This is a genomic window from Desulfobacula sp., from assembly GCF_030145145.1.
Taxonomy (GTDB): domain Bacteria; phylum Desulfobacterota; class Desulfobacteria; order Desulfobacterales; family Desulfobacteraceae; genus Desulfobacula.
Window position 1 is genome coordinate 57,672 of record NZ_JAQYWD010000001.1, and the last position, 115,343, is coordinate 173,014.

Below are 115,343 nucleotides of genomic sequence, written 5' to 3' on the forward strand. Positions count from 1 at the left end.
ACGTATCTTTATTTTGGCCGGGCGGCTGCTCGAATGGATGATGTGGCCAATTTTTTCCCGGCAAGGCTCTCGGTCCTTATCATTGCCTTGAGTGCAGGTCTCCTGTCGTTTAAAAACGGTATGCTGGCATTAAAAACCGGTATTTTCCAGGGGTCTCTCCATAAAAGTCCCAATGCCGGATATCCGGAAGCCGCTTTTTCAGGTGCCCTTGAAATAAAGCTGGGGGGTCCCAATATGTACCATGGCGATCTGGTTGAAAAGCCGTTTATCGGAAAAGAATTTAAAGACCCGGAAAGTAAAAAAATACAACAGGCCTGTGACCTGATGATGTTCGGTTCATTGATTGCCACCCTGATATCATGCGGTATTGCGTATGTTTTTTCAGGTTAGGGGGATTACCGATGCCTGATTTAAAACCAGCTGATTCCCCAATGATGGAAAAACGGTTCAAACTTGGCACCACGTCTTTTATTTTTCCGGATCATATCATCCCCAATGTTAGAAAACTGGGGGCTTTTTTTGATGAAATTGAATTGCTTGTTTTTGAAAGCCAACCCGAAGATGTCCTGCCATCAAATGAAGATGTGCAAACCCTTTTATCTTTATCCCAACAGCTGAATTTGACTTACAATATCCACCTTCCCTTTGATGTGAGTCTCACCGGCGCGTCTCTGGAAAAAAGACAAAAAGCGGTTGACACGCTTTTAGGGGTCATTGATCGGTTTGCACCCTTGACACCCACCACCCACACCCTTCACCTTGACATGCCGCCGGAAATGAAAAAGGAAATCCCCCATCAGCGGTTGCTGAAAAAGTGGCAGCAAAGAACCCGAAAAGGCCTTGATTCACTGCTCACCAAACTGGCCCATCCGGGAATTATTTCCATTGAAACCCTTGATTATCCTTTTTCCCTGGTGGAAGATCTGGTTGCTGAATTTAACCTGTCCGTGTGTATTGATGCCGGCCACCAGATAAAGTATGGACACAACCTTTTGGAAACGTTTGAGAAACATCAGTCCAAAACCCCTGTTATCCATTTGCATGGGGTATCATTCGCCCATGGGCCGGTGAAAGATCATACCGCTCTTGACAAGTTGCCGGACCATCACTTCAGACAAGTTCAGACGATTCTGGAAAAATTTACAGGGGTGGTCAGCCTTGAAGTGTTCAATTTTGAGAACCTGAACCGCTCTTTAACCTTTCTTTCAAGGCGGTTTAAAAACATCCCTCTGCCAAACTGTCACACACAAGCAAGATCGCCTTTACTTTAAAATTCAAAGTGTATATTGAACAAATGAAATATGAGTACCTGCAGGGTTTATTGTCGGCTGCCAAAAGCAAACATTTCAGAATCCTTTGAACGCCCTGGCCTTTCAAGAAGTCGACTTTACTGTCTGATGCAACATTATAATTTGAAAAACAATTGAGGTTTGTCTCTCCTTTGCGACAGTCCCATTTTTGCATCAAATTTTAAAAATCATTAAATTTTCTTATAAGTTCAGTTAGTTGTCACTTCTGCACAGTAAATATATTCCAACTTATCTTAATCCCGCGACAAAATAAAAAAACGATATATTTTATAACTATCTGAAATTTAAAAAACATTTATTTTTTTGTATTGGCATAAAAATTGTAATAACTAAAACATGTCATTATGTAAGAAATATTATTAAAGGTATTCTAGGAGAATTATGAACATTATCCTTTTCATTCATCAGAACTCTTCCAAAAAAGGAGCGATCTTTAAACACGTTATTGATCATAATTTTAATCAGATTGAAATTCAAATATTTCAGACCGTTAAAGCGTTCAAAACAAGATTGAAACAAGCTTTGATTTTCGAGAAAGAAATTTATATTATATTTATAGATTCTGAAAATAGATTAAAAGAATTAACCTTGTTGATTGATTTGCTGGAAAACAAACGCATTCTTTTAATTCTTCCGACTGATTTAAGTGCCATTTTATCTGTCGCCCATCAATTTTTTCCAAGGGTTTTTACTTTTATAAATGACACCTATGATGACCTTTGTGCCGTACTAACAAAGATGATCAATCAAGAAACAAAAAATATAATGTCATATGGTAAGGGAGGAAATTAAGATGGCCCAATTGGTTGAAACAATGAACCAGGCAATTAAGGCGACAACGATCAAAACTGGGAAATACCTGACCTTTACTTTGGAGACGGAAGAATATGGAATCGGTATTCTTAAAGTCAAGGAAATCATCGGTATGATGCCGAGCCGAGCACTTTTGTTCCAAGAATCCTGGAATTTGTAAAAGGGGTTATCAATGTTAAATTCCAATGAGCGTTTGAAATAAGGACCGTCATAATGGCTTATGAAAGTATCAATGAAGTGTTAGATAAATTTTCTTGTGAGCTTGTTCTTGTAGATTCCGGAGAACCAAAAAGCTTATCTGCTTTATTGCCCATTCTTAAACAACTCCATTCTCAATGCATGAGATTGTCATTAAACGCTGAGGCAAAAAAGGTTTTAAAATCAAAAAATATTATTTATGACGGTGTAAAAAATAATTATCAAAATGTAAGTGAGCAAATAAGTGAGTTAGAAACGTTTATATCTGAATTATCAAAATCTATAAAAGGCTTAAATTTTAATGAGCAGATTTCAAAAATTCCGGAAAATAATACCGTAAAAACCGAAGACAGTTTAAATTTTCATGATTACCAAACATTAGACATAAAACTGGATGAACTCACACTGCTGATCGGTGCTTTTTGTCCAGGAGATATACCGGCTTTTGGGGTAATGTTAAATTGTCTGGATGCCCTTATTAACGCCTCAAAAATAATTGAACCGCCTACCTTTTATCACATATCCGGTGTTTGCAAAAAATATATGGAAAACATGATGCTGGAAAATATTAACAATACCAAACCCATAGAGGAAGCCGTGGTATTGTTAAAAGCTATTTTAAGCCATCTAAAAAAAGGAGAGGTCTTTGCCTTTGATTATGCAGATGTTCTTGAAGTATTGGGAGTAAAAGTTTTAGAAGAACAAAGACCTAAAAAAAACGAACCAAAAGAAGTGGCGCCTGTCATCGAAGTTCAAACAGAATTGAAAAAAGTATCAGACGATGATATGGAAATTCTGATTGATTTTGTATCTGAAGCCTGGGAAAATTTGGATACCATTGAGGTAAACCTGATTGATCTGGAGCAGGACCCGTCGAATAAGGATATTATCAACGATATTTTCCGCCCCTTTCATACCATTAAAGGTGTGTCTGGGTTTTTGTCCCTCACCAAAATAAACAAACTTGCTCATACCACAGAAAATCTTTTGGATAGTGCTCGCAGTGGAGAATTTTTGATTAATGATACGGCCACAGATGCGATTCTTGAATCCGTGGACACATTAAAAATACTTATTACCAGGGTCCGTCAGGCAACAGAGACCGGGTTCATACAGCCAGATGATGATATTGACGTTAATGGCTTGCGAGAGAGGCTCCAAACGCTTCAGGTTGCGTTAACAAAAAACGATAAAGAGCCTTTGGGTGCAATTCTGATCAAGAAAAATATGGTTGATCAGGATTCCCTTGATCAGGCCCTTAAGACCCAGAAAAATCAACCGGGAAAAAAAATTGGGGAGATTCTGGTTGAATCAAAAAAGGTCCAACCCAAACAGATTGCCTCAGCCCTGATGGATCAAAATGTAGCTAAACGGAAAGCAGATACCCAGGTCAAGGTGAGCACTCAGAAACTCGATGACCTGGTGGATTACGCAGGCGAACTGGTGATTGCCCAGTCCATGCTAAAACAGAAGACCATACATGACTCGTCATTGAGTCAAAATGTATCTCAATTGGGGCAAATTGTTACCAATATGCAGACCATCGTCATGTCCATGCGTATGATTCCCATTAAAGCCACATTTATGAAAATGATACGGCTTGTCAGGGATTTAGCAAAAAAATCAGGTAAAGAGGTCAATTTGGTCATGGCAGGAGAAGATACGGAAATCGACAGAAATGTAGTGGATGCCCTATATGAACCCATGGTCCATATGATCCGAAATTCTGTCGATCACGGGATTGAAGCAACATCAGACCGTCTTGCACAAGGAAAACCCGCCCAGGGTGAAATTGTTCTCCGTGCGTATCATAAAGGCGGACATATCATTATAGAAATAGAGGACGATGGTAAAGGACTTGATAAGGACGGAATTCTTGATAAAGCGAAAAACACTGGGCTTATCACCGGGGGCGAGAAAATGACCGATGCCCAGGTGTATGACCTGATCCTTCAGCCCGGGTTTTCCACTGCAAAACAGGTTACGGATGTGTCCGGCAGAGGCGTGGGCATGGATGTGGTCAAGTCTGGAATAGAAAAATTCAGGGGGCAGTTGAATATTGAATCTTTTATAGGAAAAGGAACAAAATTTACCGTTAGTCTGCCCCTGACGCTTGCGATTATTGATGGTATGCTGGTCGGCGTGGATGTCGAAAAATATGTTATCCCAACCAGTGCTATTCAAAAAGTGTTCAAACCCGGTAAAGATGACTATTTCACGGTGGAGGGAAAAGGCGAGATGGTTATGGACCGTGGCAGACTGATTCCCGTCATCCGGCTGAATGAAATTTTTAATAGCAGCAGTCAGAAAAAATCCCTTCAAGACTGCCTTGTTGTCGTGGTTGAATCCAAAGGAGAAAAAAGAGCCCTTCTTATTGATGAGCTTTTAGGTAAAGACGAGTATGTCATTAAAAGCCTGGGCAATCGTCTTGAGGATATTGAGGGGCTTGCTGGAGGAGCGATTCTTGCTGACGGTCGTGTGGGCCTCATCCTTGACATCCATGGAATCTTCAGTATTGTTTCGAAAGCGTGAGCACCGGCTGTTAAACGAAAAAGGAAAAAAAGGGAAAAAATATGTCATATTCAATATTGATAGTGGACGATTCTTTACCCATGCGATCGGTTATAAAACGAACATTAAAAGCTGCCGGTTATGGCAGCTCAGAATTGCTTGAAGCCGCCAATGGCAAAGACGCACTTGAGTTGATGAACAATAGTTGGGTTGATATGATCATAACCGATTACAATATGCCTGTCATGAATGGCCTTGAGTTGATCAAAGCGTTAAAAAAAGATGACCTGTCAAAAGACATTCCGGTTGTTGTGGTCTCAACTGAGGGGAATGCGTCAAAAATTAAGGAATTTATGAGTTCCGGTGCACACGGCTATATCACCAAACCGTTTACAGCTGAGACCATCAGAGATTTAATCGTCACTATTCTGGGAGAAGTAAATTATGAAGAAGATTTTGATGACAGCGATGAAGGCTTTGATTTTTGAAGTTAATGTAAGCGAAAACTGGACGGAATCTATTTATGGTATCTGAAACAAATCTCAGTCCTGAACAGCATCAAAAACTTTCCAGGATTGTTTATAAAGAATCCGGCATTGTTCTTAATGAAAATAAATACAGCCTTCTGGTGGCAAGGCTGGCCAAAAGAATGAGGATAATGAAAATATCCTCTGTTTCTGATTATATGGATTTGATATCGCGTGATCCGGATGAGTTCGGTGAATTTATTGATGCGACCACGACCAATCATACCTATTTTTTCAGAGAAAACAAACATTGCGAATATATGGTCAAGGGGCTGGACAAAAAAAAACCGTTAAAGATTTGGAGCGCTGCATCTTCCAGCGGTGAAGAAGCGTTTTCCATCGCAATTCAATTGCTGGCCAATTCATTTACATTCAACATTTTTGCGTCTGATGTTTCTGATTCCATGCTGAAACTTGGTCAGCGGGCAATTTATCCAAATGATCGGGTGAAGAATGTCCCCGTATCCCTTCTGCACACTTATTTCCAAAAAGGGAAAAATATATGGGCGGATCATGTCAAGGTCAAACCCGTGGTTCGGCAATTGGTCACATTTTCAAAATTTAATCTATTGTCAGACAAACCTGTAGATACATTTGATATTATTTTTTGCAGGAACGTCATGATTTATTTTGATACGCAGACAAGACAAAAGGTTGTCGACCGCCTTTGCAGCGCATTAAAGCCGGGTGGCTATTTATTTGTGGGGTTGTCTGAAAGCCTTAATGGGCTTGAGCACACCTTGAAAACAATTCTACCGAGCGGCTATCAAAAAAAATGATACAATGAAGGCGACCAATATTGGCGGTATTTTTTTATATCAGTTATTAATTAGATGGAGGTATTTCAATGGCGGAAAAGCCTGTAATAAGAATTGGTTATTTGAAGATAACAGACCATCTTATCCTGGGTGTTAGTGATCTCAAATTAAAAAAAGGAATGGAAAAATTTGAGCATTGCACACTTGAACCGGTGGTTAAAAATGGGTGGAATGAGGTTGCAGATGCGCTTTCAGTGAAATCACTTGATGGTGCATTGATCCTTGCACCTACGGCCATGGATCTGTTTAAATCCGGTGTGGGTTTAACCTTACTGCTTTATGCACACAAATCCGGAAGTATTCTCGTAAAAAGCAAAAATGCCAACATTGAGAAGGTTGAGGATTTTGCTGGTAAAACAGTTTTGATACCCTACCAATTATCCATCCATAATATGCTGTTTCACAGGCTTCTATCAAAGAAAGGCCTGAAAGCCGGGCGCTCCACAGAAAAGGGGATTGATGTAACCCTGGAAGTTGTGGCTCCTTTCCAGATGCCCGAAGCCATCCAATATGATGAAGAGGGAGAGATCGGTGGTTTTATTGTGGCCGAACCCTTTGGATCACAGGTCATTGCCCAGGGGTATGGTGAAGAGTTTTGCCTGTCAAAAGATTTGTGGCCGGGACATCCTTGTTGTGTTTTTGTCATGAGATCAGAGATGGTTGAAAAATATCCCGAAGCCATTCAAGAAATCTGCAAAAGTTTTGTGAGATCGGGGCTTGCCATTGATGCCCAGCCAGAACCAGCCTCTATTATTGGTGGTAATTTTTTATCTCAGAATACAGATGTGATCAGAAAGGTGCTAACCCAGCCCCCGGACCGGATAACCACCGGTGAATTATTTCCTGTATTAGAAGACCTTGATATCATTCAAAAATATATGATGGACAAAATGAAGATTATGACCAGTCTTATTGATCTTGAAAAATTTGTAAATACTGAATTTGCCATCAAAGCAGGTGCAAAATAAAAACGGTTATTTGGCAGAATCAATAAATTTATATATTTGTGACATCACTTTTTTACTCCATTTTGATTTTCCTGAGATTGTCTGAACACCATCCTGGTTTAATCGATTTGTGGATTCTTCTGCACTCAGCCCTTCTGTTTTAAGGCGTATGATTGTTTTCAGGACAGCCGCTTTGTGTTTTTTTAGATTTTTTTTCGGCGTGATATCTGGTTTTAAAGACGGAGTCTCAGCAATAAGGGCCGACAAATCATCTGTGGGGGCCAAGAAATCAAGGGAATTAAGTACAGACAGATCGTCCATTTCTTGTGGTATTTCCACGGAAGAGATATTGTCAATTAACAATGAAAGGTCATCTGTCTGGTGTTCTGTTTCCAGTAATGCCTGGTTTGAATCTTTTTCTATTAAAATCGATAAATTGTCTATATCACCTGGACGCGGTTTAGGATCATCCAGAATTTTTGCTTGATTATCAATCTCAAATGGTTTCTTTATGTTTTCCTGATCGGATACCCGGGGCAGTTCCTCTTGGTCAATGAGCGAATATAGATCATCTAATGTTGCTTCACTCGTCAATGAATTTGCCTTCATTTTTTCTGGAGGGGGGGGGGCATCCACAAAGGGGGTGTCACCAAGTACATCTCCTTTGATCAAATCAGTCAGATCATCCATGTCGGTTTTGCTGTTTTCTAACCGATCATAGGGTGGGTCTGAAGAATCAAATACGCCTGATATATCCTGTTGCTCGAAGTTGGCTAACTCTTCTGAAAGGTTACTTGCCAGATTTGCTTCATTTTGTGTCAGTACCTGTGATGCCTGAAGTGCCATTTCTTTTGTTTGTGAATCATTGATTTGGAGTTGGTTCATTTTCAGAAGCGCATTGGCTATATTATTCATTGCCATGGCTTTTTTTTCTTCAGCCAAAGCCCTTTTTTCATGGGCTGTGGCAATCCTTTTTTGTTGAGTTGTGATTTCATCAATCAGTGATTTAATGAGGTTTAGTCCCTCTTTGGTTACCCGAAGATTTTCATCAGTCGGTTTCAGGCAATGGCTGTCAATCTTTGCGGTATCGTCTGCCTGTCCCGGATTTTTAAGTTTCCGGTCTATCTCCGACGGCAGCATCCCTTCGTCTAAAGATGCCTTTATATTGATTAAGATCGGAATTGTATTTCGGGAATAGTAGTCTTGCCCGTCAGCACAGTCAAAGGGTAACCATGGGCTGAACCGCTTTAATATGAATTTTAAGGTAGCGGTTCCCAAATTCAATTCTTGTGCGATGTCGTTAATTGATAATGGTTTTTCCTGGATCATTTCTACCTCCAAAAAAGTTATCCATTCTTCCAGCGTTCAATCTTCTCACAGGCATTATTTGCAGATTTCACAAGCGTTTTAATATCCACCGGTTTTTTTGAAATAATCTTCAAAGCCCGCCTCCCGGATCAACAACCAAAATTTTTTTCTCCAACATTGTGCTCCTTTTTAATCATTTTTCTCCAATTTTGAATCGGATATGCTGCGGCTTTTTTTGTTCCATGGTCGTCAGCACGGCTGTCCGCATTCATTGTGATCTTTATCAGTGATTTAATAATACCCGAATCGTCTTTAAGAGATCCTCTTTACCTGTCTTGTCGGCCTCATCAAAAGTTTATCTCCTGTTAATTCCGATGCGGTAATGATTTCTCTGCAAAGCCTGAATAAATGAACTGCTCAAGGTCAATGATCTTACCGATCCCCATAACATCATGCATATATTTCTGAATGGTATCAAAGTCCTCAATAACCGGGTAAAGATCATCCATCTTTATTGCCATTGGCTGAGAGAAAACCCTTTGGAGAACTTCCGGTTTCAAGCCAATCGTTCCATCGGGATCAAGAAATTGAACACCAATGTTTGACGCCCGTTTTTTATCATTTTCAATATATTTTCCGGTCTCTATCAGAAGGGATACAAACTCCTGCGCAGCATCCGGAAACTTATCAATGAAATCATTCTGCATGGCAACGATACAGCAGGGATGGTCTTTCCATCTTGAGGAGGAAATAAATTCAAGATTTCCTATTTCAGCGACCATGGCTTTAGTGGCGATGGGTTCTGCCACCATAAATCCTGCAACATCTTCATTCGCCTGCATGATCCCCGGCATTTTTATGGGGGGAACAACCTCAAATCTCACATTGATGGCCTCTTTCCCAGGCACCCCGGGTTTTAAGCCAAGCTCCCTTAAAAACTGATGGGCCAGCATATGATGCACAGACATCTTATGGGGAATATCCACAACCTTATATTTATAAAAACTCTGCAAAGAATCAAACCTCTGATCATAGCGTCTGCTCCGCACAAAGGTACTTCCATTTTTATGGGCGAGAAGAACCAGCTTTATGGGTGAGTCATAGGCAAACAGGTCCATGGCAATGGGGGCCAGAACAAATGCGCAGTCGATCTGACCATTCTCCAACCCCTCCTGGATGGGATTCCATCCCGCCTTTTTATCCGTCTTCAGTTCAAAATACTTAGGGGTTACCTCACCCGTTGAAATCCTGTGTTTGAGGGCACCTAAAACCAGATGGTCTGTGATCTGTATGTGAGCCACGGTTAACTCAACCTTGTTGTCAATCATCTTTCGATTTTTACGATTGTCAATTTTTTTTGTTTCAGGGGAAAATGCTTTTCGTATCCCTTCCTTTATCTGCTCAGCATCAAATGGTTTTGGCACATGACCGTTACCGCCTGCTTCCATAATGGTGATCTGCTGACCTTTATCCGCTTGGGCCGTTGCCATGATAAATGGAAGATTTTTGTATGTTTCCTGGCCTCTTAACCATTGAAGAAACTCAAGCCCATCTTTTTTGGGCATGTTCCAATCGCTTATCACAAGGTCTGGATTTTCCTGTTTTACTTTTTTGATGCCATCATCCCCATTGACAGCCATTATAATATTCTCAAATCCCGCCTGTTTTAGAATCTGCTTGAACATAACCCGCATTGTTCCGGAATCGTCTGCAACAAGAATTTTAATATTTGGATCTATCACCATTACATCACTCCTGTATTTATAGTACCATATCTGATTGTTAAATTAGTGATACTCCCTATAATCTCTTCATTGATAGGGGTACCAGTCCTGGTCCCGAAGTCTGTCAACCTTTAAAATGGCCACTTCATTGGTTTTTGTATTGAACACCACTTTTCTGCCTTTTTCCCCACCAACATCCTGGGAAGTGATCGATATCTGGTTTTTTAAAAGGATCTTTCTGGCAATATCAATATTTTTCCTTCCGACATCTTCATTGCTTTTTTCAGGATGATATGCGCCCCCATATATTTGCGCCTCAAGAGATTTGATTAAAGATTTCCGGGCCAGCATCATTTTCAGCAGGGTAATTGTCGCAATATTGCCATACAATGCAGTGGTTTTCCCTTTTGTGGCAATATAGGGGAAAATAAAATGATTCATACCGCCGATCCTTTTCTCCCTGTCAAAAATACAAATCGAGACACCAGACCCCAGGACCGTGGATATGCCGACGGAATGGTCCGGCACTAGAATATATCCGGGTTCTAAAAGGTAATGGTTGGCCAGTGAATTTTCACTGGAATGATTATCCTGATTCATACACTCCTCTTTATTCTTTTGGCAAGTCTGGCAACCAGAAGGCTGCATTTTTTTCATTGAGGACCACGCCGGATTCTTTATCAACAATTTGGGAAAGTTTTTTGTGTTGCCCAGGACTCAGTTCTGTTTCGGTTACCATAAAATAGGTCCATTCAATTATAATTTACATTGTTTCCAAAAGCGATATGGCCTTATTGGCAATCGCGTTGATATCCTGAACATAATCAACCGCACCGATGTTTATTGCTTCCTTGGGCATGCCGAAAACCACACTGGAGCGTTCATCCTGGGCAATATTTACGGCACCCGCCTTTTTCATGTCCAGCATTCCGGCAGCCCCATCTTTGCCCATACCAGTCAAAATGATGCCCAGGGCATTGGCCCCGGCAAATCTGGCAACGGATTTGAACAGGACATCCACCGCAGGCCGCTGATAATGGACAAGGGGGCCGGTTTTAACCGCTACATAATATCTGGCACCACTTCGTTTCAAGATCATATGGTAATTGCCCGGTGCGATCAAAACCTGGCCGTTTATAACCGTATCCCCATTCTGCGCTTCCTTGACCCTCATTTGGCAAAGTTCATTCAGTCGCTGGGCAAAGGAGGTGGTAAACTGGGCTGGCATGTGCTGGACTACCACAATCCCTGGGGTATTGTGGGGCAATCGGGTCAATACATTCTTTATCGCTTCCGTTCCACCGGTAGAAGCACCAATGGCAATGATTTTATTTGTTGTGGCTGCAAGGGCCATTGATCCAATGGACGTTAACGGTTTTTTCTGGGTGTTTTGAACGGGTGAAGTCATTATTTTTGCCCCATAAACCGCCCTGATTTTTTCTGCAAGCTGCAGGCTCATATCCCCTACTGAATAAGCCGTGCTCGGTTTTGAAATTACCTCAAGGGCACCTAAAGAAAGTGCCTCAAGGGCAATTTTGCTGCCTTTGCTCGAAAGAGAACTGACAATAATAACCGGAAGGGGATAGTATTTCATCAGTTTTTTTAAAAAGGTGATACCGTCCATTCTTGGCATTTCAATGTCAAGGGTAATCACATCGGGTTTCAGCTTGATGATTTTTTCCCTGGCAACATAGGGGTCCGGCGCAGTACCGATAACGATAATTCCCCTCTGTTTAGACAATTGTTCAGAAAAAACTTTTCTGACAACAGCCGAATCATCTACAACCAGAACTTTGATATCATTGGGCATATAAAGGCTCTCCAATCTTTCACTTAGTCCATTATTATGGTAATTGCCATTTTTGATTCAGTGGTTTCAACAATGGTAAACACCTGTTTTTCTGAAATTTCTGATGGATCCATCATTTCAGGGATGCCCAGTTCAAACGGAACTTTAGATTTTGTTTTACTCAAGGCATTGCCGCAGACCATGTTCAGCATTTCTGTTAATGTCCCTGAAAGATGATCTTGTGTAAGATTTTCACTGACCTCTCCCATAAAATTCTCCGCCATTTCTGCCGCAAGAATTTCAGGTGCCATGAGAATCAGGCTTCCGGAAGCATCCCCTGTAAATACCAGCCTGCAGACCAGATTGTTTTTTTTATCCATTTTACACTGAGCAAGTGTCGCTTCCCGGCCAAATTCAACAGGCAAAAAAAACATGGTTTCCATGACTTCAGAAATCGAAGCCTCCATCGCTGTCATCAAAATTGTCTTCATAATGTATTTCTCCAAGAATATTCACCATTAAATCTCTGATTGCTTCACCTGTTTTTTTTAAGCCATATGTAAGAGTGTGTCTACTTCCTGCATATTTATGCCGAACTCAGCAATAATCATTAAAACATCCGCCGCAGACAACCCCAGGTTTTTCATCACCTGATGTTTAAACCGATATGAAAGGCCATCAGATCCCACCCCGTTTCCTATCATCATGCAGATGCAGTCCGCAAGATAAACCGCTGCAATGTCCTTGTCGTAAATTTTGCTTTCGTCGGTCAGGTGATGGTGCCGGATGATGTTGATCATCCGGGGGCTGAACTTCCACATTTTTGTAATCATGGCACCCAGTTCAGCATGATCAATACCCAGAATCTTTTTTTCCGCTTCCAGGAAGCTGAAGTTTCTGGTATCAACCAAACGCGTAATTTCCTGAGATGCATTCGCTACATGGTTTCCTAAAACATTTTTTCCAATATCTTTAATCAGAGCGGATGTGAATATGACGTTTTTATTTTTTAAGGACAGCTTCTCGGCCACCAGTTTGGCGACCACGGCTGAAGACACGGAATACTTCCACATATCGCCTTCAATTAAGCCATATCCCTCCTGGCTTCCGGAAAGGGCTCTGGCACCTGATTTTATGAGTGCAAGTTCAATCACCTGATCCGTGCCCAGCATATTCACGGCATCTTTAATGGATTCTACTGGATTTTTAAGGCCAAAATAGGCAGCATTACACGTTTTTAAAACGCTGGCAGTGATAACCGGGTCATATTGAATCACATTGGCAATATCTTCCATTGAACTGTCCGGGTTATCCACCACAGCCAGAAGTTGATGGGCCACAGCAGGAATAGGTGTCAGATCTTTGATCTGTTTCATAAGCGTCTGAAGGGATGTCATATCCTCACCTCCTTGGCCCCGGACGTTTTGACATAGATGTCTCCTGTCGCAATTTCAATCCTGACGGTCCGATTGGTGTTCCCGCCAACATCCTGCTTGTTGATTATCACATTATTCTTAAAAAACATTTTTTTTAGGGCCATGTAATTTCTTTTGCCGATATTGAAAAAGCCTGCCTGATCCAGGATTTCTGCACCGCCTGCAACATAGATCGTCATTCGTTGCTTGGCTGCGCCCAGATTATAAGCGGTTTTAAACAACCTGGGTATTCCGGAATCTGCAAACATATAGGGCCTTGCCGTTGCCTTTGTCTTGTCAATGGAAGACTCGGGGAGCATATAGTGAAGGATTCCGCCAACCTTGACGGCAGGATCGTAAATGACAAGCCCGATACAGGAACCAAGAGAATAGGTGATAATCGATTCCTTTGGGTTATTGCTCACCTTCATATCTGCAACACCAACTATCTGTTTCATTCTGTATCCCTTTTATTCGCTCAAATTCGAAGCTTTTAAATTCATCACCTAGACTCAATTGAAAAAATACCATGGATATCTAGAATCAACCCGACTCTTCCATCAGAAAGAATGGCACCGCCAGCTATCCCATCCACCTCTTCAAGGTTGCTGCCCAGACTTTTAATGACATATTCGTCCTTGCCCAAAAGTTCATCTATGAACAGGGCTCTTTTTTCACCTTTTGATTCCACAACCACCACAAGACCGTCTTGAACAGATTTCTTGTGATGACTGCTACCATAGATTTCATTTAAACGAATCATGGGGATCAGGCTTCCACGGTCTTTGACCATCTCGTCTTCGCCGGCAACCGTAAAATAATCCTCTTTTTCAGGCTTAAATGCTTTTTGAATGGCAATTGTCGGAATCACGTATTTTTCTTGATTAACCCGGATCAACATTCCATCAATAATCGCAAGTGTCAAAGGAAGGCTGATCGTAAATTTTGTGCCACGGCCTTTTTCAGAGGCAATGCTCAATTGACCTCTAAATTTTTCTATGCCGGACTTGACCACATCCATGCCCACCCCCCTGCCTGACACATCCGTGATTTCCTGGGCCGTGGAAAAGCCAGGCTGAAGAATCAAATCATATGTTTGCGCATCAGTCAGTTGTTCATTGCCGGTAATAAGACCCGTCTCTTTTGCCTTTTCAAGAATTCTGCCTTTATCCAGCCCTTTACCATCATCTTGGATTTCGATAAGGATATGTCCCCCCCTATGGTAGGCGCGAAGAGTAATTTTACCCTGGGACGGCTTTTCATTTTCAAGACGGTCTGATGTAGATTCAATCCCATGATCACAGGAGTTTCTGATCATATGCACCATGGGTTCATACAGTGCATCGACCACATTTCTGTCTATCTCCGTATCTTCTCCGACCATCTTCAAATTAATCTCTTTGCCTGATTTTTTTGCTAAATCCCTGACAAGTCGTATCATTTTCATAAACGTGGCTTTTATGGGGATCATCCGCATGGACATGGCAATGTTCTGCATATTGGTGACGATCAGACCCAATTGTGACACGTTTTGGCTAAGAGACGGATCATTTATTGTTTTTTGTTTCAACATAGACTGGGCAATAACAAGCTCTCCTGCATAATCCACAAGGTCATCCAGCTTTTGAGTGCTCACTTTTACCTGGGCATCCACTTTCTTTTTAGGCTGGTTTTGATCAATCAGAGCGGAGGCAACCTGATGGGGTTGAACCATTTTTTCTTCAACCAGTATTTCTCCAATTCTTTTCTCCGGTTGGATTTTCTGAATCTCAAGGGCCTGGTCCAGGGAGTTCTGACCCACTATTTTTTTCTTGACCAATATCTCCCCCAACGGTTCCTTGTCTCCTTTTGTCAGAGAAACCTGAAGGGTTTGAAGTTTATCTCTTAAACCATTCACATCAATATCATCATCCGGCGGCATGACTCCTTTATCTGTTCCCTGGCTGACCCTGGCGATGAGGTTTTTTAACGTATCCACTGACTCAAGGATGACATCCGTGGCCCTATCATTAATTAAAAATTCTCCGCTGCGGGCACTATCCAAAAGATTTTCTGTGGCATGGGCAAGCTTGTTTATTTTGGTCAGGGATAAAAATCCAGACACCCCTTTGATGGTATGAAAGGGGCGGAAGATATCGTTGATAATATCCATATTGGAAGGGTCCTGCTCCAGGTCAATCAAATTTACTTCAATGGTATCCAGATTTTCCAGGGCTTCAGATACGAAATCCGTCAGGATTTCCATATCATCATCTGATATTTTCTCGGGTGATCTTTTTTCTGGATCTGTCTGAATTTTAATGGCAGGCTTGTCTTTAGGATCCATCTCTTTGATTTTTTGCTCTTCCATGAAGTTACTTTCTAATAATTCCAAAACATCAGAATAATCAAAGGCAAAGGGTTCCCCTCTTTTTAAATGATTGAATATCGACTTAAGGAGTACCAACCCTTCTTCAATCGGCTGTGTATTGTATATATCCTCAAGGATCATTTTTTCTAAATAGGTTTTGCAGGCCATACAAGTTTGATGAAATGCGCGGGGTTCAATCTCTTTTGAAACGTCAATGAGTCCGTCCAGGCTATTGAGCATGTCGTCAAGATCAGGAACATTTCCTGGACAAAACCCACTGATCATTCGGCTGAACTCATCCAGTTTTTTTTCTAATTGTTCAAAATAATCAGGTATAGGGTCTGTTACAGTTTTAGTTGAACTTTTTTCTACCATCTCACCGATCCGCCCATCTTCATCTAAATTTTGAAATGATCTTGAAAGACCAGAGATAAATGCCTCCAAAGCAGTTATTTGCTCAATACTGGTTTTGGAATTATTCTGTATGCTGCTGTTAATTATATTCTGAGCCTTTATAATTTCTCTGGCTTCCAGTGTTAATGAGAATCCCATACAATGTGTGTGAATGTTTTTCAGTATTGGCAACAAAACAGACAAACTTTCTGGTTCTTCCGGATCGGCCAGAACAAGTTCGCAGGAAAACTTTTCAATCAAATCTTTAATACGCGCATAAGACATCATAAACACCTTGTTTTTATATTTTTCAAAGATAACCCTCCAAAAAAATATCATTAATTTTGTAGCAAATATCCATTAGAGGATCTGAAATGTTAAATTTTATGTTGCCTATTGTCATCTTGTGTTGTCGTTTGAAATTCAGGAATTTAGGACCCAATAGTATTTTTTCCTGTCTTGGCTGTTTTAGGTTTAGAAGAAATGGTTTTCATTCGATTATGGCCACCAAAGGTGTTGTCCTGGTTTTATTTAAATTCTTAATAAAAAAAAATTTACGATGCTTTATTTAGGTCATCTATTTCCTCGATTGACAGCACCTTATCAATATTCAGTAAAATTTTAACCCCCCCGTTTATTTTTGCCAGACCCAGGATATAGGCCGTATCCAATGCAGTGCCAAAGGCCGGGGTATCTTCAATTTCGTTTTCCTGGATATTTAATACTTCTGAGACCGCATCGACCACAATGCCGATTAACACCGTGCTGGTTTCCAACTCTATTTCCACAACAATGATACAGGTCCGATCCGTATAGGGAATCTCCCCCATATTAAATTTCAACCGGAGATCCATCACTGGGATAACCTTTCCCCGCAGGTTGATAACCCCTTTTAAGAATGCAGGCGTTCTTGGCACAGACGTGATGGGCATCATGCCGATGATTTCCTTCACCTTGAGAATACCAATTCCATATTCTTCTTCATCGAGTGAAAATGTCAGGTATTTTCCGGTTTTAATTGTCGTTTCCTTAATTGCCTGGTTCATTGTTTTAGTCAATTGATCCATCTTTAGTTTCCTCCATTATTATTTGAAACGATTTTAATTTTTTTTTCTTGCTGGGTCATCTTGATTAATACCGCACAAAGGTCATCATAGGTGTCGTTTACATAGGTGAAATATCTTGGAAAAAAATGGTGGGCGACCGATGTTGTGGCATTTGAATCATCCGGAAGAATCAGGAGAATGCGTTTGCCTTCCAGCAAGTCAATCAGTGAGGTTAATTCTTTTAAGCGATCTTTAGAATCTGTAAACAAAACAAAAATTTCTTGATCGTAAAGAGAAACCTGTTTCAATCTTGTTTTGAACCCATTAAACGTCTGGAAGGTTTCAATTTCGAGCCCTTTGAAATTTTGTTTGATAAGTTTTCTAAAGGTTGTACCTTTACTGGATGCATTCTGATGAACAAAAAGTATAAGTTTCATATAAACTCATTTCTAAATTAAGTTGAATTTTTATATTCTCTAAAATCCATACATTACAAAATGCATGCCATGGCATAAAATTATTTTTTTGTTTAATTTCAGGTAGTTAAATATATATGGGTTTATTTGAAATTCTTAAGAATCGAACAATATTATTTTGATTGAAAAGATAACTATCTGAATTTATATTTTATTTTCTATAAAACGTGAAGCTATCGCAAAGATAGGAATGTCGCAAGGATGGGACAGGCTTTAAATGCCTTTTAAATCATACTGCTGCATAAGCCTATAAAGCTGACTTCTTGAAAGACCGGATATTTTGCATGATTCTTTTATGTTTCCTTTAGTGCCGGACAACAAATCTTGTAAATACGCGGATTTTGTTTTTTCAAGATGGTCTTTAAATGGAAGTTTGCTTTGATGCATTTTTTCTTTTGCAAAAGGATCGGGGGGTTGGGTGTGTTTATTCTTAAGTGTTTTGAATTTCTTTTTAATATTAGATGCTCGAATATGTTCCGGAAGATGATGAGGGAAAAGCTTACTACCGTATCCCGCTTTACTGCATACCAAATCAATCGTATTAATAAGTTCTCTTACATTTCCAGGCCATTCATACATTTGAATCTCTTCTAAAAAATCTTGTGACATGGTGCAGGTATTTTTTTCAGCAAGATCACTTTTCTGTTCCATACGACTGAGAGCAATCGATTGTATATCTTTTTCACGGTCTCTTAAGGGTGGAAGATGTATATTTATCGAAAACAATCTAAAAAAAAGGTCTTCTCTGAATTGATTTTTATCGACCATCTCTGTCAAATCACAATGGGTTGCACTGATCAACCTGAAATCACTGTTTATTTCTTTTTTACTGCCAACCGGTCTGAATCGCTTTTCCTGGAGAGCTCTTAAAAATTTTTTTTGCATACCCATAGGAAGTTCACCCACTTCATCCAAAAACAGGGTGCCTTTGTCTGCCATTTTAATCAGTCCGATTTTATCTGAATCCGCACCCGTAAAGGCCCCTTTTATATGACCAAAGAGTGTACTTTCAACTAAATATTCCGGTAAGGAAGTACAGTCAAGGACCACAAAATCAGATTGAGATTGTTTGCTGTTATTATGAATAGCCCTTGAAAATAATTCTTTACCAGTCCCGGTTTCTCCTGTAATTAGAACGGGAAGATCATTACATGCTGCTGAAGAAACTTGATCAAAGCAATTTAATATTTGCCGGCATTGACCAATGATGGCGCCCTTGTTGATAGGCATATTTTGAATTTTGGAAAGCTTTTGCTCTCTGTATTCCAATGCTCGAGCCAGAGATAATTTAAACTCCGTATGTGAACCGCCTTTTTGAATATAATCCCATGCCTTTGACCGCATGGCAAGTTCAGCTCCATCTGAACTTCCCTCTCCCGTCATGATGATTACTTCCGGGGCCGTAGAACAACCTCGTATATGCTTAATCGCGTTGAGCCCATTGCCGTCAGGAAGCTTAACATCAAGAAAAACAATATCAAAATCATCTGTAGATACTTTGTCGATGCCTTCTTTGAGGGTTAAAGAAAGCTCGACCATATGATCCATTCTGGTAAAAATCTTACCAAGAGTCCTGCAGACCTGGTGATCATCATCAATAATTAGAATTTTTGACATTTTGTTATCCTAAAAGTATTCAATCCTTTGATTGTCATCCAGAACCCTTCTCACTTCCTTGGCCATGTCAGAACCGATGGGGGGTTCATCATCAACCAGTAAGATATGCTCAGTTCCGGTTTCAACAGGCACCTGTTCAAAATTTGGTTCTACAATCTCAGAAGTTTTCAGCAATGGTAGGTAAACTTGAAAGGTTGTACCCACTCCAGGCTCACTCATAACGTTGATATCACCTTTATGTTCTTTTACAATTCCGTACGCCACTGACAAGCCAAGTCCCATACCCTTGCCATTTTCTTTGGTGGTGAAATAGGGCTCAAAAATTTTATCTAAATGTGCTTTGTCGATTCCAATACCATTGTCTGAAACAGACAGCATTGCATAATCGCCGGGCGGTAGCATAAAATTGGTTAGTCCATGTTTTATCTTGATTTCCCGGACCTCAACACCTATCTTTCCCCCACTATTTTGAACAGCATGATAAGCATTCGTGATAAGGTTCATTCCAATTTGATGCATCTGTGAAGGGTCTGCCAACACGAGACCACAATCCTGTTGCAGGAACTGGTTAATATCGATATTCATCGGAATTGAAGCACGGCTGAGTTTAAGGACTTCTTTTAGTACATGTTGCATCCTCACTGGTATCAGTTTGTGCTCATGCGGGCGACTAAAAGCAAGAATCTGTTTTACAAGTTCGCGGCCTCGCTTTCCTGCAATCATAATTTCGCTGGCATTTTCTCTTTCCGGACTGTTGACCGGCAGGTCTTCTGTGAGCATTTCCGCTAAACCGATAATCGGGAATAGGATGTTGTTGAAGTCATGGGCGATGCCTCCAGCAAGGTTTCCAATAGATACCATTTTTTGGGGGTGCTGAATTTGTTTTTCCAATTGTTTTTGTCCGGTTATATCCCGAAGGAAACAGATATAGCAACCGCCATCATCATCTCGATATTGAACACTGACCTTAACGTCAAAGACTGTCTCATCTTTTCGACGATGCCGGCTTTCAAATCGGTCTTTTTTAGTCTCGGTTATCTTTATCAGACGGTTCGATATCTTCGCCGCTTCGGTCCCAACAACTTCGAGATCCGAAATGTTCATTTTTAACAGTTCATCTGGACTATAACCACTCATCCGGCAATACGTTTCATTCACTTCAAGTAGTTTTCCATTTTTATCTGACAACCAAAATCCATCCATGGCTGTCTGGAGAATCGCTTTATGTTGTTCTTCCCTTGCCCGTAGTGATTTAATCGCATCTTTATCTTCCGAAATATCCGTCAAAGAAAGAAGGACCTTTTTATTTCCATTTATGTCCAAAAGGGAAGTGGATATAAGAAGGTCCATGACGGTTTCATTGCCATTGATTAGAAAGGTCATCTGCCCTTCTTTAAGGGAGGGTTCACCTGTTTGAAAGGTTGACAGCGTCAGTGATCTCAATGGGCATTGGGAACATTCCAGCTCTTGTCCACACCCTTCAGCACCAAAAGAATTCAGGCAATTGAAGGCATCACCACACAGGGTAAGCGAAAGGGCTTCTTTGGATAGATCGAGTCTTTTGAAAAGGAAGCCTACAGGGAATGAGCAGATAAGGCTAATCAGTGAAATATTAATAACGAACATCAGCCACTCTTGATGAGGTCTGTTAAAAACACCTGCCCAGGCAGCATTATCGGCATCTACAAGTGAATAAATGACCAGAAGAACAACTGCGTTGAGTATGATTGATAGCACTGCACCCCATTTATTGAAAAAAATAGCAGACATGATGCTAATCATCAAAAGCCATGCAGATCTTTCATAGTGAGGGCCAAGAAAAATAAAAAATGAAACCATCAATATATAAGCCAATAAAAGCCAGAGATATGGTACAAGTTTTGATGACCCTTTTTTAAAAAAATAAACAAACGCAATGATAAGATAGATAATCAAGTCTATAACGATTAATGTATAGACTTTTTTTTGAAGAAAAATTGGCAGGGTGAATATCATTCCAATTGGAAAAGCGATTAATGCAAACAGCATCATGGCATTTATCAGCCAAAGCCTGGAATTTTTTAATCCAGCCACGGTATTTATATCTGGTAAATACCAGATGTACTTTTTAAAGAAACTTTTAGTCATGACTGTTCCTTGGAATCAGAATCGCTTGCACTAGCTTAATCATGATAAATTTCTAAATCAGGCGAATGCTTATGGGCACATTTTTGGCAGATGCTGTGGCTAAATTCCACTACAGCATTGGTCATGTCGCCAAGAATAAACGGATTATTATTATCAGCTGTTTCCATCCACAGTTGATTTTTTCTATTGATTTCATTTTTTCTGGCATAATCAGGTAGTAAAGAAAATTCAGCATTACTTTTTAAAAGAGCATTATGGATAATCGGAGCAGAGGAAATAGTGACTGTAATTGCTGTTTTTTCTTTAAGATGGGATTCCACGTGCAAAGCAGCTTCTTTAGAACGAGTTTTAATATATTTCATCCTCCGTATTTTTCAGAGTATCTTCAACATACGCAAAAGATATCCTCATTTGAAAAAATATGGTATTAATAATAGATATAACAAAAAAATACAATTCTTTTGTTAGAATTTGAGTAAGGTCAAACTTCCCTGAACTGGCAACGTTATTATGATAAAATTTCATGATTCTTTTGCCAAAAAAACACGAAAATAAGAATTGATAAAACGGATTAACAGTGCATCAAAATAGACCCATTGATTACATTTACCATGGTATTGTTTGTTACAAATTTATTTTGAACACTTCAAATAATGTTGTATATGAATGTTGGCTAGGATTTCAAGCAGCACGTAACTGCGTCTTCAATAGAGGCAAACTCAAACTGAAATCCATTATCCAGTAACCGTTTTGGCATAACCGTCTGCCCGGAGGTGATGATCTGGGCTCCCTCGCCGTAGAGCAGGCGAAGAACAAACATCGGGACCGGTAAAATGGTCGGCCTTGAAAGGGCCTTACCCAGGGCCCGGGTCAACCCAAGGTTGGTGGTCGGATTAGGGGCGGTCATATTATAGACGCCTTCATAGGTTGAATCATTCATGGCTGCTTGAAAAACCCGGGCCAGATCTTTTATATGTATCCAGGAAAAAGGCTGGCTGCCATTACCAATGGTGCCGCCCAGACCCAGTTTGAACGGTAAAAGCATCTTTTTCACAATCCCTCCCCCCTGTCCGAGAACGACACCAAAACGAAAAATGGCAGTGCGACAGCCAAACGCCTTTGCCCTTAAGGCTTCTTGTTCCCAGTCCCGGGACAGGTGCCCCAGAAAATCATCGGCCGGCACATGGTCATCTTCGGTATGAATGCCTGTGGCAGCATAATAACCAATGGCAGACGTCGAGAGAAACACGCTGGGAAGCGGTTTCATTAAGGCGCAGGCATTCACCAGTTTTTCGGTCAGGCCTACCCGGCTGTCATACATGATTTTCTTGTATTTTTCAGTCCAGCGACTGATCACAGGTGCTCCGGCCAGGTTAATGACAGCACTGGCCCCCTGCATATGTTTTGCCAGCTCCCCGGGTGACAAGGCAAATTCTTTGCGGCCCAAGCGGATGATTTCCCAGCCGGTTTCCTGGAATTTACGGCACAAATTGGAACCGACAAAACCACTGGCCCCGCTCATTGCGATGATATAACGGTTTTCCTTCATTTGAATCCCCTAAAACTAACGTCCTAAAATTGAGTAAATTCAGTTTCAATATTGTGACGTATTCTGAAAACGGTTTCAAGAATTTTTTATCTTTAACCGCCGTGACCATTTCCGGTAACAGGTCTGTCATCTTTAAACGGGACTCTGTGTATAAAGGGGATCCTTCTTAACGGCCACTTCTGTTCCATTATTTTTCTGGTGTGGATCAATTTGCAGGGCGATTTGAGAGGTGTGATTGATAATCCTGAAGTCCACCTGATCTTCCACCGGGATAATTCGGGCAAATTCATTCTGCCTTAAAAGAAAAGATACAGCTGTAAACGTCATACCGGCTGCTGAAAAATAGACAAAGAATCCACTGGGATTGTCCAGCAGCGCCATGACGGATGATGAAATCATGGGGCCCATCATGGAGCCGATACCATGAAACAGCAAAAGAGCAGAGCTGACAGTGACCACATCCCTGGGTTCAAACATATCATGGGTCCTTGCCACGGCCACAGGATAGATGCTGAACATCAGCCCGCCAAAAAGACTGGCGCCGGCCATGAAAAGTCCGAAAGAATGTTGAGATGCCAGAATCATCAATCCGCTGATAATGGCAAAGAGTCCGCCGATTACAGGTATCACAATGGATCTGTCACATCGATCTGAAAGGCTACCCAGGGGCAACTGAAATAAAAGTCCTCCCAATACCGTAATCATCATGAAACTGGACAATTGGGAGACAGTTAAACCCAGTTGCTGGCAAAAGACCGGCCCCATGGTATAAAAGGCACTGGAGGTCAAACCGGCGGCAAAACATCCGAGCAGCCCCAGGGGAGCCCGTTTCATAATTGTTTTCAGCCCCACAGACCTCACATCCGCCAGGCGGGGATGTCGGGTACGGGTCATTGCAACCGGTATAATACAAGACACCAATAACAAACCGATAATAAAAAACAGGCTCTGGCCTGCCACATTGCCCAGGTTGAGCAACTGCTGAGCGGCACTGCTGCCCAGGAAATATATCACCATGTAAATGGAAAACACCCGTCCCCGCGTCTGGGGGGTGGCGCTTTCGTTCAGCCAGCTTTCAATGATCATGAACAGCCCAATGGTTGCAATTCCGGTAAAAAATCTTAACGCTGCCCAGGCAAAAGCAGAAACATAATAACCATGGAGCATGACCATGGCCGTGGCAAGGGCAGCAAAAACACCAAAAGATCGAATGTGGCCGATGCGCTTCATCAGATGGCTGCAATAAATGGTGCCCACAGCAGAACCGATAAAATAAGCGGTTAAAATCAATCCGGTTGTCTGGGTTGAAAATCCTTCAAGGGTCAGCCTTAGGCTTAAAAAGGTTGACAATAATCCCAATCCCATTGCCATGATCAGCACAGCAGTATAAAGGGCCATAAACGATTTTAATATGGATGTCATAACACAGGTTCCAATAAGTTTTTCATACATGTTAAAGGGGGTTAAATGGTAACAACTTCAGGCAGGGGTTTGATGAAGTGTTGACCGAGACTATAGGTATACGCGCCCTGACATGGAATCATCAGGAGATCTCCCGGCGTGATGTCCTTGCCAAAATAGGTATATCCCCATACATCATGGGGGGTGCACAAAGCGCCTAAAATATCACAGGGTTTTTCCGTTAATGCGCTTTGGCTGAGATTGAGTATGGGGAAATAATCGGTTTCAAACCGTTCCCAGCCAATGGCATTGGTGCCGGCGTCGGTGATGACCAGATCATGATTTTTTTTATCGATTACCGTAAAAAAGAGATGCATGGCACTGTGGCAAATCCATCTGCCGGGTTCAAAACAGATGCGGCAGTTAACCCAGGGGAAAATATGGGTATTGATGGTTTTAAAAAGGATCTGGGCAAACAGTTCTATGGGGGTTGAGGGTCTCCGATAATGCGCATTGCCATGCAATACATCCTTGTTGTCGGCACGTTGGCGAAGACCTTCATCGGTGCCTGCAAACTGAAGCCACTCTCCTTCTTCCGGCCAGTAGCCGCCGCCAATATCTATAAATTCAATGCACTGATTAAACCGGGCGGGCATTTTCTTGAGGGTTTTGCCAAGCAAGACAATAAATGCCAGTTGCCTGTCCGGTGTCAGATTCCAGCTCGAATGAAATTGAAGCCCCTTAAACTGGATATTGGGCAGGTTTTTCACCTGATTCCAGAAGGCAGGCAATTGTTCCGGGAGAATGCCGAATTTTCTCCACAGCCCGTTTGGGTTTGTGGTTAACCGGATACCCACCCGGACAGGTGGCGTGGCGTCTGGTTCAGAAACCAGTGCTTTAAGCCGTTCAAGCTCCCCAAAACTGTCTAAAAGAAGGGTGGTCCTGTCTTTATGGGCAATGGCCAGGGCCAGCTCTTCATTGGTTTTACCCGGCCCGCTGAAGATAATATCCCGGGCGTTTAACGCCAGGGCAGATGTCAATTCTACTCCGCTGGAGACATCCAGGCCAAACCCGGATTCGACCAGGGTGGCAGACACATCCGGATGGTTATTGCTTTTCATGGCAAAATAAAAGGCAGTTCCGGGGAAAAAACGGTTAAATGCTTCTGACAAGTGTTTCGCATTCTGTTTTAACGTGGCAGATTCCAGAATCCACAGGGGGGAGCCATGGTTTTGAACCATTGCCTGATACGTGTGTTTACGGTCAAAATAGCCACGAACAAACGGCTCCAGGACATCCCTTGGCAAAAAAGGGGTGCCCGGCAGGGGGTGATCAGACATGACAGGTTATGATGCCTCCGACAAATGGGTTGGCTTTTGATGGGGTTCGATATGGATATCTATTGTTCGGGCAATACTAAGGGCCTGGGATTCAGGATATTTGCCATTTGACGGCTCAATGATCACATGTCCCAAAGACCAGGAGTCGTAGTCATCTGGCGGTAATGTAATTTGCCGGCCCGGTTTTTTGGTTAATAAAATATGTTTTACCCGGGTGTCTGCCAGCAGATGGCGGGTTTCTATTCCTCTGAGGGTGCCGCTTTTGTCTGCATGGAGTCGGATTCCCACATGGGGTGTAACCGTATCATACCGGGTGAGTTCCAAAGGCGAGTGTCGTGCAAAATCAAGGCTTAGTTTCAGTATATCCGTCCCGGTGGACATCTTTAACAGATAGGGCAGACAATCCCCCCCGGGCCGGGGGGTCAGTTCAATCAACTGAATGGTGTTGCCGGAAACAATGAAATCAACCATACAGATGCCTCTGTTGATTCCCAGGGCCTGTGCACTTTTCAGCAGGAGCTGATCCACCGCATCAGGATTGATCGAGTGGGGCAGCTGTCCGGGCAGCACATACCCAATGATAGTGCCGAATGGCCTGAAGGGTGATTTGATTTTTCTGGTCATCCGGATGATATGGATGGCATTATTTTCACAGATGAAATCACAACTGTATTCAGTCCCCTGGATCAATTCCTCGGCAAGCATCAGGTGTGTTTGGCCAGGGGATTTTTCAAACAGGGGATTTTGTGCCCTGTTTTCCAGACCGTTGTGTATGAGATTAAAGGCTGCATGACACTCCGGCTTACTGGTACACTTGAAAACAAGTTCACTGCCGCTCCCTGTCAAGGGTTTTAAAACGCATCCGGATGTGACGGAACGAAAAAAGGCCAGGACATCTGAAATGGTTTTTATGGGGGCGACCCTGGGGCATCCGATACCATGGCGCGTCCAAATCTGTTTGGACACATACTTGTCCCTGCAGTTTTGAATGGTTTTTACCGACGGATAATCAAGGCCCCATTTTTCCGCAATACAGGCTGTAAGGGCCATTGACTCGCAATCAAAACAATAAATACCCTCAATGGCCTGATCCCATGTCTTCACGTGCTTGTTCAATCGTTCAAGGACCTGAAACGTGTCAGATAGATTTACCAGAATCTCTTCCTTGGGAGAGGGGCATGCTTCTTGTGCAGCCTGCCGGATCCCGGGTGCGGTGACAAACAGAGTCCTTCCAGGACAGGACGTCCGGATCCATTGGATATAATCGGATGTTGTACCGACCACCAGCATGATTTTATGCACAGATTTTTTGTTCCTTTGTTTCAAAGGTCAGGTCCATATAATTAAACGATGGATGGTGGTTTAATTCATACAAGGGTCGGGGCGTGAGATGGAACCGCTCTTTCCAGTTAAAATCGCCGCAGAGAAAGTCAACAGAATCAATTCCCTGGCAGCAGGACCAGTCCATATGATGGAGATTGATAAGCTTGGCCACCCCTGGGAAATCCGGGTTTGTCCCCCCGGCCAGCAATGTGTAGGCGTTTTTATACACCGCTCCCATGTCCACGGCAGCAATGGACCCATCAATAAGCACTGTAGTGATCCTCATCATTCCCATCCGGGTGAGAAACATGGCAAGATTTTCAAAGGAATGGTAAAATCTTGGATCACTAAAGTAAGAGGCTTCTCCAAAGGATTCCCTGTTCAGTTTGACAAGGTGGGCTAAATCCTTTGATTGGTTGAATCTAAACGTCACCTTCCGGGCATGGAGTTTTTTCAACTCTGCATTGAGCTTTTTTCTGGATTTACCGGAAAAAGAGAGCAGATAATTTTCAAAGGAAAATCCATATAAACCCGGATGAAAAAAATATCCGATTTCGTCCGGCATTAGGCGGTTCGACAAACCCAAAACGGCATTCCAGCAAAGATAGCGAAGATGCAACGGTCCTGGAACGGAGTCCAGTAAATTTTCTATAACCTTAGGCGTTTCTGCGATGATCCGGTTTTGCTCGAGCCAGGTTTTTCCCTGCCACGTTTCTCCGGGAAACTGAACATATTGTTGTTTTTCCCCGTCCCAGCACAGGGCCAGAAGTCCCACAGGCCGCTGATTTTTTTCAACCACATGAAAGTGCAGGGGTCTGGAAAACGCATCCTGAAAACAGGAGCGGACCTGCCACAAATCAAACAGTCCTCTGGCTGGCCAGAGTTTTTCCCATATCTGTCTGCACTGTTCAGGATCTTCGTAGATAATGGTCTTCATCATTTACTCAGTATCTGTGGGTGACGTTCAGATTGGAGAACGACCCACCAAAATAAGTTTGGGCAAAGGATTTAACGGTCTCAGGGTCATAGGCCTTACAGCTAAAGACATCCAGATAGGTGGTATTGGTTTTGTTTGCAAAATGGGCGGATATAAGAGAGGTCTCTATCAACTGAACCATTGAAAATCCGGCCACTTTTTCATCTTCTCCAAAATGAACCACCTGGGTTTCCCCGAACCGTTTCATTTCAATCAGGTCACATAATTCAACTACAAATTGTTTGATCAGGTCAGCATCCCTGATCTTGGCGGGGTCACAGTCATAGATATCAATGGCGGATGCAATCCCCCATACCTCAGGGACAGTATCCATTTTAAGGGGTGTTTCAGCTGTCAGAGTATTCATCGTCTTTTCTCCTTTCTTTTTTTGTCCAGGGTGCTGAACAGGCTACCATTTTCTTTGTCAGTGTCTTTCCATTGGGACCGTTTGCTGAGTTTCTTTCGACGCTGCTGCATTTCCGTCTGGTCTTCCTCACACAAGTCCTCATCATAAAAATCTTTGAATTTCGGGTTTTTATGCCTTGTTCTCCGATTGTTTTCTCTGGTCATTGTTTTCCTCATAAGGATCTATAAATAATTAGCCGGTATTGCTCGCGGACCTGAATTTCCCTTTAGCAACTGTTGTGCCGCACCTTGTTGTTTTTTTAAAAAAGACGGATGTTCAATTAAATCAGCGGGTTCCATGGATGACTGCCAGGATGGGACGAAATAAAATTCAGTAATTTTTATCCGAATTATGAAAATTGGTATTTTTTTACTTGATTTGTGGTCATTTTCAGGTATCATCAACAAATAGTGGGATTGTTTTGGTAAAAAATTACCGATCAAAGAAAGGGTCCATATGTTAATCAGGGTAGCCTGTGCCATCAAAGAAAAAAAACTGCAGGCAGATCTTGAAAAAAGATTGTCTGATTTTGATGTGCAGTTGAAAATATTCGGAAACAACAAGGCCCAGTGGCAGGAGCTGGTTCGCAGTTGTGGGGATGTGTTTTTAGTCAGTAAATCCCTGATCCCCCGGCCCATTGAATCCAGTGTGACGCTGCTGAACAATCTACCGGAAAAGCCTACCACCATTATTCTTGATGACCGGGAATCCTCGGAAGAACATGCAAATCTTCTGGCATCCGGGGCAGATGTCGTTTTATATACCGGCATTTCCCAGGACAGCCTGATGGAGGCCATTGAAAGTACCCTGGAATCCAGACGACAGTTTTATTATGTGGATCGCCTTGACCAGCGGGGCAGGATAAAACCCAGATTAAACGACTTTGTCTCAAACAGTGAAGATATGCAGCGGTTTCTTGAAGAAGTTCAACAGGTCGTTACCAGCGACGCCAGCCTGCTGCTTCTCGGAGAAACAGGTGTGGGCAAAGAACATCTGTCCAAGGCCATCCATGCTGAAAGTCACAGGGCTCAGGGCCCTTTTATCCCGATCAATATGGCGGCCATACCCGAGCAACTCATGGAAAGTGAATTATTCGGTCATGAACAAGGTGCGTTTACGGGTGCGGTCCGGTCCCGGCGGGGGGCTTTTGAACTGGCCCATGGCGGCACCATCTTTTTAGATGAAATCGGAGAAATGTCCCTGCAGATGCAATCCAAACTGCTTCGGGTCCTCCAGGATTTTGAATTTACACCAGTGGGTAGTGAAAGCCCTGTATGGGTTGATGTAAGGGTCATTGCCGCCACCAACAAGGATTTGGAAAAAGGCATTTTAAAAAACGCCTTCCGCCAGGATCTTTATTATCGAATCGGCGTAATCTCTCTGACTATTCCCCCCTTGAGAAAACGGAAGCAGGATATCCCTTCCCTGGCCAACCATTTTTTGAATATGCACAATATAAAAATCGGCCGTGAAATCCATCGGTTTTCCCGGGCAGCCATGGAAGCCCTTTGCCAATATCCCTGGCCCGGGAACATCCGGGAGTTGATGAATGTCATTGAACGCGCCGTCCTTTTATGCCGGTCCGACGTTATATCCGTTAACAATTTTCCCGGCACTTTCCAGGAAAGTGCTTCCTTGATAGGGGACTTTCCCGAGGGCCCGTCAAGTTTAAAGGATCTGGAGATGGATGCCTGGAAAGGGAAGACCCTTTCCGAGGTCAGGAAACGGGTGATCCGGAATGTTGAAAAAAAATATCTTGAAATGGTCCTTGGCCAAACCCATGGAAAAATCGGGGAGGCCGCAAAGATTGCCGGAATTCACCCAAGGGGGTTGTATGGAAAAATGAAACAGCTGGGACTTGACAAGACCGACTTTAAATCCCGGTAAAGCGGGGTGAGTTGTCAGCGTCCGTCCCGGACAATACTGCCTTCTGCCATGATCAGCAAGGGGAATGCCCCCAAATGAAAGGGGTCCGTGCCCCAGACAATCAAGCTGGCCAGTTTCCCGGGCTCAAGTGTTCCCAGGCAGTCATCTATTCCCAAGATAGCGGCATTTTTACGGGTAATTAAAGATATGGCATCTTCCGGTGTCATTCCGTGGATTAAAAAATATTTCAAAGAATCCCGAAGATGATGCGCCAGGATGACCGGATGGTCTGTCATGAGTCCGAAATCGGCATTGGACTGCATCAAAGATGCCGCATTTTTATAGGATGCATTTTTGAGTTCTACCTTATAATCAAATGATCCCACAGGGCCATATACAATCGGAATATTATTTTTTGCAAGGGCATTAAAAATGTCAACGTCACATATGTCACAGGCATGTTCCGCTGTAACGGTTATGTTGAACCGCTGCTTCATATCGATGAGGTACAGGGCATCATCCGCCTTATGAACATGGACCTTTGCACTAATTTCCCCTTTGAGAAGTTTAAAAACAGCCCATTGTTCCGTTGACAATGCAATGTCATAGGCCCGCTGGATCAGGGTCAGGTGCTGCTGGTTTTTTGGACCTGACAGATCAAGAACAGCCTGTTCCTTTTTAATTCGAGCCTGTTCTTCCTTTCTGAGGATTTCCAGAAAATAATTTTCCAGCAGGGCGGTGGTTCCCATGCGGGTGCTGGGCCTTTTCCCTTTCCAGGTCGTCGCCGCCCGGGGGTTGTATCCCAGGGCCATCTTGACCCCACACTCCCTGATTACGGCGGATTTTCGATTTGGGGAAAAATTTCTAATGACCATGGCCTGTCCACCCAGAATGTTTGAACTTCCCGGCAGGACACAACTGTAGAGCACCCCAAAATCCACGGCTTCACTAAATGCCCGGTCATCAAAATAAATACTGTTGACGGGGTTATGCAATGGGGTGAAGGCGTTGAGGGTATCGTCCACCTCTGATTCCCCGGCCGGTTCTCCCTGCCGCTCCATGCCGATATGGGAATGAGGGTCAATAAAGGCCGGGGTGACAACGCCCGATACATCGGATTTGTAATTTTTGGAACTCACTTCGACAATTTTATTGCCGTGCACCACAATGGATTTCCGGCGCGTTTTTATTCTGCCGTCATAGAGAAGGTCCGCGCCAATAATGAATTCTTTTCCAGCCATCCCAGCCTCCTTATTCCTTTGATTTTTTCTCAGAAAAATTATATTCTTTTGTATTACAATTGATGCAAACAAATTACAATATGCTGCTTTCACAATATGGGATCCATGGACTTGACCAGGCCGGAATCCGTTGAAAAAAAGCCGTAAATCAGGAGAGGTCCGCATGTATATCCCGTTCCATTACCAGGTATCTGAATATGACTGTGTTCCCACGGCCATGATCAATGCCGTCAGCTATCTGTTTCACAGAAAAGAGGTCCCCCCCATGGTCATTCGGCACATTTACATGTACTGCATGGACACGGTGAGTCGGGATGCCAGATTTGGCATTGGCGGGACCAGTAAACTGGCTGTGCGGCTCATGGGAAACTGGCTTCATTCCTATAAAATGAAAAAATTTTCAGTTGACACTGAATTTTTAGACATGGAAAGGGTCACCCTGGAAACGGGCGGTCGAATCCATACCTGTCTGGAACAAGGGGGGATTGTGCTGTGCAATATGCTTTTAACCCCCCAAGAGGAGCATTATATCATGATTACCGCCATTGAAGGGGAATGGGTCTATTGTTTTGATTCATATCTCAGGACCTCTGTACGGGGGATGCAAGGAAAAGTGAAGGTCCTCAAATCGCTGGACGGGCGGGCACCCAATTTGAGAATTAAAAAAGACTGGCTTGGCCGTGCACAGATCCGTCGATTCTGTCTGGGTCCCTTCCACATCAGAGAAAGCCTTCTGATATGGCGGAATTCCTGATCACACATCTAATACACGGTCAATTAAATATTTTCTGCGGGACTATGGGCTCTTTTTTTGTGATTTCTTAAAGTTTAAAAGCGTGTTGTCTTGAATAAAAAGGACAGCTTTGATATCTTTATTCGTTGAGTGTTGAGTAAGGGAAGCATTTTTTGCTTACAGTTTAACGGCAATTCTGTAAGCGGTTAATTTTTATCCATTGCAGGAAGATTTAAGATGTCACTGGTTCAGGAAAGACGACCTACCCGCCAAATTTGTATCGGCAATGTCAACATCGGTTCCAAGGCACCGATTTCAGTTCAATCCATGACCAATACCCAGACCCAGGATGTGGCGGCGACGGTGAGCCAGATCCTGGCCCTTGAAAGGGCCGGCTGTGAAATTATCCGGGTGGCGGTTCCGGATATGGATGCCGCAAAGGCCATTGAAAAAATCAAACAACATATTTCCATTCCTCTCATCGCTGATATTCACTTTGATTTCAGGCTGGCCCTGGCATCTGCAGCGGCAGGGGCGGATGCGTTAAGAATCAATCCCGGGAATATCGGAGAAGCTGAAAAAATCAAGGCGGTAGTGGCGTGTGCAAGAGAGCACCACATCCCCATCAGAATCGGTGTGAATGCCGGCTCCCTTGAGCGGGAGATTGAACACCGCCTGGGAACAACGGCGGAAGCCATGGTTGAAAGTGCGCTGGGCAACATCAAAATTCTTGAGGACCTGGATTTCCATGACATCAAGGTTTCCCTGAAAGCCTCGGATGTTTCAAGAACCGTAAAGGCGTATCAGCTGTTGGCATCAAAAACAGATGTACCGTTTCATGTCGGGGTAACCGAGGCCGGTGGCCTGTATGCGGGGATCACAAAGTCGGCCATCGGTATTGGTATGCTGCTGGCCCAGGGGCTGGGTGATACCCTCCGGGTTTCCTTGACAAGGGATCCGGTGGAAGAAATCAGGACCGGCTATGAGATTTTAAGGGCCCTGGGAATCAGAAACCGGGGACCGGAACTGATCTCCTGTCCCACCTGTGGACGGTGTAAAATTGATCTTTTTAAAATTGCCGAACAAGTAGAAAAGTCTTTACTTGAGCGGTCTTCCCAGATTAAAGTTGCGATTATGGGATGTATGGTAAATGGACCCGGTGAAGCAAAAGAGGCAGATATCGGTATCGCAGGTGGTGACGGCAAGGGGATTCTATTTAAACGAGGACGGGTGATACGAAAAATAGACCAGGATAAACTTGTGGATCAATTGCTGAGCGAAATAGACAATATGACAAAGAATTCGGAGGAACTGAATGGCAAAAAAGGTTAAATCAGCAATTACGCCAACCCGGGAACAAGACTATCCCGCCTGGTATCAGGAAGTGATTAAAGCCGCGGATATGGCGGAGAATTCGCCGGTCCGGGGATGCATGGTGATAAAACCATGGGGGTATGCAATTTGGGAAAACATCATGCATGAGATGGATGTCATGTTCAAGGAAACCGGCGTAAAAAATGCCTATTTCCCTTTGTTTATCCCGTTAAGCTACCTGGAAAAAGAAGCAGAGCATGTGGAAGGGTTTGCCAAAGAGTGTGCCGTAGTCACCCACCACAGGCTTGAACCAGACGGCGAAGGCGGGTTAAGACCGGCGGGAAAACTGGCCGAGCCGTTAATCGTTCGTCCCACATCTGAAACCATTATCGGGGAATCCATGGCCCGATGGATATCCAGTTACCGGGACCTTCCCATTCTGTTGAACCAGTGGGCCAATGTGGTTCGATGGGAGATGCGGACCCGGATGTTTTTAAGGACCAGTGAATTTTTATGGCAGGAAGGTCATACTGCCCATGCCACGGAAGAGGACGCAAGGGAAAGAACCCTTCTCATGCTGGACGTGTATACAAAATTTGTTGAAGACTATCTGGCCATGCCCGTGATCCGGGGGAAAAAAACACCTTCCGAGCGCTTTCCCGGGGCAGAAGATACCACCTGTATTGAAGCCATGATGCAGGATAAAAGAGCGCTTCAGGCCGGAACATCCCATTTCCTGGGTCAGAATTTTGCAAAGGGATCTGATATTAAATTCCAGAATGAAGAGGGTAAAGAAGCCTATGCATGGACCACCTCCTGGGGATCCTCCACCCGAATGATCGGTGGGATGATCATGGTACACTCCGATGATGACGGCCTGGTGCTGCCACCCCGGGTGGCACCGGCCCATGTCGTGATTCTGCCGATCTTTAAAAAGAATGAAGACCGCCGAACCATTATGGAAAGTGCCCAAAGCCTGAAAGACGCATTGGAAGAAAAACAATTCCATGGTAGAAAGGTTGTGGTTGAAATTGATGACCGGGATACGGGCGGTGCCAGGGGCTGGGACTGGGTGAAAAAAGGGGTGCCGGTCCGGATTGAACTGGGTCCCAGGGACCTGGAGCAAAACAGTGTTTTCATGGCCAGGAGGGACACCCCCTCTCACCAGAAAAATTCCATGGACAGGGACGACTTTATCCATCAGATTACGGATATCCTGGACAATATTCAGGATACGCTTTTTAACCGGGCCCAGGCCCGCAGAAAAGAAAATACCATTGAGATGGATGATAAAAAAGCCTTTTACAAATTGTTTAAAAAAGCCGGGGGATACGATAATGGCGCGTTTGTCATGGCCCACTGGTGTGGGGCAGATGCCTGTGAGGAAACCATAAAAAAAGATCTGTCCGTCACCATCCGTTGTATCCCTTTTGACAGCCCGACCGAAGAGGGGAGGTGTATCTGTTGTGATCATCCCAGTTCAAGGCGGGTGCTTTTTGCAAAAGCCTATTAAGCAACACCAATGATCAGAATTACCGACATACTGGATAAAATAGAAGAGTATAATCCTGGCGGAGATTTGAATATTATAGACCGGGCCTATATTTACTCGGCAAGGGTTCATGACGGGCAGGTCCGACTTTCCGGGGAACCCTATCTGTCCCATCCCCTTGAAGTGGCCAATATTTTAGCAGATATGCGGCTGGATGTTGAGAGCATTGCCGCAGCCCTCCTGCATGATGTCATTGAAGATACACCGGCAACAAAAGAGGACATTGAAGAAATGTTCGGTCCCGGGGTTGCCCATATTGTTTCCGGTGTCACAAAATTGTCCGTCCTGCCCCATTCCACCAAAATTGCCCAGCAGGCGGAAAGCCTGCGGAAAATGATTCTGGCCATGGCAGATGATATCCGGGTGGTTCTCATCAAGCTTGCGGACAGAATTCATAACATGAGGACCCTAAAGTATCACCCCACCCCTGAAAAACAGGCTGCCATTGCCCAGGAAACCCTGGATATTTATGCCCCCATTGCGGCACGTCTGGGGATTTTCTGGATAAAGTATGAATTGGAGGAAATCGCGTTTTATTATACCTTGAGGGATGAATATGAACGCATGGACGCCCTGGTGAATAAAGCCAGGCATGAAAAAGAAGATTACATCAAGGTGGTCAATGAGAAACTGCATGACAAAATGAAGGAAATGGGTCTGGAAGCTGAAATAAAGGGTCGGTATAAACAGCATTACAGTATTTATCAGAAAATGATATCCCAGAATCTGGAATTTGAAGAGGTCTATGATGTCATTGCGTTCAGGATCATCCTGGATACGGTTCCCCAGTGCTATGCCGCCATGGGTGCCATCCATTCCATGTGGAAGCCGATTTACTATAAAATAAAAGATTATATCGGTAACCCCAAACCCAATATGTATCAATCCATTCACACAACAGTGGTGGGGCCAAAAGGGGAGCGGGTTGAAATTCAGATCAGGACCCAGGATATGGACAAGATCGCAGAATCCGGAATCGCTGCTCACTGGAGCTATAAAGAAGGCACAAAGGTTGACGAAAATACCGGGGAGCTGTTCGCCTGGATTAGAAATCTTGTGGAAAATCAGGAAAATTATAATGACCCGGATGAATTTCTGGAAAATGTTCGCATTGATCTGTATCCTGATGAAATATATGTGTTCACGCCCCAGGGAGAGATCAAGATCCTGCCCAAAAAAGCCACACCCGTGGATTTTGCTTATCTGATCCATACCGAGGTGGGGGCCGAATGTACCGGTGCAAAGGTTGACGGAAAATTGGTGCCCCTTACCCACCAGCTGAAAACAGGGGATACCATTGAAATTATTACAACCAAGGGCCATACCCCAAGCCTTGACTGGCTCAATTTTGTAAAAACCGTAAAGGCCAGAACCAAAATCCGGGCCTGGATCAATACCCGGGAAAAAGAGAGAAGTTATTCCCTGGGGCGGGAGATGTGCGAAAAAACATTCAGAAAAAAAAGCCAGAATTTTAATGCCCTGGTTAAATCCGGGGAGATTAAAAAAGTGGCGGATATTTTCGGGTTTAAAAAGGTGGATGATCTCATCGCCCATGTGGGGTTTGGAAAAATTACCCCGCTTCAGATCTTGAACAAGGCACTGCCTGAACTGGAAAAACAGGAACCCAGAGACAGCAGTTCACCCCAGCGTCAGTCTGGAAAGCGACCCAAAAAAGACAGCACCGGGGTCATTGTAAAAGGGCTTAACGATATTCTTGTAAAATTTTCAAAATGTTGCAGCCCGCTTCCCGGAGAACCCATTATCGGGTATATCACCCAGGGCCAGGGGGTGACCATTCATCGGAAAGGATGCCTTAATGTGCTGAAAATGAGCAATGAGCGCAAGATTGAAGTCCAATGGAGTGAGGGGCTTACCGAGTCCTATCCGGCCAGTATCAAGATCAAGACCGATGACCAGTTTGGCCTTTTAGCAGAGATTGCCTCGGTGATCAGCAAACATAAATCAAATATCTTAAACGCAAAGACGGAAACCCTGGAAACAGGTGTGAGTCTGTTTTATTTTAGTATTATGGTGGAAAGTTCTGATCAACTGCGAAGAATCATGTCGGATATCCGGAAAATTAAAAAGGGGACAGATGTCAAACGGGTCGTCAGAAACGATTAAAGAAAGGAAATTTTGTGAAGTCCAGTGCCCTTGAAGTGAATTTATCCGACACAAAGGTTGATGTCACCATTAACGCAAAATATGAGGTTCTTTTGGAGATTGTGGCATCCTATGTGGGCATCTTGAACCGGATGAATATCTTTCTAAAAGAACTGTCACATCCCTATAAAAACTGGGAGTTTATTGTCAGTGAAGCCCGGCATTTTTCCCTTCAAAATTTTTATTTGTACAAGTCTCATCCAGATGGCGATAAGGCATTGGATCTTTTTGTGGAGATCTTTTTAGCGTCGTTTGAATCAGAATCAAACGTAATGGTGAAGACAAGCGCAGCAGATAATTTAATGCTGTTTTTACAGCATATTGTCAAGGAATCCGCGCAGGATCTTGACCGGTTTCTGCCGGTGATCGAAACAGCCGTACAAAAAATCCAAGCCTATGAAGGTCAGGACTTTTATCTGTTTGTCAAATCTTATTATCAGCCGGATAAAATAGCAAAAAATCTGTTGGACTGTCTTAAGGGCGATCAAGTGATTTTTGCATCCTTAAACCGGTTTCTGGTGAAGTTTTATGGGTATTCGTTTGATTACTGGCTGAACCAGGAGGACCCGATTTTTTGGATCGGCCGAAGTATTGACGTGGGCCAACTGGATCCGGGGTTACAATCTATTTTAAAAGCAGTATCCCACACCCGCATTGGGTTGTGGCAAAAAAAACTCGAAACCATTGTTCAGACAGTGGACCCATCGTCCCGCCATGCAACATATGAGTTGACCCGTCTGTTGAGCTATCAGGAGTTTGTCAGTCACATCTGGGCCGTCCCCCAAAAAATAATGGCCCAAAGTGGGGATGATATTGGTGGCTTCCACCTGAAATTGACCTTTCTTTTTTATATCATTCATATTCCCGGACTTTCCACCATTCATGTCCAGGCCCTGCGCGAGATTAACACCACCCTGACCCATCTGATCGGTGACAGGGATTTTAAAAAGGATATCAATATCATCAACCAGACCTTTTCCCTGCTCAAAGAGCATAAGGGAAAATACCCTGAAACGGTTCTGGACTGCATCCATAAAATAGGGGATTCGGTTTATAAAACATCCAATATTGAGCTGATCAACTACTTTATAGACCGGGCGGTTGATCACGGGTTTCAGTTTCCCATGATTGAAGGGACTGGTGATGACTGGCAGGTAAAATGCAATTCTGCGCATGTGAGAAATATCCGGGTGTTTCTGGATCTCATCGGGCAACATCCCAAAAAGTCACGAAGACTGTTATCGGCGTTGATCATTTCGCTGTCCATTGGTGGGGTTTTTATCAAAGATACCGATCTGTTCCCCAGGGATATTACCCGGTTTTTAAATGCCGATATTGAACCGGTTTTTAATCTGGTCAAGCAGCTGTCACGCTTATTGCCGGCCTTTTTTAATGAAATTGGTGCCGAGGGACAGCTCCGGGAAATTTCCACCCGGCTGGACGAGGCCTGTCTGAGGAAGGACCGGTTAATTCATTTTTTAAGGAAGCAATGCCATGTTGAAAGCTCAAGCCGGATCGTGGATTTTATCAAAGAAGTCATTCTTTTCTGGAAGACCGGAAATAAACAGCAGCTGGAACCTTATGTTCCCCCGTCAATTTATGGTGAAATCCAGGAATCAGGACCCTTTGTTGACGGGCCTAAAACGATTCTCAACCGCCTGGAATCAAAAGGAATATCCCTTCCAAAAGACTATCTGATCTACACGGAAGAGGCCATCAATACGTTCATTGATGGGATTGAGGGCGTGACGGATCTGGACAGATTAAGGATGAAATTGATTTTTGGGTTCTACCGGCTCCTGGGCCAGAAATATCGGGTCGATAACCTGGAATTGAAAAAATATCTGTCTTCGTTCCATTCTGAAAACCTGCCGGATACCAGTAACCTTCTTTTGGTAATGGAAGAAAAAAATCTGGAAAATAAAATCCTGTCCATGATGTCCCACATGAAAGAATTGAAAAAAATTATTCTTTCGGACCACCAGTATGAGGCCAATGAAGCGATATATCGTAAGCGCCATTTTGCCGTTGATATTCCATCCATGTACGGCAGTTACAATGAAGCAAAATTTGATGCCCTGGGATTGACCCTGAGGGTTGAAAGCATCCTGAATGTTTGGTTTGAAGAATTGGTTAATGCCATTGATCTTCGAGTCATCACCAAGTCTACCTTTAAACGGATTTACAATGTCCTGCATCTGTTCAGGACGGCATTGGATCTGGACGGCATTGTCTCCAACCAGCTGGATGTCCAGATGGATTTTTTAAAATTTTCCATGGATATCAGAACCTGTACCTTTACCCAGTACCTGGATATTTTCAAGGGATTTACACGGGCGGTGTCCGATATCATCCATGATCATTTCAATAATATTCATTCGAGTAATTTATCCCAGATCGAATCCCGTCTTGGAACGGACCAGATCCTTAAAAAATATCTGCCCACCGGATCAAAAAACAAACCATTAAAACTGGACCAGCGGGTGGCTGAAATCTTTTTCAGGGATCGGATTGCCACTTCTTTAGGGCTGCAGCAACTGGATGTGTTTTTAAACCGAATTTTACAGACCCTGTTTCAACAGTCTGAAAAATTATCCCAGGCCCATTTGAGCCGTTTGTTAAATTATGATCCCAAATGCGCTGTCATAGAAGTCGACAGCGCTGATCCCATCAGCAATAATATCATCTTTCTAGGGAATAAAGGATTAAACCTCATAAAATTAAAGAAAATCGGTTCTCCGGTTCCAGAAGGGTTTATTATTACCACAGAAGTGTTTAAGTGCCGTGAAATCATCAAGCATTATAAACCCGCCACCATCAATTTCAAACAGTCTGTGGAAAAAATGGTGGCCAGCCTTGAAAAACGAACTAAAAAACGGTTTGGAGATCCCCAAAATCCTTTGCTGTTATCCGTTCGGAGCGGGTCGTCCATTTCACAGCCCGGAATGCTGGACTCATTTTTAAATGTGGGGCTCAATGAGGAAATCGCTGCCAGCGTTGCCGGCCTCCGAAAGAACCCATGGTTTGCCTGGGACAGCTACCGGCGATTTATTCAAGGATATGGCATGGCGTTTGGCATCAAAAGGGATGAGTTTGACCATATCATCTATTCCAAAAAAAAGGCGTGCGGGGTCGAGTTCAAACGATTTTTCACCGGTGACCAGATGAAAGTTGTGGCCCTTGACTATAAACAATTGCTGCTGGATTCCGGGATTAAGTTGATCAAATCTCCCCTTGACCAGTTGTTTCTGGCCATTGACAAGGTGTTTTCATCCTGGGAATCCAAAAGAGGAAAGGATTACCGGCGGATAATGGGGATATCCAATGACTGGGGGACGGCTGTTACGGTTCAGTCCATGGTGTTTGGAAATCTGTCCCGGTTGTCGGGGTCAGGTGTGGTGTTCAGCCATAGCCCAAGGCTTCCGGGAGATACCATCCGGTTGTGGGGGGATTTTACCATTGGCAACCAGGGAGAGGATGTCGTGTCAGGACTCGTAAAAACCCTTCCCATTTCAGAGGTCCAACGGGAGTTGGAAAACCGGGATTCAAAGATCAGCCTTGAAAACAATTTTCCCCGTATCTATATGGAATTAAAAAAAATAGTGCATGTCCTGGTATATGATGAAGGGTGGAATCCCCAGGAAATTGAGTTCACCTTTGAAGGCGAAAACAGTGAGGACCTTTTCATCCTCCAGGCACGGGACATGTCCCTGAGGGATCGAAAGAAAATTGTGGATTTTGATGTGAGTCCGGAGCTTCTTGACAAAACATATCTGGGGCAGGGAATCGGTGTCAGCGGCGGGGCCATGAGCGGCCGAATTGTTTTTACCCTGGAGGAAATTGATGCGTTCAGACAGCGTCAACCCGAGACCCGGCTGATTTTATTGAGAAATGATACAGTGCCGGATGATATCCTGGAAATTGATGCCGCAGACGGGATTTTGACGGCCAGGGGCGGCTTAACCTCCCATGCTGCTGTGGTGACCTATAGCCTGGGAAAAACCTGTGTGGTGGGATGTGAAAATCTTGTTTGCAATGAATCCGAAAAAAAGTGTATGCTCAATGGGGTTAAAATGGTCACCGGCGACTACATCAGTATTAACGGTCAAAAGGGATCCGTATATAAGGGGTCCCTTAACATCAATTAAACAAACAGTATTGAAACGAGGGTACTTATGAATACAAACGGCTCTAGAACACTGGGTATTAACGGACTGGGAAGAATTGGCAAGCTTTCTTTGTGGCATCATGCCGGCAGAAAGTACTTTGATAATATTGTGATCAATGTCGGCCGTGAGGTCGGCCAATCTTTTCAAGATATGATTCATTATCTGGAAAGAGATTCAACCTATGGACGATTGGAGTCCTTTCTTCATGGATATCAGGCAAAATCGGTCATCAGTGATGTGGATGAAGCCACGGCTTCATTAACGGTGAATGGTGTAAAGGTAAAGATTCTGCGGCAGCATAGAAACCCAAGAGAGATTGAATGGGCAGCCCATAATGCCGGCATTGTGGTGGATACGACCGGCCAGTTCCTGGATCCTTCCCTGGGTGTGGATGCCGCCAAGGGCTCTATCCGGGGGCACATTGAAGCCGGTGCCCAAAAAGTAATTGCCTCGGCTCCCTTTAAACTCAAAGAGGGGGTGGGCATGCCTGAAGATGCCGTGACAACCGTGATGGGAATCAATGACGGAGACTATGATCCCATCCGGCATAATATTATTTCCAATGCCTCCTGCACCACCACCTGCCTTTCCCATATGATCAAACCCCTGCTGGATTATTTTGGCATTGAGCGGATCCTTTCTGCATCCATGGCAACCGTGCATGCGGCCACAGGATCTCAGCAAGTGTTGGACCGGCTGCCGAAAACCGATGCCAAGGATTTGAGAAAAAACCGGTCGATCCTGAATAACATTATTTTGACCACAACCGGTGCGGCAAAAGCATTGCAGCTGGTTATCCCGGAAATGGCAACCATTGGATTTATTGCAGAATCCGTGAGAATCCCTACAGCCACGGGATCTTTGATTATTCTGGTGATGAACTTTCAGGAAGAAATCAATAAAAAGTCCATTCGAAGAGAAATGATTAACTCAATTTATGAAAATGCCGTAACCGCCAATACAAACGGATACCTGATGTTTACCCAGAAACAAAATGTTTCTTCTGATATTATCGGAACACCAAAGGCGGCTGCTGTTATTGAAGGCCATGAAACCCATACGCGCACGGGCTCCATTAACATTAACCTTGAAAATGTGCGGGGGATTGATAAAACCATATTGGACCAGATCAAAGATCAGGTGACCAGCATTCAGGTGACCCAGGCCGTTATTTACGGCTGGTATGACAATGAAATGGCAAGCTATGTCAATATGCTGGGGGACCGGGTCGTGTCCATTGCCGAAGCCATGCATTAAAACATCACGTATTCCGTTTTTTCTAATCACCCTGGCAGGGGTCTTGTTTTTTTAACAAGTTTTGGCCATGCTTAAGAAAAAGACTCTGCCGTTTTCCATTGGTGAAAAACGGCATTACGCGGTTGATTCGATTTCATTCTAAAAGGGAAGATAATGTCTAATTTTATTTATAAGAGATGGCTTTGTTTCAATCTTCAGATACAGATCTCCGGTTTCTCCTTTACCTTTCTCCCCCATACCCGGAAGACGGATTTGTTGACCATGACATACATTGGGCGGAATTTTCACAACTAACTTTTTAGATCGCCATGTATGATAAGATGAAATTTAAATGCCAGATCACGATAAGCAGCCCTTATTTGTTCCGTGTTAGGACTGCAAATTTTATAGCTTGAACGAAAGGGATTGTCTTTTGATCCATCTCCTGCGTTGCATCAAATGCCCGATAGGCTGGACCGCGAACGGCCTGTAACGCAACAGATAAGCAAACTTGACTTGCCTGAAAAGTGAAAATTAAATTATTTTCTTGTGACACTTTGTTATCTGATTTCTTCAGTACTATTCATTTTATCTTTTTGAAATAATAAAATATATTTCTTTCAGATGCTATTTCTTATGAATAATCGGGCGATTATATAGAATCATTATTTATTCTTCCTATATCGTCATGGTTTGCAATTCAAACTATCAATTGGATAATCATTTTTTATTATAATATGAATACGGAGTTGATAATTTAAACGCAATAGAGCTTAGATATTTGGAGTAACCTTTGGATACCCACATCACCCCAACAATCTGTAGAATATGCAAAGAAAATTGCGGCGTACTTGTCCGTCAGGCCCATGAGGGTGACCTTCGCATTATGGGAAACCCGGATCATCCTTTGAGTAAAGGGTTTATCTGTTTCCGGGGGCAGCAGTTTTCTGATATCAGAAACCATCCGGAACGGCTTTCTAAACCTCTGTTACGGCAAAAAGGGGGATGGAAGCCGATCCCATATGAAGATGCCATGGATATCATGGCCGAAAAATTTAACCGCTGCCGCAAGATGTATGGTGCCCAAAGCGTCGCATTTTTAAAAGGAGAGGCCTTGAAGCATCAGGAAATCAGAGGATATATGAAACATCTGGCCCATGCCTTTGGTAGTCCCAATTATATGTCTGTGGGCAGTCTTTGCCATCAATCTCTGGCCATGGGGCATGGCTTGACATATGGCGGCATCCCCAAACCGGATTTTCAAAAAATAAAAAGTGCCGTTCTCTGGGGAACCAATGTTGCCGTATCTTCTCCGCGTCTTTTTTCCCGTATTAGAAAAGCCGTTAAAAAAGGGTTAAAGCTTGTGGTGGTGGATCCTTGAGAGACCCGGACCACGAACCTGGCAGACGTTCACCTGAAAATTACGCCCGGCAGCGACGGCCTGCTGGCGCTTTCGTTTTTAAAGGCCGGCATGGAAAAATATAACCGGTCAGCCGATCCGGCCCGGGAAAAAGGATGGGACCGATTCAAAAAAGAAATTGAAACCGCAACCTATGGTGAATTGTTGGAAAAAACCGGTATTACGGAAACCGAATTTTTCAATGCCACACAAATGGTGTTTGAAAATCTGCCGGGCTGGAATCTCGGAGGCGTGGCCCTTGAATTACAGCCGTCAGGGCTGCAAACCATTCGGTCAATTGCCTGTCTCCAGTCTATTGTGGACCCGCAGACCGCTCCGACATCCGTTCTGTTTCCTTTAAACAGGCTTCCAGGTCAGGATAATTATCCACAAATGGTCGACCCTGTAGGACTTTCGCAGGCATCACTTTATGTAAAGAAGCAAAAGGAAGCGCAGGCCATGTTTCTGCCGGATGCGATCCTGAAAAACGAGCCATATCCTTTGCGGGCCATGCTCTTAGCCGGTACCAATCCAGTGCTCACATTCCCGGACGCTGCATTGCAGCGGAAAATGTTCAGACAACTTGATTTTCTGGCGGTCGCGGATTTGTTCATGACCGAAACCGCCCAGGAGGCCGATCTGGTTCTGCCGGCAGCCGACTACCTGGATTGCCTTGAGTTGCACGACTACGGAGCCGCCGGAAAACCTTATCTGGGATTGGTCAATCCTGTGGCCCAGAAAGGGCCGGGGTGGCCGGTCTGGAAGTGGATCTTTAAACTGGCCGACAAACTGGAACTGAATGATTTTTTTCCATGGGAAACCAATGAACAGGCATTGCAGTACAAACTGGACCACACGGGTGTTTTTCTGGAAGATCTCAAAAACGATCGCTCGTCTGTCATCCGGTATCCGTCCGATGCCACAAAAATAATACCCCGCAGTAAGATCCAATATTTTTCACAGGACGCTCAGGATGCCGCATCCGCCGGGTTGCCCACGCCGAAATCCTTTGAACTGCCATTTTATACCAGCAAACAATATCCAGTCTGGCTGAGTACCGGAGATCGAGTCAACGCCTTTCAACACAGCCAGTTTAGAGGGTCGCAGATCCATTTGAGAAAACAAGGCGGGCCAAGAGTGGACCTTCATCCTGATCAGTCTACAGCCCTGGGTATAAGGAGCGGAGATCCGATACAGATCGTTACCCGTTATGGGAAACTGGCGGTCAAGGCCCATGTCACCGACCAGGTCCGGCCGGACTGCATCCGGATGACCCATGGATGGAAAACCCCCAATATTAACGACATTACCGGAATGGAATATTTTGATCCCCTGTCCGGTTTTCCATGGTGCCGAGCTCTGCCGGCGCGCATCGAAGTATGTGAGGGCCAATCATGATTGACTTGTCAAAAAAAGATAAATTAACGGCTAAAGAACGGATGATGAACCTGATTGCGGGCAAACCCCTGGATCGGGTTCCGTTCATCCCGTTTGCCAGTGGATTCTCTGCAAGGGTGTTTCAAGTGGACCGTGGAAAATTTTATCGGGATCCCAAAACCGCGTTTGCCGCTGGTATGAACCTGACGAAAACATACCCATGGATGAATTCAAGCCCCACTTACGGCTGGGCTGACCGGGGGGGCTGGGAATTCGGCGGCAGCATTCTCTGGCCGGACAACAATTGTTATCCAAGTCCTTTGTCGCCGGAACCGGTTATCACCGATCCTGGTGAGGTGGACACGCTCCTGGATCCGGATCCTGATACGGCAGGAATGATGCCTTTAATTTCACAATTTAACCTGATCAACCGCGAATACGGATTCCCCGCATCGTTGCCGGGAGGGACTCCCACCACATTCTCAGCCGGTATTGCAGGATTATCCAATCTGATGCGATGGATGATCAAATATCCGGAAACCGTATTAAAGCTCCAGCGCAAAGTCACAGATTTCCTGATAAGGTGCGCACAAAAGACGATTCATGCATATGGCGGTGAAAACTGTAGTCTTTTTTGTGCCCTGCCGGTGGAGGCCAATGACCTGATTTCGGAAAAATCCTTTGAGACCTTTTGCAAGCCGTATGTAGAAGAATTGTTGATTTACTATATGTCATGCGGCGTAAGAAAAGTAACAGTCCATCTTTGCGGAAACCATACCAGAAACCTGAAATACTGGAAGGATATGCCCCTGCCGAAAAGAACCATTTTTTCCATTGGTCATGAGATGGACCTTGAAAAAACCGGTCGGACCATCGGCAGCGATCACATCCTGGCCGGTAATATCAGCAGCGGCGTTCTCAAGTCAGGCTCTCCCGAAGCAGTTGAAGAAGAAACCTGTCGCTGTCTTAGTGCCGGAATGAAACATGCCGGTGGTTTTATCCTGATGCCGTCCTGTGAGCTTCCCCCGGATACCCCTTTTGAAAATATCGATGCCGTGGGCCGGGCCATTCGGAAGGCCGGTTATTATTAACCACAGCATCTGCAGCAACATATTATTAGGATACATTATATTATGGAAATGAATGTCCAGAATCTTAAAAAGGTTGTGAACAATAGCAAATTGGGCAGTATGACGATTCTGGCGGATCTGAATATCAGGATCACCGCAGGGGAGTTCGTTTCAGTTGTCGGACCCAGCGGGTGCGGCAAAACAACCTTATTGGAGATTGTGGCCGGACTCCAGGAAAAAACCGAAGGGAATATTATGATTGACAATATTCCCATAGATAAAAGCTGTGCCAACCGGGCCATTGTGTTTCAACAGTATGGGCTTTTCCCCTGGCTGACCGTGAAAAAAAATATTGAATACGGCCCGAAAATCCGGGGCGTGAGCAGGGCACAGAGACGGCATATCAGCCGGATTTATATCGAAATGGTCGGCCTTGAAGGATTTGAAACCCATTATCCCCATGAATTATCCGGCGGTATGCAGCAGCGGGTAGCACTGGCAAGAGCCATGGCAAACAAGCCGGATATCCTGCTTTTGGATGAGCCGTTCTCGGCTCTGGATGCCCAGACACGTGAAAACTGTCAACTGGAACTGCTCGCCCTGTGGCGTAAAACTCATGTCACGGTCTTGTTTGTTACCCATGATATCGGCGAGGCACTCTATCTTTCAGACCGGGTGTTTGTCATGTCTGCCCACCCGGGTACCATCCAGGCCTGCATTCCGGTTGACCTGGAACGCCCAAGAATCCCATCGGTGCGGATGACATCATCATTTTATCAAAAAGAAAAGCTGATCAGGAACATGATCGGCAACAGGAATAACATCAATGAAAACAAAGTTCTGGCATAGCATCGTTTTACCGATTTTGATCCTGATTGTCTGGGATCTGTTTACACGGTTCAGTACTATTTCTCCGTTTATTCTGCCGGACCCGCTTTCAATTGCAATAAAATTTATTGAAAATATGAAAAACGGAGAGTTTTTTAGTAATACCATGATTAGTCTGAAAAGAAGTATGGGTGGCTTTCTGGTCGGCAGTTTTCTGGGAATTGCCTCTGGAATTCTGATCGGCTGGTCAACATTCTGGGAGCATTTAACCGATCTTTTGATTAATTTTGTTCGTTCCGTTCCCAAAACAGCATTGGCACCCCTTTTTATCGTGTGGTTCGGAATCGGTGATACATCCAAAATTTTGCTGATCGCATTCAGTTCTTACTTTTTTACCGTTATCCCGACCATTGAAGGGGTAAAGAATGTGGATACCATACTGGTCAAATCGGCTCAATCCATGGGCGCCGGCCAGTGGCAGATTATGACAACGGTTATTTTACCCGCTTCTCTGCCCTCTATATTCGCAGGCATAAGGCTTGCGGTGACCACCTCCCTGCTTGTTCTGGTCATGGTGGAGATTATTGCCGGAAATGACGGACTTGGGTTCATGCTGGAAGAAGCCAGAGGCAACCTGAATATGGCGACCATGTTTGCAACACTTTTGTTGTTGGGCATCCTGGGGTATGCGCTGGACAGCTTCATGCAGTTTATGGGAAAAATCCTGATGCCCTGGCGAAAAGGAAAAACCATCTCTGTTTAATCATCATCTAAATTCAAAAAATTAAGGAGTTTGTAATGTTAATTGAAAAGAAAAGTAGTAGAACTGTTTTAATTGTGTTTTTGATCGTATCCTTTATCCTTACGGCAGGCAATGGCCTGGCCCAGAGTAACGATAAGATGAAAATTACCTATGCCTCATTTCTTGATTTTCTTATGGATCTTCCCATTGCCATTGAAATGGGATATTTCAATGACCTGGGACTTGAACTTGAAGCACTGGATATCGCCAGCAGTCCAACCCGAAACGGCCTGTTGCCTAAGCAGGACATCAACGGGGCATTTCTGCCAAGCCAGACCGCTCTTTTTTACGCGGAAAAAGGCATTCATATGGTCATGGTATGCGGGATCGGGAACCGGACGTTTGATTTTGCCGTCCGTTCCGATTCGCCGATACAGAATATTTCGGATTTTGAAGGGAAAACCATTGCCAGTGTACACAACCCCTCCAATCCGCGTCTGGCCCTGGACTATGATATGGATCAGGCAGGGGTCAAGGCGAACGTCATTGCTACCAAATCTGCGGCAGATCGTCTGTCCATGCTCATGAGCGGCAAGGTTGATGTTATCATGTCGGCACCGTCGACAGAAGCCCGGCTGGGAGATGGTATACGGATTGTCCATTCCTGCTCAACCAGCAAGTATCTGTGGAATTCGTGCGGCTGGTGGTTTAAACCTGATTATATAAAAGCGCATCCAGAGGCGATTGAAAAATTTGTAAAAGGTCTTTCCATGGCCCGGGAGATGATTATCAATGATCCCAAAAAAGCCATAAAGGTATTTTCCAAATACAACAAGCTGAATGATGCCGGTTTTAAAAAGCCGTTTGAACTGCCTCAGTTTGATAATCCCCCGGCGGTTTATGCTTATGGTTTGAACAAAACCTATGTGATGATGAAAGACTACAAAATTTTAAAAACCAATCTGGATATTGATCATATGGTGAATTCACGTTTTGCCAAGGTCTTGAGCCAGGACTATTAGATATTATTTTCACGCCCCCAACACGGCAGAAGCAAACTGGCTTTAATGGGGGCCAAAATATTAAAACCCAAGACATCGAATAAAGGTTTGTTCAAATTCGGGGTGGCCGGACAGTTCCACCACCTGGACGGTTTTGACCAGGTGATCCATTTCCTCCCGGAATGCAGTATTGGTCAAAAACGCCTGGGCACCGGTTTTGGAGGTATTGCCCACATAGGAGACCTTATTTTTAAAAACTTCGGGTAGCAGTTTGATACGGATCAATCCGTCCGCGGATAAATGATAACCGAATGCTCCGGCTATCAATACCTGGTCCACCTGTTCCGGTGATATTCCCGTTTCTTTCAGCAGAAAGGCAATGCCGGCCTGGATGGCGCCTTTGGCCAGTTGCACCTGTCGGACATCTTTCTGGGTTAAGTGAACATTTTTTGAAACATTGAACTGCCGGGATTTTGAGTTTTCAGACAGGGCAGCCAGCAGATGGGGGTCCATCTCTTTGGCATCCGGAGCAGCCAGTCGGCCGGTGGGCAGCAGGACCCCGTGGCGGACCAATTCGGCCACAAGATCGATAAGGCCGCTGCCACAAAGCCCCTGGGGTTCACCATCGGCAATTGTGGACAATGAAATATGGCCGGTATCGGACAGGGACACCCGTTCAATCGCTCCGGGGCCTGCCACCATGCCGCAGCTGATGTTCATGCCCTCCAGGGCCGGCCCGGCTGCTGTAGAGGTGGCCATCAGTCGGCCATTTTCGGCCAGAATAATTTCACCATTAGTACCGATATCCACTAAAAGGCTGATACCGGACCTTTTGTGAAGCATCAGCCCTAAAATACCCGAGGTCAAGTCCGCGCCGACATAGGCGGAGATCACCGGGGGCAGATACACCCGGGCAAAGGTGGCCAGTTCAAGTCCGATATCTGCTGCTTTAAGTGTTTGGTTTCCAGTGATTTCAGGGGTATAAGGATACCGCCCAAGAGAAACCGGGCTGACCCCGCAGGCCAGGTGCAGCATGCAGGTATTCCCGCTGAAAACAGACTCATAGATATTATTTGGCTGGATGCCGGTCTTGTTACACACGGTACCGACCATTTGATTCAGGCAGGTTACAAAAGCGTTCTGAAGGGTTTGCAATCCTTTTTGTGTATCTGCAAATTTGATTCTGGACAGCACATCCTGGGCAAAATTGGCCTGGGGATTCAACGCAGAGACCGATCCTTTTTCCCGGCTGGTTTTGAGATCGATAAGGCTGGCCACCAGCGTGGTCGTACCTATATCCACGGCCATCCCGAAAATATGTTCCCGGGTATCTCCGGGTTCGGTGCCGATACAATCGTGTCCTGTAAAAATTTCAGTAAGGTTCTTTTTTGGGTCAAATTTTTTTGATATCGCCGGGGCAAACCCTTTGGCATCGCAGTGCCCGTGATCCAGAACCGATGCCGGGTCTTTTACCGTATGAATATTCGGAAGACGATCGATTTCAATGTCTTTCAGAATCCGGGTCTGGCAGGCCAGAACCCATCCCTGCGACACAGCAGTGGGGTGTAAGACGGTATCTTCAGGGGTTAAAATATGGTTGTTGGCTCCATGCGACAGTTTTACCCGGCATTTTCCGCAGACACCGGTCTGGTTGCAGGGAGACTCAATGGGCAGATCGGCCATACGCGCGGCATCCATTATACTGGTGCCGACCGGAACCTTTATTGTGGTATATAAATTTTTAAACGTAACATTTGGCATATTCAAGGGGGTCCAATCAGATATTTTTTTCTTTTGTGTCAGGGGAGGTGTTAAAGGTTGCCACTAGATTGGACAGGCATTTGAGATTGGCAAGGGGGGTTAGCGGTGAAATTCCACAGGCCGGGGCCAGGATATCCACCCCGTTACGCAAGCAGGATCTGCCCGCCTTTTCCACTTTTTCCGGTGTGCCCAGCTCCAGGGTATAGGTGCTGATATTTCCCATGGTGACTTTGTCCGGGGCCAGGCCGTGCAGACTGGTGATCCCCACCACTGAATCCACGCTGATCACCTGGGCATCCATTTCCTTGATCAGGGTGCCGGTTTTTTTTATTTTTCCGCAGATGTGGACAATAACCGGAACATTTTTTACCTCCTGGAAATGGCGGGTCATCCGGTTTAAATACGGCAGCACGAATTCGGAAAATGCAGTGGGACCTAACAGGTCTCCGGTTGCGCTGGGATCGGCAATGCAGATTATTTCTGCACCGGCATCGATCATGGCATCACCAAACCGGATCACCTGGTCGGTGCAGAACCTTGTCAGTTCATGGATTGCTTTCTTGTCCCGGTGTACAGACCGATAATAGCGCATTGGGTCCACAAGGCTTGTGGCCAGGCTGGCCGGCCCGGGCAGATTGGCCAGTATCGGCAGGTCTGTTTCGGCCTGTTTTAGTATCCGAATGGCATCGCAGCAGACTGCGGCCCGTCCAATTCCGGTATCAAGGGGGGACAGGCGGTCCATGTCTGCCATGTTTTTCATGGGGTATCGGATGACATGGGGCTCCCGCGTCTGATGACCCAGATCCACTCCGGCCCCCATGCCTTCGGCTTCCACGGTCATACAAAAGGGAACGCCAAGATTCTCTATACCGGCCAGATCGGCCATGCCCCGTGTGAGTTGTGCCATCAGGCACGGGTCTTCATGGGCACTCGGCCAGTATACGTTAAGAAGCTGCATGACATCTTTCACCGCCATGGTCATCATTCCCCCGGGGCAGATCAGAGGGGGTCTGTCGACCGGTTCTTTTTTAACGGTTTTCATCAAACGCTGATAGGGCGTCACACGATTTCTCCTTATTACAGAGTTTTTTTGCCACGGCAACGGTTTGGGACGCGTTGGCCGCATACCCGTCAGCTCCGATACGATCTGCAAACCCCTGGGATATCGGTCCGCCGCCTACCAGGATTTTAAATCGGTCACGGATGCCTTCTTTTTTGAGCATCTCGATCACCGAGGCCATGCCGTCCATGGTGGTGGTCATAAGGGTGGAAAGACAGATCAGGGTGGCATTCACTTCTTTTGCCTTTTCAATAAAATCCGCCAGGGGAACATTCTTGCCTAAATCATGGATTTCAAAACCGGAAACATCCAGCATGATTTTAACCAGATTTTTACCTATATCATGGGTGTCTCCTTCTACCACACCGATAACACATCCGATTTTTTTTTCACTTGCTTCGTGCTTGATATAGGGCTTTAAAATATCCAGAGCCAGATAAAGGACGTCCGAGCAGATCAGCAGCTCCGGCACGAAATATTCCTCTTTGTCATAAAGGTCTCCGGCCTGATTCATACCTTTTACAAGGCCGTTATTGATTGCATCCAAAGCATCCTGACCGGTTTCAAGAACTTCTTTGGCGACCTGGACAGCCTTGTCTTCATTCATGTTTAAAACGCTGTCTGCCAGATCTGTTAAAATATCTTTTCTCGATCTAACCATTGCTCTCTCCTTTTGCTTTTTTCCGTTGACGTGAACTGTTTTCCTATGGTGGCCACGTCAGGGTTAAATGCAAGAGAATAATCCATGATTCATGAATAGGTCAAATTGATAATCCAGATGTAAATAGAATGTTCAATAGAAACGGGCAATAGATTAGAAACGGAAATTCAATTAAATGGTCAAAAACCATTAACTAGTAGTAAATTATAAAAGTCTAGATTTTTTTTGCAATAATATGAAATAGTTACGGTGTGAATTTAATCAAAAATTGTTGAGGCGCCGGAATGACAAAAAAACTTAAAATCTGGTCCTAAACCGCTTTCAGCATATTCTTCAGAAATCGAAAAATTGGGCTTGATCATCGTTTCGGCCAATACCCCGTCAAACCATATCTGGGCCAGGGAATCGGGTTCAGCGGTGGGGCCATGAGCGGTTGAATCGTTTTTACCCTGGAGGAAATTGATGCGTTCAGACAGCGTCAACCCGAGACCCGGCTGATTTTATTGAGAAATGATACGGTGCCGGATGATATCCTGGAAATTGATGCAGCAGACGGGATTTTGACGGCCAGGGGCGGTTTAACCTCCCATTGGGAGATGATCAGTGCGGGAAAAGCAATTTTCAGAGTGCTCTTTGATACCTATTTGCTGGCTCTCCAGGTCAATCATTTTTCAGGCGTGTTCAAAAAGAGTGAAAATCCCACAGTAACCCTGTGGGTCAACGCAGATCAACGCCGGATTCCTGTAAGAATAAAGATAAAGGTGTTTATCGGAAGTGTGATCTTTGATCTTGTTTCAGCGAACTGACCCGATCAATGGATAAGGCATCTTTTTCATCCTAAAAGGGAAGATAATGTCTAATTTTATTTATAAGAGACGGCTTTGTTTCAATCTTCAGATACAGATCTCCGGCGCCTCCTTTACCTTTCTCCCCCATACCCGGAAGACGGATTTGTTGACCATGATATACATTGGGCGGAATTTTCACCACTAATTTCTTAGATCTCCATGTATGATAATATGCATAGGGACCCCCTTTTCTGGCAAGATCAGGATCAATCTGAATTGTATCATGGAAATCTTTACCTTGCAGTGGAATACTTGCACCGGATATGTTTTGCAGTAATGTCCGGGCAAGCCAGGCCATTTTGCCGGGGAAATTAAATTTAAATGGGATTTTACCCGCATTCAATGTGCCGAAAAAGAAAAACCCTTTAACATTGAAATTATTGTCTTTAAATTCAAACCCCTTTCCTTTTTTGCCAGAAAACTCTTTAGAAAGGTCATTAAAACTTCTAAATCCAAAAGCGGTTGCAAGTTCGTCAAATACCTTATGGATGTCGGTTCCTGAAAAAATATCCTGATCTGAATAGTTTTTTCGAAAATGTGTATACGCCTGGGCAGAACCGTATTGTTGTTGCAGGGAATCATAATCACGCCTTTTTTTGACGTCAGACAATACAGCATATGCTTCATTTAGCTGTTTCATTTTATCCGATGTATCAGAATCTCCTTTATTTCTATCCGGATGAAATTTAAATGCCAGATCACGATACGCAGCCCTTATCTGTTCCGTGCCAGCATCTTTTGAAACCCCTAAAAGGTCATAATAATCTTGGTTTGCCATAATTTTAGCTTAAATTGGATTTGAGCGCTCAAGCGCTGCCATCCAAAGGGCGGTCACTTTGTCACTGAACAGATAAAAATATGTCATCAATGATTGATACGCTGGCCTTTTGCATACTGCAACAGCAATTCCGGCGGCCTCTTGTGGGGGATAACCATAAACGCCACATGAAATGGCCGGAAATGCAATTGATTCACACCCATGGGACATCGCCAGATCCAGGCTGTTTTGATATGCTGACGAGAGAAGCGTTTCAGGATTTTTATCAATGCCATATCTGGGCCCCACAGTATGAATGACATATTTTGCCCTTAGATTCCCGGCTTCAGTAATTCTTGCTTCCCCGGTTGGACACCGAATCCCGTTTTCCGCGGTGACTTTTTTACATGCTTCCAGCAGTTTTGGACCGGCGGCTCTGTGAATAGCACCATCCACCCCACCGCCCCCAAGCATTTGGGAATTGGCGGCATTGACAATAACATCTACAGCGGCTTGAGTGATATCACCCTGGACAATTTTTATCGCACCCATATTTTTTATTCTCCTGTTTACCAATCGATCGGGGTCCCCCAAAAAAACGGATGATGTGTTTTTTGTTCATCCTTTTTCAATATCACAGTTTTACTGAAACGTATTTTCAGTGTCCTAAAATTTTACACGAAAACCGGAAAGTATGGCATTGATGTCTTCAAAATCCGTATTATCCCGGTCCAGTTTGTGCAATCGATACCCCAGATAATACTCTGTTCCCCAAGCCGTTATATTTTGGACAAACTGAGCGCCAAAAGTGGAGGCCTCATCGTTGTTCATGGCAATGTCGTCAAAAAAACCGTAATCCACCGAAAAAGCTGTTTTTCCAATGGAGAAAAAATCGGCTTGGTAACCGAGTTTACTATAAAAAAACAGGCCGTCACCATCGGTATCGGTTTTATATTTTCTTTGTCCGCCTGAAAGGGTCAAGCTGATACCGCTGTCGTGAAGCGCGGAGAAAGACGAGCTGATCTGGTAGTCTGTCTTTGCTGAGGTTGATGCAGGATCGGCATATGCGGCGGATGCACCGACCTTAAACCGGTCCAGTTTGGTATTATATTTAATGGCAACATCCCCCCCGCCGTCGGCGATATAAGAGGTCGCAGCTGAAAAACCGTTAAAAGAGGGGGTGTCATATCGAATTCTTTCATCGCGGCCCAGGCCGTCCATATTTGAGAAGGCATTACCAATCTTGGTTGTGCTTAACGCTGTTGTGTTGTTATCATAGAAAAGCTGTCCGCCCGCCATGTCGGCCACGCCAGAGTACCCCACAACGGTTGTCCCGGAAAAATCGGTTTCGCTTGTTCCATCCGATGCGGTTGAACCGAAGCCAATGGATAATTTTCCATAGGGTGTGGAACTCAAATAGAGATCCAGGTGACGTTTGGTAAAATTATTGTTACTGGCACCTCGTTGATTGTTCTGATTCACATCTGCGGTGGAGTTGGATTCGAACTGAACCTCGATTTTTGTACCGATCTCCAGGGCTTCCGAGGCGTTGGCAGATCCTTTAATACCGATACGTGTGGATGAATTATCATTATCCACTTGATAGATATCTGTATTGTCACCGTCATCTGAAATTAAAACGCCTCTGTTGACTTGTCCGTAAAGTGTCACGCTGGTGTTTTTATTTCCTGATTTTATAAGTCCTTTAGACGTATCCGCACTTTGGACTGCTTTTTGTGTTTCCTCGGATGTTGTTCGAATTTCATTTACCTGTTTTTGCAATGCTTCAATCTGGGCCTGCTGTTCAAGGATGATTCTTTCCAAGCGTTCCAGGGTTGCTTTCTCATCCGCCCCTGCCTCTTTGATTATTCCTGTCACTGGGAAACAGGTCATTAAAAAAACTGAAAATAAAATAAATAATTTAAATTTTGACATGACAACCTCCTTGATTCCAAAATGTCTCGATCCGGCAGTATATTCGGCATGCTTGCGGAACAACAGGCCATCTGGAATTCAGAATAAAAATTATACGTTGCAGGGGTTAATTTTTATTTATATCTGTATCCGGCAAAAAAGTCACGGATGAATTCATTTTCATGTATCGGTCGGTATCTTCCCGTTAGAACTGGCTGGAACCTATTCCAGGAAAAAGGCCCTGGTTTTGCTGTAGCCCAGCACGAGGCTGGATTTGACGTCATCTATCAATGCATAGAGTGTCGGGACAACCACCAGCGTCAGGATGGTGGAAATCATTAATCCGAAAATAACCACAATTGCCATGGATCTCCACCACTGGCTGGACTCACTGGCCGTGGAAAGGGCCATGACATGGAAATCGTAACTGATACCGGTGACCATGGGCAAAAGCCCCAGTATGGTGGTAATGGCGGTTAAAACAACCGGTCTCAACCGGGTGGCACCGGCAGAAAGAACAGCGTCCCGGACGCTAAAGCCACTGTCCCGGAGCTTATTGGTATAATCGATGAGCACGATGGCATTGTTGACAACCACACCGGCAAGGGAGATGATGCCCACCCCTGTCATGATAATGCCAAAGGGGGAATTGATCACGGCAAGTCCCCAGAAGGCGCCGCCCAAAGAAAGGATAACCGAAGTGAGAATGATCACCGGTTGGATGACGGAGTTGAACAGGGTCACCAGGATCAGGAAGATTAAAAACAGGGCAATCACAAACGCTTTTGTCAGAAAGGCTTCGGATTCTTTCTGGCTTTCATCCTCACCGGTGAATTTGTAGCGATAACCGGTGGGCAGCTCAATATCTTCAAGCAGTTTCAGGGCCTGCATCCGGGCAACGCTTCCCGTGGTTTTGGATTCATCCACATTTGCTTTGACCGTGACAACGCGTTCGTGGTTTTTTCGAACGATGTCCCCAATAGTGCCTTTGTATTCAATACCGGCCAGGGTGGTCAGCGGAACGATTTCTCCCCCGGGCGTGGGGATCATGAGTTTATGGAGGACATCTGTCACCTGTCGGTCGGATTCGGTGAGTTTTACCACGATGTCATAATCTTCATCCCCTTCATAATACGTGGATACATCAAGCCCGTTATAGGCTGTTTTTAACGCAGATCCGATGGCACTGGTGGTCAGGCCGAAAAGAGCGGCCTTTTGCCGGTCAATCTTCACCTGTACACTGGGGAGTCCCCCCTGGTAGTCATCCCGGACGTCTTTTACATGGGGAATATTCTCCACTACTTTTTTCATTTGTTCAGCGATTTTACTTAATACCTCAAAGTTGTCGCCGGAGATTTCAATATTGATGGGAGGACCTGTGGGCGGACCTTCCTGTTGCTGATCCACAGTGATTTTTACCCCGGCAATATCCTTTACCCGAAGCCTTAATTCCTCCAGGTCTTCTTTGGTGGGGGATTTCCTGTCTTCAAAGTCAATAAACTGGATCCCGATATGGTTGGGAAGGTTGGCATCAAAAATAGAGCCGCCTGAATTTTGAACCACCCGGGTAAAGATATGCTCAATATTATTGATATTGCCGGGCGCCATAAAAGGGTCGCCCCCAGCGGTTTCATGGGCCTGAAATTTCATGGCCTCCCCATAGTCAGCTCCTTGATGGCCGGTAATGGCTATTTCCACTTTTTTAACGGTCCTGTCGATAAAATCAAGGTCTGCCCCTTCCGGCGGATCAATGTTAACATAGACAGATCCCGGGTCAATGGACGGGAAAAATTCCACGGGTTTTTCAATGCCGATTTTTAATAACCAGATCTGGATAAGAAGGATCAACACGGCAAAAGATGCGACCAATACCGTTAGTTTATTATTCAGGGCCGTGTTCAATAGTTTTGAATAAAGGTTTAATATCGGTCCCTTGATATCAATGGGGGTTTCTCCCTGGGCCTCAATTTCTTTGGCAGAGAGGGTCTCCGTGTTGATGTGTGTTTTTACCCGCATAAAAAAAGCACACATGGCAGGGTTGATGATAAGGGCCACAAAAAGGGAAGAAGAAAGGGTAATGATGAGCGTAATGGGAAGGTACTTCATGAACTCTCCCATAATACCCGGCCAGAAAATCATCGGGAAAAAAGCTGCCAGGGTGGTGAGGGTGGAGCCGATCACCGGCCAGGCCACCTCGCCTGTGGCTTTCATGGCCGCTTCCACCCTTGGTACGCCCTGCTGCATGTAGCGGTAAATGTTTTCAACGATAACAATGGCATTGTCCACCAGCATGCCCAGTGCCAGGGTTAAAGAGAACAGGACAATCATGTTCAGGGTAATTCCCATGGCATAGAGTACGGTAAACGACAGAAACATGGAAAAAGGGATGGCAATTCCCACCAGTAAGGCATTCCTGAATCCCAGGGCAATAAACAGGACGATCACCACAAGGATAAGCCCCGAGATAATATTGTTTTCAAGGTCAGCCACCATCAGCCGGATATCTTTTGATTTATTCATCAGCTTGGTAATAGTGGTGTTTTTGGGAAAGGACAGTTTTGCCTCTTCTACGAGGAGGTCTATTTTATCGGAAATAAAAATAATATTTTCACCGACCCGTTTTTTCACGGATAGGGTAACCGAGTCCACACCGTTCAGGCGGGATAGCGACGTTGCTTCCTTGATACCGTCTACAACGGTGGCCACATCCTTCAGGTAAATGGGATTGCCGCTATGGGTGGCCACAACAAGGGTGAGGATCTCTTCCGGCGTTTCAAATTCACCGGGAACCTTCAACTGATACCTGCCGTCTCCCAGGGTGATGGCCCCGCCGGATGTGTTTTGATTTTCACTGACAACGGCCTGCTGCAAAGCGGTAATGGGAATCCTGTAATAGGCCAGTTTATCCGGATCCACCTCTACTCTGATTTCCCTTTCCTGGCCGCCGGTGACTTCCGCTTCCAGAACCCCGGGCACCGCCTCAATATCATCTTTGAGATCATCAGCGATCTGCTTGAGCATTCCCGGACCGCAGGTCCCTGCCAAAGAAAAGATAACAATGGGCATATCCGAGAAATTGACTTCAAAAACAGACGGATCATTTTCAAGATCAGATGGAAGATCATTTTTGGCCTCATCCACTTTATCCTTGACCTTGGTCAATACCTCACTGATGTCCGTACCCGGCAAAAATTCAATATTGATCCGGGATAAGCCCTGGGAACTGACCGAACTGATGTTTTTTACCTTGTCCAGGCCTTTGAGTTTTTTTTCAATCTTTATGGTAATACCGGTTTCAATGTCTGAGGCGGAAACGCCCCGATATTCTGTCTGTACAAACACATAGGGAATCGTGATATCCGGTTCACTCTCCCGGGGCAGTTCCTGATACGAATAGATGCCGATTCCTAAGATAATCAGGGCCATCACCAGTACGCTGATTCTGTTTTTTGTGGCAGTATCAGAAACAATCATTGGGAGAGTTCCTCCATATCCCGGATGGTTTTTGTCACATTCACCTGTTCGCCGTCTTCAATAATTCGATGACCGACCACTACCACCTTTTCTCCCGGATTAAGCCCCTGGGGGATCTGTATTCTCCAACCGTCCAGAAATCCCGGGCGAACCGGTCTGAATTGGACCACCCCCTCTTTTTCAACATACACCCCCATGGCTTTATCGAGGGTGACAAGGGAATATATGGGAACGGAAAGTCCTTGGGGATCCTGTTTTTTGATAATTTTTACCCTGACAAACATATCCGGAAGGATGTGACCATTTGAATTGTTCACCTGGATTTCAAGTTTATATAAACGGGCCATGGAATCGGCGGTTTTGTAAAGATAATGGTATGTACCGGTATAGGATTTTCCCCCCAGGGCATCAATGGTCATGTCAAAGGTTTTAAGATTTCGAACGGCATCCACATCAGATTCCGGAATACCCACTTCAACTTTCAATTTATCGATTTGCAGGACCTGGGCAACGGGATCACCGGGATTTAAAAAGGTGCCGTTTTCAATATGGACACGGTCAACGATCCCTTTCATGGGGGACAGGATTGTGCAGCGGCTTAGGTTGAGGCTGGCATTGTCAAAGGCGGCTTTCCGGTTTTTGACCAGGGCAACGGCATCATCCAGTTGGGACTGGGTAACAAAGTTTTTTTTTAACAGCGTGATTAACCTTTTTTGGGTGGCCAGGGCGGAATCATAAGATGCCAGGGCAGAATCATAGGAATTTTGATAATCCCTTTTATCAATGACGGCCAGAACATCCCCTTTTTTGACATGACGACCCTCGGTCATTTTTTTGTTGACGATTTTCCCTTTGATTTCAGAGACCACTTCCAGGGATATCCATGGTTTTGCAACACCGGGAAGACTTAATTTTTCCATGACCATGGCAGGTTCAAGTTCCATGGTCACCACGTTGGTCAGTGCTTTGGTGGTGGTCTTTTCTCTGGCTTGTTTTTCAGCCAGATCTGCTTTCCGTGTTGAAATTTTTTTACCTAACGGCAAGACAATCAACCCAATTATCAGCAAGACCACGGCAAAAGGGATGAATTTCCAGATGAGCCTTCGGATTTTTCTTCCCATGGGTTTTGGGGTATCAGGGGTGGTTTCCATACAGACATCCTTATGTGGTTAAAAAATTGTTACGCAACAATACGGCCATCCTCGCAGATTTTAAGGGGCCTTTTTCAGTTGAGCATCAACACCGGTTACGATATTACCATTACCGGCAATTTTAAGTAAATTTCGATGCTACAATAATCGTAAACAAAAGTATAGTGGTGGTGTGATTTTTATCGATTCAGATCTCTGTCAATGGCCATATCGGTATATGGCAGTTGAATATAATTGAAAACCCTGGCTGTTTTGGGCATGGAAAATCGCTTAAACAGTCTGGAAATATTAATACCGATGCCAACATAAATATTTCTTTCCCGGTTTTTATGGTCCGGGTATCCTCTTGCATAGTAGCCCAGGTGCAACTCTAAATATTTCAGGATAGTTGTTTGGGCAAAATGAAATCCATCAAATTTCAGCGCCATAAGAAATTTCTGGTGATCATAGTCAGTGGAAATGTCAAACTGATTAAATTTCGGCTGGTATTCAATTCTGAAATCAATTTTTTCTGACAGGCCAGGATGGGAACGCAGCACATATCCGGTTACACTGCCAACCAAATTCATGATAAAATCTTCGTAGGCAAATCCATAATGGCTGAACGCATCCCCGATCTCCATCCAGGTCGCCATTCCAAAAGAAGATAACGCACCCAGCGCAGCCCCTTGCCGGGTGGAATACCCTTTGTCTTCGTAGATGGCCGCCAGGACACGGGAAAGGGTGTATGCAAAGTAAAAATGCCCGAGCTTATCCATGCCGCCATTTTTTGTGGTGTCTGAAAACCATCCTTCACTTTTTTTTTTCGGATCATTTTTAAAATAATCCCAGTTTATCATTCCCCATGTGGTAATGGCGGTCAATCCGATAACATTTGAAAGGACAAGTGTTTCTTCTTTTGAAAAATGGGTTTCCATTCCCGGCAGATCCGTTGGCGACAATACCAGGATAAAAAGGAAAACAAAAAACAAGTTCTTCAGATGTTGTGGGGTAATAAACCCATGCATGGTGCCTCCACATCTTCGTTTATCCTGAAAGATATCATTTTTTTTGCGTTGATGCACCTGTTATGTGAAATCCTATTTTCCCGGCCTTGAATACGGGTCCGTTTTTTTAATGACGGGAAGAATCAATTTGATTCTTTCCAAAGAAGATGGTAGCAGATATTAGGTGTTTAAAGGGATCAATACTGCTCTTGGAAATTTAATGTGGAGACCCGGGTATGAAAGATGAGGAAAAATCAAAAAAAGCGCTGATATCAGAGCTTAAAATGCTCCGCCAAAAATACACAGGATTAAAGGACATTTTTTTAAAAACCCAAGACATTACACTTGTCGGTGGCAATGAAACCATTCTGGTGGTGGATGACAATGAGGATATACGGAAAACGATTGTGGCAATGCTTGAAAAATGCGGTTATACGGTTATTGAAGCAGATTCCTCCCGGACCGCCATTGAGATTTTTAAATCCCATGGCAGCACCATCCACCTGGTATTATCAGATGTTGTCATGCCTGAAATCAGCGGGCCTGAAATGGTTAAGGCATTATTTGGAATACAAAAGGAGATAAAGGTCGTTTTTATGTCCGGCTTTACAGAGGATGATGTTATTCTAGATGATGTGCTGAAAATTCTTCATTCACAAACTTCCTTCATTGAAAAACCATTCACTTTTCAGGAAATCTGCCTAGTTGTAAGACAGCAGCTTGACAAAAAACCATAAGATTTAAAGTGGGGTAAAATGATAAACAAGTCATATCCGGAGTCCATCGAAGAGTCAGGGGGGTATTTAAGGATTGCCCTGAAAAAGATTGCTCAATATAACCTTCCATATAACCCTATCTCCTATTTGTTGTGGTATGAATATGCCACCGGGCGGAATGAAAACCTGATCAAAGACCTCGAAGTCTTCCTTAACGCCAAGGAAGTGATTACCATTGAGGTCGTCACCCGGCTATTCAAAAAGCACATGGCCGACAGTCAGATTTTGATGGCTGAAAAAAAAACCAAGGACTTTAAAAAGATACTATTAGAAATGACCAAACACTTGAGTGAGTCCTGTAACGAAATCGGATCCCAGGGCAGTTTGTTAGATACCTTTGCCCAGGAGCTTGTTACGTCAGAATCCCTGGAGGACATCTCCGTCATCGCGAATCGGATTGTTTTGGAAACAAAAGCGGTGGTTGAATCCAGCAAAAACCTGAAAACCCAATTGGATTCAACCGTGTCTGAAATCGACACGCTGAGTAAAGAACTTGAAGGAATAAAGCAGGTTGCCAAGACCGATATGTTGACCGGTCTTTTAAACCGGCGGGGATTTGACGGGGCCTTATATCCCGTCATGGAAGATATAAAAACAACCCATGAGGCGTTGTCCGTCATTATGTTGGATATTGATCATTTTAAACGGGTAAATGATACCTATGGTCATCTGATAGGGGACAATGTTCTGAAAATGATCGGTAAATTAATAAAAGATTCTATTAAGGGCAAGGATATTGCGGCCCGGTTTGGGGGAGAAGAGTTTATTTTGACGCTGCCGCAGACACCCCTGAAGGGCGCTTATGCACTGGCGGAACAAATCCGGTTAAATCTGCAGAAAATGAATTTGAAGATTAAAGATACGGGCGAGTCCATAGGACAAATTACCATTTCCCTGGGCGTTGCATTGTACAAAGAGGGTGAATCCATTGAGGCGGTTATTCAAAGAGCGGACAATGCTTTGTACCATGCAAAGAATACCGGCAGGAATAAAACCGTCACAGAAGCGATGCTTGGGTAAGGTGTTACGGCCCAGGCGTTTTTTTCAGCCGCTGGATAAGGTCTTTTTCCAGGTGCTGGATGATCATTTTTAATGGTCGGCTTTCCTGAACCGGGCCGGAGTTGTTCCAACCCTTTTTCATTGCCCGGTCCTTTACTTCTTTAAATTGGGCCAGGGAATGGGCCATTGATTTCCAGGCAAAGAGTTTTTGCAGAATGTGGCGTTCTTCAGGGGTCAGGTCTGTTGCTGTATCGATTGTTTTGCCATTGTCCGTTGTTATGATCATTTTAGGGTTTCCCGGCGGGTGAAACCGTTTTTTATACGGATTGCCTTTTGGTATAAAGAAAGTGCTTTCACCAGTGGTTACAGGTTGAACTCTTCAGCCCAGATCGAAAATCGTTTTGCATGGTCCGGGTGTATTTTTTCTAATTCTGCAATGATCTGGGGGGGGGTCATCTTTTTGTCTGCATACAGGGGATTTTTAGAGTGATATTTGTCGGCAACACAGATGATTTTTTCTTCAATGCTGATGGGCACCATATCCCTTGGGGGCAGCGGAAGCTTGTTCACCAGGATGTTTTCCCTGGTGATGCCGGCCCCGGTATGCCGCTCACAGACAAGGCCGTATTCCGGCGGCAGACCCTGTTCATCCAGAAGGTTTCGTCCCAGGTATCCGTGACAGATATAGGGCACCGTGCCCCTACAGCCGATGCTGTCTGCCCGGGTCAGAAATATGCCGATATCATGGAGCATGGCGGCGGTTCGAATAAATTCAATATCCGGTTTCAAATGCGGGAGGGTGTCGGCAATTTCAAGACTTTTTTCAGTGACGATCCGGCTGTGCTCAATCAGCACTTGATACAGTTTTGTGCCCGGCGTATAAAATTTGTTAATAAGGGTGAAAGGATCCATTTTTTATGAGAGCAGAACTCTTTCGATGAACGGGTCCAAATCGCCGTTCAGGACCCTGTCCACATCTCCCATTTCAAAATCGGTTCGATGGTCTTTAACCATCCGGTAGGGGTGAAGAACATAGGATCTGATCTGGCTTCCCCAGGCAATATCATCTTTGCCGTCATGAAGGGCCTGCATTTTTTTATCCTGTTTTCCCTTTTCCAGCTGGTACAGTCTTGATTTTAACACTTTAAAAGCAATTTCCTTGTTGCGGTGCTGGGAGGGTTCCTGCTGGCATTGAACCACCACGCCGCTGGGAATATGGGTGATTCTCACCGCACTGCTGGTCTTGTTCACATGTTGTCCGCCGGCACCACTGGCGCGGTACACATCAATTCTCAGGTCGGATTCATCAATCTCGATGTTAATTTCATCGTTTATTTCAGGATAAACAAATACAGAGGCAAATGAGGTATGGCGTTTTCCACTTGCATTGTAGGGTGAAATCCTGACCAGGCGATGAACTCCGGATTCGACCTTCATGAACCCGTAACAATTTTCTCCGGAAACCCGAAGTGTTGCCCCTTTAATTCCGGCCTCATCCCCGGGTTGATAATCAATAATCTGAAACCGGTATCCCTTTTTATCCATCCATCGAGTGTACATGCGAAACAGCATTTCAGCCCAATCCTGGGAATCGGTTCCGCCGGCACCGGCATTGATGGAAACAAGGGCATCCCTTGAATCGTCTTCGCCATCAAGGGTGATCTCCACAGAGAATTTTTTTATTTTTTTCTCAAGTGCGGACAACAGGACAGACACCTCGAGTTCACTGTCTTTATCAGACTCTTCAAGGGCAAGCTCCAGAAGGATTTCAGCATCTTCAATCTCTTTGTAAATACTTTCCCAGGTTTCCAGAAGATTTGACAGGCGGGTTCTCTCTTTTAAAAGAGCGGTTGCCTGGTCCGTGTCATTCCAGAAATCTTCTTTGGACATCATATGCTCGAGTTCGCGAAAGCGATTTTGTTTTACAGGGAGGTCAAAGATACTCCTTGAGTTTGTCGGCTTTGGTGTAAATCGATTGAATTGTCTGTTTTAGTTCTATACTCATTTTGATGTCTCCTAAACTTTTTTTCTTATTCCTTTTAACATAAAAGCAAGACAGATTGCAACTATAGAGCTGATGGCAAAAATATCCCCATATTTTGTATAGAAACTGATCCGTTGGAGCACAGGGACACGTCGTGTCAGTGTCTGGTCGGTGAACAGGGCAGTGGTTTCAAGGCGTTCTCCCTTGGGGTCAATAAAGCCTGAAATGCCGGTATTTGCAGCCCGTGCAACAGTCCTGCGGGTTTCTACTGCCCGAAATACGGCAATGGAAAGATGCTGCTGGGCAGCGGATGTCTTCCCAAACCAGGCATCATTGGTAATCGTGGTCAGAATATCAGCCCCGTTCATTACAAATTCAGCGGCAATGGCGGGAAACAAAATTTCAAAGCAGATCAATACCCCTGTTTTGTGTGTGGCCTTCAGGTCCTGGGTATGGAAAGTAAGGGGAATAAGGGGATGGTGACCCATGGAGAAATTGCCTGCCTGGGCCGTTATCTTACCTAAAAATGTCAGATAGTCACCCAGGGGGACATACTCGCCGAAAGGGACCAGGTGATGTTTGTCATAAGTGCCTGTAACAATGGAAAATTGGTTCAGCATGTAGGCGCGATTGTAAAATGAGGTGGTTTCATTATTCGACTCGAATGCCGGGCTTCCGATGAGAAAATGGGTCTTTAAGGATCGGACACATTGATCCACCTGGTTTGACAATAGTCTGTCAAATCCATAATAAAACGGTAGAGCGGTTTCCGGCCATATCACAAGATCAGGCATGCTTTTTGATGCTGCGTGGGAAAGCCGGATATACTTTTCCACGGTCGTTGTTTTAAAGGCTTCATCCCATTTTAAGGTTTGTTTAATATTGCCTTGAACAAGGGCGATGGTCGTTTTTTGTGCGGTACGGATGTGAGAATCCAGGTCGGTGATGCAGTGGTAGCCGTAAAAAAAAGTACCGCACACCAGAAGGGTTGTGTATAAAGCAGCGATAAAAAAGGGCGGTTGAAATTTTTTTTTAAAAGACATCCAGATATCCGCCACGAGGACGTTCACCAGAACAATGAGAAAGGAGACCCCATAAACGCCTGAAAAATCGGCAATCTGGATGAACGAAAGATTCGCATACTGGCTGTATCCCAGTCCCCCCCAGGAAAAGCCTGTGAATGCAACGGCTCTGATATATTCAAGGCCGGTCCAGAGACAGGCGGCCAGCAAAGGGGCAACGCAGGCTGGGGGGGCTAATTTTTTTAACAGAAAGGCAAATATCGCCGGGTATAGCGAAAGGTAAAGACATAAAAGGGTGAGGGTGGAAACGGCAAACAGGGGATGGAGTCCGCCATAGACATGCACCGTAGGGACGATCCAGTAAAGAAGGGTTAAAAAATGGGCGAGCCCGATGGTAATTCCACTGTAAAAGGCCTCTTTTTTTGTCATGGTTCGGATGGACACAAGCCAGGGGACCAGGGCAAAAAAGACAAGAAAAGAGAGACCTGTCTTGGGAAAAGAAAGTGTCAATGCCAGACCGCTTGTCAAAGCTGGAAAATTTTTACTCAAAATACTATTGTTTTTTTCGTCCATCATCATTATTATCTTATAATATGTAAAAAATTTGTTATACTTAACAGTTAGTCGATAACCCGTCAAATCCGAACACCCGCAAAAGGTGATTTTTATGAAAATAGAGCACCCCAAAAACAGCGTAATCCAATATGCAAAGGACCACCCAGCGCCTGAGGATTCATCTGATGTGAATGAGCCGGGATTAAGCTTCCAGGAAATGAAATCGATACTGGAATGTTCCCCTGCAGGGATCGGCATTATAAAGAACAGGGTTCTGGACTGGACCAATACAATGTTTCATTCCATGCTGGGGTATGAACCCAATTTTTTGAAAGGAAAAAACACAAGAATTCTCTATGCGGATCAGCAGGACTATGAAAGGGTTGGGCGGAATCTTTACGCCAATATAGACAAATATGGCAATGGGTTGGTTGAAACAAAACTGGTCAGAAAAGACGGGTCATTATTTGACTGCAGGATCAGGGCATCAAAATTGAATACGGAAGATCCGTTAAAGGGTATTATTATGGTTATTACAGATATTTCAGAACTGAAATTGCTTCAGTTTCAGCTTCAACAGGCCCAGAAAATGGAGGCGATCGGCGTACTGGCCGGGGGGATATCCCATGATTTTAACAACATTTTAATGGGGATTCAGGGGCATTTATCCCTCATGCAGATTGATGTTTCAGCAACGGAAAAAGTGACGGTCCATGCCAAACACATTGGCCGACTTGTTAAAACGGCAGCAGAATTAACCAGTCGGTTACTGGGATTTGCCAGGGGGGGGAAATATCAGATTTCATCCGTGAATGTAAATGAACTGATTCCCATGGCCCTGAATATTTTCAGGCCCACCCGAAAAGATATTCTGGTTCATGAAACCTATGAAGAAAATCTTTTCCCCATTGATGCGGACAACTCCCAGCTGGAGCAGGTGTTTTTAAACCTGTTGATCAATGCCTCCCAGGCCATGCCGGAATCCGGCGATCTTTTTGTGACGAGCCAAAATATCTTTATCGAACAAGACCATTCTTATCCGTTTGAGGTTCAACCGGGTCGATACATTAAGGTGACCATAAAAGACACGGGTATCGGCATGGATATGGAAACCCAGAAAAAGATTTTTGATCCATTTTTCTCAACAAAAGAAGTGGGCCATAAAAAAGGCCGGGGGCTTGGCTTGTCTACTGTTTTCGGCATCGTAAAAAATCATGGCGGTTTTATTTTGGTGGACAGTGAAAAAGGAAAAGGGGCCAGTTTTAATATCTGTTTGCCGGCATCCAACAATATCCAGGTGAAAGAAATAAAAGACCCCCCCCCTCTTTTTGAGCACATGCAGAAAGGATCAGAAACCGTCCTGCTGGTGGATGATGAAGAAGATATTGTCAATGTGGGGATAAATTTTTTGGAAAAGCTGGGATATCGGCCGCTTATCGCCAGGGACGGATTAGAAGCCGTGGAGATATTCAGGCGGTACAAAGAGGATATTTCTTTGGTTGTCCTTGATTTGATTTTGCCGAAAATGAGTGGAAAAGAGGCCTTTTTAGAGATAAAAGCCATCCGGGAAGACGCCAAAATTCTTATATCCACAGGATATGCAATTGATGATAAGATAGAAGGGTTTTTAAACCAGGGATGTCATGGGTTCATTCAAAAACCGTTTTCCCTGAATGAGTTTGCACGGACCTTGCGGCATATTCTGGATAAGGCCGTATAATTTAAAGCATTCCCCCGTTTATCCCAATGACCTGCCCATTAATATAAGCGGCTTTTTTTGAACATAAAAATGCAGTGATATACGCGATATCTTCCGGTGTTCCCAGCCGTTTAGCCGGTATGGTATCGATGATTTGATCGGTATTTATTCCGTCTATCATCTGGGTTTTAATAAATCCGGGAGCAACGGCATTCACGGTAATATTCCGGCTTCCCACCTCCCTTGCCAGGGCTTTTGTCGCCCCGATAAGGCCTGCTTTTGACGCGGAATAATTCACCTGGCCCGGATTTCCCATCTGCCCTGCTGCGGATGTCACATTGACAATCCTTCCGGATCGGTTTTTCAACATGTTCTTTACCACTGGCTTTGTCACATTATAAAAGCCTGTCAGGTTGGTATCCAGTATCGTTTGCCAGTCTGTTTTTTTCATCATGACAAACAGGGTGTCCTTCCGTATTCCCGCATTATTGACCAGGATATCAATTTTGTTGTGTGTTTGAAGAAGGGTTTTAATGGCGCTTTGGACGTCTTCCTGACAGGTAACATCAAACGGCAACAGGTCACCCTGACCATTGCGGCTGGTGATTTCTTCTAGGGTTTGAAGGGCAGATGTTTTGTCGGAAAGGTAATTGATATAGACAAAAATCCGGTGTTTTGCCAGTTCAATCGCAATGGCTTTGCCAATGCCTTTTCCTGCACCGGTAACAAGGGCAACCTGGTGTGTGCTGTCCGTCATAGGGCCTCCAAAATAGGGTGTTGATCCTTAACTGAAAAAATAGTCCTGTATAGAAACTGCTCTTATCATTCACATGACGTCATTTCAATCAATTTTATTTTTTGAAGTGGGTAAAAACCTGTTTTGAATACGGCTTTACAATATCCGGCTCAAATGTTATTTTAAACAGATCGTCAGATGATCTATTTAACGGTATCATCAGGAGTTTTATATGAAACATATAGAAATTCGATTTGGGGATAATATTGAGAAGCATGCTGCGGAAGAAAAATCTTTTGAAGAAATGTTTCAATCTGTCAATCCCATGTTCTGTTTTTCAAAAAGAATCTGGAGACCCCAGATGGATATATTTGAAACAAGAAGTGAGATTGTTATCCAGGCTGAGATAGCCGGTGTAAGAAAAGAAGATATTATCATTGAAGTGAGCAATAAAGCGGTCAAGATATCCGGCACCAGGAAGAGCAACCATCTGGATCGGACCGCCACATTCCGGCTTGCTGAAATTCAATTTGGTCAGTTTGAGCGGGTTCTGTATCTGCCCAGTGTGATTGATGTTGAAAAGGTCGCTGCAAAATTTTCAAATGGCTTTTTAGAGCTTGTTTTGGGAAAATTGTTTAGAGAAAATATTAAAAACAAGCGAAATATTTCCATAGACTTCATCTAGGCAGTAGATTCCAAAAGGAACCAGACAATAATGGATGATCTTAAGACTTCCTCTCGAACGATAACATCAGATAATATTCCACATACCATTCCCATTCTTCCCATTGTTGACACCAATCTTTTCCCGAAAATGGTCTTGCCACTGGTATTAATCCAGAGAGAGGCCGTCGAGCTGATTGATGAGGCCATGGCCGGGAATCGGATGCTGGGACTGCTGTTGTCCAAGCGATCGGATATTGATTCCAGACATACGGCAGAAGATCTTCACAGGATCGGTACGGTGGCCATTATTTTAAAAATGTCCAAAATGGAAAGGGATAAGGCCCAGCTGCTCATTCAGGGCTTAGATCGTTTCAAGGTCATACAGTTTCTTCAGAATAAAAAGTATATGCAGGCCAAAATTGAAATCATAGAAAACAGAAATGCTGACAGAAACAAAGAAAACAGGGCCTTGATGGCTAACATTGTTGAACAGTATGAAAAAATTGTGGCCCTGTCGCCAGGACTTCCTTCAGAAATGGGACATATGATCAAATCATTGCAGGAACCCACGGTTCTGGCGGATATGGTTGCTTCCACCATTAATGCACCGGTCAAGGAAAAGCAGAACGTTATCGAGCTGCTGGATGTCACCAAGCGCCTGAAAAAAGTGACCCGGCTGGTCAATGACCAATTGGAAATCCTTGAAATGAGCTCCAAGATCCAGAGCCAGGTAAAAGAAGATATGGATAATCGGCAGCGGGAATACTATCTCCGCCAGCAGCTTAAGGCCATAAAGGAAGAGCTGGGTGAAACCGAAGACGAAAGTGTTGAAATCAAGGAATACCGGGCCAAAATAGAAAAAAAGGACCTGCCGGAAGAAGCCCGGAAAGAAGCTGAAAGAGAGTTGCAGCGCCTGTCACGGATGCAACCGTCTTCTTCTGAATATGTGGTGTCGTCCACCTATCTTGACTGGCTGACGTCTTTGCCCTGGAATGATCGGTCTGAAGACCATCTGGATATTAAATCGGCTAGAAAAATCCTGAACCATGACCACTACGGGCTTGAAAAGCCCAAAAAGAGAATCCTTGAATACCTGGCCGTTCGAAAATTGAAAAACGATTCCAAAGGTCCCATCCTCTGTTTTACCGGCCCGCCTGGGACGGGTAAAACATCCCTTGGCAGATCCATTGCCAGGGCCCTTGGCAGACAATTTGTCAGGATTGCCCTGGGAGGGGTTCGGGATGAAGCTGAAATCAGGGGTCACAGACGAACCTATGTGGGGGCACTTCCGGGAAGGATTATCCAGTGTTTGAGAAAAGCCGGCACCCAAAATCCGGTGTTCATGCTGGATGAGATCGACAAGGTGGACCATTCCTATCATGGAGACCCTTCTTCTGCCCTTTTGGAAGTCCTGGACCCGGAGCAGAATTTTTCGTTTTCAGATCATTACCTGGATGTCCCTTTTGATCTGTCCGATGTGATGTTTTTAACAACGGCAAATGTATTGCATACTGTCCCGGCACCCCTGCGGGACAGAATGGAGGTTCTGGAACTGAACGGATATACGGAAGAAGAAAAATTAAAAATCGCCACCCGGTATTTGATTCCCAAACAACGGGAGGCCAACGGCTTGAGTGCGATTCAGATTCGATTGACGTCCGGTGCGGTAAAAAAAATTATTTCAGGGTATACAAGGGAATCCGGTTTGAGAAACCTGGAAAGACATATCGGAGCCGTCTGCCGGGGGGTGGCAAGCAAGATTGCCGAAGGCGAAGCCGAAACCGCCATGGTGGGACAAAAAGACCTGCATGACTATTTAGGACCGGCACCCAATATGCCGGATCTGGTCCTGAAAATCGAAAATCCCGGGGTGGTTGTGGGGCTCGCCTGGACCCCCTATGGCGGAGAGATTCTTTTTATAGAGGCCGTGGCCATGAAAGGTGGCAAAAGAGGCCTTACATTAACCGGACAACTGGGAGATGTCATGAAAGAATCGGCCAGCACAGCCTTAAGTTTTATCCGGGCCAATGCAAAAAAATTAGCCGTGGACGATGCTTTTTTCAGTACCCATGATCTGCATATCCATGTGCCGGAAGGCTCTATTCCCAAGGATGGCCCATCAGCCGGGGTGGCCATGTTGACGTGCCTGGTCTCCTTGATGACGGGACGGCGGGTAAAAAAGCGCCTGGCCATGAGCGGTGAGATTACCCTCAGGGGAGAAGTCCTGCCCGTGGGTGGGATCAAGGAAAAGGTGATTGCAGCCCACCGGGCAGGCATCAAAACGATTATTCTGCCATTGTGGAATCAAAAAGATATGGAGGATGTGCCGAAGGATATAAGCAAATCCATTGCGTTTCATTTTGTGGATAAAATGGAAGAGGTATTAGCGCTGGCGCTTGAATGATAATGGTGGGGGTATTTTTTTGAAACTCAATACACAGATACTGATATTGCTTTTTTTGACCCTTTTCGGATGTTCTTCCACGCTGGAGACAGTCCCGCTTCCGCCGCCGGAAGCGCCACCCGGTGACCGTCGCTCCGGCACCCAGAAACCGTATAAAATAAAAGGGGTTCAATACACCCCCCTGGCCAGCGCCACCGGATTTGTCCAGACCGGACGGGCCTCCTGGTACGGCAAAAAGTTTCATGGAAGAAAAACCGCCAATGGTGAAATCTATGACATGTATGCCATGACTGCGGCCCACAAAACATTACCCCTGGGGACCTGGGTCAGTGTGGACAACCTTGAAAACAACCGGAAAATTGTGGTGAGGATCAATGATCGCGGCCCGTTTGTGCGGGGCAGGATTATTGATTTGTCCCAAAAAGGGGCAAAACAGATTGGCATCCTGGGCCCGGGAACGGCAAAGGTAAGGGTGACCGCCCTTGGCAGGGCTACATCGTATTCCGGGCGAACAAAAGATCCCATCGCGTTTGCGCCTGTTGACTATTGGCGAGGTAATTTCACGGTCCAGGTCGGGGCATTTCAGGTTAAAGCCAATGCAGAAAAGTACCGGAATAAATTATCAAAAAACTATCAAAATGCCCATATTGTCATGTTTTCAGATGACCGGGGGGTGTTTTATCGGGTGAGAATGGGCCGGTTTACCAATTTAAAGGATGCCATCCGGTTCCGGGATAAAATTATGGCGCAAGGCCTTGGCAGTGCCTTTGTCGTTGCAGAATAAAGAAACCAAATCATGGGATATACTGTTTTTCTGGACCGGGATGGGGTCATCAACAGGGACTCATCCGAATATATAAAAGATCCGTCGGAGTTTGTCTTTATCCCTGGAAGCCCGGAGGCCATTGCCCTGCTGTGCAGAAAGGGGTTTCAGGTCATGGTGATCACCAACCAGTCTTTGATCGGCAGAAACATGGCCACCCGGGAAACCCTTGAGGCAATTTTTAAAAAAATGACAAAGGGTGTGAAAAAGGCAGGGGGAGAAATCATGGACATTTTTTTTTGCCCCCACACCCCGGAAGACCGGTGTTCCTGCAGAAAACCAAAACCCGGTTTAATTATGGAAGCCCAATATAAATACGGGCTTGCCCTTGATCAATCCTGCATGGTGGGGGACAGTGCCAAAGATATTGAATGCGCCCATAATGCAGGATGTTCAAAAGCTGTTTTGGTCAAAACCGGTAATGGAATAATCGCCCGGCAAGCGCTTTTTGAAAAAGGCATGACACCGGATTATATCGCTGCTGATCTCTATGACGCCGCCTGCTGGATCACCCGGAATGTGACCCGCTAAATGATCACCCTCAACGGTATTTTAGACCGACTCACCTATCAGAATCAGGAAAATCATTATACGGTGGCAAAACTTCGCATCCCGAAAATCAGTGATCCTGTTACCATTGTGGGTCATCTTGCCGGGGTGTTTGAAGGTGAAAGTCTTGAGGTATCCGGAAAATGGATTTCCCATCCCAAGTATGGGGATCAATTTAAAGCAGAACAGTATAAGGTTCTTTTACCGGCGACGGTTTCGGGCATCCGCAAATATCTTGGTTCGGGTATGATCAAAGGGATTGGGAAGTCACTGGCGGAACGAATCGTGGATCATTTTGAAGAAAAAACCCTGGATATTATTGAAAACGAACCGGAAAAATTAAAACAGATTCCCGGTATTGGAGAGGCCAAGAAAAACACCATTGCCCAGGCCTGGAACAGTCACCATGCCGTCAGACGGGTCATGCAGTTCCTCCAGGCGAATGGTGTGGGGGTACACCATGCAGCAGCGATTCTTCAAACCTATGGGTCCCGGGCGTTGACGATTCTGCAGCAGGATCCCTATGCGATTGCACGGGATATCCCGGAGATCGGGTTTCCCCTGGCAGATATGATTGCCATGCGGGCCGGTGTTGAAAAAGAGGATGAAAAGCGCCTTCAGGCATGCCTGATCCATCGTCTCTTGTCCGTTGAACAAGAGGGACATGTGTATGGATTAAAACCCCAGGTGTTTAAATCAAGTGCCCGGCTGTCCGGTGTGGACCCGGCGTTGTTTGAGCCGGCCCTGGAAGCCTTGATTGACTCGGATGACGTAACCATGGAAATAGATGAAGACGGCACAAAAATTTATCTTAAGCGGCTTTACCGGGCGGAATCAGGCATCGCATCCCGGATGAAAGCCATTTTGTCCATGCCTAGCCCGCCCCATCGTCTGGGAAAAGACCAAATCCTTGAAGAGGTCCTGAAAAAACTGGCCGTAAAATTATCTGCAGAACAATTGAATGTCGTCTCAAACGTGCTGCTTGAAAAAATTGTAGTCATCACCGGAGGGCCCGGAACCGGTAAAACAACCTTGATACGGGCGTTGTGTGAAGTCTTCAACCTCCAGCATCTATCGGTTGTCTTAAGCGCGCCCACTGGCAGAGCTGCCCGGCGCCTTTCCGAGGTTACCGGGCAGAAAGCCTCTACCTTGCACAAACTGTTAGGCTTTGATCATGAAAACCAGACCTTTGAAAGAAATTTTGCCAGTCCCCTTGAGGTGGATGTTTTTATTGTGGACGAAGCATCCATGGTGGATACCCTGCTCATGTATCATCTCATTGAAGCGCTGCCGGTAACGGCAAGCTTTATTATTGTCGGGGATACCTTCCAACTGCCTTCTGTGGGACCTGGCAATGTGTTGTCGGATATCATTGAATCCGGCTGTGTCAAGGTGTTTTCTTTGACAAAGATATTCCGGCAGGTCAAGGAAAGTCCTATTATCATGCATGCCCACAGTATCCGAAACGGAGAGATGCCGGATTTTGAAAAGCCTAATGCAGGTGAATTGTCAGAGTTTTATTTTATTGAGAATCAGCGGCCTGAAAAAGTAGTGGATACCATTATCGAACTGTGTTCGAAACGAATCCCCCAGGCATTTCCCCATATCGATGAAATACAGGTCTTAACCCCCATGCATCGGGGAGAGGCGGGCACCATTAATTTGAACCAGCAGCTTCAGCGGGTATTAAATGATTCAAAAGGCGGTATAGACGCCGGCGGGATAGTGTTCAAGCGTAACGACAAAGTCATGCACCTGAAAAATAATTATGAGAAAGATGTGTTTAACGGCGATATCGGTATTGTTCATGAGGTCATTAAATCTGAAAGCCGTGTTCTGGTGGATTATGACGGTCGTCTTGTTGAATATGACATCCTGGAACTGGACGAACTCACCCTGGCCTATACCATATCGGTCCACAAATCCCAGGGAAGTGAATATGCAGCAGTCATTATTGCGCTGACAACAGCCCATTTTCCCCTGTTGCAGCGGAATTTATTATATACGGCCATGACCCGGGGCAAACGCCTGGTGATTATTGTCGGATCTTCAAAAGCCCTGGAATTGGCATTAAATAATAATAAAACCGCTTTACGTCTTACGAATCTCAAACAAAAATTGAGGGCCCCATGACGAATGGTTAACCGTTTTCTTCAATATATTTTTTTAATGCATTTTTGGTTGTGTCAAAGGCGAGCTGATCCCAGGGGATGTCCTGTCGTTTAAATTCATCAATTGACATGGATTCATGGCAGGGCCGGATGGTGCCGCCGGTTATATCACTCTGGTAGACAATGATGATATTGGCTTCTCCTGGATAGGAATAGTTGCCCAGCAGGCAGTTGATTTGGGTATGCAGTCCTGTTTCTTCTAAAAATTCACGCCTGGCCGCCTCTTCAAGGGTCTCCCCCCTGTCCACAAATCCTCCCGGCAGTACCCAGCAGCCTTTTTTGGGTTCTTTGTTCCGCCGTTGAAGAACAATCCCGTTACGGGTTTCTGCAATAGTGCAGGCCACCAGCTTGGGATCCAGATAAAAAATAAATGCACAAGCGCTGCACACCAGTCTTTCCGGCTCGTTTTGTAGGAGTCGTTTTTTTATAAATTTTTCCCCGCACAACGGGCAAAATTGATAGATGGTTTCTTTATTCATAATAATGTTTGATCCCTACCCCGGTATTATGGACACCCTGTAAAAATGTCGATTTTTTTAAAACAGCAAAAATATTGTTGCTATTCAGATGAATTTCATGGAAACCATGATAATATATTCTATATTAGGGTGTAAGACAAATTTATTTTCAGAAATGAAGCCCCCTTTGGGTTAAACCGTTTATCAAAGGAATTATTTTGATGTGTCAGGATGAATCATGGAATTTATTAAAACAGCAATAGAACCGGTGACAGCTTCCGAAAAAGCCTATTATTTTATTTTTTTGAAAAACGATATCCTTGTTAAGGAATCCGCCACTACCCTTGCCGAGATCCCCTGCCTTGGGGAAAAATCCCTTGCCGCACTGGCAGTGACGGAACCCTGCTTTTTGGGGCGGATCAAGGAGAGGGTATGTTATTGTGCTCAGATCTTACCCGGGAAGGTGCCGGAACCCTACAAATTCATAAATTTGCGATCCCTTTATGGTAAAATTGAGAATGGGTTCTGGCGTATTGCCGGATACGCCCGGCAGATCAATGACTGGAATATGAATTTCACGTTTTGCGGCAGATGCGGCGCCAAAACCCAGAGAAAAAAGGATGAGTATGCAAGGGCGTGTCCCAGATGCCGTTTGGTCAGTTACCCGCGCATTTCTCCGGCCATCATTACCGCGGTCATCAAGGACGATAAGATTCTTCTGGCCCGGGGGATCAATTTTCCCAACAAGAAAATGTTCAGTGTCCTGGCGGGATTTGTCGAACCGGGAGAGGCGTTGGAATCGTGTGTCGCCCGGGAGGTTTTTGAAGAAGCCGGCATTATGATCAAGCAGATTCGTTATTTTAACAGCCAGTCCTGGCCGTTTCCCGACAGCCTGATGATCGGATTTACAGCGGTCTATGACAGTGGACGCTTGTCCATCAATCCCCGGGAATTAATCGAGGCCGACTGGTTTACGGCGGACAACCTTCCCCTTGTCCCGGGAAAGCAGACCATTGCAGGAGAGCTCATTGACTGGTTTGTGCGTCAGCAGCTGATGAAAAATTCAACGAGTTGACAAGAAGACGGTTTCCCTGTATCTTTTTACCGTTTTTTTAATATCTCAGGCAAGGGGTTTCATGGATAAAGACACCTGTATCAGTCGGATTCGATCAGCCATTCAAAACGGAACCCACCCCGGACCTCCGGAGGATCATCTGTTTCAACCGACCAGTGTGATTGCGTTGTTTATGTTTAATGCGGAAGTTGAACTGCTGTTTATCCAGAAAGCAGATATAAAGGGATATCCCTGGCGGAACCAGATGGCCTTTCCCGGTGGGCATAAGGAGAAAACCGATCTTTCAACAAAGGATACGGCATTAAGGGAACTGACCGAAGAAATGGGGATACATCGACAGAATGTAGAGGTTGTCGGATCTCTTGGGCATTTCCAAACCATTAACAACAAGGATATCAACGCCTGGGTGGGGATCTGGAATCAAAAAGACCATATTCAACATGATCCGTCTGAAATATCCCGGGTGTTTCAGATTCCGTTAAACTACCTGATTGAGCGGCACAAAGAAAAAGCCTATCATCAGCAGATTCCCAATGTCATGCGTCTGACCTACCCCTATGAAGATGTGTTGATCTGGGGGGTAACGGCAAAAATAGTATACCACCTCATAGAAGTTTTGCTAAACGATCGTTAGTTCTTGCTTGACCGCCGTTTAAGCCTTAGAAATACTTTAACCACCAGAAATAAGCTTAAAAAGGATAACAGCCCGGGAAACCAGACGTGTTCCTGAAATTCCGGATTACCGGAACCCACAAAAATACCGGCAATGGCAAAGACAAAGACAAAGATCATACTGGTAATAAGTGTCCAGCAGGCAATCGTTGAATCATACCAGGGGGTTATGGGTTTTCTGAAAAATAGAGTTTGCTCTAATTGCATTTGCATTTCCAGTTGTTTTGTGTTAAACCACAACATATATAATTATTCTATTGACAAACAACAATATGTTGACTAAATTCAATGTCCGGCGGTTCCGGTAAATCACGTCAAAGCCAGTCCCACCGCTGATAAAAGATATGTTAATTTCAATGAGATTTCAAGGGGTGGAACCATGTTTGAGCAAATTAAAAAACGGGATGGAAGGATAGCTGAGTTTGATTCATCAAAAATTACCCATGCGATTCAGAAAGCAGGCGAGGCCACCGGTGAATTTAATGCAAGAGAATCAAAAAAAATGACAATGAAGGTTGTCACCCTCATCAGAGACCTTCATCTCGGGCCTGTTCCGGAGGTCGAAGAGATCCAGGATATCGTGGAAAGAGTGCTGCTGGATTCCCCGTTTTATAAAACAGCCAAAGCATACATTATCTACCGGGAGCAGCACAACCAGATCCGAAAGATTGCCATTAAAGAAAATGTAGACCTCATGGAATCCTATATCCGAAAAATGGATTGGAAAGTCAAAGAAAACAGCAACATGAGTTATTCCCTCCAGGGATTAAACAATTACATCTCTTCAGACATTACCGCAGAATACTGGCTCAATAAAATTTATCCGCCACAAGTCAGGGATGCCCACTACAGGGGAGACCTCCATATTCATGATTTAAGCCTTTTGTCTGTCTATTGTGTGGGCTGGGATTTACAGGATCTGTTGCTCGAAGGATTTAAAGGGGTTGCCGGAAAGGTGGAATCCTCTCCGCCCAAACATTTCAGAAGTGCCCTGGGTCAGATCGTCAACTTTTTTTATACCTTGCAGGGCGAGGCAGCCGGTGCCCAGGCCATGTCAAATTTTGACACGCTTTTAGCACCTTTTATCAGAACAGACGCGTTGTCCTACAAAGAGGTGAAGCAAGCGCTCCAGGAATTTGTATTTAATATCAATATTCCCACACGGGTCGGTTTTCAGACACCGTTTACCAACATCACCATGGACCTGAATGTGCCGTCTATGTTAAAGGATTCTCCTGTCATCCTCGGCGGAGAATACACAGAGCAGACCTATGCAGGGTATCAGGAAGAAATGGACATGCTGAATGCTGCATTTGCCGAGGTGATGATGGAAGGGGATGCAAAAGGCCGGGTCTTTACCTTCCCGATTCCAACCTACAATATCACAGAGGACTTTGACTGGACCAACCCCAATCTTGAGAATATCTGGAAGATGACCGGAAGGTATGGCATTCCCTATTTTTCAAATTTTGTGAATTCAGATATGGACCCGGAAGATGCCCGTTCCATGTGTTGCCGGTTGAGACTGGACAACCGGGAGCTGAGAAAAAGAGGGGGAGGGCTGTTCGGTGCCAATCCGTTGACCGGTTCCATTGGCGTTGTTACCCTGAACATGCCAAGAATTGGATATCTGGCAACAGATGAAACCGATTTTTTTGAACGGCTGGACCTGATGATTGATTATTCTGCAGAGTCATTGAGCATCAAACGCAAGATTCTTGAAAAATTTACAGAGAATGATCTTTACCCCTATTCAAAATTTTATTTGAGGAAAATTAAAGAGAATACCGGTGTGTTTTGGCGTAATCATTTTTCCACCATCGGCATTCTGGGCATGAATGAGTCCTGTCTTAATTTTATGGGCCAGGGGATTGCCACACAAGCCGGACAGGACTTTTCCGTGAAAGTCATGGACCATATCCGGAGCAGGATTGAACGCTTGCAGGAACAAACCGATGAAATCTTCAACCTTGAAGCAACACCGGCCGAAGGTACGACATACCGGTTTGCCAGTATGGACAAAGCCCGGTTTGACGATATCCTCTGTGCCAATGAAGACGAATACCAGCAGGGAAAAGATCCGTTCTATACCAATTCCACCCATCTGCCGGTCAACTATACCGATGATATTTTTGAAGCCCTGGAACTCCAGGATCGACTCCAGACCAAATATACGGGTGGAACGGTTCAGCACCTTTTCCTGGGGGAAGAGGTCTCGGACATAGATGTGGTAAAACATCTTGTGAATAAGGTATCCAGCGCGTTTAAACTGCCCTACTTTACATTGACCCCGACCTTCAGTGTGTGCCCGTCCCATGGATATATTTCAGGCGAGCATGAAACATGTGAAACCTGTGATGCAAAAACAGAAGTCTACTCAAGGGTTGTCGGATACTTAAGACCTGTGGGACAATGGAATAGCGGAAAGCAGACAGAATTTGCCATGCGGAAAACATTTAATGTGGCTTGATCAAGGTGGCAAAAAATGAAGATTGGTGGATTTCAAAAAAATTCCTTGATTGATTTTCCCAAAATCATTGCCTGCATCATTTTTACACAAGGGTGCAATTTTATCTGCCCGTATTGTCATAATCCTGATTTGGTGGTCGGCTCCCAAAAAGAGGCTGGAAGCAGCATCAAAGGGCAGATGGGGGCCCGTTATGATGAACAAGAGATCTTTGACTTTCTTGAAAAACGAAAGGGGTTTTTAGAAGGGGTGGTGATTACCGGTGGAGAACCCACACTGCAAAAAGATCTGATCGCATTTTGCCGGAAGATCAAGGGCATGGGATATCAATTGAAGTTGGACAGTAACGGGAGCCATCCCGACATACTGGCCCAATTGTTTGAAGACCGACTGGTGGATTTTATCTCCATGGATATCAAAACCAGTCTTGAAAATTATCATATGATCGTGCCCCGGGCCTTTGATGCTGAAAAAATTCATGAGAGCGCCCGGCTTTTGATGGAAAAAGCACCCGGGTATGAGTTTAGAACCACTTGCTGCCGGCCGTTTGTCAGCAAGGAAATCATGACCGATATCGGGAAAATGATTACCGGGGCATCAACCTATATTCTTCAAAAATGCTCCAGGAATGTCATTGTACTGGATCCGGAATTTTTAAAAGAAGATCAGTATTTTTTTTCTGATGGAGAATTGCTTGAGCTAAAAGAGGTTATCAATACATACGTTATCACCGCTGTGGTCCGGTAAGGGGCTCGGAAATAAATAATCACACAAAATAGGGTGCAGGATTTCAGCGAATGAAATTGTGTCGGCATTCATATCCCGGGTAACAAGGATTTATTCGGATTCAGGGTCTGATCCCGGATAAATCATTTTACCGGTCATGGACAAGTCATACCCCCCGAAAGCTTGGGCAGCTGCCTGGATCACCTTTCCTTTTAAAAGGGACAAGAACAGCTGAATCCCTTGGTCGAAAAATCGTTCTTTCGTGATGAGCAAATCAAACCGCTCGGTGCAGATCGGAATAAAATCAAGACCCAGCATGCTGGCCACCGGCTTGATGCCGGGGCCTGCGTCTGCTTTGTTCATGAGAATTTCCAACCCCAGATCCATGTGTCGGGTTAAAGCGGTGTCATATCCGTCGAGGGTTTCACCATTGATTCCTGCTGCTTCCAACTCCCTGTCAAAAAGTTGACGGGTTCCGGTTCCCAGTTGGCGGTTGATGATTTTGATATTGGGGTTGCCAAGGTCGGTTATCGACTGAATGTTTTTGGGATTTCCTTTTTGGACAAGAATTCCCTGCTCCCTTAAACAAAAGTTGACCACGGCAGGGAGATGGTTCATTTCATCCTTTAAAAAAGGGAAATTATAGTCCTGGTTGTCGGCCACCAGGTGGCTGGCAGCAATGTGGCAAAGATTCTGCTTTAAGGCTTTTAATCCTCCCATGGAACCGGCAATGCCGAACATGGCCATATGGTCTTCATGCTTAAGGTTAAAGGTGGAGATGATTTTGTCCAGCAGCAAGTCATTACTGCCGGCAATGAGGACCAGTCCATGATACGGCGGCAGTTTGGCCAGTTGCGGGTAATTCTCTGTACCGGCTTCGACCCATTGTCGCACCAGATTGATGGGGAAAATCCATTTCCCTGTAACTTTAGAGGCTGGCAGACCTTTCTCTGCAATGAGGGAATAGACCATTTTCTCATTTACATTTAAAAATTTTGCAATTTCTTTGGTTGAAAACATTTCACCCATGGCAGGTCTCCCTTTTGTCTTAAGATAAATACGCCATCACTCGTTCAGCCACTTGTTCGGCTGTCATTGAAGTGCAGTCAATTTTTATATCATGGTATTTATCATACAAGGGAGTCCTTTCTTTGTAAAGGTCTTCAATGCTCTTTCCTTCGTCGATGGCAACGCCCCGGGCGGTAATGTCTGACAGCCGTGTCAAAAGGGTCTTCAGGTCAACGAACAGATAGAGAATGGTACTGATTCTGGAAAGATGGGCCATGGCTTTGGGGCTGTATATCACGCTGCCCCCTGTGGCGATCACATGATGGGAGCAATCAATGCTTAAAATATGCTGTTCTTCAATTTCTAAGAACCGGGATCGGCCTTTTGAAGAAATGATCTGGGCCAGGGTTTGATGCTCCCTTGATTGAATCAAATCGTCTGAATCCAGAAACGCAAAATCGATTTTTTGGGTTAACAGGTTTCCCACCGTACTTTTTCCAACAGCGGGCATTCCTATAAAACTTATATTTTTTTTAGTTTTCATTAGAATATTTTTCATATTTTGCAATTTTTTTTAGCTATTATACAATAAAGTAAAAATGAGAATACTATTCTTTTTTTAAGAATGCAAGACAAGGCCAAAATGTTATCGTGCTTGACTTTCTTTGGTTTGAACACTATTTTTAGGAAAATTAACGCGCAGCAGCAAAGATATGGCATATGAAACCAAAAATAATTACGATTGTAGGAAAATCCAACTCCGGAAAGACCACACTTCTTGAAAAATTGATTGTCTGCCTGACAAAAAGAGGGTATAGAATCGGATCTGTGAAGCATGCCCACGATGGATTTGACATGGACAAAGAAGGGAAAGACAGCTGGCGTCATAGAAAAGCAGGTGCCAAGGCGACCCTTGTTATTATGGAAAACAAAGTCGCCATGATCAAGGATGACGCTGCAAGCTATATTGAAAAAATGCGGTCTTATCTTTCTGATATGGATATTATATTAGCAGAAGGGTTCAAACGTCAGAATCTTTCGAAAATAGAGGTTTTCAGGATTGGCAGCGTTCACAAAAACCCTTTGTGCATGGCGGATGAAAACCTCATTGCGTTTGTTACCGATTCGGATTATCACGTGGATGTGCCGGTGTTCGGGCTTGAAGATATCCATGAGATCGCAGACTTTATTGAATCCAATTTTTTAAAAAAAGAACAGCGTGGAAAAAAAGACGATTAGACAGCGCTTCAGCGGACTCGTCTGCAGGGGTATTATCGCCGGTCTGCTGGTGTGTATGGCATCTGTTTGTCCGGCAAATCAGGACCCCGCCAGTCAGTATCATTGTGTTACCCGGTTTGAGAATGGGACCATCAACTGGAGTACCGGAAAAATAACGGCCATGGGTATGGCATCGCCTGAAGATAATAGAGAAACGTCCCATGAATCCGTTCCCGGATCAGCACGGGCAGATGCAAACCGGCAGATCATAGAGATTTTAAAACAAATAAAAATTAATGCCGGCTTGAGCGTGGATGCGTATGCATCTAAAAATGATGTTATTTTAGCGGGTATTGAAAAAACAGCCGGGGATGCCCGTATTTCCAAACAATATTATACGTCTGCCCTTGCCGTGGAAATAATCCTTGAAACGTCAATGCTTGGCGGGTTTTTACAATTGGTATTGCCGGAAAAAATTCGACAGATACCGAAAATCAATCCTGAAATACATCCAAAAAACGATGCCGTAAAGACAGATACCCCCCCCTATACGGGGTTAATCGTCGATGCAAGGGGCCTGGGGGTTGAACCTGTTCTCAATCCTGTCATTGTCAGCGAGCAGGGCCATGATATTTATTCTTTTGTTTTTATCAGCAGGGAGTTTGCTGTTCAAAATGGGGTCTGCAAATATCTTTGCAATATGGACCAGGCGTTAACGGACAAGCGAGTCGGCAATCACCCCCTGGTTCTGACGGGGCTTCGAAAAGATGGAAAAGCCAATTCCGCCATTGCTATCAGCATGTCAGAGTACCGCATTTTGGAAAAAACAACAGAACGGCACGCCTTTTTGAAAGAATGCAGGGTCATCATTGTGACGGATCAATAAGGGCATTATCAATTAACCTGGTTTTTCCTATTTTTACAGCGATGGCCAGTAAGACCGGATGCTTGATGCTGTCGACATCCTCAAGGGTTTGGGGATCACAAAAGGAAATATAATCCAGGGCTGTTTCCGGAAACCCCTGGATAAAAGAGGCCATCTGACGTATGATGGCCCCGGGGCGCGTTTCTCCCCTGGCAATCAATTCCCTGGCCAGATTCAATGATTTAAAAAGACTCCGGGCAGATACCCGCTGGGACTCCGACAGATAGGCATTCCGGGAACTCATGGCCAGCCCGTCTTTTTCCCTGATGATCTCCCCTGCGACAATCTCGATGTCGAGATCCAGGTCCAGCATCAGTTGGCGGATGATTTGCAGCTGCTGATAATCTTTTTGTCCAAACACGGCAATATCCGGTAGAATAATGTTAAACAATTTTGTGACGACGATGGCAACACCATCAAAATGGATCGGTCTGGATTTTCCGCACAAATGATCGGGAAGGGATTGAAGTTTTATTTCCGTCTGAAAGTTTTCAGGGTAGATATCGTCCTTCCTGGGTAAAAAAACAGCTGTTACGCCTGCCTTCCGGGCAAGGGCCAGATCATTTTCAATGTTTGACGGATAGGAGTCCAGATCTTCATTGGGCCCAAACTGTGCCGGGTTTACAAAGATGCTGAGCACCAGCGTATCACAGAGGGGGCGACCTTTTTCCAACAGGGAAACATGACCCTGGTGCAGGTAACCCATGGTGGGAACAAAGCAGATGGTTTTTGATTCTTTTTTTCGGGTTTTTGACCATTCGTGCATTTCAGATTTTGTTTTTAATATATCCATTATTTTTCCAGCTCCTCTTTAATGGCGATTCCCATGTCTAAAAGGGTATAGGGTTTTTTTATAAAACTGCCTGCGCCCAGGTCCTGGGCCATTAATACATCTTCTGATTCAGAAAATCCACTGGCAATGATGGCTTTTTGATCCGGATTTATTTTTTTTATCCGTTGATAGGTCTCAAGGCCACTGATGGAGGGGGTCATAATCATATCCAGAATGATCAGGTCAGCAGGATGGTTTCGGATGACATCAACCGCAGCATATCCGTTATCAACGGCCTGGGCCTGATATCCCAGGTGCTCAAGAATACCCAGGGCAATTTTTTGCTGGGCCTTTAAATCATCCACCACCAGAATCCGCTGACCCTGGCCTTTGAGCGCATCAAGAGAGGTGGAAACCGCCTTGTGGGGTATGTCCTGGCGGACGGCCGGAAACAACAGGTCAAACCGTGTTCCCTTGTTATTTGAACTCACTTTTATACCGCCCTTGTGGTCCTGAACCGCATTCATTACAATGGTAAGCCCCAATCCCGTACCACTTTTTCCCATTTCTTTTTTGGTAAAAAACGGGTCAAATATTTTTTCCCTATATTTTTTATCAATACCCGCGCCATTATCCTTTACACTTAAACGGACATATTCGCCCGGGACCATATCGTCATATCCCGGCATGGTGGCATTGATATATTCGTTGGCGGTTGTGATAAGAACGATGCCGCCCTCCCTGTTTGACACTTCTTCCACAGCATTCAACACAAGGTTCATGATCGTTTTTTCGATGTGAAGATACGAGCCGTTTATATTCAACAGTTCCGGCTCTGTTTCAACATCCAGTGTGACCTGGGGATAGGTTTTTTTTAGGGTGTCGTACTCCCGGGCCATCAGATACCGGTCAATGATGGTATTGATATTGATGATGTCCATTTCCACGCTGACCCCCCGGGAAATGGTTAACAGGTCGCTCACCACGGCCGAGGCTTTCCGGCCGGAATCTTTAATCAGGTTCAATCCCTGTCTGGTTTGGGGATCAAGGGTTTTATTCATCATCAGTACTTCCGGATAGGTGGCTATCCCGGACAGGATATTATTCAGATCATGGGCAACACTTCCCGCCAACGTTCCCAGGGCCTTTAATTTTTCAGCCCGGGCGAGTTTTTCTTTGAGGCGGTGTTGTTCTTTTTCCCGGATTTTTTTCTGGGACATGTCTCTTATAATCCCCTGGTACATATTGTGACTGTCAGGAAAATGACTGATTTTTGATCCCGTGATCTCTACGGGAATGGGGGTCCCGTCTTTGTGATGGACGATGGTTTCATAATTAAAATCATCCTTATTTTTTATCTGGTCTTTGAAATGCACTAGGTTTTGCTCCGGCAGAAACTGGGTAATGGGGTGCCCCATCATTTCTTTTTGGGTAAACCCAAAGGTGGGATAAACAGCAGAATTGATAAAGGTAATGATTAACTGCTGATTTAATGTCCAGATCGTATCCGGTGTGTTTTTTATCAGGTGTTTAAACTCCCTGCCTGAAATTTCCAGAACATTGATCAGGATGGCCAGGGAAAGGGTTACCAGGATGCATAAAAAGGAAAAGGTCCCAATGAACACCCCCCATTCCCGGGGGCTGGGAAGCCCATGGAGATGGTCCGGAGAAACCACCCCGTTAAAATTAAGATATCCAAAGGCCACCAGTGTTGTAATGGTCAGCACAAGGCTTGCCACCCCGCCTTTTATCCCGGAAAAAATCGCGGCAAAGGCAGAAAAACATAGCAAATATAACCTTGCACTGCCCATCAGGCCCATGGTCAAAAGGCAATGCACCCCCATGAAATAAAATCCGAACATGCCTGCCCAGACCCGTATGGGAAAGGGGATTTTCTTGAAAAAAGTGACACCAGCGGCCCACAGGTAAATCACCGTATACATAATGACATTATACCATTCGGACTGCTCAAAGGCGTATCGACAGCTGATCAGATAGGGAACGATACCTGAAATTAGCAGAATCGAGAATAGACAGGTGAATATTTTTTTCTGCCAGAACAGAAGGATGTCTTCATCATCTTCGTAAATCGGGGTCAAATCAAAAATTTCTGAAATCATAACCGTTGACTTAAATAGGGTTAAAAGATACGTAAGACCATACTAAATTGAGCAGAAAATACAATCTCAACTTTCAAGGTTGGCCATTAAAGCTGAGGACCGATCGTTGAGATACAATGAAATTAAAGGAGCTGTCATGGAACCATATATCCCCACCAGAGAGGATGCTTTCACATTATTAACCCAATACAATAAAAAACAGGGATTAATTCGTCATGCCCTAGCTGTTGAAGCTGTGATGGGCCATTTTGCCAAACGATTCAACGAGGATGAAGAAAAATGGCGGGTCATTGGACTGGTACATGACCTTGATTATGAAATGTTTCCCAATGACCATTGCCACAAGTGTGTTGAGTTGTTTGAAGCAAATCAGTGGCCTGAAGCGTATATTCGGGCAGTCATCAGCCATGGCTGGGGCATCTGTTCCGATGTGAAACCTGAAACCAATCTTGAAAAAACCCTTTATGCCATTGATGAACTGACGGGTCTTGTGGCCAGTGCTGCCTTGGTCCGCCCCTCAAAAAGCATCCTTGATATCAAGGCAAAATCCGTGAAAAAGAAATTTAAAGACAAACGGTTTGCGGCAGGGGTTGACAGGGAAGTCATTCTAAAAGGCGCTCAATTTCTTGATATGGAACTTTCCGACCTCATTACCCAGGTGATTTTAGGAATGCAGCCGGTGGCGGAACAGATTGGGTTAAAAGGAGAATTATAACGGCGGTTCCGGTTTTTATTGTTCAGAGGGACGTCAAACTATTGACGCGACGGCATATTTTTCCATGGTCGGTACAGGTGTGGCGGTGGTTTGTATTTTTAATATACTGTAATTATTGAGTTTTTATGGTTTTATGTATTTTGGCATGAGTATTGCTTCTTTCCTTTTATAAGCGGGTTATATACTGAAATGAGGAAAGAACATGAATCAAGCATTAAACAGACTCTCCAGAAGATTGACGGCCTTGTTTTCCATGATTTTCAAGGTTGCCCAAAGACAGGCGGACCATAAACAGCTAACGCATCACATCATTGCATTAAATCAGAAACAATCCTCCCGGGATATTATCAATGAAGTCGCCCTTTGTTTAAAAGAACTCCTCAATTACAGGTTATTTGCCTTTGTGGTCAAAAAAAAGAAGGCCGTTGATGTCTGGCTGGATCCCAGGATGTATAAAAAATCTCTTGAAGAAATTATTTTAAACGATTTTCATGTTGAAAATAAAAACGATTTAAATTATCTGAATCAGACATTTCACCCGGATGATCAGGAAGAAAAATTCAATATTAAAGACCTTGTTTTTTATGAGGTATCCGAGGAAAATTGTTATTGTCGAATTTATATGCTTCCCCAAAAGCAGTGGTACAGTCATCATGATGACGTAGTCAATCTTATCCTTCAAGGATGCGCCGCCGCCCTGTCCCAGCAGGTTAAAATTGAAAATTTAAAGACGGCAGCTGTCATTGACCCGTTAACCGGGTGTTATAACAGAAGAGAATTCGAGACTCAGTTGAAACGAAATATGGCAGGCGCCATCCGGCATAAAACAAAGTTGTCCGTCTTTCTGTTTGATCTGGATCATTTTAAGCGGGTAAATGATACCTATGGCCATCTTGCCGGGGATAAAGTGTTACAGGAAGTAACCGCCCTTGTGCAAAGAAACATGAGAACAGGAGATATCCTTGCCCGGTACGGCGGGGAAGAATTTATTGCGATTTTACCGGAAACCGATAAAACAAGAGCCATGGAACTTGCGGACCGTCTGAGAATTAAAATTTCAAACAAGCGGATTGTGCATGATAAGGAAACCATAACCGTGACTGCCAGTTTTGGTGTGTCCGAGCTGACCCCCCAGGCAGATATGACCCGGATCATCCAGGATGCGGATACCATGCTGTACCGGGCCAAACTGAACGGGCGGAACACAGTGATGCCCGGCGTCATTAAGGTCCTTCCCAGTAATTCTTCTGAACGGGCAAATACCCTGGTTAGAGTTTAAATTTTTCGGTCATGGCCTGTAATTGAAGCATGACATTGTTCACGAGGCTTGCCTTTTCTTTAACGGTTAAAGAAAATTGGTTGATTTCTTTTGATGTCGCCAGCACATCAGTGATCTCTTCAGCCACCTGACCGGATACGTCGGAACTTTGGGTAACATTGACATTTACTTCCTGTATGCCCAGAGAGACCTGGCTGATATTTTCAGCAATTTCAATGGTCGTGGTGGATTGGGTCTCAATGGCAGCAGCAGCTTCCGTGACAAATTGATTGATTTGATGAATGATTTGTGAAATCCCCTGGATTTCAGTGACAGCACCGCTGATTTGATTCTGGATATCCTGGATGTTTTTAGCAATGTCATCCGTAGCATCAGCTGTCTGGCCGGCCAACTCCTTGATCTCCTTTGCAACAACCGCAAACCCTTTCCCGGCCTCTCCGGCCCTTGCTGCTTCAATGGTTGCATTTAAGGCCAGAAGATTGGTCTGGGAAGAAATCCGATTAATGGTGTCCGTGACCTTATTGATTTCATCGGCAGCCCGGCCCAGCTCGCTGACCCTTTTTGAGGTCTGCTCAGCTTTCTCAACGGCGCTGCGGGTTATTTCCATGGTATGGGTTGAGTTCTGGGAGACCTTTTTGATGTTTGACCGCATGTCAATGGTGCGGGCGGCCACAATTTCCACATTCGTGCTCGCCTGTTCCATGGCCGCTGCCACAGAATCCATGTTCACGCTCATTTCTTCTGCAGCTGAAGCAACTGTATTCAGCTTTGAAACAGTTGTTTCAGATCCTTCACTCATTCGATCGGACACCTGGTTTAATTCCCCGGAGGCCGAGCTCAGGGTGCCAACACCGGAATGGAGCTCTCGTATCATTTCGGCCAGGCCTTTGACCATTTCATTCATGGCATCAACCGTGTCTCGGATGGCATCGGTTGCCGTATAGGCAAAGGTGTAGTTAAAGTTACCGTTTGCCACTTCTTTTGCCAGTCTTGCCATGCCATTCATGTTTTTCATCAGCTGCCGGTTCATGAATCCGATGATCAGGGCACCGAGGATCAGGGCGATGATGCCACTGATCCCCGCACCGGTCATGATCTGCTTGTTTACACCGGTCATGAGCTCTGCTTCAGATACGGCTACGGTAAAATAAAGGTCCCAGGGTTTAAAATAATTTATATGGGCATAATACGTCTTTTGATGATGGCCATAGATGGCCGTCCCGGATTTACCCGTCAAGATGTCCGTGTCTGTTTCAAATTCCCGGAGGTTTAAGGCGTGGTATGCTTTGTCGGGGTGGATAAGGATCTGGCCGTCTGATGAATTGACAAAGGAATACCCGTGACCGCCCACCGTAACCGTGTTGATAAGTTCCACAAGGTCCTGGGTTAAAATTTTACTAGTCACAGAGTATGCACCGATAATGTTTTCATCCAGGGTGTCCTTGAACGGCTGGAGATGCTGCATGGAAATCTCGGCTCCCTGTTTCGTGAGAAACAGATACGCTTTGCCGGCCATTATGGATTTATAAAGATCGGTTCCCGACGTATAGTATTCTCCAATAGCCCTTGAACTATCTTTATTTTTAGCGCTTGAGGAGACTTTGATCAATTTATCACCGTGGTGCTGATACAACGCAACATCAGAAGTGCTGAATTTACCAATTTTATCAACGATGCCATGATCGGCCGTAATAAACGTCAGCCCGAAAATGATTTTTGGAAGGGTGATCGTTTCTTTCTTTTCTGAAGCGACATCATAGATGGCCATATCAACTGTTCTGGAATCGACAATCATTATTGTCCCCGCGCTTTGACTTTCCGCCATCAGCGCCCCCATATCCGCATCTATTTTTTCTTTTTGCAGGTTATATTTCAGCTGAATGGTTTTCAACAAGACATCTGACACGTTTTGAATGGTGGTCTGTCCTTTTAAAAGAAAAGAGTGTTTGGTTTGGTAAAAATTCACCATTGCAATAATCAAAATGGTCAGGAAAATGATGCCAAAGGAACCGATATACAGTCTTTTATCAAATCCGATATGTGCCATTGTCTACTCCTTATTTTATAGCTGGAACCCCGTGTGACCGCTTTCGTCTGAATCGCTATGCTTACAGGAAAAACCAAAGAAACACTATGTAAATTTGCAGTCCTTAGACATTCATGGGTCAACTTTACAGCAACGCTATGATGTCGTACGAACTTCTATGTTTTTTCCCTGCAGATAGTCTTTTACCTTTTGAATGGGCACTTCCTGTCTGTGAAAGATACCGGCGGCCAGGGCTGCTTCGGCACCCGTTTTTTCAAATACCTGGGCAAAATGCGCTTCACACCCAGCCCCGCTGGAGGCAATCACCGGTATGGAAACGGCATTTTTTACCGCCGTGATCAATTCAAGGTCAAATCCTGAGTTGGTGCCATCCCTATCAATACAATTGAGAAGAATTTCCCCGGCACCCAGTTCCTGGCAGGCTTGGGCCAGGGCAACGGCATCCAGGTCCCGGGTTTCCCTGCCGCCCTGGACCGTACATTGATACCAGCAATAGGCTTCATTGTTCGGACCGGGCACCATGGTTTTGATGACATGATGCTGCTTCGCCTCTGCTGGTGAATTGACATAGATTCTTTTGGGGTCAATTGAAATGACAACGGCCTGGTTGCCGTATACGTTAGAGATTTGTTCCAGGGGACTTTTCCCTGTTTTTTTTCCTGTTTTTAAATATTGTTCCACTGTATAGACGGCATCACTGCCAATGGATATTTTATCTGCCCCAGACCTGAAATACTGGGCCGCCACCTCAAGTGCGGTATAGGTTTTACCCTTACTGTCCGTATAATCCCGGATTCCGCCGCCAATGGTCAAGGGGACAAAAACGTTTTTACTGGTTTCTTCCAGAACGGCGATCATGGGCAGGTCTTTCAATGGAAAATCCCTGAACCCTGTGATATTTAAAAACGTGATCTCATCGGCCCCTTCTTCATAATACCGCTTGGCAAGGGCCACGGGTTTGCCAAGGTTCCTGACATTTCCGTCATCCCTTACATCATACTGATCCCCTTTGGTCACCACCAGGTCCCCCTGGTCATTGCTCCTGACATCCAGGCAGGCAATAATTCTTTTGGAAAGCCCTTTTCCCTTGATATCAATGGCTGTTTGGGCTCTCAGGTCCTTTTGATAAATAAAATTTTCCAAGAGTTTGAGACCGGCAGTTCCGCTTTTTTCCGGGTGGAACTGGGTACCGATGACATTGCCTTTCTGAACACTGCTCACAAACTCATACCCATAATTTGTGGTGGTTAAAATAATGTCCGCATCCTCCGGGACAATATGATAGGAGTGGACAAAATAAAATTTTGTGTCCGGTGCTACATCCTTAAAAACCGGCGAGTCCTTTTTCAGGTTTACCCCGTTCCATCCAATGTGGGGAACCGCCAGCCGTGTCTGGAATCGGTTGACCCGGCCCTTGAAGATCCCCAGGCTTTCATGGTCTGAAACATCTTCTTGGCTGCCTTCAAAAAGGGCCTGCATGCCCAGGCAGATACCAAAGAACGGCTGGTCTGCCCTCAGGTACTCCCGCAGGGGACGGATATAGTTTTTTTCGTTGAGAATCCGGATCATGCTCGCATAATTTCCCACCCCGGGAAACAAGAGCTTTTCCGCATCCAGAATATCAGACGGTCGGGTAACCGGTTTGATGGTTCCCCCCAGCCGTTCAATGGCATTGGCAACACTTCGAACATTGCCGGCCCCATAATCTAGTAAGGTAATGATCATATTCTTCTATCCTTCAAATACCGGGAGGAGGTGTAATATTTCCTTGAGTTCTCCTTCAAGTTTAACGGGTTTTCCATTACGGTCTGCAATCACAAAGGTGATGTCCGCATCGACGCAAACCGCACCGGTCTTTTTATTGATAATTTTCTGTTTGATGACGGCACTGGTGTTACCGATTTTTCCAAGACCTGATTTGATGAAAACAAGGTCATTGGGCCTGGCCTGACTTTTATACGAAATATTGATATTAACGATAAAAAATGAAAAACCGGACTGCATGAACGCTTCAAGGTCAAGATGGTCTTCCAGCATCTGCCACCTGCCTTCTTCTAAAAATTCAAGATACCGGGCATTGTTCACATGCTGGTACAGGTCTGTATGATATCCTCTGATTTTGATTTCAGTTTCCATTTGCTACTCCCATGGATTTATACGATCAATTGTTTTGCAATCTCCTAAAGATAATGATCCTGTCCGCCGGGTCAACCCTGTTTTTCTGCGGTAATTCCCTGGCGGGTGTCATGGAAGCAAAGGGCCTTGAATCCACACAATGCCAACCGGTTCAGGGTGTTTTTAACAAAGGCATCCTTGGATTTGATTTTTTTCGGGCTGCCGGTATAGTGAAATAAGTTTGAATGGTCAGCCATGACCCTGAAAAGCGCGGCATAAAATTTTTTTCCATACAGATTTCCGGCCCCGGTCTTTAATGCAAATATCGCTGAATACCCAAGGCCCCCACAGGTATCGAGAACCGTATCTTTTGGTCGAACCACCAATTGCGTCTTTAATCTGGCATCGGTCAACGGATCAATATCTTTGGATCGGTGCATCTTGATGCCGTTGATCTCCATGGCCGCTAAAAGTCGATACTGCCCGGGGTCCGGGGAAAGGGGATGACATCCCGGATATTGCTGATGCCGGTGAGCATCATTAAAAATCTCTCAAATCCCATGCCAAACCCTGAATGGGGGACAGAGCCGAATCTCCTGGAATCCAGATACCACCAATACTTTTCCATGGGCAGGTTCATTTCCGCCATCCGATTTTTCAGGACCGCCAGTCGCTCTTCCCGCTGGCTGCCGCCAATCAGTTCCCCGATCTGGGGGACCAGAAGGTCCACGGCGGCAACGGTTTTGCCATCGTCATTCACGCGCATGTAAAAGGGTTTGATTTCCTTTGGGTAATCAGTGAGAAAAACCGGTGTCTTGAAATATTCTTCGGCCAGGAACCGTTCATGTTCAGATTGCAGATCCGTGCCATAGTCCACCTTGAAATCAAATTTTTTGTTGGATTTTTGCAGGATATCAATGGCCTGGGTATAAGAAATCCTGGCAAATGGGGTATTCAAAAGGGTATCGATGCGCTTGGGCAGGGATTTGTCCACAAAGCTGGTAAAAAGCGCCATGTCTTCAGGGCATTCTTCCATGGCATGCCGGGTCAGATATTTCACCAGGGTTTCGCCATGATCCATGCTTTCCTTTAAATCACAGAAGGCCATTTCCGGCTCCAGCATCCAGAACTCGGCCACGTGCCGGCTGGTGTTGGAATTTTCTGCCCTGAACGTGGGACCAAAGGTGTACACATCCCCCAGGGCCAGGGCAAACATTTCAGCCGACAATTGGCCGGAAACGGTGAGGTTGGATTCCTGACCAAAAAAATCCGCTGTAAAATCCATTTTGCCCTGTTCTTTTACCGTTTTCGGATCAAGGCTGGTGACCCGGAACATCTCCCCGGCACCTTCACAGTCTGAGCCGGTAATCAGGGGAGCGGTCAGATACCTGAAGCCTTGTTCCTTGTAGAATTTATGAATGGCAAAGGCCATTTCCGATCGCAGTCGAAACCCGGCACCATACTTGTTTGTCCGGGGCCTTAAATGGGCAATGGTTCTTAAAAATTCATCGGAATGCCGTTTTTTCTGGAGCGGATAGGATTCCGGTGCCAGGCTGATGATGTCGATATCCGTGGCCGGGACCTCCCATTTCTGACCTTTCCCCGGTGATGGTGAAAGGGGTCCCGTAACCGCCACAGAGGTGCCGGTGGTAATGGTTTGGATATCCGGGTAATTTGCCAGGTCATTCTGGGCAATGACCTGGATGTTTTTCAGGCAGGACCCGTCATTGATTTCCAGGAAACAAAATTCTTTGGAATCCCTTTTGGTCCTGACCCACCCTTTGATCAATACCGGTCCAGGGGTCTTTTCAAGGTTGAGCAGCACATTGATTTTTGTTCTTTCCATTGCGTTATCCTGCAAAAAATAATATATTAAACAATTTGACTACACCAATTACATAAAGGTTATTTTTTTATAAAATTCAGTATCATGCATAAGAAAAATTATCAAGACATCCTTGCATTGGTTCAGACGCCGACTCGATATGTGGGCAATGAAATCAATACCGTTAAAAAAGATCTGTCCCAGGTGGCGTTAACATTTGCCCTGGTATTCCCGGACCTATATGAAATCGGCACCTCCCATTTCGGGCTGCAGATTCTCTATTCCATTTTAAACCGCCAGGAAAATATTGCAGCAGAACGGTTTTTTACGCCGGCCCCGGATATGGAGGCCTGTTTGCGGGAAAAAAACATTCCCTGCCTTTCCATGGAATCCCAAAAAGACCTGAAAAGTTTTGATATCATCGGCATCAGCCTTCTTTACGAGCTGAACTTTACCAATATTTTAACCCTGTTGAGCCTGTCGCAGATTCCCTTTTATGCCCGGGACCGGGACGAGCTGTTTCCCCTGGTTATTGGCGGCGGCCCCTGTGCCTTTAACCCCGAACCCCTGGCCGACTTTTTTGATGCGTTTGTGATCGGGGATGGTGAGCAGGTGGTGATTGAAATTTCAGACCAGGTTATTGCGTTTAAACAACAGGGGGATGGTCAAAAGAAAACCCTGCTCAGGCTTTTGTCAAAAATTGACGGGGTGTATGTACCGGCATTTTTCAGCCCCGCTTATGATGACCGGGGTATCCAGACCTTGACCCCCCTGTTTGAAGACTACCAGCGCGTCAAGCGCGCATTTTTACCCAGCCTTACCACGGATACCTTCCCCCTGTCGCCCATTGTTCCCTTTGGCAAACCGGTTCATGACCGGCTGCGGCTGGAGATTGCCCGGGGGTGTTCCCGGGGGTGCCGTTTCTGTCAGGCCGGCATGATATACCGACCGGTCAGGGAACGATCATTGGAAGACCTCATCGCCATCACCCGGGAATCATTAACCACAACCGGGTATTCCGAGCTCTCTTTGTTGTCCCTGAGCACAGGCGATTATTCGAACCTGTCGACATTGATGGACCGCCTGCTGGCGCTGGGCCAGGGACATTGCACCGCCATTTCTCTTCCCTCCATACGGGCGGAAAAATTGACGCCCCAATTAATGAAGATCATCAAAAAAGTCAGGAAAACCGGGTTTACCATTGCCCCGGAAGCCGGCTCTCAACGATTGAGAGACATGATCAATAAAAACCTGACAGAAGAGAGCATTGCCGCCACAGTGGAAAATGCATTTGACCTGGGTTGGAAAAAAATAAAGCTCTATTTCATGATGGGGCTTCCCTTTGAAACCCCGGCGGATATTGAGGCCATTTGTACCCTTTCAAAACGATTGGCATCTGCCTATGCCCGGGGCAAAAAAACCATTAATATCAGCGCAACCGGTTTTATTCCCAAAGCCCACACCCCGTTTCAACGGTGTGCCCAGATAACCCTTGAGGAGAGCCGGGAAAAATTGCAATATCTGAAAACTCACCTTCGGCATCCCCGGTTGAATCTCAAATGGCAAAGCCCGGAGATGAGCCTGATGGAAGGTGTTTTCGCCCGGGGGGACCGCAAATTGTCCCGGCTCCTGGTTTCGGCGTTTGAACGGGGGTGTCGCCTGGACGGGTGGACGGAGAAATTTAACTTTCCGTTGTGGCAGGCGGCCATGGAAGCCACAGGGATTGATCCTGCCTTTTATACCTCGCGTCATCGCAGTGATGACGAGGCGCTTCCCTGGGATATCATTGATTCAGGGGTGACTCCGGAATTTTTTAAAAAAGAATTTGAAAACGCCAAAGACGCCGCCCTTACGCCTGACTGCCGGGAGAACGACTGTACCGGATGCGGTGTGTGTGATTTTAAACAAATAAAGCCAATGCTGAATGACACCCTTGCGGACGTGACAACAGCAGACCCGCCCCTTGCGGATGCCCTGAAGACATTGCCGGATGATGCCTTTAAAAAATATGACCTCTCATTTTCAAAGCTGGGTGTTGCTCAATTTTTTGGCCACCTTGAACTGGCCACCATTGTTGAGCGGGCTGTGAAAAGAGCTGGGTTAAGGGCAAAATATTCCCAGGGATTCAATCCGTCCATGCGCCTTTCCTTTGAAAGTGCCCTGCCGGTGGGAATGGAAAGTGAAGAAGAACATCTGTTTATCTACCTGGAAAAAACCATGGCGCCTGAAACCATTGTTGATGCCATGAACAGGGCTCTTCCCCAGGGCCTTTTCATCACAGGGTGCAACCCCTTCAGCAAATTTCAGCGAAGAAATGACCTGACCGCCTATTACACGATCCGGTTGACAAAGGGGTGTTTTGAACCGGAAATGGTGAATTCGTTTTTGAAGTTATCAACGTTCCTGGTTGAAGACCGGAGTAAAAAGGGAAAAATACGCACAACAGATTTGCGAAAATCCGTTGAAAAAATATCTTTTGTTGATGTACAAACCATTGAAATGGTTTTAAAAAAATATAATGAAAGAACCATACGGCCCTTAGAAATATTGACAGCCTGTTTTAAGCTGGATGAAGATGTCATAAAAAAAGCCAAAATAAAAAAGAGAAAACAAGGATGACCCCCATGTTAAAAGAGCTTGTTGTGAATGCAGCGCCCCATGAAACACGCGTAGCACTTCTTGAAAATGGCACCATTGTAGAGGTTTTCATAGAACGGGAAGATGAAACATCCATTGCCGGAAATATTTATAACGGACGGGTGCAACGGGTTCTTCCGGGAATGCAGGCGGCATTCGTTGATATTGGGTTTGATCAGGCGGCGTTCATCTATGTGGATGATGTGCTGGATACCGCCAGTCATAAAACGTTTCAAAAATTTGAACAGGATGGGTATGGGGACACAGATACCGAATCGGCTGAACAGGAGAGTGAAGAAACGAACAGAACAGACAATCACGCGTCATGGAAAGCAGCCTTAAATCCGGAGTGCAATATTGAAGACCTGCTGACGGAAGGCCAGGAGATCATGGTTCAGGTGGCAAAATCCTCCATTGGCACCAAAGGTCCCAGGGTCACCACCCACATTTCCCTGGCAGGCCGGTATATGGTATTGATGCCCACTGTTGATCATATCGGTATCTCAAAAAGAATTGAAAAAGACGCTGAAAGAACCCGGTTAAAAGAGCTGTTACTCTCTATCCGGGAAAATAATTTTGGGTATATCTTCAGAACCCAGGCAGAGGGCATTGATGAAGCAACCATCAAAAAAGAGATCGATTTTTTAGGCAAAACCTGGGAGGCCATTTTGACAAAGCGCAAGACCGCCTCTGCCCCGTCTCTTGTCTATAAAGATCTTACGGTAACGTTCCGGGCGGTCAGGGATCTTTTGGCCAATGAGGCGGATAAGCTGATCATTGATTCAAAAGAAGATTATGAAAATGTCCAGAATTTTTTAAATAAACTGATGCCGGATGTGAAATTATCGGTGGAGCTGTACCAGGGAAAAGAATCGATTTTCGATGCCTTTAATATTGAAGGGGATGTGGCCCGGGCGTTAAAAAGGAAAGTGTGGCTCAAATCCGGTGGATATATTGTGATTGATCAAACCGAAGCCCTGGTGGCCATAGATGTGAATACCGGTCGATATGTGGGAAAGCATAATTTTGATGAGACCATCCTTAAAACAAACCTTGAGGCCGTCAAAGAGATTGCCTATCAGATACGGCTCCGGAATATCGGCGGGATCATTATCATTGATTTTATTGACATGAAAAAAGAACAGCACAAAGAAAAAGTCATGGCCCATATGAACGAAGCCATGAAAAAGGATAAGAGCCAGACCAATGTGCTGCCGTTAACCGAGCTTGGCCTTGTGCAGATGACCCGGAAAAGAATTCGGCGAAACCTGACCCGAACCCTTTGTGAACCCTGCTTTTATTGTAATGGCGATGGCCATCTCTTGTCGGGAAAATCCATATGCCATAAAATTTATCGGGATCTTGTCACAGAAGCCGGTGATATCATGGGCAATCGATTTACCGTAAAAGTGCACCCTGAAATTGCCCAATTGCTCCACGGAGGGGAAAAACATCTGATTTCATCCCTGGAAAAACAATTTTCAAAACCCATTGCCATATACCCGGAACCCCATTACCACATAGAGGAATACCATATCTTCGAGTCTCTGATAAAATAACGGATAGGATAAAATTGAATCAGGATCATTCTTGACAATTTTAAAAAAAAACGTTAAGGTCTTGTGTTTATGGTGGTTTGTAACAATAACGTTTAAACTATGGAATTTATGAGTAAGGATTGTTGATTTATGAAACGAACATTTCAACCCAGTAACAGGAAAAGAACCAGAAAGCACGGATTTCTTAAAAGAATGGCCACAACCGGTGGCAGACGGATCATTAACGCCAGAAGGGCAAAGGGAAGAAAAAAACTTACCGTTTAATAAAGGGATTTATTGAGTAATTTTTGTTTGCCAAAAAAGGTTAGGCTCCTGAAAAGAGCTCAATTTTTAACACTTTCGAAACAAGGGAAAAAAGTACATACAGCTTGCTTTTTAGCAATTGTAGGTAACGGAACAGCTCTAAACAATCGAATTGGCATTACAGTATCAAAAAAAGTAGGAAATGCAGTCGAGCGTAACAGGATAAAAAGAATTATTAGAGAATATTTCAGACACAATAAAGAAAATATTTCAGGACCAAATGATATCAGCATTATTGCAAAGAAAGGTCTGACTACGCTACCCAACAGGCAGATTATTGAGAAGCTTGATAAACTTTTTACAAAAATAGCAGCCGTGTAACCAATGAAAACGCTATTGTTAATAGGTATTAAATCTTATCAATATTTTATATCCCCTCTAACAGGGCGGAATTGTCGTTATTATCCGACCTGTTCGGCATATGCCCTTGAGGCGGTTGAAAAATACGGCAGCCTTAAAGGCACTACTCTTGCCGTAAAAAGAGTGCTGCGTTGTCATCCATTCCATGCAGGAGGATTTGATCCGGTCCCATAATTTATCCAAATGCCAGACTGTTTTTCCCTTCTATTTAAAGTGAAGTGCCGTCACAACTTATTTAAGGTTTAGGAGAGAAAATGGATGAACAAAAACGATTAATATTAGCTGTCGTGCTTTCTGTGGTAGTCCTTGTGGGGTATCAAACATTTTTTGTAAAGCCGCCGGATCCCAATAGTCTTCCCCAGGAAGTTCAAACCCGGAAATCAGATCAGCAAAAGGTTCAGGACGTTACGCCAAATGTGTCTGATTATCAAACCCAGCCAGGTGTCGTGCCTGAAGCGGTTACCCCCCGGAAAAAAGTGTATCGAACCATCTTGGTCACCACCCCGTTGTACCAGATTGCCATTTCCGAAGATGGCGCTGCTGTTAAAAGTTTTGAACTTAAAAATTATAAAGAAACAAACAAAAAAGACTCCCCGTTAAAACAATTGGTGCCGGAGCAGCTGGTATCCGGAACCTTGCTTCTTGACCTGGAAGGGCAATCCCTTCCCGGGTTAAAAAATGCCGTCTATACAGCCAACACCGAATCCATTGAAACCTCAGTTTTCCAGGGTGAGAAAACCATTGAATTTGTCTTTGCCTCCCCCCAGGGAATGGTGGTGAAAAAAAGGTTCACCTTTAAGGCTGACTCCTATCTGATTGATTGTGATATCGTTTTTCAAAATGGATCTGACCAGCCGTTCAATGATTCTCTCATGATCACCGCAACAGGGTTCTTTGATGAAGAAACCAAAAAGCAATCCAGATTTGCATTTGTTGGGCCCATGGCTTTTATTGACGATAAATTTAATGACATTGATCCGGATGACATTGAAGATCAGGACACCTTTCATGGAAAAATAGGGTGGACCGGGTATACGGAACAGTATTTTATGACGGTGGTCAAGCCCGAAAAAGAACCGGATGGGAAGGCGGTTGAGGATAAATTAAAGCTGTCCTTTGCCAATGACCGGGTCGGCGCCAGTTATGTCCGGAAAATGGATCGACTGGATCCGGGAAAACAGGGAAATTATGCCTTTACGTATTATATGGGCCCGAAAAGTCAACAAGTGCTGGGTCAATATGACAATACCCTTAAAGATGCCATTAATTTCGGATTTTTTAATGTGATCGCCAAGCCGCTGCTGATCACCATGAATATGATTCACCGGGTGATTCCCAACTATGGCGTGGCCATTATTCTGCTGACCATTTTAATTAAATTGATTTTCTGGCCCCTGGGGTCCAAAAGTTATAAATCAATGAACGAGATGAAAAAAGTTCAGCCGTTGATGATGGAAATTCGGGAAAAATATAAAAATGACAAACAACGGATGAACCAGGAAGTCATGGGGCTTTACAAAACGTATAAAGTCAACCCGGCAAGTGGTTGCCTGCCCTTGCTGGTTCAAATGCCGATTTTCTTCGCCCTTTACAGGATGCTCTACCAGGCCATTGAATTGCGGCATGCCCCCTTTGTCGGATGGATATCTGATTTATCTGCCCCGGACAGGCTGTTTGAGTTAAATTTTTCAATCCCAATGATGCAGGAACCCTATGGTATCCCCATGTTGACACTGTTAATGGGGGCCTCTTTTTTGTTACAGCAGAAAATGACGCCAACTGCAGGGGATCCCATGCAGGCGAAAATGATGATGTTGATGCCGATATTTATGACCGTGTTATTTATCAATTTTCCCGCAGGATTGGTTCTGTATATGTTTGTGAACAATATCATATCCATGGGACAGCAGTATTATATTCAAAAGAAATTATCGTAAGCAGGAGGTAACATGACACACACCCAGGAATTCAGAGGGAAAGATTTAGATCTTGCCATAAAAAATGCCTGTGCAGAATTAATGCTTTCCAAGAAAGAATTAAAATATAATGTGATTTCAGAAGGTTCTTCAGGTATCTTTGGCATTGTCGGCAGAAAAGATGCCAGAATTCGCGTTGTCCTTCCGGTTAAAGATACAGACACCTCCGCAGAAAAGGAGATGGAGGGGATCAGATCCTTTGTGGATGAAGCCTTTGGTGAAGATACCCGCCTCGAAGGAACCGAAGCAAAGGTCACTGAAGTTGAAACCGTGGCAGCTGAAAAGGCTGAAGTTGAGACGGCTGAAGTTGAGGTCACCCCGGGGGGTGATATGGCACCTGAGGTCACTGACTCCGGCACCCCTGAACATGAAGAACCCTTGAAGAAAGAATCCCCGTCCTATGAAACCCCCGAGCCGGTGGATGTGTCTGAAGCGTCCATTGCCATCGGCATTGAGGCGTTACAGAAAATGGCGGACTTGATAACCGATGATGCCACGGTAAGTGCGGTGACCGAGCAGGACAGACTGACCTTGAGGATCGAAGGTGGAAATGCGGGTATCCTGATCGGCAGAAAGGGGCAGACGCTGGATGCCATGCAGTTTCTTACCGACAAAATCATCAATCGGAAGAGTGATGCCAGGGTCAGGGTCAAGGTGGATATCGAAGGCTACATGGAAACCCGTAAATCCAATCTTCGGCACCTGGCGTATAAAATGGCGGACAAGGCCAAAAAGACGGGCCGCCCCGCCACCATCAACCAGATGAGCGCCCAGGACCGACGGATCGTTCATCTGGCCTTAAAAGATGATACCAATGTCAGGACCCAGAGCATGGGGGATGGGTATTATCGGCGGCTTGTGATCTTTCCCAAAAAGAAAAATACGTTCAGAGGAAAAAGACGGCTCAAAAGATAAGTCATCATGACGGATACAATTGCTGCAATAGCAACCCCCCCTGGAAGCGGTGGTATTGGCGTCATACGGATATCAGGCCCCCGGGCCTTTGATATTGCAGCCAGGCTTTTTTCAAAAACGAAACACGGGCCGCAAAAGGGCTCGCCATTTGAATCCCACAGGGTCTATCACGGATATATTTTTGGTAAAAATAAACAAGTGATAGACGAGGTGCTGCTGATTCCCATGAAAGGCCCGTCTTCCTATACGGCCGAGGACGTCGTGGAGATTCAGGCCCATTCGGGCACCATTGTCCTGCGCACCCTTTTAGAGGAGATCCTTTCCCAGGGGGCAAGGCTTTCGGAACCCGGAGAATTCACAAAACGCGCTTTTTTAAACCAGAGAATTGATTTGACCCAGGCCGAAGCAGTGGCCGATATCATCACGGCAAAATCAGCCAGTGCATTGAAATTCGCGGCATCCCAGAATCTGGGGGCATTGAAACGCCAGATCCAGGAATTAAGAGAAAAATTGATAGCGTTCTTATCCCTGCTGGAAGTCAGTATTGATTTTCCAGATGATGTGGACCCCTTTGAACCAGACCAGCAGTCAATGGACATGATTGCCGATGTACTGGAAACCTGCCGGGGATTTGTCCAGCAGCATGAGGATGCCTGTTTTTTAAAAGAGGGTATCCGGATCACCATCTGTGGGGCCCCCAATGTGGGAAAGTCAAGCCTGATGAACCGGCTGGTCCGGCAGGACCGGTCCATTGTTACGGCCATCCCGGGAACCACCCGGGATCCCATTGAAGAGGGACTGAACATTGAGGGGATACCCTTTGTCATAGCCGATACCGCAGGGATTCACCACACCGATGACCTGGTGGAGATCATTGGTATTGAAAAGGCCAAAGATCACATTATCGCATCAGATCTTGTTCTGTTCCTCAAAGAGCCGGGTACTGCTTTTTCAGACAAGGAATTTGAAACCGTGGTGCCCCTGGGAAAAAAAACCATTTTTGTGGTGAATAAAATTGATTTGTCTGACGGAGAACTGCCCCGCCTGCCAGAGAAGTATCAGCACATTCCACAAATGGCGATTTCAGCCCTTTTAAACAAAGGGATTCAACAATTAAAAGAAAAAATAGTCAGTATCAGTCTCGGCCAGCTGGATATGGAACGATCATCGGTCATTCCCAATTTGCGGCATAAACGGGCGCTGGAACAGACGATTGACAGCCTTGAAGCCGTGAAAAAAGGGCTAATAAGCAATCCGGTTGAGGAACTTCTGGCCATTGATATTAAAAATAGTATTGATTCTCTTGGAACAATTACAGGAGAAACCGCATCTTTAGATATATTGGACGCTATTTTCAGTAATTTTTGCATTGGCAAATAAAGCCTGACGGTAACCATAAAGATTTGATCCCAACGCATTCATCGTTAAAACAGGCGGGTTTCGGTGGGACTCGTAATAAAGGATAAACACTATGGCATTAGAGTTAAGAGAGCACTTTGTTAAGTATGAAGCATTGGTCCAGATGGTGGACGCAGTGTTTGACCGTGTTAAAAATGAATACCCCAAAGAAGTGTTCTGCAGGGAAAAATGCAGTGACTGTTGTTACGCACTTTTTGATTTGACACTCATTGAAGCCCTGTATTTGAAAGATAAATTTTTAACCGCCTTCAGCGGAAAAGAAAAAAACCACCTCATGGAAATCGCTGCCAAAACAGACCGGGTCCTGACGAAGATAAAACGCGACGCATACAAGGAAGTCAAAAACGGCACAGACCAATTGGAGGTGGTTGGGAAAATGTCCCAGGAAAGGGTCAGATGTCCCCTACTGGGAGAAGACAATCTCTGTGTGCTGTATGAAAACCGGCCCATTACCTGCCGGGTATATGGTATTCCCACTTCCACGGCCGGGGTCAGCCATATCTGCGGCCGGACAAATTTTGTCCAGGGACAGCCCTACCCGACACTGAATATGGATAAAATTTACACCCAGCTCCAGCTGCTGTCAGCGCAACTGGTCAAAGCGATCAACTCTGAAAATGTAAGAATGCATGAAATGTTGATTCCGGTTTCCATGGCCCTGACCATAGATTTTAGCGAAGACTACCTGGGAGTCAGAAAGAATGGATAAATTTAGCAAACAACAGATTGAAGCGCGGAAAAAAACCATTTTTGATGCCATGGGCAAAAGAGGCCAGAAGCAGATCCTTAAAAAAGGCTATGAAGACTGGAACCCGTTCGAGGAACCCAAAGATCCCATTGATATTCGAAAAGATAAAACCAAGCGTACCACCCAGGTTCTTATCCGGGAGTTCTTGAGCCAGGTCGATCATGAGGAATATTCCAATGCTTTTGCCCAGGGAGCCCTGGAAATGGGCCTGGGTATTATCAATGATGATGAAAAAATACGGGGTATGTTTGAGTTTGCATGCTGGTATGCAGAATTGTTAAGAAAAGAAGGGCATGATTCCCTTTGATATGGAAGCGGACAAAGCGGCTGTTTTAGAGATCCTTTATCAATCTGATGTTCGACTGACAGCCCAGGCCTATATCAAAGAAATCAAAGCAAAGGCTTCCGTTTCCGCTTCTGCCGCCAAAAAGATCGTCCGGCAGCTCATTGATGAACAGGAGCTGTCCTATCACTACCTTTACGGGTCCACCTATGTGGAAAAAAGTTTTTTAAAGCCGGTCCGGATCACGAAACGGTATGTTCTCACACCCCCGGGATTTCAGACGGCCACCACCCCTGCAGACATTGACATCCTTATTGCGCCGGGCATTTCTTTCGGGTCCGGACAACATCCCACCACCCGGCTGTGTCTTGAGGCCATGGAGGCATGTTTCCTGGAAAACCCCTTGGGTCACACCACCCCGGACCTGGCCGGTGCAGACATCGGCACCGGATCGGGGGTACTGGCCATTGCCATGTGCCGTTCCGGCCTTACCGCCTGCAGCGCCTATGAAATTGACCCGGTGTCCATTTGTGAGGCCGAAAGAAATATTGCCTTAAACCATCTGACCGGAAACATCACCCTGGTCGAAACCCCGTTTGAGGTTTGCCGGCGGCGATTCTCATTGATATGTGCCAATTTGAGATTTCCCACCCTGAAAGCCGTGTCGGATATGATCTGCTCAAGCCTGACCGATACCGGCATGGTCATCCTGTCCGGTGTTCGGGAATGGGAAAAGGATGCGCTCATCACGTGTTATTCAAAAAAAGGACTTGACCTGGTCTGGCAAAGAGATGAAAAAAAATGGTCCGGCTTTGTATTTGTAAAAAAAAGAGGGTAACTCATGTTCCATGAGAACCGCAGTCATTAAAATTTTTTTTCTGCTTTTTTTAAGCGTTTTTCTGTACGGGAATATTTATTTCTGGACCGATAAAAACGGGATCAAACAGTTTAGCAATATTTCACCGCCTTTGGATGAAGCGGTTGAAGAATTACCGGAAAGCCCCGGCGTTATCAACGAACGCATTGCCAGAGAAAATGACAATCAGATGTTCAGGGTATTAAAGATTTTTGATGGGGACACCATCCAGGTCTCCGGGCTTGATTTGACCTTCACCATAAGGCTTGTGGGAATTGATTCACCGGAAACAGGATTCAAGGGTCAAGCCAGCCAGCCCTTCAGTCAAAAAGCGAAACAATATCTGAAGCACCTGCTGGATACCCAAACCGTTCACCTTAAAAGTTACGGCACCGGGGGATATAACCGGCAATTGGCCGAAGTCTTTGTGGGGGAAAAAAATATAAATATAGAAATGCTCCGTGCCGGGTTGGCAGAGGTGTATAAAGGGACCCCGCCGAAACAGCTTGATTTGAAAGGCTATAGAACAGCAGAAGCATCGGCCCGGCGGGCGGAAAAGGGGATATGGAGCCAGGGCCGTTCCTATACGAGCCCGAAACAATGGCGCAAAGACCATCCAAGAAAATAATTTATAAGACATATTGACATGATTTTTTTTATAATTAATTTGAAAAAAAATACAGATGAAGCTGTGGAAATATACGGTCTTTTATTTGAGGTTAAGACATTAAGATCTGTTTTCATGGGAAGGTTAGACCCACGCTGCAAGACAATATTTCCGCCTTACCGGGGGCTACCCAAATTTTACAACAGAGGGATTTAATAACATAAAAATAATTAAAGGAGAAAAACGATGTCCTATAATAATTGTTTGGGGTGTGGTATTTTATTGTCTCCCAAGGTTTATGAATGTCCTGTTTGCGGATATGACAACAGTTTTGGTCAATATGATGATATTCTGATTGATGACGAATTCCTGAATGATTTCAATGATACGTTCAGCCCGGAAGAAGACCCTGGTTATTCTCTCAGTTGAAACAATTTGTTAACCCGGAGGGAGTGACAACATGACGTCATTGATGATAAATGACGTCATGTTGTTGCATTTTTATTTCAGGTCATCTTTAGAACGGAATATCATCATCCGGGATGGGTTGCTGGCCCCCGGTCATGCCCGGGTTTGCCGGGCCCTGGAAATTATTGCCGGATCCTGTGTTGGGTTTTTGATAGCCACCGCCACTCTGCTGGCCCCCGGAACCGCCCTGGTAACCATTACCGCCCTGCTGGCCTCCGGAGCTGCCGCCCTGATATCCACCGCCGCCCTGGGCATCCTGCCTGCTGCTAAGGAATTGAAAATTGCCTACCACGATTTCCGTGGTATAATGGGTTTGACCGTCTTTTTCATAGTTTCGGGTTTGAAGCCTGCCTTCAATGTAAACCTGGCTGCCTTTTGACAGGTATTTTTCAAGCGTTTCTGCTGGTTTTCCAAAGGCCACAACACGATGCCACTCGGTTTTTTCCTGTCGGTCCCCGGTGTTTTTGTCTGTCCATTGTTCACTTGTGGCAATGGAAAAGTTCACCACTGCCAGACCCTGTTGGGAATATCTGATTTCCGGATCTCTTCCTAATCTTCCAATCAGCATTACTTTATTAAGACCAGCCATTTATGTTCTCCTGTTTTGGATCATTTTTTAAGAGGGTTATTTTTAAAATATTTACCCGATTCAAAACCCGGTGTCAAAGGGATAATTTTTTTGATGGCTCCTGAGGGGGTTAACCGTTGACATGCATTGGATTTAAGTTTATGTTGCTATTTAGGTAGCAACATTATGGAGGAGAAAAGTGGAACCCTATTCCAGCTTAAAAGATCTTGGTTTTTCACAATACGAGGCCGCCTGTTATATGGCCCTTGTCAGCCATCATCCGGTGAACGGGTCCCAATTGAGTAAGATATCCGGGATTGCCAGATCAAGAATATATGATGTGTTGAGAAACCTGATTGCCAAAGGGTATGTCATGGACATCAATGGCGGACAGTATGCACCCCTGCCGTTTGATGAGTTGATCCGGCGGCTGAAAAGAAGCTTTGACAATAATATAGCGGCTTTTGAAGAGTTGATTGAAAAAGTATCCCAAACCGATGCTGTTGAATATGTATGGACCCTTACAGGGTATGAGACCGTCATGGAAAAAGCCATGGAAATGATCAAATCGGCAATGGTTGAGATTTATGTCAGATTGTTTCCCAAGGCCAACAGACACCTTGACCCATATTTAACCCATGCGGACAAACGCGGCGTAAAAATCAGATATGTTGCCATGGGCGAGATTGAAAAAAAATTTGATGTGCAGGTGCTGCACCCGGATCATGACCTATTGCAAAAGACCATTGGCGGCCGTTCGCTGGAAGTGATTGTCGATAAAAAAGAAGCCCTTGTGGGCATATTTGAAACCGGTAATGAAGAGAATTCCCCCATCAGCTGGACCAGAAACAAATGGTTTGTCCTGGCCAACCGGGACAGTCTTCGCCACGATTTTTATCATAGTTTTCTGGAAAAAATACTGGACCAAAATCAGGACCTCACAGACGAGGAACAAAGAATTTACAGGATCATAAAAGAGGATCATTAGGGGAGGTGTACCATGACATCAATGAGAAAAATCCATTCATTCAAAGGATTTTCCAGTGCGGCGGACAAGACCATTTTTAATCTGGAAGAAGACTATGGCGCCCACCACTATGAAAGAATTGATTTTGTTGTCAGGCAGGCAAAAGGATGCTGGCTGACCGATGAAAAAGGCAATCGATATCTGGATTGCCTGGCAGCGTATTCTGCGGCCAATTCGGGTCATCATCACCCGGCCATCACCCGGGCTGTCATGGATGCCCTGAAGGGGAATTATGCCTCGGTATTGTCCAATGTGGTGTATACGGATCCTTTGGGACTCTTTCTTTCCAGGGCAGCCCTGTTTGCCCCCCAGATGGCACCACGGTTTGGGGCTCACGGTAATAAGGTGCTGCCCAAAAACGGTGGGGTGGAATCCGTTGAAACAGCCATAAAAACCATGCGGTATTTTGGATTCAAGCACAAAGGGATTGAAGACGGACGGCAGGAGATCATTGTGTTTGATGGAAACTTCCATGGCAGGACTATTTCTGTGGTGTCTTTTTCATCCAGTAAAAAATACAAGCAAGGTTTTGGGCCCTTAACCCCCGGGTTTGTATCGGTACCCTTCGGCGACCTTGAACAGGTAAAAAAAGCCATTACTCCCCATACCTGCGGCATCCTCGTGGAGCCCATGCAAGGAGAAGGCGGCATGAACATCCCGCCTGACGGGTTTCTCAGAGGGCTTCGACGGCTGGCGGACGACCAGGACCTTCTCCTGATTTGTGATGAAATCCAGGTGGGCCTGGGAAGAACAGGAAAAAAATTTGCTTTTGAGCATGAAGGGATTGTTCCCGATGGGGTGATTCTTGGAAAAGCGCTGTCCGGTGGCCTGGTTCCCCTGTCAGTGTTTATCACCAATGCAAAGATTATGGATATGGTCTTTTCCAAGGGATCCGACGGATCGACGTTTGGGGGGTATCCCCTTGCCTGTGTGGCCGGGGTGGCTGCGTTAAAGGTGTTTGAAGATGAAAAACTGGCGGAGAAAGCCGCTGAAAAAGGGAAGCGACTCAAAGAAAAAATTGAACAGATTGCCAAAAAATCCGTCCATGTCAAAGCGGTCCGGGGCAAAGGGCTGTTTATCGGGATAGAAGTCAAAAGCGGTGATGCCAAGGTATTTTGCCGAAAGCTGTTCAAGCTCGGACTGATCGTCAATGACAGCCATGGGCACACCATCAGGATCTCTCCACCACTGATTATCAATGATCATGAAATGGCATTTATGCTGAAACAGCTGGAAGCGGTTCTGGTGGATTAAATCCCGGAAACCCCCAAGCGGATGAATCTCAGGCAGCTTGACCTATTGTCCGGGGACTATTGCATTTTTTTTATATGAAAATGCGACAGCAGAGCCCCCGAAGGGCGATCGGATCGCCCTTCGGGGGAGGCATAATACCATTTTCGTTATTCGTTGTGTCGGCAGGCCGACATGTGAATTATAATGAGAATTGCTAAAATTGGTAAATATGTCTTGACAACTTAACCAATTATATGTATTTTAGCCTCAAACACTATCGATTATTTTGAGGTTAACCATGCTCAACCCTAAGTCACCCCTTCCATTATATCATCAGCTGGCAGATATCCTTACTGAACAGATCCGGTCCGGGACCTATCAACCCGGGGATGTGATCCCCTCTGAAACGAGAATGGCCAGGCAGTTCCACATTGGCCGGCCAACGGTGCGCCAGGCCGTGGAGATTTTGGTCAGGAAAGGTCTTGTGGAGCGCAAAAGAGGGTCTGGAACCTTTGTGCGGACATTGAACCGTCAGGTGGATTTGTTTTCCCTGGCCGGTACCTCCCAGGCGTTTCTGACAAAGGGGATCAAGACCGTATCCAGGATCATAACCCCTGTTTCCGCCTTGGCCGTCCAGAAGGATAAAACGAATCCATTCAATGGGAAAACCGCTTTTTTTTTATCGCGACTCACCCTTGTCAAGGCAGACCCGGTTATATTAGAAACGTTTTATTTTCACCGGGAGGTCTTCCTGGGCCTGGATACAATGGATCTTGAAAATAAATCCCTTTCCCGGGTGGTATCGGATCACTATTATCTGAAACCGGAAAGTGCTCAGCAAATCTTTAAACTGGGGTTTTTATCCGACCATAAGGCCGGATTACTGGACCTGAATCCTGCAGACCCTGTCCTTGAAGTGGAACGGACCTTGAATTTCCCGGTTGCTGCCGGGGCGGTTTTTTCACGCATTTACTGCCGGACGGATACCTTTGCGTTTTCCCAGACCCTTAACCTTGAGATGACACAAGGCGGTTAACCATAAAAAGACGGGTAAACACAATAACGCATTTTCCATTCATCAGGAGTAACGACTATGAAAAACAGAGGATATTATGGTAATTATGGCGGGGCCTTCCTGCCTGAAATCCTGGTTGCCACATTTGACGAGCTTGAACAGGCGTTTGAAAATATCAAAACCGATCCTGGATTTTGGAATGACTATGAAGCCTTGATGTCGTCGTATTCATGCCGCCCCACCCCCTTGACCTTTGCCGGCAATCTGACCCGGGAGTTTGGTGGGGCAAAAATTTATATTAAACGGGAAGACCTCAATCATACCGGTGCCCATAAGATCAATAATGTCATGGGCCAGGGCCTTTTGGTTCAGCAGATGGGCAAGAAACGGGTGATTGCAGAAACCGGGGCAGGCCAGCACGGGGTGGCAACGGCCACCATGGCAGCAAAGTTCGGGTTTGACTGCACCATTTACATGGGGGAGGTGGATGTGGCAAGACAGCGGCCCAATGTGTTCTGGATGGAGCAGCTGGGTGCCACGGTGGTGCCGGTAAAAACCGGGACAAGAATTTTAAAGGACGCTATCAACGAAGCGTTCCGGGACTGGGTAAGCCACATGGACACCACCCATTATGTCCTGGGAACGGCGTGCGGACCCCATCCGTTCCCGGAAATGGTGGCTTATTTTCAATCCATTATTGGAACAGAAGCCCGGCAGCAGATCCTTGCCAGGGAAGGGTGCCTTCCCAAACGGGTGTATGCCTGTGTGGGGGGCGGGTCCAATGCCATGGGACTGTTCTCCGGGTTCTTGGATGATCCGGTTGAATTGGTGGGGGTTGAGGCTGGCGGCAAGGGCATCACTTCAGGACAGCATGCCTCCCGGCTGAGTTCAAAAGAGGCGAGCCCCGGCATTGCCCAGGGGTATAAAACCTATTTTCTCCAGGATGATGATGGCCAGATGCGGGAAACCCATTCCATTTCAGCCGGTTTGGATTATGTCGGGGTATCCCCTATTCTTTCCCATATGCAGGATCAGGGAACCGCCCGATTTGAAAGCGCCACCGATATGGAGGTGGTGGCCGCCTTGAAACTGACCCTGCGGAAAGAAGGCATTATTCCGGCCCTTGAATCCGCCCATGCCTTTGCCCGGGCTTTTAAGGAAGCACCGTCCCTTTCACCGGAAGATGCCATTATCATTAACCAGTCCGGCAGGGGGGACAAAGATATTTTTACGGTGGCAGATGCGGTGAATGATCCCAAATGGAAAGAATTTATTATTGGAAAGGCAGCAGAATACAATGCTTGAAGCATATATAAAAGAACGGCGCAAAAGCCGTGACATCCTTTTGATGACCCATATCGTCATGGGATATCCGTCCTTTGAAGACTCGTTTGATATCGTCACGCAAATGGTTGAGGCGGGTGTGGATCTAATGGAATTGCAGATTCCTTTTTCAGACCCCATGGCAGACGGCCCGGTAATTTTAACCGCCAATCAGAACGCCCTTGAACGCGGATCAACGGTTCAACGCTGTTTTGAGTTTGCCCAGGCCGTATCCACAAGATTTTACATCCCGTTTTTATTCATGAGCTATGCCAATATCCTGTATAAATACGGGTTTGATCGATTTTCAGACAAAATGGATCAGGTGAACCTGAAAGGGGCCATTGTCCCCGATCTGCCGCCGGAAGAGGGCGATGACTATATCCGGGCCATGAAGCGCAACACCCTTGACCCGATTTATATTTTTTCCCCTGAAACCAGTGATGAGCGCCTGGCATATGTATCCTCTTTTGCCTCGGGGTTTGTCTATTGCATGGCCCGGAAAGGGGTGACCGGACGAGAGACGGCTTTTTCAGAGGATCTGGCCACTTATCTTTCCCGGTGCAGACATGCCACCGCCCTTCCCCTGGCCGTGGGCTTCGGTGTAAAGGAAAAGGCGGATGTCGACTATCTGAAAGGCAAGGCAGACATTGCCGTTATCGGATCCCAGACCATCCGGATCGTGGAAGAAAACGGCGTGGCAGCAGCCGGGGACTTTATCCACAGTCTCCTATAGTTCTTTCCATGCCTTTTTGCTTTTGTTGATCTTTTTATGGACGGTTTCCCAGGTTTTGGTCATGAGAAACGAGTCTTTATACCGGTCCAGCATCTGGGTGAACATGTTGAAAGGAACCGTAAATGACAGTTCATCCGGCTTGAAAAATTTCCTGGCGGAGGGATCCCATCCTCCGACAACAGCCCTGTTTTGACCTTTTTGAAGATAATGCAGGGGCCAGACCGCCAAACTGCCGCAGGCAGCACTCCAGGGGGATGCCACAACCTCGGGATCATTGGTAACAAATGCCGCCAGCTGGTGAAGGCCGTTCAAAGATTCCGGGCGGGTGAAAAAAGAAACCAGTATCGGGGTTTCGGTTTCTGAAAATTGGCTGATGGGTTTAAACACACAGAATTCTTTTGCCGCGGGAACCGGATCAACATATTCAAAAATTTTTCTTAAGTTATCCGGGGAATCACAATAATGTTCCCCTTCCATCCTGCCGGGGATTCCACTGGACACATAGTGAATAATGGTTTCCGTCTGGGGTTTGTTGAACCCCAGCCAGAAGGATCCACCCGGGCATCCAAATTGCGTTGAAGAAAAATAAGCGCAGGTTTTCTTTTTTCGGGCCAGCCAGATATTGCCGATCACACAGGAAAACTGACCAAATACCTCGGGCCAGTTGATCTCATTTTTTTCTTCTTTTTCCCGGGTGGGCAGATCCATGGGTTTGGGGGAGTATCCGTTTTCGGGCTGGGTGTCAGTGAAAAACATGCCCATGGGTTCTTCAGTCATCCCTAAAATATTTAAAAAATCAGGAACAGCGGAATTGATTTGATGGTCCATGATCCCTCCTTTAATCGGTTGAGTAGATGGTGCGTTTATTTATTTTGTAATTGAAATTCAAACGGAAAGCAATGAAGAAAAGGATTAATAAAACCCTGAACTTTTGGTATAAGGAATTTCTAACAATAACAAACGCTATTAACATTTTACAGGAGATAACAATTCTATGACTTTTGCAGACCTTAAAACCCCGGCAGGCGTTTTCCTGGTATCCGTTGTTTTTCTTTTTTTGTCAGGGTGCAGCACAGCCTATTATAAGGCCATGGAAAAAATCGGCAAAGAAAAAAGGCATATTTTGATTGATAATGTTGAAGATGTCCAGGAAAGCCAGACAAAAGCCCAGGAAGAGTTTACCGATGCATTAACACGGATTAAAGAACTCTATGCCTTTGACGGTGGAGAGCTGGAAACCTTTTATGATCGGATAAAAGACAGTTATGAAGCGTGTGATTCCCGGGCAGATCAGATTGAAGGGCGAATCAATGATGTCAAACAGGTGGCCAAAGATCTGTTTGCGGAATGGGAAGCCGAGATCACCCAGATCAATGACGTCAAGCTGAAAAACAGCAGTAAACGATCGCTCCGGGATGCAAAAATAAAGTATCAGAAGCTTGAAACGGTGATGAATACCTCCACCAGGGGGATGGTGCCGGTCCTGGCCAAACTCAAGGATTATGTCCTGTATCTCAAACATAACCTGAATGCCAAGGCCGTGGGATCTTTAAGCGGCGAAGTGGTCTCCATTGAAAAGGATGTGGCAGACCTGATCAAGGATATGAACGCCTCCATAAAAGAAGCGGCACAATTTATTAAAAATTTTTAAGGGAGAACCGGAAAATGAAGGTGGATGGAAAAGAGATGAGGCCGATCTGGTTTGACAGGACATCTGAAACGGTTCAGGTCATTGACCAGCGGTTTCTTCCCCACGAATTGATCATAAAAGACTTAACCACCGTGGATGACACCATTTATGCCATTAAGGAAATGGTGGTCCGGGGGGCACCTTTGA

The 115,343-nt window shown here is 45.1% G+C and carries 107 protein-coding genes and 1 pseudogene (2 of these 108 cut by a window edge); 57 read left to right on the forward strand and 51 right to left on the reverse strand.

Annotated features, from left to right (window positions below; all coding sequences use genetic code 11):
• The 8 genes from cbiB to Q1Q15_RS00290 all read left to right on the forward strand — a co-directional run.
• Positions 1–390 carry the 3' end of an adenosylcobinamide-phosphate synthase CbiB gene (cbiB, locus tag Q1Q15_RS00255; protein WP_300454981.1) on the forward strand. The gene continues 567 nt to the left of window position 1, outside the view, so 390 of the gene's 957 nt are visible here — the last part of the coding sequence; its start codon lies off the left edge, out of view; its stop codon occupies positions 388–390.
• 11 nt (positions 391–401) lie between these two features.
• Positions 402–1,271 (forward strand): cobamide remodeling phosphodiesterase CbiR, encoded by an 870-nt coding sequence (gene cbiR / locus Q1Q15_RS00260; protein ID WP_300454982.1) that lies wholly within the window; start codon positions 402–404, stop codon positions 1,269–1,271.
• A 420-nt stretch (positions 1,272–1,691) separates the two neighbouring features.
• Entirely contained in the window at positions 1,692–2,102 is a 411-nt protein-coding gene (locus Q1Q15_RS00265; RefSeq protein ID WP_300454985.1) for a hypothetical protein, read from the forward strand.
• A 1-nt stretch (position 2,103) separates the two neighbouring features.
• Positions 2,104–2,283: a hypothetical protein gene (locus tag Q1Q15_RS00270; protein ID WP_363320842.1), complete on the forward strand. Its 180-nt coding sequence runs from the start codon at positions 2,104–2,106 to the stop codon at positions 2,281–2,283.
• A 53-nt stretch (positions 2,284–2,336) separates the two neighbouring features.
• A complete protein-coding gene (locus tag Q1Q15_RS00275; RefSeq protein ID WP_300454988.1) occupies positions 2,337–4,853 on the forward strand; it encodes a chemotaxis protein CheA in 2,517 nt (838 codons plus the stop codon).
• A gap of 41 nt (positions 4,854–4,894) precedes the next feature.
• Positions 4,895–5,320: a response regulator gene (locus tag Q1Q15_RS00280; protein ID WP_300454991.1), complete on the forward strand. Its 426-nt coding sequence runs from the start codon at positions 4,895–4,897 to the stop codon at positions 5,318–5,320.
• Positions 5,321–5,355: 35 nt separating this feature from the next.
• On the forward strand, positions 5,356–6,138 hold the full coding sequence (locus tag Q1Q15_RS00285) for a CheR family methyltransferase (protein ID WP_300454994.1): 783 nt from the start codon (positions 5,356–5,358) through the stop codon (positions 6,136–6,138).
• Positions 6,139–6,206: 68 nt separating this feature from the next.
• On the forward strand, positions 6,207–7,145 hold the full coding sequence (locus Q1Q15_RS00290) for an ABC transporter substrate-binding protein (RefSeq protein WP_300454997.1): 939 nt from the start codon (positions 6,207–6,209) through the stop codon (positions 7,143–7,145).
• A 6-nt stretch (positions 7,146–7,151) separates the two neighbouring features.
• Here the strand turns inward: Q1Q15_RS00290 and Q1Q15_RS00295 are convergent, their stop codons facing one another.
• The 21 genes from Q1Q15_RS00295 to Q1Q15_RS00395 form a co-directional block, all read right to left on the reverse strand.
• Positions 7,152–8,453 (reverse strand): hypothetical protein, encoded by a 1,302-nt coding sequence (locus Q1Q15_RS00295; protein WP_300455000.1) that lies wholly within the window; start codon positions 8,451–8,453, stop codon positions 7,152–7,154.
• Positions 8,454–8,797: 344 nt separating this feature from the next.
• On the reverse strand, positions 8,798–10,177 hold the full coding sequence (locus tag Q1Q15_RS00300; protein WP_300455003.1) for an ABC transporter substrate-binding protein: 1,380 nt from the start codon (positions 10,175–10,177) through the stop codon (positions 8,798–8,800).
• Between the two features lie 66 nt (positions 10,178–10,243).
• Positions 10,244–10,756: a chemotaxis protein CheD gene (locus Q1Q15_RS00305; RefSeq protein WP_300455006.1), complete on the reverse strand. Its 513-nt coding sequence runs from the start codon at positions 10,754–10,756 to the stop codon at positions 10,244–10,246.
• Positions 10,757–10,766: 10 nt separating this feature from the next.
• Positions 10,767–10,895 (reverse strand): hypothetical protein, encoded by a 129-nt coding sequence (locus Q1Q15_RS00310; protein WP_300455009.1) that lies wholly within the window; start codon positions 10,893–10,895, stop codon positions 10,767–10,769.
• Positions 10,896–10,919: 24 nt separating this feature from the next.
• Entirely contained in the window at positions 10,920–11,966 is a 1,047-nt protein-coding gene (locus tag Q1Q15_RS00315; protein WP_300455012.1) for a chemotaxis response regulator protein-glutamate methylesterase, read from the reverse strand.
• A 23-nt stretch (positions 11,967–11,989) separates the two neighbouring features.
• Complete coding sequence (locus Q1Q15_RS00320) at positions 11,990–12,436, reverse strand: chemotaxis protein CheX (protein ID WP_300455014.1); 447 nt, start codon at positions 12,434–12,436, stop codon at positions 11,990–11,992.
• Between the two features lie 57 nt (positions 12,437–12,493).
• Entirely contained in the window at positions 12,494–13,342 is an 849-nt protein-coding gene (locus tag Q1Q15_RS00325; protein ID WP_300455017.1) for an HDOD domain-containing protein, read from the reverse strand.
• Complete coding sequence (locus Q1Q15_RS00330) at positions 13,339–13,818, reverse strand: chemotaxis protein CheD (protein WP_300455020.1); 480 nt, start codon at positions 13,816–13,818, stop codon at positions 13,339–13,341. Before Q1Q15_RS00330 ends, Q1Q15_RS00325 begins: the two co-directional genes overlap by 4 nt.
• A gap of 44 nt (positions 13,819–13,862) precedes the next feature.
• A complete protein-coding gene (locus Q1Q15_RS00335; RefSeq protein ID WP_300455022.1) occupies positions 13,863–16,391 on the reverse strand; it encodes a chemotaxis protein CheA in 2,529 nt (842 codons plus the stop codon).
• 266 nt (positions 16,392–16,657) lie between these two features.
• Positions 16,658–17,170 (reverse strand): chemotaxis protein CheW, encoded by a 513-nt coding sequence (locus tag Q1Q15_RS00340; protein ID WP_300455025.1) that lies wholly within the window; start codon positions 17,168–17,170, stop codon positions 16,658–16,660.
• Between the two features lie 2 nt (positions 17,171–17,172).
• Positions 17,173–17,586, reverse strand: a complete 414-nt coding sequence (locus tag Q1Q15_RS00345) for a hypothetical protein (RefSeq protein ID WP_300455028.1) — start codon at positions 17,584–17,586, stop codon at positions 17,173–17,175.
• Positions 17,587–17,838: 252 nt separating this feature from the next.
• On the reverse strand, positions 17,839–19,242 hold the full coding sequence (locus Q1Q15_RS00350; RefSeq protein ID WP_300455031.1) for a sigma-54 dependent transcriptional regulator: 1,404 nt from the start codon (positions 19,240–19,242) through the stop codon (positions 17,839–17,841).
• Positions 19,243–19,251: 9 nt separating this feature from the next.
• Complete coding sequence (locus Q1Q15_RS00355; RefSeq protein ID WP_300455034.1) at positions 19,252–21,369, reverse strand: ATP-binding protein; 2,118 nt, start codon at positions 21,367–21,369, stop codon at positions 19,252–19,254.
• 35 nt (positions 21,370–21,404) lie between these two features.
• A complete protein-coding gene (locus Q1Q15_RS00360; RefSeq protein WP_300455036.1) occupies positions 21,405–21,731 on the reverse strand; it encodes a hypothetical protein in 327 nt (108 codons plus the stop codon).
• 311 nt (positions 21,732–22,042) lie between these two features.
• Entirely contained in the window at positions 22,043–22,918 is an 876-nt protein-coding gene (locus Q1Q15_RS00365; protein WP_300455039.1) for a TIGR01777 family oxidoreductase, read from the reverse strand.
• Positions 22,919–23,050: 132 nt separating this feature from the next.
• Positions 23,051–24,340, reverse strand: a complete 1,290-nt coding sequence (locus Q1Q15_RS00370; RefSeq protein ID WP_300455042.1) for an MFS transporter — start codon at positions 24,338–24,340, stop codon at positions 23,051–23,053.
• Positions 24,341–24,381: 41 nt separating this feature from the next.
• Positions 24,382–25,659, reverse strand: a complete 1,278-nt coding sequence (locus Q1Q15_RS00375) for an alanine racemase (protein WP_300455045.1) — start codon at positions 25,657–25,659, stop codon at positions 24,382–24,384.
• A gap of 6 nt (positions 25,660–25,665) precedes the next feature.
• On the reverse strand, positions 25,666–26,961 hold the full coding sequence (locus tag Q1Q15_RS00380; RefSeq protein WP_300455048.1) for an ATP-grasp domain-containing protein: 1,296 nt from the start codon (positions 26,959–26,961) through the stop codon (positions 25,666–25,668).
• The gene (locus Q1Q15_RS00385) at positions 26,954–27,922 is read right to left on the reverse strand and encodes a GNAT family N-acetyltransferase (RefSeq protein ID WP_300455051.1); all 969 of its coding nucleotides are present in this window, start codon (positions 27,920–27,922) and stop codon (positions 26,954–26,956) included. The genes Q1Q15_RS00380 and Q1Q15_RS00385 overlap by 8 nt, the downstream gene beginning before the upstream one ends.
• A gap of 4 nt (positions 27,923–27,926) precedes the next feature.
• A complete protein-coding gene (locus Q1Q15_RS00390; protein ID WP_300455054.1) occupies positions 27,927–28,325 on the reverse strand; it encodes an S-adenosylmethionine decarboxylase in 399 nt (132 codons plus the stop codon).
• A complete protein-coding gene (locus Q1Q15_RS00395) occupies positions 28,322–28,528 on the reverse strand; it encodes a hypothetical protein (RefSeq protein WP_300455057.1) in 207 nt (68 codons plus the stop codon). Before Q1Q15_RS00395 ends, Q1Q15_RS00390 begins: the two co-directional genes overlap by 4 nt.
• 292 nt (positions 28,529–28,820) lie before the next feature.
• On the opposite strand from Q1Q15_RS00395, the gene Q1Q15_RS00400 reads away from it, so the two are divergent.
• Positions 28,821–30,251 carry a sigma-54 dependent transcriptional regulator gene (locus Q1Q15_RS00400; RefSeq protein WP_300455060.1) on the forward strand — a complete coding sequence of 477 codons (1,431 nt, stop codon included), beginning with the start codon at positions 28,821–28,823 and terminating at the stop codon, positions 30,249–30,251.
• A gap of 14 nt (positions 30,252–30,265) precedes the next feature.
• On the opposite strand, the gene Q1Q15_RS00405 is transcribed toward Q1Q15_RS00400, so the two are convergent.
• Positions 30,266–31,471: an amidohydrolase family protein gene (locus Q1Q15_RS00405; protein WP_300455062.1), complete on the reverse strand. Its 1,206-nt coding sequence runs from the start codon at positions 31,469–31,471 to the stop codon at positions 30,266–30,268.
• A 163-nt stretch (positions 31,472–31,634) separates the two neighbouring features.
• Between Q1Q15_RS00405 and Q1Q15_RS00410 the strand changes: the two genes are divergently transcribed.
• The 6 genes from Q1Q15_RS00410 (at position 31,635) to Q1Q15_RS00435 (ending at position 42,659) form a co-directional block, all read left to right on the forward strand.
• A complete protein-coding gene (locus Q1Q15_RS00410; RefSeq protein ID WP_300455065.1) occupies positions 31,635–32,225 on the forward strand; it encodes a hypothetical protein in 591 nt (196 codons plus the stop codon).
• 216 nt (positions 32,226–32,441) lie between these two features.
• A complete protein-coding gene (ispG, locus tag Q1Q15_RS00415) occupies positions 32,442–33,536 on the forward strand; it encodes a flavodoxin-dependent (E)-4-hydroxy-3-methylbut-2-enyl-diphosphate synthase (RefSeq protein ID WP_300455068.1) in 1,095 nt (364 codons plus the stop codon).
• The gene (gene proS / locus Q1Q15_RS00420; protein ID WP_300455071.1) at positions 33,520–35,031 is read left to right on the forward strand and encodes a proline--tRNA ligase; all 1,512 of its coding nucleotides are present in this window, start codon (positions 33,520–33,522) and stop codon (positions 35,029–35,031) included. Before ispG ends, proS begins: the two co-directional genes overlap by 17 nt.
• A 9-nt stretch (positions 35,032–35,040) precedes the next feature.
• Positions 35,041–37,194 (forward strand): bifunctional (p)ppGpp synthetase/guanosine-3',5'-bis(diphosphate) 3'-pyrophosphohydrolase, encoded by a 2,154-nt coding sequence (locus Q1Q15_RS00425; RefSeq protein ID WP_300455074.1) that lies wholly within the window; start codon positions 35,041–35,043, stop codon positions 37,192–37,194.
• Positions 37,195–37,208: 14 nt separating this feature from the next.
• Entirely contained in the window at positions 37,209–41,381 is a 4,173-nt protein-coding gene (locus tag Q1Q15_RS00430) for a PEP/pyruvate-binding domain-containing protein (RefSeq protein ID WP_300455077.1), read from the forward strand.
• A 27-nt stretch (positions 41,382–41,408) separates the two neighbouring features.
• A complete protein-coding gene (locus Q1Q15_RS00435; protein ID WP_300455079.1) occupies positions 41,409–42,659 on the forward strand; it encodes a glyceraldehyde 3-phosphate dehydrogenase NAD-binding domain-containing protein in 1,251 nt (416 codons plus the stop codon).
• A gap of 138 nt (positions 42,660–42,797) precedes the next feature.
• Here the strand turns inward: Q1Q15_RS00435 and Q1Q15_RS25415 are convergent, their stop codons facing one another.
• On the reverse strand, positions 42,798–42,986 hold the full coding sequence (locus Q1Q15_RS25415) for a DnaJ C-terminal domain-containing protein (protein WP_363320843.1): 189 nt from the start codon (positions 42,984–42,986) through the stop codon (positions 42,798–42,800).
• Positions 42,987–43,431: 445 nt separating this feature from the next.
• On the opposite strand from Q1Q15_RS25415, the pseudogene Q1Q15_RS00445 reads away from it, so the two are divergent.
• The 5 genes and pseudogenes from Q1Q15_RS00445 (at position 43,432) to Q1Q15_RS00465 (ending at position 49,076) form a co-directional block, all read left to right on the forward strand.
• Positions 43,432–45,435: pseudogene (locus Q1Q15_RS00445) on the forward strand (molybdopterin-dependent oxidoreductase).
• Positions 45,432–46,505, forward strand: a complete 1,074-nt coding sequence (locus Q1Q15_RS00450) for a uroporphyrinogen decarboxylase family protein (RefSeq protein WP_300455086.1) — start codon at positions 45,432–45,434, stop codon at positions 46,503–46,505. Before Q1Q15_RS00445 ends, Q1Q15_RS00450 begins: the two are co-directional and overlap by 4 nt.
• 42 nt (positions 46,506–46,547) lie before the next feature.
• Positions 46,548–47,333, forward strand: a complete 786-nt coding sequence (locus tag Q1Q15_RS00455) for an ABC transporter ATP-binding protein (RefSeq protein ID WP_300455088.1) — start codon at positions 46,548–46,550, stop codon at positions 47,331–47,333.
• A complete protein-coding gene (locus Q1Q15_RS00460) occupies positions 47,311–48,075 on the forward strand; it encodes an ABC transporter permease (protein WP_300455090.1) in 765 nt (254 codons plus the stop codon). The genes Q1Q15_RS00455 and Q1Q15_RS00460 overlap by 23 nt, the downstream gene beginning before the upstream one ends.
• A gap of 35 nt (positions 48,076–48,110) precedes the next feature.
• Positions 48,111–49,076: an ABC transporter substrate-binding protein gene (locus tag Q1Q15_RS00465; RefSeq protein ID WP_300455093.1), complete on the forward strand. Its 966-nt coding sequence runs from the start codon at positions 48,111–48,113 to the stop codon at positions 49,074–49,076.
• 60 nt (positions 49,077–49,136) lie between these two features.
• On the opposite strand, the gene Q1Q15_RS00470 is transcribed toward Q1Q15_RS00465, so the two are convergent.
• The 4 genes from Q1Q15_RS00470 to Q1Q15_RS00485 form a co-directional block, all read right to left on the reverse strand.
• Positions 49,137–50,816: an ASKHA domain-containing protein gene (locus Q1Q15_RS00470; protein ID WP_300455095.1), complete on the reverse strand. Its 1,680-nt coding sequence runs from the start codon at positions 50,814–50,816 to the stop codon at positions 49,137–49,139.
• 16 nt (positions 50,817–50,832) lie between these two features.
• On the reverse strand, positions 50,833–51,879 hold the full coding sequence (locus Q1Q15_RS00475) for an MtaA/CmuA family methyltransferase (RefSeq protein WP_300455098.1): 1,047 nt from the start codon (positions 51,877–51,879) through the stop codon (positions 50,833–50,835).
• Complete coding sequence (locus tag Q1Q15_RS00480) at positions 51,845–52,537, reverse strand: corrinoid protein (protein WP_300455101.1); 693 nt, start codon at positions 52,535–52,537, stop codon at positions 51,845–51,847. The genes Q1Q15_RS00475 and Q1Q15_RS00480 overlap by 35 nt, the downstream gene beginning before the upstream one ends.
• A 257-nt stretch (positions 52,538–52,794) precedes the next feature.
• Positions 52,795–53,019, reverse strand: a complete 225-nt coding sequence (locus Q1Q15_RS00485; protein ID WP_300455104.1) for a hypothetical protein — start codon at positions 53,017–53,019, stop codon at positions 52,795–52,797.
• A 21-nt stretch (positions 53,020–53,040) separates the two neighbouring features.
• Here Q1Q15_RS00485 and Q1Q15_RS00490 point away from each other — a divergent pair, with 21 nt between their 5' ends.
• Positions 53,041–53,343, forward strand: a complete 303-nt coding sequence (locus tag Q1Q15_RS00490) for a DUF3108 domain-containing protein (RefSeq protein ID WP_300455107.1) — start codon at positions 53,041–53,043, stop codon at positions 53,341–53,343.
• A 31-nt stretch (positions 53,344–53,374) separates the two neighbouring features.
• Here Q1Q15_RS00490 and Q1Q15_RS00495 read toward each other — a convergent pair whose 3' ends face one another.
• The 6 genes from Q1Q15_RS00495 to Q1Q15_RS00520 form a co-directional block, all read right to left on the reverse strand.
• Positions 53,375–54,163 (reverse strand): DnaJ domain-containing protein, encoded by a 789-nt coding sequence (locus Q1Q15_RS00495; RefSeq protein ID WP_300455110.1) that lies wholly within the window; start codon positions 54,161–54,163, stop codon positions 53,375–53,377.
• A 9-nt stretch (positions 54,164–54,172) separates the two neighbouring features.
• Complete coding sequence (locus Q1Q15_RS00500) at positions 54,173–54,694, reverse strand: O-acetyl-ADP-ribose deacetylase (protein WP_300455112.1); 522 nt, start codon at positions 54,692–54,694, stop codon at positions 54,173–54,175.
• A gap of 114 nt (positions 54,695–54,808) precedes the next feature.
• Positions 54,809–56,077, reverse strand: coding sequence for a porin (locus Q1Q15_RS00505; protein ID WP_300455115.1), 1,269 nt, complete (start codon positions 56,075–56,077; stop codon positions 54,809–54,811).
• Between the two features lie 201 nt (positions 56,078–56,278).
• Positions 56,279–59,530: an efflux RND transporter permease subunit gene (locus Q1Q15_RS00510; protein WP_300455118.1), complete on the reverse strand. Its 3,252-nt coding sequence runs from the start codon at positions 59,528–59,530 to the stop codon at positions 56,279–56,281.
• Complete coding sequence (locus tag Q1Q15_RS00515; RefSeq protein ID WP_300455121.1) at positions 59,527–60,681, reverse strand: efflux RND transporter periplasmic adaptor subunit; 1,155 nt, start codon at positions 60,679–60,681, stop codon at positions 59,527–59,529. The genes Q1Q15_RS00510 and Q1Q15_RS00515 overlap by 4 nt, the downstream gene beginning before the upstream one ends.
• Positions 60,682–60,860: 179 nt before the next feature.
• A complete protein-coding gene (locus Q1Q15_RS00520; protein ID WP_300455123.1) occupies positions 60,861–61,688 on the reverse strand; it encodes a DUF2279 domain-containing protein in 828 nt (275 codons plus the stop codon).
• Between the two features lie 215 nt (positions 61,689–61,903).
• Here Q1Q15_RS00520 and Q1Q15_RS00525 point away from each other — a divergent pair, with 215 nt between their 5' ends.
• Positions 61,904–62,404 carry a response regulator gene (locus Q1Q15_RS00525; protein ID WP_300455126.1) on the forward strand — a complete coding sequence of 167 codons (501 nt, stop codon included), beginning with the start codon at positions 61,904–61,906 and terminating at the stop codon, positions 62,402–62,404.
• A gap of 18 nt (positions 62,405–62,422) precedes the next feature.
• Positions 62,423–63,463 carry a GGDEF domain-containing protein gene (locus tag Q1Q15_RS00530; protein ID WP_300455127.1) on the forward strand — a complete coding sequence of 347 codons (1,041 nt, stop codon included), beginning with the start codon at positions 62,423–62,425 and terminating at the stop codon, positions 63,461–63,463.
• A 4-nt stretch (positions 63,464–63,467) separates the two neighbouring features.
• On the opposite strand, the gene Q1Q15_RS00535 is transcribed toward Q1Q15_RS00530, so the two are convergent.
• From Q1Q15_RS00535 to lnt, 4 genes are all read right to left on the reverse strand, one after another.
• Positions 63,468–63,728 carry a hypothetical protein gene (locus Q1Q15_RS00535; RefSeq protein ID WP_300455130.1) on the reverse strand — a complete coding sequence of 87 codons (261 nt, stop codon included), beginning with the start codon at positions 63,726–63,728 and terminating at the stop codon, positions 63,468–63,470.
• Positions 63,729–63,805: 77 nt separating this feature from the next.
• The gene (locus Q1Q15_RS00540; protein WP_300455133.1) at positions 63,806–64,354 is read right to left on the reverse strand and encodes an HD domain-containing protein; all 549 of its coding nucleotides are present in this window, start codon (positions 64,352–64,354) and stop codon (positions 63,806–63,808) included.
• Positions 64,355–64,357: 3 nt separating this feature from the next.
• A protein-coding gene (gene prfB, locus Q1Q15_RS00545; RefSeq protein WP_300455136.1) for a peptide chain release factor 2 occupies positions 64,358–65,447 on the reverse strand; the annotation gives its coding sequence in 2 pieces (ribosomal slippage) (positions 64,358–65,389 and positions 65,391–65,447; 1,089 coding nt in all).
• Positions 65,448–65,458: 11 nt separating this feature from the next.
• Positions 65,459–67,027 (reverse strand): apolipoprotein N-acyltransferase, encoded by a 1,569-nt coding sequence (gene lnt / locus Q1Q15_RS00550; protein WP_300455138.1) that lies wholly within the window; start codon positions 67,025–67,027, stop codon positions 65,459–65,461.
• Between the two features lie 88 nt (positions 67,028–67,115).
• On the opposite strand from lnt, the gene Q1Q15_RS00555 reads away from it, so the two are divergent.
• Positions 67,116–68,723: an ATP-binding protein gene (locus Q1Q15_RS00555; protein ID WP_300455141.1), complete on the forward strand. Its 1,608-nt coding sequence runs from the start codon at positions 67,116–67,118 to the stop codon at positions 68,721–68,723.
• A 1-nt stretch (position 68,724) separates the two neighbouring features.
• On the opposite strand, the gene fabG is transcribed toward Q1Q15_RS00555, so the two are convergent.
• A complete protein-coding gene (gene fabG / locus Q1Q15_RS00560) occupies positions 68,725–69,459 on the reverse strand; it encodes a 3-oxoacyl-ACP reductase FabG (RefSeq protein ID WP_300455144.1) in 735 nt (244 codons plus the stop codon).
• A 211-nt stretch (positions 69,460–69,670) separates the two neighbouring features.
• Between fabG and Q1Q15_RS00565 the strand changes: the two genes are divergently transcribed.
• Genes Q1Q15_RS00565 through Q1Q15_RS00585 form a run of 5 tightly spaced genes read left to right on the forward strand, consistent with a single transcriptional unit; the run spans position 69,671 to position 76,013 of the window.
• A complete protein-coding gene (locus Q1Q15_RS00565; protein ID WP_300455146.1) occupies positions 69,671–70,123 on the forward strand; it encodes an Hsp20/alpha crystallin family protein in 453 nt (150 codons plus the stop codon).
• A 30-nt stretch (positions 70,124–70,153) separates the two neighbouring features.
• Entirely contained in the window at positions 70,154–72,508 is a 2,355-nt protein-coding gene (gene lon / locus Q1Q15_RS00570; protein ID WP_300455149.1) for an endopeptidase La, read from the forward strand.
• A gap of 19 nt (positions 72,509–72,527) precedes the next feature.
• The gene (locus Q1Q15_RS00575; RefSeq protein ID WP_300455151.1) at positions 72,528–73,292 is read left to right on the forward strand and encodes a septal ring lytic transglycosylase RlpA family protein; all 765 of its coding nucleotides are present in this window, start codon (positions 72,528–72,530) and stop codon (positions 73,290–73,292) included.
• A gap of 12 nt (positions 73,293–73,304) precedes the next feature.
• Positions 73,305–73,862 (forward strand): D-glycero-beta-D-manno-heptose 1,7-bisphosphate 7-phosphatase, encoded by a 558-nt coding sequence (gene gmhB, locus Q1Q15_RS00580; protein ID WP_300455154.1) that lies wholly within the window; start codon positions 73,305–73,307, stop codon positions 73,860–73,862.
• Complete coding sequence (locus Q1Q15_RS00585; RefSeq protein WP_300455156.1) at positions 73,863–76,013, forward strand: ATP-dependent RecD-like DNA helicase; 2,151 nt, start codon at positions 73,863–73,865, stop codon at positions 76,011–76,013.
• 7 nt (positions 76,014–76,020) lie between these two features.
• On the opposite strand, the gene Q1Q15_RS00590 is transcribed toward Q1Q15_RS00585, so the two are convergent.
• Positions 76,021–76,530 (reverse strand): NUDIX hydrolase, encoded by a 510-nt coding sequence (locus Q1Q15_RS00590; protein WP_300455159.1) that lies wholly within the window; start codon positions 76,528–76,530, stop codon positions 76,021–76,023.
• 217 nt (positions 76,531–76,747) lie between these two features.
• Between Q1Q15_RS00590 and nudC the strand changes: the two genes are divergently transcribed.
• Together nudC and Q1Q15_RS00600 are read left to right on the forward strand one after the other, a co-directional pair.
• On the forward strand, positions 76,748–77,584 hold the full coding sequence (nudC, locus tag Q1Q15_RS00595; RefSeq protein ID WP_300455162.1) for an NAD(+) diphosphatase: 837 nt from the start codon (positions 76,748–76,750) through the stop codon (positions 77,582–77,584).
• Between the two features lie 61 nt (positions 77,585–77,645).
• Positions 77,646–78,218, forward strand: a complete 573-nt coding sequence (locus Q1Q15_RS00600; RefSeq protein ID WP_300455165.1) for a CoA pyrophosphatase — start codon at positions 77,646–77,648, stop codon at positions 78,216–78,218.
• On the opposite strand, the gene Q1Q15_RS00605 is transcribed toward Q1Q15_RS00600, so the two are convergent.
• On the reverse strand, positions 78,215–78,463 hold the full coding sequence (locus Q1Q15_RS00605) for a hypothetical protein (protein WP_300455168.1): 249 nt from the start codon (positions 78,461–78,463) through the stop codon (positions 78,215–78,217). The two genes, Q1Q15_RS00600 and Q1Q15_RS00605, sit on opposite strands and share 4 nt — an antisense overlap.
• 172 nt (positions 78,464–78,635) lie before the next feature.
• Here Q1Q15_RS00605 and Q1Q15_RS00610 point away from each other — a divergent pair, with 172 nt between their 5' ends.
• Together Q1Q15_RS00610 and Q1Q15_RS00615 are read left to right on the forward strand one after the other, a co-directional pair.
• Complete coding sequence (locus tag Q1Q15_RS00610) at positions 78,636–80,726, forward strand: ribonucleoside triphosphate reductase (RefSeq protein ID WP_300455170.1); 2,091 nt, start codon at positions 78,636–78,638, stop codon at positions 80,724–80,726.
• Positions 80,727–80,741: 15 nt separating this feature from the next.
• Positions 80,742–81,470: an anaerobic ribonucleoside-triphosphate reductase activating protein gene (locus Q1Q15_RS00615; protein WP_300455173.1), complete on the forward strand. Its 729-nt coding sequence runs from the start codon at positions 80,742–80,744 to the stop codon at positions 81,468–81,470.
• 90 nt (positions 81,471–81,560) lie between these two features.
• Here Q1Q15_RS00615 and Q1Q15_RS00620 read toward each other — a convergent pair whose 3' ends face one another.
• Positions 81,561–82,478: a helix-turn-helix transcriptional regulator gene (locus Q1Q15_RS00620; RefSeq protein ID WP_300455176.1), complete on the reverse strand. Its 918-nt coding sequence runs from the start codon at positions 82,476–82,478 to the stop codon at positions 81,561–81,563.
• A gap of 19 nt (positions 82,479–82,497) precedes the next feature.
• Complete coding sequence (locus tag Q1Q15_RS00625) at positions 82,498–83,001, reverse strand: shikimate kinase (RefSeq protein WP_300455179.1); 504 nt, start codon at positions 82,999–83,001, stop codon at positions 82,498–82,500.
• Between the two features lie 176 nt (positions 83,002–83,177).
• Between Q1Q15_RS00625 and mobB the strand changes: the two genes are divergently transcribed.
• Positions 83,178–83,696, forward strand: coding sequence for a molybdopterin-guanine dinucleotide biosynthesis protein B (mobB, locus tag Q1Q15_RS00630; RefSeq protein WP_300455182.1), 519 nt, complete (start codon positions 83,178–83,180; stop codon positions 83,694–83,696).
• Entirely contained in the window at positions 83,677–84,561 is an 885-nt protein-coding gene (locus tag Q1Q15_RS00635) for a hypothetical protein (RefSeq protein ID WP_300455185.1), read from the forward strand. The genes mobB and Q1Q15_RS00635 overlap by 20 nt, the downstream gene beginning before the upstream one ends.
• Here Q1Q15_RS00635 and panC read toward each other — a convergent pair.
• Together panC and Q1Q15_RS00645 are read right to left on the reverse strand one after the other, a co-directional pair.
• Positions 84,542–85,393 (reverse strand): pantoate--beta-alanine ligase, encoded by an 852-nt coding sequence (gene panC, locus Q1Q15_RS00640; RefSeq protein ID WP_300455187.1) that lies wholly within the window; start codon positions 85,391–85,393, stop codon positions 84,542–84,544. The genes Q1Q15_RS00635 and panC overlap by 20 nt on opposite strands.
• Positions 85,393–87,492 carry a response regulator gene (locus tag Q1Q15_RS00645; protein WP_300455189.1) on the reverse strand — a complete coding sequence of 700 codons (2,100 nt, stop codon included), beginning with the start codon at positions 87,490–87,492 and terminating at the stop codon, positions 85,393–85,395. Before Q1Q15_RS00645 ends, panC begins: the two co-directional genes overlap by 1 nt.
• 136 nt (positions 87,493–87,628) lie before the next feature.
• On the opposite strand from Q1Q15_RS00645, the gene Q1Q15_RS00650 reads away from it, so the two are divergent.
• Positions 87,629–88,207, forward strand: a complete 579-nt coding sequence (locus Q1Q15_RS00650) for an HDIG domain-containing metalloprotein (RefSeq protein WP_300455192.1) — start codon at positions 87,629–87,631, stop codon at positions 88,205–88,207.
• A 202-nt stretch (positions 88,208–88,409) separates the two neighbouring features.
• Positions 88,410–89,486 carry a GGDEF domain-containing protein gene (locus Q1Q15_RS00655; RefSeq protein ID WP_300455195.1) on the forward strand — a complete coding sequence of 359 codons (1,077 nt, stop codon included), beginning with the start codon at positions 88,410–88,412 and terminating at the stop codon, positions 89,484–89,486.
• Here Q1Q15_RS00655 and Q1Q15_RS00660 read toward each other — a convergent pair.
• The 5 genes from Q1Q15_RS00660 to asnS form a co-directional block, all read right to left on the reverse strand.
• Positions 89,476–91,533, reverse strand: a complete 2,058-nt coding sequence (locus Q1Q15_RS00660; RefSeq protein WP_300455197.1) for a methyl-accepting chemotaxis protein — start codon at positions 91,531–91,533, stop codon at positions 89,476–89,478. The two genes, Q1Q15_RS00655 and Q1Q15_RS00660, sit on opposite strands and share 11 nt — an antisense overlap.
• A gap of 135 nt (positions 91,534–91,668) precedes the next feature.
• On the reverse strand, positions 91,669–93,258 hold the full coding sequence (gene hisF, locus Q1Q15_RS00665) for an imidazole glycerol phosphate synthase subunit HisF (protein WP_300455200.1): 1,590 nt from the start codon (positions 93,256–93,258) through the stop codon (positions 91,669–91,671).
• Positions 93,259–93,264: 6 nt separating this feature from the next.
• A complete protein-coding gene (locus Q1Q15_RS00670) occupies positions 93,265–93,669 on the reverse strand; it encodes a thioesterase family protein (RefSeq protein WP_300455203.1) in 405 nt (134 codons plus the stop codon).
• Positions 93,670–93,740: 71 nt separating this feature from the next.
• On the reverse strand, positions 93,741–94,088 hold the full coding sequence (locus Q1Q15_RS00675; protein WP_300455206.1) for a hypothetical protein: 348 nt from the start codon (positions 94,086–94,088) through the stop codon (positions 93,741–93,743).
• A 26-nt stretch (positions 94,089–94,114) separates the two neighbouring features.
• On the reverse strand, positions 94,115–95,494 hold the full coding sequence (gene asnS / locus Q1Q15_RS00680; RefSeq protein ID WP_300455209.1) for an asparagine--tRNA ligase: 1,380 nt from the start codon (positions 95,492–95,494) through the stop codon (positions 94,115–94,117).
• Positions 95,495–95,578: 84 nt separating this feature from the next.
• On the opposite strand from asnS, the gene Q1Q15_RS00685 reads away from it, so the two are divergent.
• The 13 genes from Q1Q15_RS00685 to Q1Q15_RS00745 all read left to right on the forward strand — a co-directional run bounded on the left by Q1Q15_RS00685 (position 95,579) and on the right by Q1Q15_RS00745 (position 107,565).
• Entirely contained in the window at positions 95,579–98,092 is a 2,514-nt protein-coding gene (locus Q1Q15_RS00685) for a TIGR03960 family B12-binding radical SAM protein (RefSeq protein ID WP_300455212.1), read from the forward strand.
• Between the two features lie 5 nt (positions 98,093–98,097).
• Complete coding sequence (locus Q1Q15_RS00690) at positions 98,098–99,669, forward strand: Rne/Rng family ribonuclease (protein WP_300455215.1); 1,572 nt, start codon at positions 98,098–98,100, stop codon at positions 99,667–99,669.
• Between the two features lie 129 nt (positions 99,670–99,798).
• Positions 99,799–99,933, forward strand: coding sequence for a 50S ribosomal protein L34 (gene rpmH / locus Q1Q15_RS00695; RefSeq protein WP_300455218.1), 135 nt, complete (start codon positions 99,799–99,801; stop codon positions 99,931–99,933).
• Between the two features lie 12 nt (positions 99,934–99,945).
• On the forward strand, positions 99,946–100,293 hold the full coding sequence (rnpA, locus tag Q1Q15_RS00700; protein ID WP_300455223.1) for a ribonuclease P protein component: 348 nt from the start codon (positions 99,946–99,948) through the stop codon (positions 100,291–100,293).
• Positions 100,294–100,296: 3 nt separating this feature from the next.
• Complete coding sequence (gene yidD, locus Q1Q15_RS00705; protein WP_300455226.1) at positions 100,297–100,506, forward strand: membrane protein insertion efficiency factor YidD; 210 nt, start codon at positions 100,297–100,299, stop codon at positions 100,504–100,506.
• A gap of 80 nt (positions 100,507–100,586) precedes the next feature.
• A complete protein-coding gene (gene yidC / locus Q1Q15_RS00710; protein WP_300455229.1) occupies positions 100,587–102,269 on the forward strand; it encodes a membrane protein insertase YidC in 1,683 nt (560 codons plus the stop codon).
• A gap of 12 nt (positions 102,270–102,281) precedes the next feature.
• On the forward strand, positions 102,282–103,223 hold the full coding sequence (gene jag / locus Q1Q15_RS00715; RefSeq protein WP_300455232.1) for an RNA-binding cell elongation regulator Jag/EloR: 942 nt from the start codon (positions 102,282–102,284) through the stop codon (positions 103,221–103,223).
• A 6-nt stretch (positions 103,224–103,229) separates the two neighbouring features.
• Positions 103,230–104,603: a tRNA uridine-5-carboxymethylaminomethyl(34) synthesis GTPase MnmE gene (mnmE, locus tag Q1Q15_RS00720; protein ID WP_300455235.1), complete on the forward strand. Its 1,374-nt coding sequence runs from the start codon at positions 103,230–103,232 to the stop codon at positions 104,601–104,603.
• Between the two features lie 91 nt (positions 104,604–104,694).
• Positions 104,695–105,351: a YkgJ family cysteine cluster protein gene (locus Q1Q15_RS00725; protein ID WP_300455238.1), complete on the forward strand. Its 657-nt coding sequence runs from the start codon at positions 104,695–104,697 to the stop codon at positions 105,349–105,351.
• Positions 105,344–105,697 (forward strand): hypothetical protein, encoded by a 354-nt coding sequence (locus tag Q1Q15_RS00730; RefSeq protein WP_300455241.1) that lies wholly within the window; start codon positions 105,344–105,346, stop codon positions 105,695–105,697. Before Q1Q15_RS00725 ends, Q1Q15_RS00730 begins: the two co-directional genes overlap by 8 nt.
• The gene (locus Q1Q15_RS00735) at positions 105,684–106,511 is read left to right on the forward strand and encodes a 50S ribosomal protein L11 methyltransferase (RefSeq protein WP_300455243.1); all 828 of its coding nucleotides are present in this window, start codon (positions 105,684–105,686) and stop codon (positions 106,509–106,511) included. Before Q1Q15_RS00730 ends, Q1Q15_RS00735 begins: the two co-directional genes overlap by 14 nt.
• 10 nt (positions 106,512–106,521) lie before the next feature.
• Positions 106,522–107,157 (forward strand): thermonuclease family protein, encoded by a 636-nt coding sequence (locus Q1Q15_RS00740; RefSeq protein WP_300455245.1) that lies wholly within the window; start codon positions 106,522–106,524, stop codon positions 107,155–107,157.
• Positions 107,158–107,382: 225 nt separating this feature from the next.
• Entirely contained in the window at positions 107,383–107,565 is a 183-nt protein-coding gene (locus Q1Q15_RS00745) for a hypothetical protein (RefSeq protein WP_300455248.1), read from the forward strand.
• A gap of 88 nt (positions 107,566–107,653) precedes the next feature.
• On the opposite strand, the gene ssb is transcribed toward Q1Q15_RS00745, so the two are convergent.
• On the reverse strand, positions 107,654–108,193 hold the full coding sequence (gene ssb / locus Q1Q15_RS00750) for a single-stranded DNA-binding protein (protein WP_300455251.1): 540 nt from the start codon (positions 108,191–108,193) through the stop codon (positions 107,654–107,656).
• A gap of 178 nt (positions 108,194–108,371) precedes the next feature.
• On the opposite strand from ssb, the gene Q1Q15_RS00755 reads away from it, so the two are divergent.
• The 5 genes from Q1Q15_RS00755 to trpA all read left to right on the forward strand — a co-directional run bounded on the left by Q1Q15_RS00755 (position 108,372) and on the right by trpA (position 113,506).
• Positions 108,372–109,160, forward strand: coding sequence for a helix-turn-helix domain-containing protein (locus Q1Q15_RS00755; RefSeq protein ID WP_300455254.1), 789 nt, complete (start codon positions 108,372–108,374; stop codon positions 109,158–109,160).
• 12 nt (positions 109,161–109,172) lie between these two features.
• The gene (locus tag Q1Q15_RS00760) at positions 109,173–110,453 is read left to right on the forward strand and encodes an aspartate aminotransferase family protein (protein ID WP_300455258.1); all 1,281 of its coding nucleotides are present in this window, start codon (positions 109,173–109,175) and stop codon (positions 110,451–110,453) included.
• 277 nt (positions 110,454–110,730) lie between these two features.
• Positions 110,731–111,468, forward strand: coding sequence for a GntR family transcriptional regulator (locus tag Q1Q15_RS00765; RefSeq protein ID WP_300455261.1), 738 nt, complete (start codon positions 110,731–110,733; stop codon positions 111,466–111,468).
• 57 nt (positions 111,469–111,525) lie between these two features.
• On the forward strand, positions 111,526–112,752 hold the full coding sequence (trpB, locus tag Q1Q15_RS00770) for a tryptophan synthase subunit beta (RefSeq protein WP_300455264.1): 1,227 nt from the start codon (positions 111,526–111,528) through the stop codon (positions 112,750–112,752).
• A complete protein-coding gene (trpA, locus tag Q1Q15_RS00775; protein WP_300455267.1) occupies positions 112,745–113,506 on the forward strand; it encodes a tryptophan synthase subunit alpha in 762 nt (253 codons plus the stop codon). The genes trpB and trpA overlap by 8 nt, the downstream gene beginning before the upstream one ends.
• Here the strand turns inward: trpA and Q1Q15_RS00780 are convergent.
• Entirely contained in the window at positions 113,501–114,334 is an 834-nt protein-coding gene (locus Q1Q15_RS00780; protein ID WP_300455269.1) for a DUF169 domain-containing protein, read from the reverse strand. The genes trpA and Q1Q15_RS00780 overlap by 6 nt on opposite strands.
• A gap of 166 nt (positions 114,335–114,500) precedes the next feature.
• Here Q1Q15_RS00780 and Q1Q15_RS00785 point away from each other — a divergent pair, with 166 nt between their 5' ends.
• Both Q1Q15_RS00785 and mtnA read left to right on the forward strand, forming a co-directional pair.
• Positions 114,501–115,157, forward strand: a complete 657-nt coding sequence (locus Q1Q15_RS00785) for a DUF2959 domain-containing protein (protein ID WP_300455272.1) — start codon at positions 114,501–114,503, stop codon at positions 115,155–115,157.
• Between the two features lie 14 nt (positions 115,158–115,171).
• Positions 115,172–115,343, forward strand: the start of a protein-coding gene (gene mtnA / locus Q1Q15_RS00790; protein ID WP_300455275.1) for an S-methyl-5-thioribose-1-phosphate isomerase. The gene runs 935 nt beyond the window's last position; the window shows 172 of its 1,107 coding nt (coding positions 1–172); the start codon lies at positions 115,172–115,174; the stop codon falls past the right edge of the window.

Excerpts from the sequence above, each read along its gene's own strand:
- cbiR (WP_300454982.1), top strand. The coding sequence starts at position 402 with ATGCCTGATTTAAAACCAGCTGATTCCCCAATGATGGAAAAACGGTTC.
- Q1Q15_RS00265 (WP_300454985.1), top strand. The coding sequence starts at position 1,692 with ATGAACATTATCCTTTTCATTCATCAGAACTCTTCCAAAAAAGGAGCG.
- Q1Q15_RS00270 (WP_363320842.1), top strand. The coding sequence starts at position 2,104 with ATGGCCCAATTGGTTGAAACAATGAACCAGGCAATTAAGGCGACAACG.
- Q1Q15_RS00275 (WP_300454988.1), top strand. The coding sequence starts at position 2,337 with ATGGCTTATGAAAGTATCAATGAAGTGTTAGATAAATTTTCTTGTGAG.
- Q1Q15_RS00280 (WP_300454991.1), top strand. The coding sequence starts at position 4,895 with ATGTCATATTCAATATTGATAGTGGACGATTCTTTACCCATGCGATCG.
- Q1Q15_RS00285 (WP_300454994.1), top strand. The coding sequence starts at position 5,356 with ATGGTATCTGAAACAAATCTCAGTCCTGAACAGCATCAAAAACTTTCC.
- Q1Q15_RS00290 (WP_300454997.1), top strand. The coding sequence starts at position 6,207 with ATGGCGGAAAAGCCTGTAATAAGAATTGGTTATTTGAAGATAACAGAC.
- Q1Q15_RS00295 (WP_300455000.1), bottom strand. The coding sequence starts at position 8,453 with ATGATCCAGGAAAAACCATTATCAATTAACGACATCGCACAAGAATTG.
- Q1Q15_RS00300 (WP_300455003.1), bottom strand. The coding sequence starts at position 10,177 with ATGGTGATAGATCCAAATATTAAAATTCTTGTTGCAGACGATTCCGGA.
- Q1Q15_RS00305 (WP_300455006.1), bottom strand. The coding sequence starts at position 10,756 with ATGAATCAGGATAATCATTCCAGTGAAAATTCACTGGCCAACCATTAC.
- Q1Q15_RS00310 (WP_300455009.1), bottom strand. The coding sequence starts at position 10,895 with ATGGTAACCGAAACAGAACTGAGTCCTGGGCAACACAAAAAACTTTCC.
- Q1Q15_RS00315 (WP_300455012.1), bottom strand. The coding sequence starts at position 11,966 with ATGCCCAATGATATCAAAGTTCTGGTTGTAGATGATTCGGCTGTTGTC.
- Q1Q15_RS00320 (WP_300455014.1), bottom strand. The coding sequence starts at position 12,436 with ATGAAGACAATTTTGATGACAGCGATGGAGGCTTCGATTTCTGAAGTC.
- Q1Q15_RS00325 (WP_300455017.1), bottom strand. The coding sequence starts at position 13,342 with ATGACATCCCTTCAGACGCTTATGAAACAGATCAAAGATCTGACACCT.
- Q1Q15_RS00330 (WP_300455020.1), bottom strand. The coding sequence starts at position 13,818 with ATGAAACAGATAGTTGGTGTTGCAGATATGAAGGTGAGCAATAACCCA.
- Q1Q15_RS00335 (WP_300455022.1), bottom strand. The coding sequence starts at position 16,391 with ATGATGTCTTATGCGCGTATTAAAGATTTGATTGAAAAGTTTTCCTGC.
- Q1Q15_RS00340 (WP_300455025.1), bottom strand. The coding sequence starts at position 17,170 with ATGGATCAATTGACTAAAACAATGAACCAGGCAATTAAGGAAACGACA.
- Q1Q15_RS00345 (WP_300455028.1), bottom strand. The coding sequence starts at position 17,586 with ATGAAACTTATACTTTTTGTTCATCAGAATGCATCCAGTAAAGGTACA.
- Q1Q15_RS00350 (WP_300455031.1), bottom strand. The coding sequence starts at position 19,242 with ATGTCAAAAATTCTAATTATTGATGATGATCACCAGGTCTGCAGGACT.
- Q1Q15_RS00355 (WP_300455034.1), bottom strand. The coding sequence starts at position 21,369 with ATGACTAAAAGTTTCTTTAAAAAGTACATCTGGTATTTACCAGATATA.
- Q1Q15_RS00360 (WP_300455036.1), bottom strand. The coding sequence starts at position 21,731 with ATGAAATATATTAAAACTCGTTCTAAAGAAGCTGCTTTGCACGTGGAA.
- Q1Q15_RS00365 (WP_300455039.1), bottom strand. The coding sequence starts at position 22,918 with ATGAAGGAAAACCGTTATATCATCGCAATGAGCGGGGCCAGTGGTTTT.
- Q1Q15_RS00370 (WP_300455042.1), bottom strand. The coding sequence starts at position 24,340 with ATGACATCCATATTAAAATCGTTTATGGCCCTTTATACTGCTGTGCTG.
- Q1Q15_RS00375 (WP_300455045.1), bottom strand. The coding sequence starts at position 25,659 with ATGTCTGATCACCCCCTGCCGGGCACCCCTTTTTTGCCAAGGGATGTC.
- Q1Q15_RS00385 (WP_300455051.1), bottom strand. The coding sequence starts at position 27,922 with ATGATGAAGACCATTATCTACGAAGATCCTGAACAGTGCAGACAGATA.
- Q1Q15_RS00390 (WP_300455054.1), bottom strand. The coding sequence starts at position 28,325 with ATGAATACTCTGACAGCTGAAACACCCCTTAAAATGGATACTGTCCCT.
- Q1Q15_RS00395 (WP_300455057.1), bottom strand. The coding sequence starts at position 28,528 with ATGACCAGAGAAAACAATCGGAGAACAAGGCATAAAAACCCGAAATTC.
- Q1Q15_RS00400 (WP_300455060.1), top strand. The coding sequence starts at position 28,821 with ATGTTAATCAGGGTAGCCTGTGCCATCAAAGAAAAAAAACTGCAGGCA.
- Q1Q15_RS00405 (WP_300455062.1), bottom strand. The coding sequence starts at position 31,471 with ATGGCTGGAAAAGAATTCATTATTGGCGCGGACCTTCTCTATGACGGC.
- Q1Q15_RS00410 (WP_300455065.1), top strand. The coding sequence starts at position 31,635 with ATGTATATCCCGTTCCATTACCAGGTATCTGAATATGACTGTGTTCCC.
- ispG (WP_300455068.1), top strand. The coding sequence starts at position 32,442 with ATGTCACTGGTTCAGGAAAGACGACCTACCCGCCAAATTTGTATCGGC.
- proS (WP_300455071.1), top strand. The coding sequence starts at position 33,520 with ATGGCAAAAAAGGTTAAATCAGCAATTACGCCAACCCGGGAACAAGAC.
- Q1Q15_RS00425 (WP_300455074.1), top strand. The coding sequence starts at position 35,041 with ATGATCAGAATTACCGACATACTGGATAAAATAGAAGAGTATAATCCT.
- Q1Q15_RS00435 (WP_300455079.1), top strand. The coding sequence starts at position 41,409 with ATGAATACAAACGGCTCTAGAACACTGGGTATTAACGGACTGGGAAGA.
- Q1Q15_RS00450 (WP_300455086.1), top strand. The coding sequence starts at position 45,432 with ATGATTGACTTGTCAAAAAAAGATAAATTAACGGCTAAAGAACGGATG.
- Q1Q15_RS00455 (WP_300455088.1), top strand. The coding sequence starts at position 46,548 with ATGGAAATGAATGTCCAGAATCTTAAAAAGGTTGTGAACAATAGCAAA.
- Q1Q15_RS00460 (WP_300455090.1), top strand. The coding sequence starts at position 47,311 with ATGAAAACAAAGTTCTGGCATAGCATCGTTTTACCGATTTTGATCCTG.
- Q1Q15_RS00465 (WP_300455093.1), top strand. The coding sequence starts at position 48,111 with ATGTTAATTGAAAAGAAAAGTAGTAGAACTGTTTTAATTGTGTTTTTG.
- Q1Q15_RS00470 (WP_300455095.1), bottom strand. The coding sequence starts at position 50,816 with ATGCCAAATGTTACGTTTAAAAATTTATATACCACAATAAAGGTTCCG.
- Q1Q15_RS00480 (WP_300455101.1), bottom strand. The coding sequence starts at position 52,537 with ATGGTTAGATCGAGAAAAGATATTTTAACAGATCTGGCAGACAGCGTT.
- Q1Q15_RS00495 (WP_300455110.1), bottom strand. The coding sequence starts at position 54,163 with ATGGCAAACCAAGATTATTATGACCTTTTAGGGGTTTCAAAAGATGCT.
- Q1Q15_RS00500 (WP_300455112.1), bottom strand. The coding sequence starts at position 54,694 with ATGGGTGCGATAAAAATTGTCCAGGGTGATATCACTCAAGCCGCTGTA.
- Q1Q15_RS00505 (WP_300455115.1), bottom strand. The coding sequence starts at position 56,077 with ATGTCAAAATTTAAATTATTTATTTTATTTTCAGTTTTTTTAATGACC.
- Q1Q15_RS00510 (WP_300455118.1), bottom strand. The coding sequence starts at position 59,530 with ATGATTGTTTCTGATACTGCCACAAAAAACAGAATCAGCGTACTGGTG.
- Q1Q15_RS00515 (WP_300455121.1), bottom strand. The coding sequence starts at position 60,681 with ATGGAAACCACCCCTGATACCCCAAAACCCATGGGAAGAAAAATCCGA.
- Q1Q15_RS00520 (WP_300455123.1), bottom strand. The coding sequence starts at position 61,688 with ATGCATGGGTTTATTACCCCACAACATCTGAAGAACTTGTTTTTTGTT.
- Q1Q15_RS00525 (WP_300455126.1), top strand. The coding sequence starts at position 61,904 with ATGAAAGATGAGGAAAAATCAAAAAAAGCGCTGATATCAGAGCTTAAA.
- Q1Q15_RS00530 (WP_300455127.1), top strand. The coding sequence starts at position 62,423 with ATGATAAACAAGTCATATCCGGAGTCCATCGAAGAGTCAGGGGGGTAT.
- Q1Q15_RS00535 (WP_300455130.1), bottom strand. The coding sequence starts at position 63,728 with ATGATCATAACAACGGACAATGGCAAAACAATCGATACAGCAACAGAC.
- Q1Q15_RS00540 (WP_300455133.1), bottom strand. The coding sequence starts at position 64,354 with ATGGATCCTTTCACCCTTATTAACAAATTTTATACGCCGGGCACAAAA.
- lnt (WP_300455138.1), bottom strand. The coding sequence starts at position 67,027 with ATGATGATGGACGAAAAAAACAATAGTATTTTGAGTAAAAATTTTCCA.
- Q1Q15_RS00555 (WP_300455141.1), top strand. The coding sequence starts at position 67,116 with ATGAAAATAGAGCACCCCAAAAACAGCGTAATCCAATATGCAAAGGAC.
- fabG (WP_300455144.1), bottom strand. The coding sequence starts at position 69,459 with ATGACGGACAGCACACACCAGGTTGCCCTTGTTACCGGTGCAGGAAAA.
- Q1Q15_RS00565 (WP_300455146.1), top strand. The coding sequence starts at position 69,671 with ATGAAACATATAGAAATTCGATTTGGGGATAATATTGAGAAGCATGCT.
- lon (WP_300455149.1), top strand. The coding sequence starts at position 70,154 with ATGGATGATCTTAAGACTTCCTCTCGAACGATAACATCAGATAATATT.
- gmhB (WP_300455154.1), top strand. The coding sequence starts at position 73,305 with ATGGGATATACTGTTTTTCTGGACCGGGATGGGGTCATCAACAGGGAC.
- Q1Q15_RS00585 (WP_300455156.1), top strand. The coding sequence starts at position 73,863 with ATGATCACCCTCAACGGTATTTTAGACCGACTCACCTATCAGAATCAG.
- Q1Q15_RS00590 (WP_300455159.1), bottom strand. The coding sequence starts at position 76,530 with ATGAATAAAGAAACCATCTATCAATTTTGCCCGTTGTGCGGGGAAAAA.
- nudC (WP_300455162.1), top strand. The coding sequence starts at position 76,748 with ATGGAATTTATTAAAACAGCAATAGAACCGGTGACAGCTTCCGAAAAA.
- Q1Q15_RS00600 (WP_300455165.1), top strand. The coding sequence starts at position 77,646 with ATGGATAAAGACACCTGTATCAGTCGGATTCGATCAGCCATTCAAAAC.
- Q1Q15_RS00605 (WP_300455168.1), bottom strand. The coding sequence starts at position 78,463 with ATGCAATTAGAGCAAACTCTATTTTTCAGAAAACCCATAACCCCCTGG.
- Q1Q15_RS00610 (WP_300455170.1), top strand. The coding sequence starts at position 78,636 with ATGTTTGAGCAAATTAAAAAACGGGATGGAAGGATAGCTGAGTTTGAT.
- Q1Q15_RS00615 (WP_300455173.1), top strand. The coding sequence starts at position 80,742 with ATGAAGATTGGTGGATTTCAAAAAAATTCCTTGATTGATTTTCCCAAA.
- Q1Q15_RS00620 (WP_300455176.1), bottom strand. The coding sequence starts at position 82,478 with ATGGGTGAAATGTTTTCAACCAAAGAAATTGCAAAATTTTTAAATGTA.
- Q1Q15_RS00625 (WP_300455179.1), bottom strand. The coding sequence starts at position 83,001 with ATGAAAACTAAAAAAAATATAAGTTTTATAGGAATGCCCGCTGTTGGA.
- mobB (WP_300455182.1), top strand. The coding sequence starts at position 83,178 with ATGAAACCAAAAATAATTACGATTGTAGGAAAATCCAACTCCGGAAAG.
- panC (WP_300455187.1), bottom strand. The coding sequence starts at position 85,393 with ATGGATATATTAAAAACAAAATCTGAAATGCACGAATGGTCAAAAACC.
- Q1Q15_RS00645 (WP_300455189.1), bottom strand. The coding sequence starts at position 87,492 with ATGATTTCAGAAATTTTTGATTTGACCCCGATTTACGAAGATGATGAA.
- Q1Q15_RS00650 (WP_300455192.1), top strand. The coding sequence starts at position 87,629 with ATGGAACCATATATCCCCACCAGAGAGGATGCTTTCACATTATTAACC.
- Q1Q15_RS00655 (WP_300455195.1), top strand. The coding sequence starts at position 88,410 with ATGAATCAAGCATTAAACAGACTCTCCAGAAGATTGACGGCCTTGTTT.
- Q1Q15_RS00660 (WP_300455197.1), bottom strand. The coding sequence starts at position 91,533 with ATGGCACATATCGGATTTGATAAAAGACTGTATATCGGTTCCTTTGGC.
- hisF (WP_300455200.1), bottom strand. The coding sequence starts at position 93,258 with ATGATCATTACCTTACTAGATTATGGGGCCGGCAATGTTCGAAGTGTT.
- Q1Q15_RS00670 (WP_300455203.1), bottom strand. The coding sequence starts at position 93,669 with ATGGAAACTGAAATCAAAATCAGAGGATATCATACAGACCTGTACCAG.
- Q1Q15_RS00675 (WP_300455206.1), bottom strand. The coding sequence starts at position 94,088 with ATGCACCGATCCAAAGATATTGATCCGTTGACCGATGCCAGATTAAAG.
- asnS (WP_300455209.1), bottom strand. The coding sequence starts at position 95,494 with ATGGAAAGAACAAAAATCAATGTGCTGCTCAACCTTGAAAAGACCCCT.
- Q1Q15_RS00685 (WP_300455212.1), top strand. The coding sequence starts at position 95,579 with ATGCATAAGAAAAATTATCAAGACATCCTTGCATTGGTTCAGACGCCG.
- Q1Q15_RS00690 (WP_300455215.1), top strand. The coding sequence starts at position 98,098 with ATGTTAAAAGAGCTTGTTGTGAATGCAGCGCCCCATGAAACACGCGTA.
- rpmH (WP_300455218.1), top strand. The coding sequence starts at position 99,799 with ATGAAACGAACATTTCAACCCAGTAACAGGAAAAGAACCAGAAAGCAC.
- yidD (WP_300455226.1), top strand. The coding sequence starts at position 100,297 with ATGAAAACGCTATTGTTAATAGGTATTAAATCTTATCAATATTTTATA.
- yidC (WP_300455229.1), top strand. The coding sequence starts at position 100,587 with ATGGATGAACAAAAACGATTAATATTAGCTGTCGTGCTTTCTGTGGTA.
- jag (WP_300455232.1), top strand. The coding sequence starts at position 102,282 with ATGACACACACCCAGGAATTCAGAGGGAAAGATTTAGATCTTGCCATA.
- mnmE (WP_300455235.1), top strand. The coding sequence starts at position 103,230 with ATGACGGATACAATTGCTGCAATAGCAACCCCCCCTGGAAGCGGTGGT.
- Q1Q15_RS00725 (WP_300455238.1), top strand. The coding sequence starts at position 104,695 with ATGGCATTAGAGTTAAGAGAGCACTTTGTTAAGTATGAAGCATTGGTC.
- Q1Q15_RS00730 (WP_300455241.1), top strand. The coding sequence starts at position 105,344 with ATGGATAAATTTAGCAAACAACAGATTGAAGCGCGGAAAAAAACCATT.
- Q1Q15_RS00735 (WP_300455243.1), top strand. The coding sequence starts at position 105,684 with ATGATTCCCTTTGATATGGAAGCGGACAAAGCGGCTGTTTTAGAGATC.
- Q1Q15_RS00740 (WP_300455245.1), top strand. The coding sequence starts at position 106,522 with ATGAGAACCGCAGTCATTAAAATTTTTTTTCTGCTTTTTTTAAGCGTT.
- Q1Q15_RS00745 (WP_300455248.1), top strand. The coding sequence starts at position 107,383 with ATGTCCTATAATAATTGTTTGGGGTGTGGTATTTTATTGTCTCCCAAG.
- ssb (WP_300455251.1), bottom strand. The coding sequence starts at position 108,193 with ATGGCTGGTCTTAATAAAGTAATGCTGATTGGAAGATTAGGAAGAGAT.
- Q1Q15_RS00760 (WP_300455258.1), top strand. The coding sequence starts at position 109,173 with ATGACATCAATGAGAAAAATCCATTCATTCAAAGGATTTTCCAGTGCG.
- Q1Q15_RS00765 (WP_300455261.1), top strand. The coding sequence starts at position 110,731 with ATGCTCAACCCTAAGTCACCCCTTCCATTATATCATCAGCTGGCAGAT.
- trpB (WP_300455264.1), top strand. The coding sequence starts at position 111,526 with ATGAAAAACAGAGGATATTATGGTAATTATGGCGGGGCCTTCCTGCCT.
- trpA (WP_300455267.1), top strand. The coding sequence starts at position 112,745 with ATGCTTGAAGCATATATAAAAGAACGGCGCAAAAGCCGTGACATCCTT.
- Q1Q15_RS00780 (WP_300455269.1), bottom strand. The coding sequence starts at position 114,334 with ATGGACCATCAAATCAATTCCGCTGTTCCTGATTTTTTAAATATTTTA.
- Q1Q15_RS00785 (WP_300455272.1), top strand. The coding sequence starts at position 114,501 with ATGACTTTTGCAGACCTTAAAACCCCGGCAGGCGTTTTCCTGGTATCC.